The organism is Kitasatospora sp. NPDC005856, assembly GCF_040629945.1.
Classification (GTDB): domain Bacteria; phylum Actinomycetota; class Actinomycetes; order Streptomycetales; family Streptomycetaceae; genus Kitasatospora.
This window is the reverse complement of record NZ_JBEXWT010000032.1, coordinates 1-90,444: the sequence shown is the minus strand read 5'-3', so window position 1 is coordinate 90,444 and position 90,444 is coordinate 1. Positions and strand designations below refer to the sequence as shown.

Annotated in this window: 74 protein-coding genes and 8 pseudogenes; 41 read left to right on the top strand and 41 right to left on the bottom strand. The window is 71.7% G+C overall.

From position 1 onward, the window contains the following. Positions 1-1,454: 1,454 nt before the first annotated feature. On the top strand, positions 1,455-1,604 hold the full coding sequence (locus ABZ449_RS20815) for a hypothetical protein (protein ID WP_360347667.1): 150 nt from the start codon (positions 1,455-1,457) through the stop codon (positions 1,602-1,604). Between the two features lie 1,310 nt (positions 1,605-2,914). Here ABZ449_RS20815 and ABZ449_RS20810 read toward each other — a convergent pair. Then, positions 2,915-4,125 (bottom strand): IS3 family transposase gene (locus ABZ449_RS20810; protein ID WP_360347664.1). Its coding sequence is split into 2 segments (ribosomal slippage): positions 2,915-3,825 and positions 3,825-4,125, totalling 1,212 coding nucleotides; the frame shifts between segments, so codons are not numbered across the junction. Between the two features lie 206 nt (positions 4,126-4,331). Here ABZ449_RS20810 and ABZ449_RS20805 point away from each other — a divergent pair. The 3 genes from ABZ449_RS20805 (at position 4,332) to ABZ449_RS20795 (ending at position 8,394) form a co-directional block, all read left to right on the top strand. After that, the gene (locus tag ABZ449_RS20805; protein ID WP_360347662.1) at positions 4,332-4,910 is read left to right on the top strand and encodes a hypothetical protein; all 579 of its coding nucleotides are present in this window, start codon (positions 4,332-4,334) and stop codon (positions 4,908-4,910) included. Positions 4,911-5,077: 167 nt separating this feature from the next. After that, positions 5,078-8,164: a hypothetical protein gene (locus tag ABZ449_RS20800; RefSeq protein WP_360347659.1), complete on the top strand. Its 3,087-nt coding sequence runs from the start codon at positions 5,078-5,080 to the stop codon at positions 8,162-8,164. 101 nt (positions 8,165-8,265) lie between these two features. Then, the gene (locus ABZ449_RS20795; RefSeq protein ID WP_360347658.1) at positions 8,266-8,394 is read left to right on the top strand and encodes a hypothetical protein; all 129 of its coding nucleotides are present in this window, start codon (positions 8,266-8,268) and stop codon (positions 8,392-8,394) included. Positions 8,395-8,933: 539 nt separating this feature from the next. Here ABZ449_RS20795 and ABZ449_RS20790 read toward each other — a convergent pair. The 3 genes from ABZ449_RS20790 to ABZ449_RS20780 form a co-directional block, all read right to left on the bottom strand. Further along, positions 8,934-9,566, bottom strand: a complete 633-nt coding sequence (locus ABZ449_RS20790) for a hypothetical protein (protein WP_360347656.1) — start codon at positions 9,564-9,566, stop codon at positions 8,934-8,936. A 54-nt stretch (positions 9,567-9,620) separates the two neighbouring features. After that, complete coding sequence (locus tag ABZ449_RS20785) at positions 9,621-9,770, bottom strand: hypothetical protein (RefSeq protein WP_360347654.1); 150 nt, start codon at positions 9,768-9,770, stop codon at positions 9,621-9,623. Positions 9,771-10,153: 383 nt separating this feature from the next. Further along, positions 10,154-10,957 carry a hypothetical protein gene (locus tag ABZ449_RS20780; protein ID WP_360347652.1) on the bottom strand — a complete coding sequence of 268 codons (804 nt, stop codon included), beginning with the start codon at positions 10,955-10,957 and terminating at the stop codon, positions 10,154-10,156. 238 nt (positions 10,958-11,195) lie between these two features. On the opposite strand from ABZ449_RS20780, the gene ABZ449_RS20775 reads away from it, so the two are divergent. Next, positions 11,196-11,483: a hypothetical protein gene (locus tag ABZ449_RS20775; RefSeq protein WP_360347650.1), complete on the top strand. Its 288-nt coding sequence runs from the start codon at positions 11,196-11,198 to the stop codon at positions 11,481-11,483. A gap of 15 nt (positions 11,484-11,498) precedes the next feature. Here ABZ449_RS20775 and ABZ449_RS20770 read toward each other — a convergent pair whose 3' ends face one another. Continuing rightward, entirely contained in the window at positions 11,499-11,879 is a 381-nt protein-coding gene (locus tag ABZ449_RS20770; RefSeq protein WP_360347648.1) for a DUF6225 family protein, read from the bottom strand. Between ABZ449_RS20770 and ABZ449_RS20765 the strand changes: the two genes are divergently transcribed. Next, positions 11,850-12,350 carry a peptidylprolyl isomerase gene (locus tag ABZ449_RS20765; RefSeq protein WP_360347646.1) on the top strand — a complete coding sequence of 167 codons (501 nt, stop codon included), beginning with the start codon at positions 11,850-11,852 and terminating at the stop codon, positions 12,348-12,350. The two genes, ABZ449_RS20770 and ABZ449_RS20765, sit on opposite strands and share 30 nt — an antisense overlap. Positions 12,351-12,855: 505 nt before the next feature. After that, positions 12,856-13,215, top strand: coding sequence for a hypothetical protein (locus tag ABZ449_RS20760; RefSeq protein ID WP_360347644.1), 360 nt, complete (start codon positions 12,856-12,858; stop codon positions 13,213-13,215). Positions 13,216-13,450: 235 nt separating this feature from the next. On the opposite strand, the gene ltrA is transcribed toward ABZ449_RS20760, so the two are convergent. From ltrA to ABZ449_RS20730, 6 genes and pseudogenes are all read right to left on the bottom strand, one after another. Then, positions 13,451-14,704 carry a group II intron reverse transcriptase/maturase gene (ltrA, locus tag ABZ449_RS20755; protein ID WP_360347642.1) on the bottom strand — a complete coding sequence of 418 codons (1,254 nt, stop codon included), beginning with the start codon at positions 14,702-14,704 and terminating at the stop codon, positions 13,451-13,453. Positions 14,705-16,760: 2,056 nt separating this feature from the next. Beyond that, positions 16,761-17,498, bottom strand: coding sequence for a hypothetical protein (locus ABZ449_RS20750; RefSeq protein WP_360347640.1), 738 nt, complete (start codon positions 17,496-17,498; stop codon positions 16,761-16,763). Positions 17,499-17,543: 45 nt separating this feature from the next. After that, positions 17,544-17,969: a hypothetical protein gene (locus ABZ449_RS20745; protein WP_360347638.1), complete on the bottom strand. Its 426-nt coding sequence runs from the start codon at positions 17,967-17,969 to the stop codon at positions 17,544-17,546. Positions 17,970-18,376: 407 nt separating this feature from the next. Next, a pseudogene (locus ABZ449_RS20740) lies at positions 18,377-19,213 on the bottom strand (IS5 family transposase); the annotation flags it as partial. Positions 19,214-19,446: 233 nt separating this feature from the next. Next, positions 19,447-19,845 carry a hypothetical protein gene (locus ABZ449_RS20735; RefSeq protein ID WP_360347636.1) on the bottom strand — a complete coding sequence of 133 codons (399 nt, stop codon included), beginning with the start codon at positions 19,843-19,845 and terminating at the stop codon, positions 19,447-19,449. Beyond that, positions 19,842-20,173 (bottom strand): annotated as a pseudogene (locus tag ABZ449_RS20730) (IS5/IS1182 family transposase); the annotation flags it as partial. The gene ABZ449_RS20735 and the pseudogene ABZ449_RS20730, both read right to left, overlap by 4 nt. Before the next feature lie 247 nt (positions 20,174-20,420). On the opposite strand from ABZ449_RS20730, the gene ABZ449_RS20725 reads away from it, so the two are divergent. Both ABZ449_RS20725 and ABZ449_RS20720 read left to right on the top strand, forming a co-directional pair. Then, positions 20,421-22,706, top strand: a complete 2,286-nt coding sequence (locus ABZ449_RS20725; RefSeq protein WP_360347634.1) for a DUF2278 family protein — start codon at positions 20,421-20,423, stop codon at positions 22,704-22,706. 312 nt (positions 22,707-23,018) lie between these two features. Beyond that, positions 23,019-23,981: a Mu transposase C-terminal domain-containing protein gene (locus ABZ449_RS20720; RefSeq protein WP_360347632.1), complete on the top strand. Its 963-nt coding sequence runs from the start codon at positions 23,019-23,021 to the stop codon at positions 23,979-23,981. A gap of 292 nt (positions 23,982-24,273) precedes the next feature. On the opposite strand, the pseudogene ABZ449_RS20715 reads toward ABZ449_RS20720, so the two are convergent. The 6 genes and pseudogenes from ABZ449_RS20715 to ABZ449_RS20690 form a co-directional block, all read right to left on the bottom strand. Beyond that, a pseudogene (locus tag ABZ449_RS20715) lies at positions 24,274-24,387 on the bottom strand (peptide ABC transporter ATP-binding protein); the annotation flags it as partial. A gap of 130 nt (positions 24,388-24,517) precedes the next feature. Then, positions 24,518-25,474: a ferritin-like protein gene (locus ABZ449_RS20710; protein WP_360347630.1), complete on the bottom strand. Its 957-nt coding sequence runs from the start codon at positions 25,472-25,474 to the stop codon at positions 24,518-24,520. A 10-nt stretch (positions 25,475-25,484) separates the two neighbouring features. Next, positions 25,485-26,033 (bottom strand): gluconate 2-dehydrogenase subunit 3 family protein, encoded by a 549-nt coding sequence (locus ABZ449_RS20705; protein ID WP_360347628.1) that lies wholly within the window; start codon positions 26,031-26,033, stop codon positions 25,485-25,487. Between the two features lie 68 nt (positions 26,034-26,101). Continuing rightward, positions 26,102-27,805: a GMC family oxidoreductase gene (locus ABZ449_RS20700; RefSeq protein WP_360347626.1), complete on the bottom strand. Its 1,704-nt coding sequence runs from the start codon at positions 27,803-27,805 to the stop codon at positions 26,102-26,104. Between the two features lie 175 nt (positions 27,806-27,980). Further along, positions 27,981-28,175 (bottom strand): hypothetical protein, encoded by a 195-nt coding sequence (locus tag ABZ449_RS20695; protein ID WP_360347675.1) that lies wholly within the window; start codon positions 28,173-28,175, stop codon positions 27,981-27,983. A gap of 313 nt (positions 28,176-28,488) precedes the next feature. Further along, positions 28,489-28,638 (bottom strand): annotated as a pseudogene (locus tag ABZ449_RS20690) (hypothetical protein); the annotation flags it as partial. 96 nt (positions 28,639-28,734) lie between these two features. On the opposite strand from ABZ449_RS20690, the gene ABZ449_RS20685 reads away from it, so the two are divergent. The 3 genes from ABZ449_RS20685 to ABZ449_RS20675 all read left to right on the top strand — a co-directional run bounded on the left by ABZ449_RS20685 (position 28,735) and on the right by ABZ449_RS20675 (position 31,005). After that, the gene (locus ABZ449_RS20685; RefSeq protein WP_360347624.1) at positions 28,735-28,914 is read left to right on the top strand and encodes a hypothetical protein; all 180 of its coding nucleotides are present in this window, start codon (positions 28,735-28,737) and stop codon (positions 28,912-28,914) included. A gap of 278 nt (positions 28,915-29,192) precedes the next feature. Beyond that, positions 29,193-30,521, top strand: a complete 1,329-nt coding sequence (locus ABZ449_RS20680; protein WP_360347622.1) for a tyrosine-type recombinase/integrase — start codon at positions 29,193-29,195, stop codon at positions 30,519-30,521. Position 30,522: 1 nt separating this feature from the next. Then, a complete protein-coding gene (locus ABZ449_RS20675; protein WP_360347673.1) occupies positions 30,523-31,005 on the top strand; it encodes a tyrosine protein phosphatase in 483 nt (160 codons plus the stop codon). Between the two features lie 44 nt (positions 31,006-31,049). On the opposite strand, the pseudogene ABZ449_RS20670 reads toward ABZ449_RS20675, so the two are convergent. Further along, positions 31,050-31,949, bottom strand: a pseudogene (locus tag ABZ449_RS20670) (transposase); the annotation flags it as partial. A 46-nt stretch (positions 31,950-31,995) separates the two neighbouring features. Here ABZ449_RS20670 and ABZ449_RS20665 point away from each other — a divergent pair. From ABZ449_RS20665 to ABZ449_RS20655, 3 genes are all read left to right on the top strand, one after another. Further along, complete coding sequence (locus ABZ449_RS20665) at positions 31,996-32,280, top strand: hypothetical protein (RefSeq protein ID WP_360347620.1); 285 nt, start codon at positions 31,996-31,998, stop codon at positions 32,278-32,280. 285 nt (positions 32,281-32,565) lie between these two features. After that, the gene (locus ABZ449_RS20660) at positions 32,566-33,627 is read left to right on the top strand and encodes a DUF2776 family protein (protein ID WP_360347618.1); all 1,062 of its coding nucleotides are present in this window, start codon (positions 32,566-32,568) and stop codon (positions 33,625-33,627) included. A gap of 200 nt (positions 33,628-33,827) precedes the next feature. Next, positions 33,828-33,959, top strand: coding sequence for a hypothetical protein (locus tag ABZ449_RS20655; RefSeq protein ID WP_360347616.1), 132 nt, complete (start codon positions 33,828-33,830; stop codon positions 33,957-33,959). 26 nt (positions 33,960-33,985) lie between these two features. On the opposite strand, the gene ABZ449_RS20650 is transcribed toward ABZ449_RS20655, so the two are convergent. From ABZ449_RS20650 to ABZ449_RS20635, 4 genes are all read right to left on the bottom strand, one after another. Beyond that, positions 33,986-34,138 carry a hypothetical protein gene (locus tag ABZ449_RS20650; RefSeq protein ID WP_360347614.1) on the bottom strand — a complete coding sequence of 51 codons (153 nt, stop codon included), beginning with the start codon at positions 34,136-34,138 and terminating at the stop codon, positions 33,986-33,988. Between the two features lie 239 nt (positions 34,139-34,377). After that, positions 34,378-35,079: a hypothetical protein gene (locus ABZ449_RS20645; protein ID WP_360347612.1), complete on the bottom strand. Its 702-nt coding sequence runs from the start codon at positions 35,077-35,079 to the stop codon at positions 34,378-34,380. A gap of 244 nt (positions 35,080-35,323) precedes the next feature. Next, complete coding sequence (locus ABZ449_RS20640) at positions 35,324-35,854, bottom strand: hypothetical protein (protein ID WP_360347610.1); 531 nt, start codon at positions 35,852-35,854, stop codon at positions 35,324-35,326. A 775-nt stretch (positions 35,855-36,629) separates the two neighbouring features. After that, positions 36,630-38,303, bottom strand: a complete 1,674-nt coding sequence (locus tag ABZ449_RS20635) for a helix-turn-helix domain-containing protein (protein WP_360347608.1) — start codon at positions 38,301-38,303, stop codon at positions 36,630-36,632. Positions 38,304-38,558: 255 nt separating this feature from the next. On the opposite strand from ABZ449_RS20635, the gene ABZ449_RS20630 reads away from it, so the two are divergent. The 3 genes from ABZ449_RS20630 to ABZ449_RS20620 are packed head-to-tail and all read left to right on the top strand — an operon-like array spanning position 38,559 to position 40,482. Beyond that, a complete protein-coding gene (locus tag ABZ449_RS20630; protein ID WP_360347606.1) occupies positions 38,559-38,981 on the top strand; it encodes a hypothetical protein in 423 nt (140 codons plus the stop codon). Positions 38,982-38,990: 9 nt separating this feature from the next. Beyond that, positions 38,991-39,935 (top strand): hypothetical protein, encoded by a 945-nt coding sequence (locus tag ABZ449_RS20625; RefSeq protein ID WP_360347604.1) that lies wholly within the window; start codon positions 38,991-38,993, stop codon positions 39,933-39,935. Positions 39,936-39,984: 49 nt separating this feature from the next. Next, positions 39,985-40,482, top strand: a complete 498-nt coding sequence (locus tag ABZ449_RS20620) for a hypothetical protein (RefSeq protein WP_360347602.1) — start codon at positions 39,985-39,987, stop codon at positions 40,480-40,482. Positions 40,483-41,156: 674 nt separating this feature from the next. Here ABZ449_RS20620 and ABZ449_RS20615 read toward each other — a convergent pair. From ABZ449_RS20615 to ABZ449_RS20600, 4 genes are all read right to left on the bottom strand, one after another. Beyond that, the gene (locus ABZ449_RS20615; protein ID WP_360347601.1) at positions 41,157-41,846 is read right to left on the bottom strand and encodes a hypothetical protein; all 690 of its coding nucleotides are present in this window, start codon (positions 41,844-41,846) and stop codon (positions 41,157-41,159) included. 8 nt (positions 41,847-41,854) lie between these two features. After that, positions 41,855-43,201: a DUF4062 domain-containing protein gene (locus ABZ449_RS20610; protein ID WP_360347599.1), complete on the bottom strand. Its 1,347-nt coding sequence runs from the start codon at positions 43,199-43,201 to the stop codon at positions 41,855-41,857. Continuing rightward, complete coding sequence (locus tag ABZ449_RS20605; protein ID WP_360347597.1) at positions 43,201-43,605, bottom strand: hypothetical protein; 405 nt, start codon at positions 43,603-43,605, stop codon at positions 43,201-43,203. The genes ABZ449_RS20610 and ABZ449_RS20605 overlap by 1 nt, the downstream gene beginning before the upstream one ends. Positions 43,606-44,319: 714 nt before the next feature. After that, the gene (locus tag ABZ449_RS20600; RefSeq protein WP_360347595.1) at positions 44,320-44,694 is read right to left on the bottom strand and encodes an SH3 domain-containing protein; all 375 of its coding nucleotides are present in this window, start codon (positions 44,692-44,694) and stop codon (positions 44,320-44,322) included. Between the two features lie 1,394 nt (positions 44,695-46,088). Between ABZ449_RS20600 and ABZ449_RS20595 the strand changes: the two genes are divergently transcribed. After that, positions 46,089-46,745 (top strand): TetR/AcrR family transcriptional regulator, encoded by a 657-nt coding sequence (locus ABZ449_RS20595; RefSeq protein WP_360347593.1) that lies wholly within the window; start codon positions 46,089-46,091, stop codon positions 46,743-46,745. Continuing rightward, the gene (locus ABZ449_RS20590) at positions 46,742-48,169 is read left to right on the top strand and encodes an MFS transporter (RefSeq protein ID WP_360347591.1); all 1,428 of its coding nucleotides are present in this window, start codon (positions 46,742-46,744) and stop codon (positions 48,167-48,169) included. The genes ABZ449_RS20595 and ABZ449_RS20590 overlap by 4 nt, the downstream gene beginning before the upstream one ends. A 361-nt stretch (positions 48,170-48,530) precedes the next feature. Here the strand turns inward: ABZ449_RS20590 and ABZ449_RS20585 are convergent. Then, a pseudogene (locus ABZ449_RS20585) lies at positions 48,531-48,752 on the bottom strand (metalloregulator ArsR/SmtB family transcription factor); the annotation flags it as partial. A 450-nt stretch (positions 48,753-49,202) separates the two neighbouring features. Here ABZ449_RS20585 and ABZ449_RS20580 point away from each other — a divergent pair. Continuing rightward, positions 49,203-49,625, top strand: a complete 423-nt coding sequence (locus tag ABZ449_RS20580; RefSeq protein ID WP_360347589.1) for a TipAS antibiotic-recognition domain-containing protein — start codon at positions 49,203-49,205, stop codon at positions 49,623-49,625. Between the two features lie 362 nt (positions 49,626-49,987). Here the strand turns inward: ABZ449_RS20580 and ABZ449_RS20575 are convergent, their stop codons facing one another. After that, complete coding sequence (locus tag ABZ449_RS20575) at positions 49,988-50,638, bottom strand: HAD family hydrolase (RefSeq protein ID WP_360347587.1); 651 nt, start codon at positions 50,636-50,638, stop codon at positions 49,988-49,990. Between the two features lie 98 nt (positions 50,639-50,736). Between ABZ449_RS20575 and ABZ449_RS20570 the strand changes: the two are divergent. Together ABZ449_RS20570 and ABZ449_RS20565 are read left to right on the top strand one after the other, a co-directional pair. Next, a pseudogene (locus tag ABZ449_RS20570) lies at positions 50,737-51,267 on the top strand (excalibur calcium-binding domain-containing protein); the annotation flags it as partial. 126 nt (positions 51,268-51,393) lie between these two features. After that, positions 51,394-51,534, top strand: a pseudogene (locus ABZ449_RS20565) (excalibur calcium-binding domain-containing protein); the annotation flags it as partial. Between the two features lie 459 nt (positions 51,535-51,993). On the opposite strand, the gene ABZ449_RS20560 reads toward ABZ449_RS20565, so the two are convergent. Next, positions 51,994-52,575 (bottom strand): hypothetical protein, encoded by a 582-nt coding sequence (locus tag ABZ449_RS20560; RefSeq protein WP_360347585.1) that lies wholly within the window; start codon positions 52,573-52,575, stop codon positions 51,994-51,996. 116 nt (positions 52,576-52,691) lie between these two features. Between ABZ449_RS20560 and ABZ449_RS20555 the strand changes: the two genes are divergently transcribed. From ABZ449_RS20555 to ABZ449_RS20545, 3 genes are all read left to right on the top strand, one after another. Continuing rightward, a complete protein-coding gene (locus ABZ449_RS20555) occupies positions 52,692-53,924 on the top strand; it encodes an FAD-dependent monooxygenase (protein ID WP_360347583.1) in 1,233 nt (410 codons plus the stop codon). A 373-nt stretch (positions 53,925-54,297) separates the two neighbouring features. Next, positions 54,298-55,776 (top strand): alpha/beta fold hydrolase, encoded by a 1,479-nt coding sequence (locus ABZ449_RS20550; RefSeq protein ID WP_360347581.1) that lies wholly within the window; start codon positions 54,298-54,300, stop codon positions 55,774-55,776. Positions 55,777-56,284: 508 nt separating this feature from the next. After that, entirely contained in the window at positions 56,285-56,545 is a 261-nt protein-coding gene (locus ABZ449_RS20545; protein ID WP_360347670.1) for a GlsB/YeaQ/YmgE family stress response membrane protein, read from the top strand. Positions 56,546-57,176: 631 nt separating this feature from the next. On the opposite strand, the gene ABZ449_RS20540 is transcribed toward ABZ449_RS20545, so the two are convergent. Next, on the bottom strand, positions 57,177-58,088 hold the full coding sequence (locus ABZ449_RS20540) for an NmrA family NAD(P)-binding protein (protein ID WP_360347580.1): 912 nt from the start codon (positions 58,086-58,088) through the stop codon (positions 57,177-57,179). Positions 58,089-58,193: 105 nt separating this feature from the next. On the opposite strand from ABZ449_RS20540, the gene ABZ449_RS20535 reads away from it, so the two are divergent. The 3 genes from ABZ449_RS20535 (at position 58,194) to ABZ449_RS20525 (ending at position 61,811) form a co-directional block, all read left to right on the top strand. Continuing rightward, positions 58,194-58,961 carry a TetR/AcrR family transcriptional regulator gene (locus ABZ449_RS20535; protein WP_360347578.1) on the top strand — a complete coding sequence of 256 codons (768 nt, stop codon included), beginning with the start codon at positions 58,194-58,196 and terminating at the stop codon, positions 58,959-58,961. A 538-nt stretch (positions 58,962-59,499) separates the two neighbouring features. After that, entirely contained in the window at positions 59,500-60,477 is a 978-nt protein-coding gene (locus tag ABZ449_RS20530; protein WP_360347576.1) for a phosphotransferase, read from the top strand. A gap of 668 nt (positions 60,478-61,145) precedes the next feature. Then, the gene (locus ABZ449_RS20525) at positions 61,146-61,811 is read left to right on the top strand and encodes a hypothetical protein (protein ID WP_360347574.1); all 666 of its coding nucleotides are present in this window, start codon (positions 61,146-61,148) and stop codon (positions 61,809-61,811) included. Here ABZ449_RS20525 and ABZ449_RS20520 read toward each other — a convergent pair. After that, positions 61,794-62,042 carry a hypothetical protein gene (locus ABZ449_RS20520; RefSeq protein ID WP_360347572.1) on the bottom strand — a complete coding sequence of 83 codons (249 nt, stop codon included), beginning with the start codon at positions 62,040-62,042 and terminating at the stop codon, positions 61,794-61,796. The two genes, ABZ449_RS20525 and ABZ449_RS20520, sit on opposite strands and share 18 nt — an antisense overlap. A gap of 859 nt (positions 62,043-62,901) precedes the next feature. Here ABZ449_RS20520 and ABZ449_RS20515 point away from each other — a divergent pair. The 3 genes from ABZ449_RS20515 (at position 62,902) to ABZ449_RS20505 (ending at position 67,067) form a co-directional block, all read left to right on the top strand. Continuing rightward, entirely contained in the window at positions 62,902-64,314 is a 1,413-nt protein-coding gene (locus tag ABZ449_RS20515; RefSeq protein WP_360347570.1) for a DUF2252 domain-containing protein, read from the top strand. A gap of 488 nt (positions 64,315-64,802) precedes the next feature. Further along, the gene (locus ABZ449_RS20510; protein WP_360347568.1) at positions 64,803-66,308 is read left to right on the top strand and encodes a hypothetical protein; all 1,506 of its coding nucleotides are present in this window, start codon (positions 64,803-64,805) and stop codon (positions 66,306-66,308) included. Positions 66,309-66,869: 561 nt separating this feature from the next. After that, positions 66,870-67,067, top strand: coding sequence for a hypothetical protein (locus ABZ449_RS20505; protein ID WP_360347566.1), 198 nt, complete (start codon positions 66,870-66,872; stop codon positions 67,065-67,067). 37 nt (positions 67,068-67,104) lie between these two features. Here ABZ449_RS20505 and ABZ449_RS20500 read toward each other — a convergent pair whose 3' ends face one another. Then, positions 67,105-67,596 carry an Lrp/AsnC family transcriptional regulator gene (locus ABZ449_RS20500; RefSeq protein ID WP_360347564.1) on the bottom strand — a complete coding sequence of 164 codons (492 nt, stop codon included), beginning with the start codon at positions 67,594-67,596 and terminating at the stop codon, positions 67,105-67,107. A gap of 158 nt (positions 67,597-67,754) precedes the next feature. On the opposite strand from ABZ449_RS20500, the gene ABZ449_RS20495 reads away from it, so the two are divergent. Then, a complete protein-coding gene (locus tag ABZ449_RS20495) occupies positions 67,755-69,428 on the top strand; it encodes a histidine decarboxylase (RefSeq protein WP_360347562.1) in 1,674 nt (557 codons plus the stop codon). A gap of 7 nt (positions 69,429-69,435) precedes the next feature. On the opposite strand, the gene ABZ449_RS20490 is transcribed toward ABZ449_RS20495, so the two are convergent. Next, complete coding sequence (locus tag ABZ449_RS20490; protein ID WP_360347560.1) at positions 69,436-70,047, bottom strand: TIGR03086 family metal-binding protein; 612 nt, start codon at positions 70,045-70,047, stop codon at positions 69,436-69,438. Between the two features lie 343 nt (positions 70,048-70,390). On the opposite strand from ABZ449_RS20490, the gene ABZ449_RS20485 reads away from it, so the two are divergent. Further along, positions 70,391-72,172, top strand: a complete 1,782-nt coding sequence (locus ABZ449_RS20485; RefSeq protein ID WP_360347558.1) for a hypothetical protein — start codon at positions 70,391-70,393, stop codon at positions 72,170-72,172. A gap of 100 nt (positions 72,173-72,272) precedes the next feature. On the opposite strand, the gene ABZ449_RS20480 is transcribed toward ABZ449_RS20485, so the two are convergent. Both ABZ449_RS20480 and ABZ449_RS20475 read right to left on the bottom strand, forming a co-directional pair. Continuing rightward, the gene (locus ABZ449_RS20480; protein ID WP_360347554.1) at positions 72,273-73,277 is read right to left on the bottom strand and encodes a helix-turn-helix domain-containing protein; all 1,005 of its coding nucleotides are present in this window, start codon (positions 73,275-73,277) and stop codon (positions 72,273-72,275) included. Next, complete coding sequence (locus tag ABZ449_RS20475; protein WP_360347552.1) at positions 73,274-74,299, bottom strand: helix-turn-helix domain-containing protein; 1,026 nt, start codon at positions 74,297-74,299, stop codon at positions 73,274-73,276. Before ABZ449_RS20475 ends, ABZ449_RS20480 begins: the two co-directional genes overlap by 4 nt. Positions 74,300-74,498: 199 nt before the next feature. Here ABZ449_RS20475 and ABZ449_RS20470 point away from each other — a divergent pair, with 199 nt between their 5' ends. Continuing rightward, entirely contained in the window at positions 74,499-77,252 is a 2,754-nt protein-coding gene (locus ABZ449_RS20470) for an AAA family ATPase (RefSeq protein ID WP_360347550.1), read from the top strand. 140 nt (positions 77,253-77,392) lie between these two features. On the opposite strand, the gene ABZ449_RS20465 is transcribed toward ABZ449_RS20470, so the two are convergent. Both ABZ449_RS20465 and ABZ449_RS20460 read right to left on the bottom strand, forming a co-directional pair. Continuing rightward, on the bottom strand, positions 77,393-78,265 hold the full coding sequence (locus tag ABZ449_RS20465; protein WP_360347548.1) for a LysR family transcriptional regulator: 873 nt from the start codon (positions 78,263-78,265) through the stop codon (positions 77,393-77,395). 84 nt (positions 78,266-78,349) lie between these two features. Next, positions 78,350-79,588: an MFS transporter gene (locus ABZ449_RS20460; protein ID WP_360347546.1), complete on the bottom strand. Its 1,239-nt coding sequence runs from the start codon at positions 79,586-79,588 to the stop codon at positions 78,350-78,352. A gap of 620 nt (positions 79,589-80,208) precedes the next feature. Between ABZ449_RS20460 and ABZ449_RS20455 the strand changes: the two genes are divergently transcribed. Next, positions 80,209-80,517, top strand: coding sequence for a hypothetical protein (locus ABZ449_RS20455; protein ID WP_360347544.1), 309 nt, complete (start codon positions 80,209-80,211; stop codon positions 80,515-80,517). Positions 80,518-80,794: 277 nt separating this feature from the next. Here the strand turns inward: ABZ449_RS20455 and ABZ449_RS20450 are convergent, their stop codons facing one another. Both ABZ449_RS20450 and ABZ449_RS20445 read right to left on the bottom strand, forming a co-directional pair. Then, positions 80,795-81,100 (bottom strand): hypothetical protein, encoded by a 306-nt coding sequence (locus ABZ449_RS20450; protein WP_360347542.1) that lies wholly within the window; start codon positions 81,098-81,100, stop codon positions 80,795-80,797. A gap of 356 nt (positions 81,101-81,456) precedes the next feature. Then, positions 81,457-82,662 (bottom strand): serine hydrolase domain-containing protein, encoded by a 1,206-nt coding sequence (locus ABZ449_RS20445; protein ID WP_360347540.1) that lies wholly within the window; start codon positions 82,660-82,662, stop codon positions 81,457-81,459. 255 nt (positions 82,663-82,917) lie between these two features. Between ABZ449_RS20445 and ABZ449_RS20440 the strand changes: the two genes are divergently transcribed. The 3 genes from ABZ449_RS20440 to ABZ449_RS20430 all read left to right on the top strand — a co-directional run bounded on the left by ABZ449_RS20440 (position 82,918) and on the right by ABZ449_RS20430 (position 84,937). After that, positions 82,918-83,637, top strand: a complete 720-nt coding sequence (locus ABZ449_RS20440) for a MarR family transcriptional regulator (protein ID WP_360347538.1) — start codon at positions 82,918-82,920, stop codon at positions 83,635-83,637. Positions 83,638-84,265: 628 nt separating this feature from the next. Next, positions 84,266-84,607: an Ig-like domain-containing protein gene (locus tag ABZ449_RS20435; protein ID WP_360347536.1), complete on the top strand. Its 342-nt coding sequence runs from the start codon at positions 84,266-84,268 to the stop codon at positions 84,605-84,607. Between the two features lie 180 nt (positions 84,608-84,787). Then, positions 84,788-84,937, top strand: a complete 150-nt coding sequence (locus tag ABZ449_RS20430; protein ID WP_360347534.1) for a hypothetical protein — start codon at positions 84,788-84,790, stop codon at positions 84,935-84,937. Positions 84,938-84,952: 15 nt separating this feature from the next. Here the strand turns inward: ABZ449_RS20430 and ABZ449_RS20425 are convergent, their stop codons facing one another. Then, entirely contained in the window at positions 84,953-85,150 is a 198-nt protein-coding gene (locus tag ABZ449_RS20425) for a hypothetical protein (RefSeq protein ID WP_360347532.1), read from the bottom strand. Positions 85,151-85,485: 335 nt separating this feature from the next. Beyond that, positions 85,486-85,827 carry an alpha-lytic protease prodomain-containing protein gene (locus tag ABZ449_RS20420; RefSeq protein WP_360347530.1) on the bottom strand — a complete coding sequence of 114 codons (342 nt, stop codon included), beginning with the start codon at positions 85,825-85,827 and terminating at the stop codon, positions 85,486-85,488. Between the two features lie 636 nt (positions 85,828-86,463). Between ABZ449_RS20420 and ABZ449_RS20415 the strand changes: the two genes are divergently transcribed. Then, positions 86,464-88,026, top strand: a complete 1,563-nt coding sequence (locus ABZ449_RS20415; protein ID WP_360347529.1) for a phospholipase A2 — start codon at positions 86,464-86,466, stop codon at positions 88,024-88,026. A gap of 129 nt (positions 88,027-88,155) precedes the next feature. Continuing rightward, positions 88,156-90,324, top strand: coding sequence for a S8 family serine peptidase (locus ABZ449_RS20410; protein WP_360347527.1), 2,169 nt, complete (start codon positions 88,156-88,158; stop codon positions 90,322-90,324). The last annotated feature ends 120 nt before the right edge of the window (positions 90,325-90,444 follow it).

The following is a 90,444-nucleotide window of genomic DNA, read 5'->3' as shown; positions in this document are numbered from 1 at the left end:
GGGGGCGGAAGCCTGCGGCTTACGCAGGGCCTGGCGGCCCTGCGGCGGTGCTGACGCACCGCCAGGTGCGGGGGTGCCGGCTACGCCGTCACCGTGCGTGGTGTGGCCTCGGCTGCGCCTCGGCAGGCCAGTGGGTGGCTGGGGGAATTCGCCGGTGGCGAATTCACGGGACGCTCGGGTGGTTGGTGGCGGGCGTCGGGCGTCGCTGCGCTCCGCCCATTCCCGGGGCAATTGTCCCGGGCCTACGGCCCGTCAACCGGTCGGCTTTCCCGCCTTCCGGGGGTGGCCTTTCAGCGGCCCTACGGGCCGGTCCGCTGGCAGGGTTCCCCGGGCTGCGCCCGGGAGTGAGCGTTGACGATGTGACGCGAAATTCGGGTAGCAGCCCCTTCCCCCGATCGGGAGGGGGTGCCGGCCCGGGCCTGCGGCCCCGGGCGTTGACGATGTGTCGCGGACTTCGGGTACCAGTCACAACCCCACCCCCGGCCCGCTCCCCCGGTCCCGGCCGATGGCCGGTTCCGCCTTGCGGTTGCTGGGCTGTCGGCCCATCCGCCGCTCTCGGGGCAGGGCCTTCGGCCCTCGGGTGCCACCTCCGGGCCCCCCGTCCGGCTCAGGCCCTCCCCGGCCCCGTGGCGGGCCCTCACGGGCGCCCCGCGCGGCGGCCTCTGACGGCGCCTCAACCGCAGAATCCAGGCGGGCATCCGAAGCGCATCCGGCGGCATTTCCAGGAACGCCGAACGGCTCTGCCCTACCGGCTTCCGAGCGGCTTTCGAGCGGGCCGGGACGCGAACATGAAACCTCGCAGCGGCCATCCATCCCGGCTCTATCCGATGACACCAACGACGAGAATACTAATTCCCTTCCCGATCCCTTTAACGGCGCAATCCAAAATCCCCGAACGGCGCAGCGAGACTAAATCCAACTCAGGCACTCAAGAAAGGGGCCTACGGCCCTCACCGCCGACACCGTGACCGCCAAGTCTGACCGCCCGGAAAATCCCACGCGGCGTCAACGGAACAATCCCTGGAGCAACACCACCAAACCGAACACCGGACAGGACGAGCAGGAAGGCGGCCTGGACAGCGGGCCGGACGCGGCTGCGGGCGGGCGGGGGCCAGGCCGCCGGGGAACGGCCGAGGCCGGCGGACCGGCACGGCCGGTGCAACGCGGCACCGCAACACACCCAGACACGCCCAGGACGGCGGCCCGCGGTACGGAAACCCGCAGCACGCGCCGCGTATTCGCCGAGGCCGGTTCAAGGATTTCTGAACTGCTGTCACGCCCAAGCAATGCCAGGTCAGGAGCTCAGCACTGGTGTGCGAAGGGGCTTTGGGGGTTCCCCGTTTGGGTGCGGTGGCGCATGGGACAGGACACTACATTTTTTTCAACTGCCCGGCGGCTACCCGGCCCAGGCCGGCACCCCGCGCTGCACAGCCCCGTCCCTCTGGAGGCCCGAGATGACACCTGCCAACGACCCCGACCCCCGCCGCAAGCGCCCCGCCTGGCCCGGTCCCCGCGCACTCGCCGCACGCGCCCTCCTCGGCGCCGCCACGAGCGTCGGCTCCCTGCCCCTCACCCTCCTCGCCCACTGGCTCACCACCCGCTGAACCCGACGGTTCCAACACCCCGCGTCGTCCTGCACGGCGGAGAGCCCCTGCTCGCCAGCCCGGCCCGGGGCAGACACCCCGACGGCAGCAGTACCTGCCACCCCACACCCACTGGAACATCCCGCCGCAGCACCGCCCGGCGGACACGACCAGGACGGGCGCAGCACCAGGACGGCGGCACCGGCCCAGGGCAGCAGGCCCGGAGAACCCGGCCCGGCCACCCCGGACGGCGGCCAGGGTGGGCAGGCGGGCACCGGGAAGACGGGAAGCCACCAAGGCCGGCGACCCGGACGGCGGCGGAGGCAGACGCCTCAGTAGTCCTCTTCGAGCTCCACGAGCGCGTCGATGAGAACGGGGCAGTCCTCTTCGTGGAGCAGACGCTCCAGCCCACGACGCCCCACGGCCCACCTATGGACCGCACGCCTCCCGCACTCCGGACAGCGATCATCCACCTCGGACAGCGGCCGCCCGACGACGACCAGCAACCCGGGACGACGGGCAGCACGGCCGAACCGGGCACAGCGGGACAGCCTGGCGGCCGACCAGGACGACAGCCAGCGCCCAGCAAGGCGGCGACGGCCCGGACGGCGGACAGGGCCCAGCAGCAGACGGGCAGGCAGGCACCGGGAAGACGGGGAGCCACCAGGGCCGGCGGACCGAACGGCGGACCAGCGCCAGGACGGCGGCACCCGGACGGCAACGCAGGAGAGCAGTAGCACCCGGACGGCGACGACGAACAGCACCGGCCCGGACGGCGAGGCGGCAGCGGCGAGGCGGCAGGAGGGCATGCCCTCGACCGGCGGCGCCCGGACGGCGACGGAGGAGCAGCAGCGGCGAGGCGGCGCCGGGACGGCCCGGCCGAGCCCCGGCAGAAACCGAACACCGACCACCGCCAACAAGCCCTCACCCGACCATTCCAACCCGAACCAAGAAAACCACACCGGCCAATTCGGCAAAACACTCGAACCGAAATACCACCACGAACCACACCCAGAAAGACCACCCGCCCGACCAACCCCCCGACCGACAGCGGCCGACCCTCACCCATCACCACACACAGTCACCGAGGCACGGGCGGCACGCCTTGCTGACAGGTCCAACCAAAGGTCCAGACAACACAGGGTGAGAGGCCATTCCACGCCCACTTGCGACAACAGGTCACACCTTGAGTTCCGTCACCAAGAGCTGGTCACGGAACCACCCGGCCCACAGCGCGCGGCAGGCTACGACACCGTCCCCGGACGCAGACCGGCCGGGTGGCCCGGGCGCCGTCGACGGGCGGGCCCTGACCCCGGATGTTGGACACGGGGCTATGCGGCTTGTGCCAGCGTAGTTGATGTTGCGTGGAGCGCGTTCTCGTAGGCGATGGGACTGCGGTGTCCGAGGCTGCTGTGTCGGCGGACGGTGTTGTAGCGGTGCAGCCAGCGGAACAGCTCCAGCCGGGCTTCACGCTCGTTTGACCAGCCGTTTCGACCCTGGAGCGTCTCGCGCTTGCAGGTCGCGTTGAAGCTCTCCGCGAGCGCGTTGTCCGCGCTGGACCCGACGGCGCTCATCGACTGGGTCACGCCGGCCCGGCGGCAGGAGTCCGCGAAGACCCTGCTGCTGTACTGCGAGCCGTGGTCGGTGTGCATGATCGCCCCGTGCAGGCTCCCGCGGGTCCGCTCGGCGGCGGCCAGGGCGTCGACGACCAGTTCGGCGCGCATGTGGTCGGCGATCGCCCAGCCGGCCAGGCGGCGCGAGCACAGGTCGATCACGGTCGCGAGGTAGCAGAACTTCCCGCCCCCGACCGGTAGATACGTGATGTCGCCGACGTACTTGGTGTTCACCTCCTCGGCGCTGAAGTGGCGGCCGACCAAGTCGGGCGCCTTCGCCGCGGCGGGGTCCGCGATGGTGGTGCGGTGCTTGCGCCGCAACCTCAGCCCGGCGATCCCTGCGACGTTCATCAGCCGGGCAACCTTCTTGTGATTCACGACCTCGCCCTGGTCGCGGAGCTCGGCCGTGACGCGGGGGACGCCGTAGGTGCCGTCCGAGGCCGCGTGGACTACGCGTATCCGCGCGGTGGCCTCGGCGTCGGCAGCCTGCCGGGCAGCGCGGTCGGGGGCGGTGCGGAGCCAGTAGTAGAAGCTGGACCGGGCGATGCCCAGGACCCGGCACAACCGCTTGACGCCGTAGCGGCGCTGGTGGTCGGCAACGAACTGGCAGCGGTTCACCAGCGCGTCTCCCCTGCGAAATACCGGGCCGCCTTGCGCAGGATGTCACGCTCCTCCTCCAGCTCGCGGATCCTCTTGCGCGCGGCCGCGAGCTCGACCTGAACGGTGTCCCCGTCCGGGGCCGGCGCGAGGGAGCCCGCAGCAGAGTGCGAGGCGGTGCGGCGTCCGTCGGCGGTACGAATCCAGTTGCGCAACGTCTCGGTGTTCACCCCGAGGTCCTCGGCGACCGACTTGATCGTCGCCCCGGGCCGGGACCGGTACAACGCGACCGCGTCCACCTTGAACTGCGGCGGGTAGTGCTTCATCACCATCTGTGCGGGACTCCTGTCCACCGGGACCATCAAGATCCAAGTGTCTCTGGTGTCCAACATCCGGGGTCAGGGCCCGGCTTCCGTCACCACCCGCCGGTGACGGAACCACCCGGCGCAGCACAGGCCGGGGAGACTGCAGCCGCCTTCCTCGGCGGGCCCGGCGGAGCGGCTTGCGGGCGCACGCCCGGTTCCGTCACTGTGGGTCGGTGACGGATCATCACGGACAGGGCGCCGCCGTGTGCGCGGGCCCCCCGCTGCGGGCGGCCGCTGCCCGGCCCGGCCCGCACCGGCCGCCCGGGCCTGTACTGCGGGCAAGCCTGCCGCCAGGCCGCCCTACGCTGGCGCCGCCTGGACGAACAGGCCCCACAGCCGAGCTCCTCGCCGCCGCCCAGGTCCTCATCGGCGCCCCGGCGTCCGGCCTGTCGAAGGCCGCCGACCGCCAGCTGCGGCGACACCTGTCCGCCCACGCCCGCGGCGAGGACCTCCTCCTGCCCCACCTACGCGCCGCCACCGCCGACCTCGCCCACCGCGCCCACCGCCTCCGCCTACCCGACACCCCCCACACCCGACGCCTACGCACCGCACTGACCACCTACCTCAACGCCTGGAACACCGCGCACACCCACCACGACGACGGCCCGGCCGCCCCGGACGCGAACCGGCCGGGCCCGGCGGCCCGGGCACCGTCGACGGACTTCCGTCACCGCCATCTGGTAACGGAAGCACCCGGCGCAGCATGCGACGGGGCGGCCGAAGCCGCCTTCCTCGGCTCAACGGCAGGGTGATTGCCGTCGAACACTGATTCTGGCCAAGTTCGGCAAAGGTCGCCGCCACGGTGGTCGGGCGTGTGTAGCTTCGAGCCAACCGGAAGGAACCGTTCACCTTCAGGTCGTTCCACGGTCTCACGGCCGCGTTGGCCGCTCCCTCATCTTCTTCGCAGACGGGAATCGCGATGAGCACCTCGAGCACCGGAACCCCTGCCGCCGATCCAGCGGCGGCCCAGACCAGTTCGTCACCGACTCCCGCAGCGGGCGGGGCGATACTCGACGGTCCGACGCCGACGGACCTGCTGCCGACCACCGGCAACTACCCGGTGGAGATCGTCCGGTACCGCTCGGTGGTGCTCACCGACATCCCCGGGGCGAAGCCGGCGCGCAAGCTGACCGGCGCCATCGACCTCGGTGAGGAGAACCTCCCGTTCTACGACCGCCCTGCCGAGGGCATGGTCGTCACGACGGAGCAGAGCTGGTCGGCCCAGGGCGTCACGCTCGGCAGGCTGCTGCACAGCCTCGCGCTCGCGCCCGGCGAGAGCACCCGGGTCGCGGTCGTCGACTGGCAGCGCACCACCAGGGCCACCGGCAGCGAGACGGCGTCCGAGAACGAGGCGATGTCCGGGAGCACCGACCAGAACCGGTCGATCAGCGAGGTCGCGAACGCGATCGCCCGCGAGGAGCAGTCCGGCAGCTCCGATGCGTTCGGGCTCAGTGTGTCGTCCAGCTCCGGCAGCAGCTCCGGCTTCGCGGTCCCCGGCCTCGGCGGCGTCGGCAGCAGCAGCAGCGATTCGGCGAACCTGGGCATCGTGACCGCGGTGTCGCGCTCCACGGGCGTGCGGTCGGTCGCGAACGAGGCGAGCCAGCGGATCGGCGCGCGGACCCAGCAGTTGGCGACCGCGGCCCGCAGCCGGAACATGACGGTCGTGCGCGAGACGTCGCAGTCGGAGAAGGAGCAGATCGTCACCCGGGTCGTCACCAACTACAACCACATGCACGCGATGTCGGTGCAGTACTACGAGGTCGTCCAGACCTACAGTGTGACGACCAAGCCCACCAAGCTGGAACGCTGCCTGTTCATCCCGCTGCAGGAGCTCACCTTCAACCACACCAGCCTCCAGCGGTACAAGGAGGTGCTCGCCTCGGTCGCGCCGATCGACTGGGCGGCGAAGATCCGCGCGGCGAACCCCTTCGACACCGCCGTGCGCAAGCTCGACCCGGTCACGGCGCAGGAGGCGCCGGTCAGGCAGGAGTTCGCCGGAATAGAGCTGGCCGACATCGCCGCTTCATCCATGGGCGTGTACGGGGTCCGCAAGGCCGACGGCCTCCCGGTCCGGTTCGATCCGGTGACCCAGCAGTGGAAGTCGGTGCCCACCACCGGGCTGAGCGGCGGCCTGACCCGCATCGCGCCGGGCAAGGACAGCGTCTGGGCGCTCAGGGCCACCGACAACGCGGTCGTGCAGTTCGACGGGACGACCTGGCGAACCGACCCGGCGGGAGGCCTGGGGGTGCGCATCGCCTACGGCGCGGACGACGCGCTGTTCGTCGTCGGTACCAACAACTTCCTCCACCAGCGGAACCCGAACAACCCCTGGACGAACCTGGGCGTGGTGGCCGACGATGTCGCCACCACCGGCAAGGACAAGGTGTGGTACTGCCGGCAGGGGGTAATGTACGAGCGCAGCGGCACCGGCTGGGTGCAACGGAACGGGCAGGGCGTGCAACGCCTGTCCACCACTCCCGACGGTGCGGTCTGGGCCGTCGTGCAGCCCCAGTCCAGCACCGAGACCCTGCCCTTCGTGATGGCGTCCGGTACGACGACCCTGGCCCGTCCCACCACCGGCGGCCTGCAGAACATCGTCGGACTGGCGGAGATCGCCTCGGCCGCCGACGGGGACTACTGGGTGCTGATGAGCAACGGAACACTGTCCCGGATCCTGGCACGGGAGACACCGGTGGCCTTCGACGACCAGCCGAAGGACGACTCCTCCTACGCGTCCAGGATCGACGTCTGGTCCGACGGTGCCGGAATCCGCAGCATCCAGGTGGTCTTCCCGAACCGCACCGTCCGCTACGGCGACACCGGCGACACCGGCACGCAGCAGCACGACTCCTACACCTTCGGCGGCGCCGACAAGCTGATCTCCGTCGACGCCTGGTCCGGCACGGCCGCCCGCGGCGGCCTCGCCGGGCTGCGCCTGACGATGACCTCGGGCGTGGCCAACTTCGGCATCGCCGCGACCACCACCGCCGCACCCGACCTGAACGAGGACGCCGACGGCGCCTCGGCCATCTGCGGGATGTTCGGTTCGACGGTGAAGTCCGGCAGCCGCGTCTACCTCTCGTCCATCGGCTTCCACGTGCGGGGCGCGAGCGTGCCGCAGGCGGTCCTGGACCACCTGAACGACAACCGCCGCCACTACAGCCAGGCCGTCTGGGCCCACGCCGACGAGCTGACGCTCAGCCGTATCCTCGCCAACTACTCCTACACGCCGGCGGGTTCGACCGCGGAGCCGGTCCCGCTCGGCATGCTGCTGGACCCGAAGCCGATCGCCGCGACCGGCAACTACCTGGGCTTCCGCTGGAACTTCGCCAGCGAGCAGGAACGCGAGGAGTGGACCAAGGCCCGCCAGGTCGGCGACAACACGTTCGGGACGCCGGTGACCAACACGATCGCCATCGCCACCAACGGCGTCTTCGCCGAGGCCGTCCTCGGCCGGTCCAACTCGGCCGAGAAGATCGACCTCACCCGCTTCTGGAACTGGAAGGACTCGCCCATCCAGATCACCCCGGCCGACATCGCCCCGGTGGCCGCCGGCTCGCGCGCGCAGAACCTCGACACCACGGCGGCCGGAATGGGCGTCTCCCAGGCGCACTTCACGCCGGTGATGGCGATGCCCGACCCGGTCGGCCTCCAGACGGCGCAGGCCATCGCCACCGCGAACCTGTTCCGCGACATGAGCGGCCTCAGCAGCATGAGCCAGGTGCTCACCAAGGGCATCGAGGCCGCCGCCAGCAACGACAGGGACGCGGGCGCACGCGCCCAGGCGGCCCTGCAGACCGCCACCGAACACGCGGAGAAGATGGCCAAGATCGCGGCCGACACCGTCGTCAAGGCCGCATCGGGCAGCGGCGGCGAAGACGGCGAAGGCGGCAGCGGCGGCGGCGAAGACGGCAGCGGCGGCAACCTGACCGCCCTCGGCGGCAAGCTGAACCAGAACACCAAGGCCGGCACTCCGGCCGCCGGCGGGGCCGCAGCCACCGCCTGATCACCGCAGCCGGCGGGCCCGGACCACCACCGGGCCCGCCAGCCGTTCCCGGCCCCGAAGAAGGCAAGAACGCAACGCCGGCACGGGCCGGCGATCCGGCGGTGGACGGCAGAGTGCCGAAGGCCGGCCGACCCGGCTACGAGCGGTTCGGCCTCACCGTCACCACCGCCGGCGCCCGCACCGTGTGGCTCGACGACCCCGACCGCCCGTGGAACCCGACCACACGCTGACCCCGGTGGTGGGGCCGAACCCCAACCGCTGGCCAGCGCGGCGCCCGTGGGCCGGGCGGCAAGGAACCCTGCAAGCTTGAAGGCCTGCAGGTTCCTGGCTGTTCGTCAGCGGGTCCATTCGATGCGTGTGAGCTGCGCGCCCTGTTCGGTGAGGACGCGGAAGACCCGGCGCCCGCACGCCCCGAGAGAGCCGGTCCCACGACGCGGCCCTGACACCGAATCCCGTAACCACCACGCGGCACGGGACACCGGAAAAGCCACCGCCCGAACGCCCCGCCACGACCGCATCCCCCGCGCGCCCAGGGCCCGGAAACTCCCGAACCCCGGAAGGTATTTACCGACGTAACGTTACGTTTTGCACTAACTTCTACACCCATCCAGCAGGAGAAAACCCCCGCACCGAACCGCCGGACACGGGCGGCCCGGCGGCCGCGTTCAGGGCCGGGGGCCTGACGGCCCGGCGGCGGGTGGCGCTCGGGGCCGGGACCTGACGGCCCCGCCGACAGGCCCCGGTGCCGCCACTCACGAGGCGCGGTCCTTCACCGGATAGAGCTCGGCGTGCCGCACCCGCACCTCCCACCACGGATCCTCCGGAGCGGAGACCAGCGCGGTGACCCGCTCGCGCCGGGTCGGGGCGGGCAGCACCAGCGGCCCCAGGTCCTTCTCCTCTCCCGGTCGGCGGCGCACTGCGGGCACTCCAGCCGGTCGGGGCCGGCCTTCCCGGTCAGCTCCAGCACCGAGCCCGGCTTCCCGCCGATCGAGCCCCGGCACGTCCAGCACGGGCGCAGCGCGGCGTTGGCCGTGCGGGCGGCCTCCAGCTGTTCTTCGGCCTCTCGCTCCAGGCGCTCCTCGCGGTCCTGGTGGCAGGGCCAGCAGCGGCCACCCGGGCGGCGGGTCCACTCGACCTGTCCCTGGCAGCCGTACTCCCAGGTGCTCTCCTCCTCGGGAACGTCGCCGCAGTCGATGCAGACCAGGGAGTCCATCAGCTCCTGGTGGGCCTTGTGCTCCTCGTCCTCGCGGGCGGCCTGGCGCAGGTCGTAGGCGGCCCGATTGTTCGGGTTCTCCAGCGCCTCGACGAGGGAGTGCCGGCCCGAGCGGCCGAAGCGCCACCACACCGGCCCGAGCGGCCCGTGCTCGGCCAGCAGCTCCAGGGTGGTCGCGATGATGGGCACGGCGTCGTCGTACTCGCGCCAGCCGTCGTCGTTGTAGTCGCGGACCTCCCTGCATCACCGGCCGCGCCAGCAGTCGGCGGACAGGTCCGCGACGGCCTGCTGCTGGTTGGCCAGGGCGACGGGTCCGGCGTTGGTGACGACCAGGGCGACGGGCGGGTAACCGGGCCGGGTGTGGCCGGGCCAGGTGCGGCGCCACCAGTGCACCGTCCGGTCGGCCGGCTCCTGGCCGGCGAGGGCCGGGGTCGTTGTCGCGGACCCTGGCGCGGAACAGCTCGCGGTAGCGGGGGAACTTCGCGGCCACGTCGGCCGAGACCACGCCAACACGGCCATTCCACGCCCACAACTACCAACAGGTCACACTCAGCGCGCGGAGGAGTTCCGTCACACCACCGATGTGATGGAACCACCCGGCACAGCCCCCGGCCAGGCCGTGAACAACAACGGGCTGTTCCTCGGTGTGCTCGCTGGCGTGAGCACGCTCGGCGATCGAGAGGACGTGTCGGCATACAGGTGAATGTGCTCAGCCTGGTACACGTGAAAGCGCTCGCGTTCCAGGGCTGGAGACGGGCGCGGTGTGGCGCTCCTCGTCAGGATGCCCAGGCCAGTCGTACCGCTTCGATCTCGGAGTCGTTCAGCAGCGCTTCCATCAGGGCCGGGGGACCGACGACCTTGGTGGCCCACAGGTCGTAGTCGGTGCACAGGACCCATGAGCGGTCCTCGGCCCACAGGTTGGACGGGCTGAAGTGGGCCTCCGGATTGTCGTACAGGACCCCGGCGTCGCCGAGGAGGCCCGTCCGCACATGTGCGTTGTCGAAATCGGCCTCCTTCCCGAGCGTCAGTGGGCTGTAGTAGGCCAGGCATCGGGTGTCCGTGCCCGCCGGACTGTGCTTGGTGAGGATGCCGGTCAGCCGGTTCCAGGTCTCACGGTCCAGGCTGCCCTCGGTGGGCGGGAGGACACCGAGCGGCCAGCTGCCCTCCCGCTTGACGGAGGGGAAGCAGCCGTGGGACGGCAGCAGCCCGTCGGGCACGACGGGGTCGCCGGCCCGGTGGGCGAGTTCCGCCCAGCGCAGCCGCCGCCAGCCAGGGCCGGGGTGCTCGGCGCGGCCCAGATCGCCTCCCGTGACGACGCCCGCGGATTCGAAGTCGATGCCCGCGACGACGTCGGGCTGGATTCTCCCGTCCGCCAGACACGCCTGCCGGTACTCGTGGTGCGACACGTCGGTCGGTCCCTGCTCGTGCTCGTACATGGCGTTGAGCACCCAGACCGCATCGGGCATCGCCGGCGGCATGAACCCGGTCAGGCCGTCACCGCACAACTCCCGTAGCCAGCCGGTCGCAGCGGACGGCGCGAGCGGCCACAGGCCTGACAGCAGGTTCGATTCCTCGGGCATGCGTTCATTGTCCCGGTTACAGCCGCCGGCTCCACGAGGGGCTGGTCACTATGTAGCCGTCTCGCTGTGTGGGCACGTTCCCATGTACCTGGCTGGGTATCGGGAGGTGTACCTCGACAGTTGGTGTGGGGGCGCCCTGCCAGGTGGGCGAGGCCGCCGGTACTGCCCGCGTCCACGCACCTGCCGACAGGCCGCCTACCGGGCCCGCCAACGCGCCGAGGCCACCATCCCGGCCCGGGTGGCCCTGCTCCAGATCAACCAGGAACTCCAGGCACACGTCCTGGCCCTGGACGAACTGCTCACCGAGGCGACGCGCGCGCAGCGAGCGCTACCCGGGGCCCACTGCACCGCGGCGGCCGACTTCCGACACCTGGTGGACGAACTCGTCCGGTGCGCGGTCCTCGCCGACCGCGCAGCCGGCGCCACCTGGACCACCATCGGCGAAGCCCTCGAACTCAGCCCCGACACCGCCCGCACCCACCACAGACACCCCCACCTCCTGCCGCCACCACCCACAACCACCTGAACCACCCCCCGGCCTCTACTGCGGGCCATCCTCCGGGAGTGCGAGGGCGATCGGCATCTCGTCCGACAGGCCAGCCAGGGCCTCACGCAGCCGGCCGACGGTCCAGGCGTCGACGGTGTGGTGGTACGGCGTCGCTCGCCCGGACCCAGCGGCGGCCGGACCAGGACAGCCGGCACGCGCCCGGCCAGACGGCCGGCGGACGCGAGCAACAGGAGCACCACCGGCCGACCGGGAGCGCGCAGCAGCCGAAGCCCCCCGCGCCGGGTGCGCGGGCGGCCCGTCGCGTGGCGAATCCCGGAGCCGTCGGCGCCCTGCAAGGATTCCTGTACGCTCCGTAACCAGTACAGCGCCAGAAGTGAGGTTGCCTTGTCCAAGGTCAAGCTGAGCACCAACCACGGCGACATCGTGATCCGCCTCGACGCGGAGAAGGCGCCCGGAACGGTGGCGAACTTCCTCCAGTATGTCCAGGAGGGGTTCTACGACGGCACCGTGTTCCACCGGGTCATCAGCGGCTTCATGGTCCAGGGCGGCGGGATGGAACCGGGACTGCGGCGTAAGGAGACCCGCGCCCCGATCCAGAACGAGGCCGACAACGGCCTGAAGAACGTCAGGTACACGGTGGCGATGGCCCGTACCGCCGACCCACACTCGGCCACCGCGCAGTTCTTCGTCAACGTCGCCGACAACGCCTTCCTCGACCACACCGCGAAGTCCGGCCCCGGCTGGGGCTACGCGGTGTTCGGAGAGGTCGTCGAGGGCCAGGACGTGGTCGACGAGATCACGTCCATACCGACCACCTCCAAAGGCGGACACAACGACGTCCCGAAGGAGGACGTCGTGCTCGTGAAAGCCGAGGTAGTGGACTGACCAGCCCCCGAAGGGCCCGTGCCGCTCCCCTTTCCCCCTCGCCGGCAGGGCCGTCAGGCTCCGGCCGCCCCGGGGCCGCGCGACGGCGGCCGGCCACCGGGCCTCGTCCTCGGCCCGCGCCGCCTCCAGCAGCGGCGCGGCTGTGTGGCCGAGGTAGACGACCGGCAGGGGGTCCACCACGACCGCCTCCTGCCCGGGCGGGGCGTCGGCCACCGGCTGATACAGCGCCAGCGCCGCCGAAGCGCAGGCCCCGACCGTGCTGCTCAGGGCGGCGATCAACCGGGCGTGGCGGCGTCGGCGTGCAGGCAGGCCCAAACGGGCAGGAGCCGCGGTCACCCCGGCACTCTGCCGCGCCGCACCCGCTCGCGACTTCCGTTCCCATGAACATCGTGCTGATGGTCAACGCCAGTGGTAGGACGCACCAGCCATCGCCGGGAGCAGCAGCGGCCCTCACCATCACCCGGCGAGTACCGTCGGCACAGGCCCGATCCCCTGGAGTGCTGACGTGCGCCGCTACCTGCCCGACCCGTCCATCCCCACCGTCGAACCGACCGAGCCCGTCCTCGCGGCCCTGCGGGCCGCGCGAGAGGCCCACGCCGCCCTGCTCGCCGTGGCCTCCCCGCCCAACACCTCCCACCCCGGATGGCTCGTCTCCGCACTGGACCCCACGACCGGCGACATCGCCTTCCGCTTCGACACCGGCACCACCCACTGGGACACCCCCGCCGCCGAAGGAGAACTCCACCGCCGCGGCCACGTCTCCATCGCCGCCCTCCTCCACCAGGACTGGACACCACTCCCCGACACCGCACACACCACCCACCTCCTCCCCACCCCACCCCCCGACCACCACGACCACTGGTGACCACCCCACCCGACGCGCACGGCACCCCCGGCCCGGCGCAGCCGAGCGGACCGGCACCCGCCGGACCGCAGCCGGCTTCGGCGCCGCAGGCCGACGTGACCCGACAACGCACCACCACCCCCACCACCAGGAGGACAGGGGCGCGCAGAGTCGGGTCGCCCGGGGGAATCTCACCCCCGGGCTCCCACAGAACCGTGCGTAACAGTCTCCCGTTACACGGCTCTTGCCATCCTGGTCACCAAAGCGTCGGAGTCCATGCCCAATGGGCGAAGAGCCTCGGGTACTGACGGGTGATCCTCTGCCAGCACGCATGGGCCTTCTTGAACATCCGGAGCCGCTTGTACTTGTTGCGGATCCAGCGCATCAGGTAGGCGTTGATGCGCTGAAGGAGGGGATGCATCGCGGAGCGGTAGAACGCCCCGTAGTACTGCATCCAGCCCCGCACCATCGGGTTGATGCGACGGGCGAGGTCGACAACGGTGAGGTTGATCCGCCGGTGGAGCCGCCATGAGCGCACCTCCGCGCTGATCTTCTTCTGGGCGTCCTTGCTGATCGCAGGCAGGAAGCTCGTGAAGTTCACGCCTTCCTTGCTCCACGCCTCGCGGGCTCGGAACGTGAACCCCAGGAAGGTGAACGACGTGTGCTCGTACGAGCCCCGCCGGTTCCCGTCCTTGCAGTACACGATCCGGGTCTTGTCGGGATGCAGTCGCAACCCGACTTCCTCCATCCTGTTCGCGAGCGCCGCCAGCACATGGCGGGCCTGCCCTTCGCTGCCGCAGTGCACGACCGCGTCATCCGCATACCGCTCGAACTGGATGCCCGGGAAGTTCCGGGCGAGCCAGGTATCGAACGCGTAGTGCATGAACAGGTTCGCCAGCACGGGCGAGACCGCTGACCCCTGCGGGGTGCCCCGGTCCCGCTTCTGCAAGGTGCCGTCGGGCAATTGAAGCGGAGCACGGAGCCACCGCTCAACGTACAACTTCACCCAAACGGCGTCAGTGTGAGCCTCCACAGCCTTGACGATGAGGTCCCACCGGACGCTGTCGAAGAACTTCTGGACATCGAGGTCGATCACCCAGTCCTTCTTCCAACAGCGTTGCCGGCATCGTTCCACCGCGTCCAGCGCGGACCGATTCGGCCGATATCCGTAGGAGTCCTCGTGGAACACAGGCTCCACGCGAACTCCGAGATGATTGGCCACCACGGTCTGCGCCACCCGGTCGGCGACAGTAGGAATGCCGAGCATTCTCGTGCCGCCGCCGTGCTGCTTAGGAATCTCCACCGCACGCACCGGAGGCGGAAAGTAGGTCCCCGACGACATGCGGTTCCAGATCTTGTACAGGTTTCCCTGGAGATCCTTCTCGAAGTCGTCGATGGACTGCCCGTCCACACCCGATGCGCCCTTGTTCCTCTTGACCTGCCGATACGCCTCCAACACTTCCCACTTCGAAATATCAAACGGCTTATCTGGTGACTTCAGCTTGTCCATCGGCTCCTCCCGGAGAACGTCCGGTTGACCAGACACACACAGCCACGGATGACCCGGCCCCTTCGCTCCACCCCCGTTACAGAGGCTTCAGCACTACTACGAGCCGGTCCGCCAGCACCCTTCGCGACGGTACTCAGCCCCTTGCGGTTCAACCGCTTGGGGCGCTCCCTCTCGCCTCCCTCCCGGGCGGCAGTGTCGAAGCGTGCCTTCCCACGTTCCGTGCAAGACCAGCAAATCAGGCTCACGCCACCTTCGTGCCGGACACCGCCTGGCCAATAGACGGGCACCCGCCAGACTTATCCCGGACTCCAACCCATGTGCCCGGTTTCGATGTCACCTAATTCCGTAACGACACTTCGTCAGTGGTTCACTTGCGTTCGTCTTCCTGATCCCCACCTGACGCCTGCAAGGCGCCTTTTCCACATCGCTCACCACGATCACGTCACCGCTCTCGCAGCATGTGGTGGTTTGGAGCCTCCCCCCGCAGGGCGACTCCGAAGGGCCAAACCTTCATCTCTCGCACAGCATTGCTTTCAGAACTTCCTACAAGCAGTTCCTTTCACATTCGTGGCACACGGGTTGTCGCATTTTCCGGCCGTCCAAAAGTGGCCGCTGACCTGCGGAAACGCGCGGCGGCCTTCCGGAGCGGCGGGGTACCTGCGGTGGTAGCTACGGGGGTACCTGCGGTGGTGCCTACGTGGCCCCGGCGCGCCCGGCGCCGCCGACGCCTCCATGACCCGCGGCCTACCAGCAGTCGTCCTCCCCCGGTCCCGGGGCGTCCAGAAGGTGAGTGGTGCGTCCGCCGTCGGGTAGCTCCGTCCACTCCGCCCGCAGAAGGCTCGCCATGGAGACGTAGCGCCGGCGGCGGAGTTCCCCCTCGACAGCGGCCGCGTCCCATCCGGCACGGCCGGTGTCGAAGTCGAAGACCACGTCTCCGCTCTCGGTGTCCAGGCCGGAGATCAGCCACCCCGCGTGGGAGGCGTTGGGGGGTAGGTCACGGCCAGCAGCCGCGCGTGGGCCTCGCGCGCGGCCCGGAGGGCCCCCAGGACCGGCTCTGCGAGGTCTGCGACGGGGATGGACGGATCCGGCAGGTAGCGGCGCGTATCAGTCACGCCCTGCCAACGACCGGCGCCCGACCCAGGCCACCTCGCGCCGTCGTCAGCGGGCGGCCCCGAGCGGCGCGGCGGGCGGTCCGAGGTGGTGACCCGTCGTCACCGGGCCCGGCGGCCCACGTACGCGGACGGCCTCGCCGGACGCACAACAGGAACCGCCGGCTCATCGTCGGCCAGGACGGCGGGCCCATCCTCCTGGCGGCGGTCGCCGTCCCGGCGAGCGGCGCGGCGGGCAGGCCGCGAGGTCGTCCGGCCCGCGCCGGAGCGCCCGGTCGATCCCCACGGGCCGTACGGGACACCCGAGGTGCACATCACCCGGACCCGACCGGTCCGTGGAGAAGTAGTCGGGGTCCTGGCAGGCGGATGTCCCGCGCGCTGACCAGCACGGATGCGGGACAACCAGCGCTGTCCCAGAGCAACCTCCGAAGCAACACCCTGCGCAACGCCCGGAGCAACGCCCGGAGCAACCCCAGGCCCGGCCCGGCTGCGGCCAGGACGGCGGACTCGTGGCCAGCCCCGGCCGGGGACTGCCCGTCGCCACGCCCCGGCCCGACGCGGCCGGCACCGCCGGACGCCACCACCAAAACAGGCCCGCCGCAGGCGCGACGCCCGAACCGAACCGACCGGCCACCTCCACAGACCAAGGCAGGAGAAGGGGTTGTCGGCCCCCGGACGGCATGGGATAGGGCGTCTGACCTGGGGTGATGCCGTTCCCGAATGGATGACCGTGCACCCACGAGACACCTGACGGGGCGCTCCGGCAGACGATCCACCAGACGACCGACCAGACGCCCCACAGGAAGCAGCCGCCCGGGGCCGGCGCCGGACCGGCACACCGGCCCCGGCCGACCCCGGGCCAGGACCGGCCCACCAGCGCGCGGCACCAGCAGGCCCCCGCGCCCGTCTACCCGGGGCGTGGGGGCCTGTCGTGTATCGGGCGGGGTTCAGGGCCGGCTGCGCCGTACGACGGGCCGGGTGGGGTGCTGTCCGGTGGTGCCGCGCAGGGCGAGGGCGGTGATGCGGGTGCGCTCCAGCCAGATCGTGACCTGGTGCGCGGTGGTGGGGTCGAGGGTGCGGGTGAGGTCGTGGACGGCCCGGTGGTCGTCGTCGGTGAGGAAGTGGAGGCCGGCGCGTTCCAGGGCGGTGTAGAGGGGCTGGGCTGCGGGGCCGGCCTGCTCGCGGTGGGCGAGGTCGGCGTTCCGGTGGGCGTGGTGGCCGGCCTCGGTGGCGCGGTCGGCGATGTCCTGGCGGTGCCGCTCGGCGTGCAGGGCCCGCCGGAGGCCGAGGTCGTGGTCGGGGTCGTAGGCCTTGGGCGGGGTGGTGGCGGCCTCGCCGCGCACGCGCTGCCACTCCTGGAGGGCTGCGGCGGCGTGGAGCTCGGCGCTCTCGTCGCCGGCGTCGGCGTGCCGGTCGGCGCAGCGTTCCTCGAACTGGGCCTGTTCCAGGGCCTGCTGGATGTTCTCCAGGGTCGTCCCGGCCACCCGGCGGCGGACCCGGCTGCGGATGCCGCCGAGCAGGGCGTGCTCCTGGTCGCCGTCCTCGTCCCGGGTGAAGGGGGTGTGGACGGGGTGCTGGGCGAGGGCGGTACGCAGAGTCGACCCGGCCTGCCACGCCTCGGCGTGCACGACGGGCCCCGGCGCGCTGGCCGGGCCGCTCCGGTGGACGACACGGCCGTCCCGCACGGAGCCGGCTTTCCCGGCCTGCGTCCTCGCGGTTGCCCGCCGGGATCACATCACGCACTTCGGCAGGATCGTCGTGTCGTTCTGCCAGCCGTAGGCGTCCAGGTAGGTGTCGCTGACGAAGACGTTCTTGTTCTTGGTGTCGTCGTCGGTCTTCAGCCAAATACTGCTGTAACGGCCGTTCTCCACCGCGTGGTAGTCCTGTCCCCGCGTCCAGCAGTAGAAGTAGCTCCTCCCCTTGTACAGCCAGCCGACGTGGCTGGAGTCGTTGGCGTCCGGCGTCTTGTGCGACCACTGGTCGTAAACCATGTTCATGTAGGCGAAGGCGAGTGGGGAGGACGCAGTGGTGGTTTTGGCGATGATGTCGGCCGTCGCGGCCGCGCCGGCCCCGGCCGTGGTGGTGAGAACAAGCGCAGCGGCGGCCACCGTGGTGGCCACGCCCTTCGCGGCAGACGTGATCAGGCTGCGTGACATGGGGACTCTCCCGTTGGCTTCCTGGTGCTGACGCCCGGCCCGGCCGGCTCACGGCAAGTCTTTCAGTGACGGAACGTCAGGGGAAGCTTCTTGCTCGATTCCCGCTGCGGGCCCCCGTCCGCCGCAGCGCGGCCCAGGCGGCGAGCGCCGAGAACGACCCCGCCGTCGACCAAGACCACCCATCCGGCCGACCCGTCGATGTCGCGCTCCGTCCAGCCACGGGCAAGGCCCGCGCCGTGGAGGAGACCCTGGGCGTGGCCTGGTAGGACCGGCCCCGGGGCACGGATCCTGGACGGCAGCCCGGCGCAGCGGACGGGCGTATCCGGTTCCGTACCGGGTCCGGTTCGGCGCCACCCTGGGAGACGTGAGAGGGCGTTTGATGTGGGCGGATTGCCCTTTATGCCCTGGTAGGTTCCTCGCCATGTTGGTGTGGTTTCGTCCGTTATGCGCTTGGTGAGGTTGTCGATCGAGGCGATGTGGATCATGGCTTCGGAGCTGGCGGGTAGGGTCTCGTAGTCGCGGGTGAGCCGGCGGCGCAACATGATCCACCCGAGACTTCGTTCGACCACCCATCGCCTTTTCACGACATGGAAGCCGCGGACTTCGGGGTTTCTGTTGACGACTTCGACGTCGATTCCGAGGTTGGCTCCGTGCTCGATCATGGCGTTCTTGAAGCCAGTGTCGACCCAGCTTTTGGTGATGCTTGGGTAGGTCTTCTTGGCCTGGTTGAGGAGGTGTATTCCCACCGCGTTCTCGGACAGGCTTGCGGCGGTGACGGCCACGGCGAGGATCAGCCCGATCGTGTCGGTGAGGATGCCGCGTTTGCGGCCGACGATTTTCTTCGCGGCGTCCGTTCCCTGGCTGGTCAGTGGCACATTGGTGGAGGTCTTCACGCCCTGGGTGTCGATGACGGACGCGGTTGGTTCAGGCTTGCGTCCTTCTTTCACACGAGCCAGGCCAGTCAAGTCGTAGTTGAGTTCCGCAAAGATTCCCTCGTCACGCCAGGCCGCGTAGTAGGCATAGACGGTGCCGTGGTTCGGAAAGTCGTGCGGCAGGTACTTCCAGGGGATTCCCGTGCGGTTGACGTAGAGAATCGCGTTGAACACGTCGCGCAGTTCGACCTTGGCTGGCTTGCCGGTGGGCCTGCGGTCGAGCCGGGCTTTCCTCCAGGCCGTCAGTTTCGGCTCGATCAAGGCCCATCGGGCATCGGAAAGGTCGCTGGGGTACGGCTTCCGCTGGCTCATGGCACAGCGTCAGCACGGATAGGTCGGAGGATCGCGTTCCGGTGCCCGTTGGGCGTTTCTGTGACTTCTTCAAACCAGACGGATTTCAGGGAACAGAATGGGATGAGTCGGACAGTCCAGCTGGCAATCGAGGACAGAGCAATCTGCTCCTATCAACCATAGAGTTACCAAAGCGGACAGGGACGAAAGCGGTATATAGGAAGATGGCTGCCAAAACGCCCACTGAGAGGGCGTTAAGTCCGTTTCTGGTAGCGGCCGCGTCCCGGTTGGTCGAGGAGTCCCTGGCGAACGAGTCGTCCCAGGCCGGAGCGGGTGACGTTGATCGAGGGCTCGTCGGTGGGCAGCCCGAGGAGTTCGTGCAGGTCACGGACCTGGAATACCCGTCCGGGATGATCGTTGAAGGCGGTCACGATGCGCTGGTAGACGGTGGCTGGTCCCTCGGTAGCTTGTGTGGATTCGGTCAGGGCGAGCCCGTCGATGACCTTGCTGGCGGTGACGATCTCGGCGAGGCGGGCCTCGACCTCGGCCAGGGCCCTGGTGAGTTGCTCGATCTGTTCGCGCAGCCCGTCGGCTCGTGCGGCGGTCTCGTCGTGTTCGGCCTGCAGCAGCCGCAGGAGTTCGGTGACGTTCACGCGGCCAGCTCGACGCCGTCGCGCCAGACGGGGCTGGGGGTGGTGAGGCGGCGGAGCATGCCTGCGGTGGAGGCCCAGTAGACGCGGGAGGCGGCGTTGTCGGGCCGGTGGTCGTAGTCACGGGCGAGGCGCCGGTGGAGCATGAGGGTGCCGTTGACCTGCTCGACCACCCACCGCTTCGGTTGCGGGACGAACCCCGTTCGGCCGCCTGGTCCAGCAGGACGATGCCGGCCTCGTTGTCGTGCGCACTGGCGGCCAGGACCACCACGCCGATGATCAGGCCCAGCACGTCGACGGCCAGTCCCCGCTTCCTCCCCGGCGTCTTCTTGTTCGCGTCCAGTCCGACCGCACGGATTGCAGCCCTTCGGGCCGTGCTCGGCCAGTAGCTCCAGCGTGGTCGCTATGACCGGCGCACGATCGCCGACGCGTAGGAAACGTTGCTGCGGCCGAGTGGTGGAGACGCACTCGCTAGTGGTGTTACGCCGGACTGCCTCCCACCACGGACAACGGTGTGGGAGGCGGTAGTTGTTATCGCCCGGCACGGCCCCACAACAAGTGCCCGGAGAAGGAACCCGATGAGTCTGAGAAACTACGGTGTGCTGGCCGGCCGGGCCCTCACACGGCAACGCGAGGGATCTGACGAATACCCGCCCTACTACTACATCCATATCGTCGACGACGGCGGGAACTCCTACAGGGCCTCCGTCAACGTCCGCTCCTCGCAATCATCGGGCCTGCAGTACAAGGTCATCGACCGCGTCGAACCGTCCCGACTGCCTCCCCTCCCCCCAGCGCGAAGCGGCTGGCAACCGCTGGCCTCGCAACCGAATACCGGAGCACTCGACTTGGTCCGCAGCGGGCTCCTCGACGGCGCAACCGTTCTTTGGACGGATCCTGCCGTCCTCCCGCACGCTAACGAGGCATCAGAGTCCGAGGCCGAAGTAGAAGCGGCGACCGAGCCGCACATCAGGCTGGCCGAACGCCTCGACGACATCGTCGATCGCGCGATCGGCGACCCGAAGGCCTCCGTCTTCGTCTTCGGTGAGCGCTGGGGTCCTGAGTCCAAGCCTGACAGGGTTTTCGGATTCACGCCCGGAAATGGTGTCCACGACATCCACATGAACCAGGGAAACTCCCGGAAGTTCCGTGCGGACGATGGCGCCTGGCAGGACGGCGGTCTGCTGTTCCATCTGCCCGGGGAGTCCCGGTGGGCGGCCGTCTTCCTAGCCTTCGACTCCCAGTCCTGGAGTACCGACGATGACACCGGTCACGCCCTCGCCACAGCGCCGCAACCACCACCGACACCACCCCCAGGACCGCCGCAACTGCCCAGCGACCGCGTGGACTGGCTGGCCGACACACCGGCATCGGAAGACCGGCTGCAGCGCCGTCACCTGGCCAGGACAATCGCCACGCAGATGCACCGGTTCCGCAAAAAGGAACCTGGTACCTCCCTGCGGCTCCACATCGACGGCGCGTGGGGCGCCGGCAAGACCACCCTGATCGGACTGCTCCAGGAAGAACTGTCGAAGCAGGAGGAAGGAACATGGGTGCCAGTCGAGTTCGACGCATGGCGGCAGTCCCGCGTCGGGCCAGCCTGGTGGGCGCTGCTGGTGACGCTCCGCCGCAGCGTCGCGGCGTGCTGTCCGAGCCTGGTGACACGCCTGCGGCTGCGGCTCTCCGAATCGTGGATGCGGCTGCGGCGCACGGGTGTGCGCTTCGGCTTCGCCTCCGTCCTGCTCCTCCTGGTCTCCGTCACCGTGTTCCTCGTTCTGGGAGGGACATTGGCCAGCACCGCCAAGACCGTGACGGCGGTGACCGCGGCGCTGGGCACCCTGTGGGCTGGCTGTCTGGTCGCGGGCAGATTCCTGCTCTGGGACTCTGCCTCCGGCGCCCGGCTGTTCGAACGGGCCAACACCAACCCCATGCATGAGATCGCTGACCACTTCACATGGTTGGTGACACGAGCGCCTGGTCCGGTCGTCTTCTTCATCGACGACCTGGACCGCTGCGCTGACAGTTATGTGGTCGAGCTGCTCGACGCCGTACAAACCCTCGTCCGCCGTGCTCCGTGGCACACGAAGGATCAGGCCCCGACGGGTAGTGTCTCGTTCGTCGTCGCGGCCGACGGTAACTGGATCCGGAGGAGCTACGAAGTCGCCTACGCGAACTTCACGGAATCGGTCGCGGAGCCTGGACGCCCCCTGGGGTACCTCTTCCTCGACAAGCTTTTCGAACTGCGGGTCCCCGTCCCTTCGATCGATACACCGAGGAAGCAGGCGTACCTGGCCCATCTGCTAAGCGTCGGGGACAGGTCCGTGCACCTGCGCGCGGAGACGAGACGCACAAGAGAGATCCTCAATTCGGCCTCCACCGCCACCGAGGTCTTCGAGGCCTTGGGCGACAGCAGCCCCGAGGTCCGCGACCACGTCCTCGGGGTCGCACTGGACAGGCTCGCCGCCCCCGCCGTCGAGGCCGCCACCGAGCACCGGCTGCAGCGGTTCGAGCCAGTACTTCCGCCCAACCCACGCAGCATGAAGCTCTTCGTACTCGCCTTCAACGTCCTGCTGGCTGTCCGGGCCGTGGAGGGCAGGCCGGTGCACTTCGATCCGCTCGCACTCTGGACCGTCATCGAGACCAGGTGGCCCCTTCTTGCGGACCACCTACGTGCGCGTCCCGAGTCGATCACGCTCATTAGCACGCCGGGCGCCGCGTTGGACACCGTCCCGGTCGATCTCCGTCCGCTCTTCGAGGACCGGGACGTACTCCGTCTGGCCGCATTCGACGTCGGTGAGCCGCTGACCCCGGAGCTGATCCGGACCTGTTCCGGGGTCGCGTCTGAACCGCAGCCGGGTGACTGACGGCCTTCGATCCTCCTGTCAGGGCCAGGCGCGGCACTGTGGGCTCGGAAATCGGGTGGCCGGATCTCCTGGGTCCGCCGCGGCCGGATCTTCCTCTCGTCCGCGTTCCTCGCCGCCTGCGAAAGCCTGGGCATCAGCCTGCAGCCCACCCCGCCCCGGCGCCCCACCGCCAAGGGCCACGTCGAGCGCGCCTTCGGGTCCATCAACACCCTGTTCTGCCAGCACGTCGCCAGCCACACCGGCTCCGAGGCCACCCGCTGCGGATCCGACAGCCAGCGCGAGGCCGTGTGGAGCGTCGCCCAGCTCCAGGACATGCTCGACCAGTGGATCGCCACCGAGTGGCAGAACCGCCCCACCGAGGGACTGCGCCGCCCCTCGATGCCCGCCTGCGCCCTGACCCCGAACGAGATGTGGGGCGCCATGCTCGGCGCCACCGGGCACGTACCGCTCCCTCTGACCGGCGACGACTACATCGAACTGCTGCCCGTCGTGTGGAAGCCCATCACCGAGCGCGGCATCCGCCTGAACCACCGCACCTACGACCACCCCGCGCTCACCGACTACCGCGGCCAGCCCTCCGGCGTCACGGCGCAGCAGGGCCGGTGGGAGGTCCACCACAACCCCCACGACGCCCGCCGGATCTGGGTCCGCCTCAGTGACGGCGCCTTCACGCCCATCCCGTGGATCCACGCCGACCACGTCCACCAGCCCTTCGGCGACCAGCTGTGGCAGCACCTCAAGGACACCGTCACCCGCCGCGGCGACCGCGACCGGCACGAAGCCGACCTCGCCCAGGCCCTCGACGACGTCCTGCGCCGCGCCCGAAACGGCACCGCCCACCCCCGCGAACACGCCCTGATCACCCGCCACGCGGTCGGGCCACAGCGGCCGCGGCCGGCTGGGCAACGCCGCCGTGCGGGTCTGCGTCGAACAGGCCGTCCGGGAACACCTCGGCAAATGGCTGGGAGGACACCCCGAGCAGGCCGCAGCCGTCATCGGCCGGATCATCCAGGGCACCCGCCGGAACTGACCAGGAACGGGCCGCCCTGCCGGTCCCCGGGAATCAGGGCCGGCCGGGCGGCCTGCAGCACATGGTGGCCGCACCTCCGCTGGTCACTCGGACGACGACACCCTCCAGCAGTGGACGACAGTTCCGGTGCTGACACGACAGTTAGCGTGCTGAGTCACACTACGGCGCACCGCCACTGCGCTGACCAGCGGGTTCTAAACGATCACTCGCAAACTACGGTGCTCCGTCACAGCTGCGGTGCCTGAACGTCGCGTACACCCTCCGTCAGCCCCTGCTACCGATACGACGGTGGGCGCAGCGGATCTCCGCGGGATGGGGAGGGTCGTGAGGCTGGGCCGAAGTGCCGGGCGGATCGCGGAAGGCAACGGCTTCGACCTGTCCTGATCTGGAGACCCGGTCCCGCCCCGCAGGTCCGGTGAGAACGATGGCCGGGCACGGCAGGGCACTTCCGGTCCTGCACGGCGTCGCGTCGGTGATCCGGCAGCCGGGTGACGGTGTCCTCGGCTGCGGGGTGACGCGAACCGTACCCGCCCGGGGTCAGAGCACATCCGCCAGGAACTGCCGCAGTCGTGGGCTCCGTGGTGCGTCGAAGACTGCCCCGGGCGGGCCGGACTCGACCACCACTCCGCCGTCCATGAAGGCGACGGTGTCCAGGCGGTGCGCGTCGCCGGTCGGCATGCCCGCCATGCCCGCCATGCCCGCCATGCCCGGGGCGAACTCCGGAGCCCGCCCCCGGGCCGCTGTGCGTCCGGCCGGTCCCGCCGGTGCGCGCGGAGCTCGCTCAGGTTGCGGACCCGTCGTCCCACCGGAACTCCGGACGGATCCCACGATTGATCAGATCCCGTCCGAGGATTCGGAGTTGGAACATCGCCGCCACGTTCGGCGGTGCGCCGGACGTCCAGCACGTCTCCAGGTCGACCAGCAGCTTCGACAGGGTGCGGTTGAACTCGGTCGAGGGGTTCGGCCGGGCCTGGGAGGGCGCAAAGTCGTGCACCTCCGGCAGGATGACGGGAGCTCCGCTGAAGCTCCACTTGCCGCGGGTCTTGACCAGCCGCTTCTGGACGTAGAGCTCCTTGAACAGGTAGTAGTGCGCGTGGCCGGTCTCCGCTTCCCCCGGCGGCTGATCGGGTGAGCCCTTCGTTCCCTCGCCCTCGCGCTTGATCCGGTCGATCGTGTCGATCGCGTCGGCGACGGTTCCGATCGGCTTCGCGAAAGGCACCTCCACCGCGTGGGCCTCCGGGTCGATCACCGGCTCCAGCTTCCGGAACGTCCGGATGATCGTGTCGTAGAAGGCGCCGATCGTGGCGGGTGGCGGCCCGGCCCGGAGGGCGATCGGGGGGAACTCCGGGTACTCGATCTGCATGAACACCGCGAGCTGGTCCTTGACCAGCGGCTTCAGATCGACCGGGAGCTTCTGCGGAATGCCGCCGGGCAGCTCGTGGGTCGGATAGCTCGGCAGGAAGTCCGGGTGCGCGATCGACGGCCGGCCGCCGATCGCGGTCAGCAGGTTCCCGGCCAGGGCGAAGTGGTTCATCTCCTGGCTGACGATCCTGTGCAGCACACCCTCGGTGCGGTCCGGGTCGTTCCTGACCGACCACTGCGCACACAGATACGGCGGGATAGTGGCGAATTCCAGGCGCATCGCGAGGTGCAGGGCGCCCTTGAGGTCGTCCAGCGGCAGAACTCCCGCCTCGACGTACTCCCTGATGGTCTTCGTGCGCGGAGTGCCCGCGGTCACCGGATCCACGTCACAGCCCCAACTTCCCGAGTTCGTCGTCGATGATGCGCTGCGCCTCCGGCGGGACGCCCGGGAAGGCGAGCAGCGGCACGTTCCCGACGTAACCGATCGCCTTGAAGCCGATGTCGGAGGTGAAGTAGCCGGTGAGCAGCAGGGACCGGAACCTCGTGAAGAAGCTCCGGTCCGCCGTGGTGGTCGACGCAATCCGGTCGACGATCGTGCGCTGCCGGGAGCCGTCCAGTTCGACGAACCCCGTCCCGAACTGGCCCTGCGCCTCCGCGTCGACCATGGCGAGGCCGGTCGTGATGACGGGCCGGTGGCCCTGCTGCGTCTTGTAGGGAGCACTCACCCAGTCGTCGAAGAAGTCGACGATCCCCATCGCGCTCGGCGCCGGGTACTCGGCGGTGCCCGGCAGGACGATGTCGGCGAGGGCCGCAACGAGTGCGCGCTCGCGCTCCGAGAGCGTGCGCGCCCAAGGCGTGTGCGGCGTCACGAGGTTGGGGTCGGTGCCGTAGCCCTGCGGTGCGGTGTCGACCGCGGCGACGCTGTGGTGGTCCATCTCTTCCTCTCGCTTCCGATGTACCGTCATCTGGTCGCCCTCGCTTGGCTTTTGGGCGCCTGGTGCGGTCAGATCCCGCCGTTCCGCAGCAGTTCGAGGACGCGGGCCGAGCTCCGCGCGGCCAGGGCCAGGATGGTGAGCGTGGGATTCTTGTCCGGGCTCGACGCGAACGCGGCGCCGTCGACGACGAACAGGTTCCGCACGTCCCAGCACCGGTTGTAGGCGTCGAGCACGGAGTCCTGCGGCGAGGTGCCCATCCGGGCGCCGCCGACCTCGTGGACCGCTCCGCCGCCCTGCGGCATCGTGACGGCACTGGTGTCCGGCGCGCCGCCGAGCAAGGTGAAGACCTTGTTGAAGGTGTCGCGCATGTGCGCGACCTGACGGACTTCCGAATCCCCCCATTTCCAGTGGAACCGCAGGGCCGGAACGCCCCACTTGTCCTTGACCGTCGGATCGAGCTCGCAGAAGGAGTCCTCGTTCGGGATCATCTCGCCTTCGCCGATGAGGGTGACGGCCGTGCCGTACCTCCGCCGGACCTCCGCCCGCAGGGCGTCGCCGTGCAGGTCGCTGCCGCTGTCGATCAGGCTCCCGATGCCGGTGGTCGGCATCCTGCGACCCCCGCGCGGCTCGATGTGGTACCCGCGCGGGAACCCGAGCTGCCCGGTGGCCTGCTCGGACAGCAGCCACCATGGCACGTAGATGTGCGGGGTGAAGATGCCGTCGTCGTTCAGCACGGGGAGCTTTTCGAGCAACGGGATCCGCGACGAGCGCGAGAACTCGACCGAGTCCATCAGGTACTTGCCGACCAGCCCGTGGCCGTTCCCGATCCCGTTGGGGAACGCGGCGCTCCGCGAATTGAGCAGGATGCGCACCGACGAGCAGGTTCCCGCGGCCAGCACCACCACCCGCCCCGTGGCCGAGTACTCGGAGCCGGTCACCCGGTCGTTGTAGGTGACCCCGGTGGCCCGCCCGGTCGCGTCGACGTCGACCCGGGACACCATGGCGTTGCACACGACGGTGAGATTGCCGGTGGTACGGGCTGCGGGAATGAGGACGGTCGTGCTCTGGAAGTTGGAGCGGCTGGAGCAGCCGCGGGTGCACTGGGTCGAGTACAGGCACGCCGCGCGGCCGTTCAACGGGCGGGTGAGCACGGCCGCCCGGATCGCCGCCACCTTCATGCCCAGGTGCTCGAACGCCCGGCCGAGGACGATCTCGAAGGCGCGCGGGGGTGGCGGCGGGAGCTGGACGCCGGGCGGGGAGTCGGGGGCGTTCTCGATCCCGTGGGGAAGGCCGGTGACGCCGATGAGGCTTTCCACCTTGTCGTACCAGGGGGCCAGGTCGGCGTACTCGATCGGCCAGTCGAAGCCCAGCCCGTCACGGGTCTTCGGCTTGAAGTCGTACGGTCCGAAGCGCAGCGCCACCCGGCCCCAGTGATTGGTGCGGCCGCCCAGCATGCGCGGCCGCCACCAGCTGAACTGGTTCGACTGATCGGGATTCGGGGGGGCCGCCTGGCTGTAGGGCTCACCGGCGATCTGCGAACCGCCGTCGACGGTGGCGTCGTAGAAGCCCTGGGGCTTGTCCGCCGTCGAGGCCGCCCGCAGCGGCGCGTCCTGCGGCGTGTTGAACATCGGCGTCTCGGTCCCGGGATCGTAGTCCCGGCCCGCTTCGAGCATCAGGACGCGAGCGCCCGCCGCACAGAACTCGTGCGCCGCCATGCCGCCGGCAGCCCCGGAGCCGACGATGACGACGTCGAACGCCTGGATATCGGACAAGATCCCGCTCTTTTCACCGGGTACCGCTGCGCGATACACAACCGTCACTCTCAGTGATGAGACCGTGACAAGTCTCGCAGAGGCTGCGATGGACGGCGACCGGTGGATCCGGGAGTGATCAGGGCGGTGGTCCCCGGCGCCGGCGGGAGTGCCGCCGGCGCCGGGGAACATCCGATCAACGGCTGCTGACCGGGTGGTAGACGCTGAGGTCGCCGTACGCCGGCAGAACGCCGACCAGGTCGCCGGACTTGCCCCGCGGGACGGCGTCCAGGAAGGCGAGGGTGGCCGCGGCGACGACGCGCGGGCTCTCGGTGCGGCCCAGGGAGCCGACGATCGAGGGCACGGACGGCAGGTACAGGGGGCCGTCCATGAAGGTGAGGCGCGGCGCCGGGGATGGTGATCCGGCCGACCACCCGGGCGTCGTGCGCCGCCAGGGCCCGCAGGACGCGCCAGATCGTGCGGAAGGAGCTGGCTTCGATCTCGGTGTCGGCCTCCGCCTTCACGGCCTCGCCGGCGTCGTGGATCTCGGCCGGGTCGGCGGTGGCCGTGTCGTCGCCGACCTCGGGTGCCGGGAGGTGGACCGGGATGATGACCCAGGACACCTTGCCCTGCCGGTAGGACTGTCGCAGCGCCCGTCCGACGGCCTGGACGATGTCGATGACGGACGACTTCGGGTCCGCGAAGCAGACGGCGTCCACCGCCCGGACGTCGATGCCCTCCGAGAGCAGGCGGGCGTTGGCGAGGATGCCGCACTCCTCGCCGTCCTCACCGGTGTGGGCCTTGAACTCCGTGAACGCGGCCCGGCGGTCCTTGAGCCGGTCGGTGCCGGCCACGGCCTTCGCCCGGATCCGCCCGAGCAGCGGTGCCAGCTCGAGACCGGCCACCCCGGTGCGCACTTCGCCCTCCTGCAGAGCCAGGAGCACGAGGGCGTGTCAGAGGCCGACTGGTGGCTCATCTGGCCGGGCAGCCAGGGCCCTTATGAGATCACCGTGCTCGAGCCGTGCCCGTACGTCGGTGAAGAAGAGGACCTCTGCATGCATCCCCTGGGTCACCAGGGAAGCCACGATGCCGGCCCGTTCTACCACGCGGGCATCCTGGCAGCCCACTGACCAACACCAAGCAGGCCCGGTCTACGAACGGATTCTGCGATCCTCCCCGTCCTGGCACCGGCCGCCACTCGGCCCGGGCCAGTGGCGGCGCGCCGTTCTGGGAACAGTGGGCCGACCGCTGGCACGCCACCTCGACGCTCACCCCGCGCGTTCGCGGCGGCGTCCGCTCGAACCTGCTCAAGGTCGGCCGGTGGATCGCCGCCGAACAGCCCGACGCCGCCGATCCGGGGGGCTGGACCCGGCAGACCTGCGCTTCGTGGATCGCCGCGCTGGACCGGATGAAGGTCGGCGACTACGTCCAGCGCACGACCGGGCTGGGCGACCGTCTCGGCAAGCCGCTGGCAGCGCCCAGCAAGGCCGGGCAGATCACCGCGCTGCGGACGTTCTTCCGCGACTGCCAGGAATGGGAGTGGCTGCCCCGCCGCTTCGACCCCCAGCGCGCGCTGGCCATCCCCCGCAGCATCACCGCCCTCCTCGGACCCGACCCCAGGATGATCGCCGACGAGGTCTGGGCGAAGCTGTTGTGGGCGGGCCTGAATCTGGAGCCCGCCGACCTGCCCCAGACCCGCTCCGGGCACTTCTACCCTTTCGAACTGGTCCGAGCGGTCACGCTGACCTGGCTGCTCTCCGGACAACGCAGCAACGAGATCGCGCGGCTGAGGGTGGGCTGCATTCGTTGGCAGCACGACGGGGCACCTATCGCCGGCGACTCGCAGGAGGTCCTGGCCCGTGACGCGGTCTGCCTGCTCGATGTCCCCGCCCACAAGACAGGCACCGCCTTCACCAAGCCGGTCGACCCGATCCTCGGCCAGGCTGTCGACGTCTGGCAGGCTGCCCGTCCCGACCAGCCGAAGTTCACCGACCGCCGCACCGGCGAGCTGGTCGACCTGCTGTTCGCCGTCCGGGCCCGCCGCGTCTCCACCAGCTACATCAACAACACGATCATCCCGATGCTCTGCCGCAAGGCCGGAGTCCCGGCCGCCGACATCCGCGGCAACATCACCAGCCACCGCGCCCGGTCCACCATCGCCAGCCAGCTCTACAACGCCAAAGAACCGATGACCCTGTTCGAGCTGCAAGCCTGGCTCGGACATCGCTCACCGCAATCCACCCAGTACTACGCCAAGATCACGCCGAACACCCTCACGAAGGCACACACCGGGGCCGGATACTTCGCCCGCAACGTCCGCACGGTCGAGATCCTCCTCGACCGTGACGCCGTCACCTCCGGGGCCGCGGCCACCGGTGAACCCTGGCAGTACTACGATCTCGGTCACGGGCTGTGCTCCTACTCGTTCTTCGAACAGTGCCAGCACCGGATGGCCTGCGCCCGCTGCGACTTCTACACCCCCAAGGAATCGACGAAAGCCCAACTCGTCGAAGCCAAAGCCAACTTGCAGCGCATGCTCGTAAGCATTCCGCTCACCGAAGAGGAACGCGCCGCCGTCGACGACGGCCAGAGCGCCCTCGACCGCCTTCTCGAGCGCCTCGCCGAAGTGGCCACCCCAGCCGGCCCGCCCCCGAGCGAGCTCCACGCCGAACCCGGTCGGCCCCTGCCCCTGACTGTCCGATCACCACCCGACTCCACCGACCGAAAGTGCTGCTGACATGCGACCCGCCCTCTTCACCGCCGACCTCCCCGGCCCCGGACGACTGAGCACCATGGCCAGACCCCGCGGCAACGACTGGCTTGAAGACGAGATGGCCGCGCTGAAGAACTACGGCGTCGACATCCTGGTCTGCGCGCTCACCGGACCCGAACTCGACGAACTCGGCCTTGCAGACGAACCCCGAACAGCCGCAGCAGCCGGGTTGCAGTTCGTCGCGATACCCATCCCCGACCGCACCGTCCCCGACCTCACCACGATCCTGCCTACCCTGCACAGGCTCGCCGAACGGCTATACGACGGCGCACACGTCGTCACCCACTGCCGAGCCGGCATCGGACGCTCATCCCTCCTCGCGGCCGCACTCCTCATCCTCAACGACGTCGATCCCGACACCGCTTGGAACCAGATCGAACGAGCTCGCGGGCTCGTCGTCCCAGACACGGCCGAGCAGCGAGAGTGGACGACGCGACTGCTCAAATAGGCATGATGTTGACAAATCAGATTCCACAGAATGATCTTGTTGTTGTGGCCCTCGACTGCGCCGGAGCTGTAACGGAGGCTGAGGCCGACGATGACGGCGTCGAGGTCCTGGCCGAGGCCGGTGACGAAGGTGTGCAGAGCGGGCAGGTCGTCGGCCTGGACGGCCGCGATCCACTTGTCCAATTGCCGGCCCTGGCGGTCGTTCATCAGCTCGGCGAACGCGCGGACGTGGTGGGCGGTTCGGTCGAGTGCCGGGCACCGGGCCAGGATCGCCTTGAGCTGCTGGGCCTGGCCGTCGGTGAGGCGGTCGGGGCGCCGGGTGAGCCAGCTGGTCACGTCCCGCACCGATGGTGCCTTGCGGGGTGGGACGTGCGGGAGGCTCTCGCGGGGCTTGGCCACGTAGACCTTCACGACGTTCTCGCCGCCGGGGTAGCCGCGCTCGCGTACTTCCTCGAACAGCCGGTGGGCGACGGTGCAGCCTTCGGCCCATCGCTGGTGCAGGTATGGCTTGTAGGGATCGAAGATGCTGGCGCGGCCGGTCCACCGCCCGACCAGGAGCTCGTCCGCGCACGCCGCATGGGCGTAGCGGCGCACGGTGTTGCGGGCCAGTCCCAGTTGGCGGGCGATCACCCGCAGTGCGATGCCCTGGTCAAGCAGGGCGTGGACGGCCGCGTGCTGTTTGCGGACCCGGTCGGACAGCCGGCCGGTGGTCCGCGGTTCCATCGGCGATGCCGCTTCGAGGTCCAGGTTCTCCATGACCGCGGCGGCCGTGGCGGTGGTGTTGTCGCTCGGCTCACGCAGCAGGGCTCGGTGCTGGACGACGGTCTTCTCAACGGCCTCGGCCAGGTTCGACCAGATGTGCCAGCGATCTGCGACGTGGACCGCCTCCGGGGCGCCGAGGCGACCGGCCTCGGCGAAGGCGGGAGACCGGTCCCTGCAGATCACCTCGACACCGGGATGCTCGGCGAGCCACCGGGCCACCGTCGACGTGGTGTGGCGCGGGCTGGTGGGCGGTCAGCGCGAGCGCCCGGCCGCCCTCGGCGTGGAGCCGTTCGCGGCCCCGGCCGGGCAGGAGAAGGCGGTGGCGGTGAAGAAGGCCGGCGGGAAGGTGAGCGCGTTCGACCGGGGCCTGGCTACGCTCGCCCAGTACCGGGAGCGGACCGGTTCGGTGACCGTGGCGCGGGGCCACGTCGAGGAGGTGGCCGACGGCGACGGCGGCACCGTCGAGGTGAAGCTCGGGGTGTGGATCTCCAACACCGCCGCCGGGCCAAGCTGACCGAGGCGCAGCTCGACCGGCTCACCGCTCTCGGCCTCGACTGGCGCTGACCCGCCCGGCGTCCCTGCCCGCTGGAGGCGCTCCAGGCCGCCTGTGACCGCGCTGCCCGTCGTGTCCGCCGACAGCATCGCAGGCCACCGCCGGGGTCCCGCACGGCGGGTGTCGCCGTGAGCCGATCGGACGAAATCCGTGGACACCCGCCGCCGGGGTCCCGGCCGGAGACCCGGCGGGCTGAACACTGACTGCCGCCCGGAACCGACGGGCGCGAGGGAACGAGGAGACCTGGTGAACCACGGGATGAGCGTGCTGCTCCGGGCGATTCCGCTGCTCATGGGCTCGGTGTCGGCCGCGCTCGGCGGCTACGTCCTCGCGCACTCCACCGGGCCGGGCGCCCGGGTCGCGGGCCTGACGCTGGTCTTCCTGGCCGCCGTCTGTCTCTGCCTGTTCGCCGTCGCGGCGACAATCGTGCGGCAACTGATCGGCCGTTTCGGCGCGTTGGACCGGATCGGCTACCCGGCGTTCGGCTTCGCGGTGGCCGGGGCCACCGTCGGCTACGGGCTGGGCCTGCTGGCGGAGAGCCACCGGCCGGTGGCCGACTTCGTGGCCGGCAGCGTGGTCCTCGGCATCGGCCTGGTCTGCGTGTGCGTCTCGTCGGTGGCCGCGGTCGCCACCCGCTTCACGCTGATCGGGCAGAACGCCGTCCTGCCGGAGGGTTCCCCGCCGCGCTCGCCCGCGCCGTTCGGCCGGTCCGCGGCCCGGGCGCTGGTGGCGGTCCCAGTCCTTGCGGCCGCCGCCGCCTGGGCGTGGGCGATCGTCATGCTGGCCAACGGGGGCGGCGGGGACTCGGACGGGCGCTTCACGGCCGGGCACGTGGTGGTCGACCAGGCGATCGTCTGCACCGCCCTGATCGGGCTGGTGATCACCTTGCTGCGGCAGATCCGAAACACGTACACCCGGCGGGAGCGGGTCTGGTGGCTCGTCCCGGCCGCCGTACTCGGCGCCATGGACATCACCGGGGGCCTGGTCGTCGTCGCCCTGGACCCCCGGCCCGGTCAACTGGCCACCGGGTACGTGCAGATCGGGCTGGGTCTGCTGTGCTGGACAGTGCTGAGCGCGGTGCTGCTGCTCGCTCTCGGCTGGCGCCGAGCCGCGCCGCCGGCCGGCCGCGCCCCGCTGGTCCCGGTCGGCACCACACTGCTGTGCCTGTTCATGTCGGCGTTCCTGTTCGAGTCGGCCGACCCGGACGTGATGGTCGCGGCCCGGGTCCTGGTCGGCCTCGGCGCCGCCTGCTTCTCGCTCTTCGCCGTGGTCTCCGTCCTGGAGGCCGGCGTCGCCGACCGGAACTGACCGGCCGCCCGAAAAAGCCGGCCGAGAACAGCGAAGGCAGAGAGCCGAAGCTCTCCTGCCATTGTCCAACTCATGCCGGACAGGGGGCCTTGCGGCAAGGCCCCCTCCCTGGCGCACAGTCGCTGACTGAATCGGGAAACCCGCACAAACCGGGTGTACCGCGTGCAATTGCCCGGCAGGGGATCGGAGAAGCAGGACACATGACCCAGCAGACGACCAGTGCCTTCGAGCTGCCCGAGCGGCTCGCCGCCAAGGCGGACCCGGCTCTGATCGCCGACGACGAACGGCACTTCGCCGGCACCCAGCCGCGGGCCAGGCCGGCGCCGTGGTGAAGGGTGCGGATGCCGTCATGCCGGGTTTAGCGCAGCCACATCGAACCGCGCACCAGCGGCGAGTCGAGGACCGGGCGGCCCAGGTCCCGGTCGGCGGGCGCGGGCCGGCTGCTGCACGGGGCCGGCTCCAGCCATCCAGGGGCGGCGGGGTCCGCGCCGGGACAAGTGGTGTCGGTCATCGCGCGGGCCTCCGGCTGCCGGGGTCGGGGCCGGAGAGCGGGCGATCAGCTCGTCCCCTCTGGGAAGTGGGCCGTCCCTGCCTGGAATCCGTCCTGGACAACTTCCTCGTCCCGCGGGAACAGTTCACAACCTCCCGGGAGGCCATCCGCTCACCCGAGCCGACTCGACCGCTCACTGGCTGGTCACTCGGACCGGGTGCGGTCGGAGGACCGGGCTCGGAGGTCGCGTCCGGCAGCCGTCAACCGCTGGTGCCGCCCGAGCCGGTGGGCCCCGATCCCGGGTTCCTGTTGGCGACGATCGCGGCGACATGCGCGGAGGAGGAACCGCTGCTCGAGGGAGGCCTGGAGCGCCGAGTTCGGGAGGTCTCCAGCGTGACCGGTATCCCGGCCGCCGAGAGCAGGACCTGCAGGGCGTCCTTCAGCCACCGCGCGTCCGTGCCCTCCGGCACGTGGTGGGACCGGGCGCCCTGGCCGGTCCGCAGCACCAGCAGGACGGTCAACGTCCTGCTGGTGGGTCGCTCGTCGCCCGAGTAGGGCTCGGTTATGGTCTCGTGCAGGTGGATCCGCGCCAGATCGGTGATCGGCCAAGTCTCCGTCGAACGGCCGGCCCGGACGAGTCGCAGCCCGCTCGGGTCCTGCGCCGGCGCGAACTGGACCCGGCGGACACGACGCAGTTCTCGGACCGCGACGAACGGGCCGGTGAGCACGGTGGCCGCCGCCGTGACCAGGGAGGCCACGAGCACGGCGTGAGCGAGGTCGGCGCCGAAACCGACCATCGCGAAGGTGATCGCGGCTCCGACACCGCCGAACAGGACCAGCACCCAGACGAGGGGAACCAGGGCGATGAGCACCGCCTGGCCGCGCGAACCACCGCCCTCGTGGAAGACGAGATCGGTGGTCGCGGCGTCAGGACCGGACCGCAGCACTTCACCAGCAGCCATGTGTCCAGCGTAGGGGCAGCAAACGGGTCGACGACAGACGGCGAGCAAGCCCAACTCATCCATTAGGCAACAGAGTTGGCCGACGATCGGCAGTACGGTCGGACGAACCGTCCGTACGTCCGCCGGCCGGGCTCGCGCTCTGGTCTGATACCCGCTCGACGGCCGGGGCGGGAGGGTGTGCAGGTGGACAGAGCTGTAGGCGGCGAGCGGGAACCGCGGAGTGGTGAGCTTCCGGCCCGGTCGATCAGTCCACGTCGGCGGATGCCAAGGCCACCGCAAGCACCAAGTGCGGAACGGCTTCCAGGCACTGCTCGGCCAACGCAAGCTCCTTGCGCTGGGGACCGATCGCCGGATCGGGCGGCCGGAGGCTGTGTCGCCGCAGAACGGCCACGGCATCGTCGACTCGTCCGAGGTCGATGAGGTAGCCGGCCAGGTCGTGGCGGTCGCCAGGGGCGTTCTGTTCGAGGACGGCGACGGCTTCCTCGGTGCGCCCGGCGTCGGCCAGGAGCCCGGCGATGCGCTCGGCGGCGTACCGGGTGTCGCCGTCGGGGTGGGCCCGGGCCTGTGCGACCGCTTCGTCGACCCCGTCGCAGGCGGCGATCAGCGGCAGCCGGATCCAGAACAGCTCCCACTCCTCTTCTCCCCCGCGGCGGGCTCTGAGGCGGTCGAGGTAGGCCAGGCCGTCGCGGGGGCGGCCCTGGTCGAGGCACAGATCGGCCAGGGCATGGAGAATCCAGTCCTCGCCGGGACGGGTGTCGGCCTGGGCGCGCAGCACGTCGACCGCCTCGCCGCCTCGCCCCCTGGCCGTGCCGGGCCAGCAGGCGGGTGTAGGACTCCAGCGCCATCGGGTGCCCGAGCGCCATCCGGGCGCGGGTCAGCTCGATCGTCTCCCCGATCCGGCCCGAGCCCTCCAGCAGTTCGGCGGTGGCCTCGGTGGCCGTCCGCCAACCGGTCGCGAGGAACGGTGCGAGCACGTCCAGCGCTTGCTCCTGCCAGCCCTGCTCCCCGAGCAGGCGTGCCCACTCCCGCGCGCAGAACCACTCCCCACGCCCGGCCCACGCCTCCACCACGCCGGCATGCCCTCGTTCGAGCAGCGGGGAGACCAGCTCCGGCGGGATACAGCCGGACCGCGTCCGGGCCCGGCAGTCAAGATCGGCAGCGTCCACGACGACGCACCGCAGCGCCCGCCGCTGACACCCGTCCTGGCCCTCGGCCTCGACGTCCGGCTCGCCCGTCCGTCTCGGTGGTGCGGGGCCTCGGTTGGGTCGCTGCCGGGTGGCCGTCAGGCCGCCCGGGGACGGTTTCCAGGTCCGTCCTGTTCGGCGTTCCCCAGGCGGGGGCCTCGGTGGCCTCGGCGGCCGGCTGGTGCTGTCTTGTCCGGTTGTCGTGTGTCCTGTCGGGTGGGGCAGTATCGCTGAGTGGCATCGCGGCCTTCCTCGGCCTGGACGTCGGCAGGGGCGTGCCGTGGGCGGGCGGTGACGAGGTTGACGCGGTGATTCGTCAAGTCCGCTGATGCCGACCGGAGTTGCCGCAACGATTCCGTTCCTCGGTCAGCCATAGGTGACGAGGACCGGTCGTTCGGTGATCCGCAGCGGGTGCTGTCCGTCCACCTCGCGGGATCCGCTGTCGAGGTCGTGCACCAAGGCACGGCGCGGTCCGACCGTGGTCTCGGCGGCGCCGGCGTCGGTCCACAGGACGACGACCCGCAAGGACGGTCCGCCGGGGACCGGCACGGTGAACTCGCACTGCCAGACGTTCTCCGGGAGCGCGGCCTGCGCACCCCGGCCACATCCCGTGAGGCTCGCCTCTGCGAGCCAGTGCTGCAGCCGCTCCACGTACAGGGCGGCGGTCGTGGGAGGTCGGCCCTCGGGCTGCAAGACGATCGGCAGCGTACTGTTCCCCCAGGCGTAGAAGTACATCCGCTCCAGGCCGTACCGGCGCCCGTACAGACCGGTGAGGTAGAACCGCACGGCGTGGTTCGCGGCCCGCTGCGGGTCGAGCGGATCGTTGAGCGGCAGCGTCTGGGTGGTCCCGGTGTTCCACAGCGGCAGGTGCACCCCGGCCTGGTGGAAGCTTCGGTAAGCGGACTGGACGGCCTCCAGCATGGTCTCCGGGGGATCCTGGATCCGGCGCTGGTACAGCTTCACCCCGGCCGCGTCGCAGTCCTGGTAGCCACCGAGCTCGGCGAAGCGCCGTACGAACGCGTCGGCAGACGGCTCCCACAGCCCGGTGACCGACGGGCAGACCACGAGGGCTCCGGGGTCACCGGCGCGGATGATCCGGCTCGCCCGCCGGGCCATCTCCACCAGCGTCTCGGTCGGGCCGTTGAAGTGATGCGGGTGATTGGCCATCACCCATAGTTCGTAGGCCTCGATGCGTCCGCGCGCGTGCTCCACCAGGGCGCTGACGAAGGCGTCCCAGTCCGCCAGGTCGTCCGGGGGTGCGGCCCTCGAATCCTCGGGGTAGGCGGCCCGGCGCGCGCCGGGCGCGGCCCAGCCTGGCGTTCCGCCGAACACGAACAGCGTCGGCAGCCCGGCCTCCCCGGTTCCCTGGAGAAGCCGGTCGAGGGTCGACCAGTCGTAGACGCCGCGCCGGGGTTCGAGCTGCGACCAGCGGGTCTCGCTGTCCCACAGCCGTACGCTCCCGACGCGGAACGTGGGCGTGGCACCGGAGCTGCTGTTGAGGGTGACACCGAAGGCCGTACGAGCCACCGCGACGGGCGCGTCCGCCCAGCTCGCCGCGGCCGGGGCGGCGACCGGGAGCCGCGAGGGAGCGCTGGTTCCGGCCGGGATGCTGCCGGCAGCTGTGCCGGCGAGGAGCGACAGCGCGGCAAGTGCCACGGCGGCCCGGTGCCGCCCGGAACGGCGGGTCGCACGGCGGGGCGGGAGGCCCTCGGCGGCGGGCGGCGGTGCCGGCTCTGCTCCCGGTCCCGGCCCCGGTCCCGCTCCGGATTCCGTGTGGACGGTCGTGGCCTCGCCGGTAACCGCCTGCCAGGACCGGAGCAGGGCGTTCAGTTCGTCGGGCCGGGCACCGCACTCGCGGGCGAACCGGGCGATCACGTCGTAGCCGCCGGGAATCCCCTGGCCGGTGCAGTAGCGGTGCAACGTGGTCCGGCTGGTGAACGTCCGCCTGGCCAGCTCCTGGTAACTGAGCCCGCTGTGGTCCTTGAGCCGTGTCAGGGCGGCAGCCAGCTCGCGCATGCCGGTCTCTCGATCCATCGTCATCCCCCCGGTGGCGATCGTCGTCGCGGACAGCATCCCACAGGGCGTCCCGCGTTTCCGGTGAAACGCCAGGTCGACGGGGGTGGGAGCGTCCCACCGCAGCTCGGGACGCCGATGTCGTTGTCCGGGTCGGGACGGCGCGCCGAGGATGGCTTCCGGGTCGGCCGAGCACGACCGGACGGCCTCGCCGTACCGGCGTTCCCGTCGGCCGGCCGCGACCTCTCCACGCGAACCACCATGCGTCCAGGAAGGACCCACATGCGCCTCCGTACTGCCGCCGTCGGCCTCGCGGCCCTCATCGGCACCGCCCTTGCCCTGCCCTCCGCCCCTGCGGCTGCCGCTTCCGAACCGGGCTCGCAGGCCGGCCACCCGGCCGCCGCGGACGCCGGGATCCTCGGCGGCTGCGTGTTCGGGGTCTGCGGGACCGTCTACAACCGCACCTCCGAGACCGTCTCCGTGACCATGAACTGGGGCGACATCCAGCACACCATCCGCCGCCTCAACGGACACGCGAACACCGAGGGATGGGGCGACGTGGACGGGATCTACGTCCCGACCCAGCGGAAGATGGACGTCTTCATCACCTCCACCTTCGGCAACCGCTGGGTCCATTGGGGCCCGGGCTGGCACAAGATCTCCACCGACGAGTACGCGCACATCGACCGCATCTACAAGCCGTAGGAACGGGCGGTGGAATCGGCCGATGCACCGTCACCACCGCGGGGCCGACTCCCGCGTCCCGCCCTGGCGATCATCGCACCACTGGCTGCGGCCGCCGTGCTCGCGGCCTGCGCCCCGGGCACGGGTTCCGGCCCGCCGGCCGTCACTCAGCCGGCGCCACCGCCCGATGAGGCGGAGAACGCCCTCCTGCGTGACGCCGAACAGCGGCTCGTCGCGGACTGCATGACCGAGCGCGGCTTCCGCTACTGGGCCGTGCCCACCACCGACGACGAGGGACTGCGCCCGCTCGGGTTCGTCCTGGACGACACCGCGTGGGCCCGCGCCCACGGCTACGGGGGCGGCAGCCTCGCCCGCGCCGCCGACGAGAGGGACGCCAACCCGAACGCCGCCTACGTCCGGGAGCTGACCGAGGAGCGGCAGCGGGCGTACGCGGCGGCGCTTCGCGGGGGAGCCGGGACCCCGGAACTCTCCATCGACCTTCCCGGCGGGGGCACCGCGGTCAGCCGCCTCGGCGGCTGCGAGGGCGAGGCCGGCCGGCGGCTCTACGGGGACCTCGCCGCCTGGACCCGCGCCGACACCCTCACCGCGAACCTGACCCCGCTCTACGTGCCGGAGATCACCCGGGACGCGCGGTTCACCCGAGCGCTCGCCGCGTGGTCCGCGTGCATGGCGGCAGCGGGACTCCCGTACGAACGACCGGACCAGGTCCGGGCCGAGGCCCGCCGGAAGGCGGCGGGCCTCGCACCGGACGCGGTCACCGTGGCGGAGGCGCCACTGGCGATGGCCGAGGCACAGTGCGGGGCGTCCACCGGTCTGGCCGGAACCGCCCGGCGCCTGGAGGCGGAGTACCGGGAGCGGCTGCCGGAGCGGTACCGCTCCGCAGTCGGGGAGCGCACCGAACTCGCCCGGGCCGCATTGCCGCGCGCCCGGGCGATCACGGGCCGGACGGCCTGACACCGAACGGCCCGCGGCACCGTGCCGCGGGCGCGACAGGGAGGAAAACATGAAGAGGACCCGGATGATGCTGGCGGCGGCCGCCGTCGGACTCCTGACGGCGGCCCTGCCGGCCGGCACCGCCGTGGCCGACGACGACCGGGGAGCCGGTCTCGCGGATACCTGCTCGCAGTACCAGACGAGGTGGAGCGGTGCCGTGATCGCCTGGGAGGACACCTGGTGCACCGGCACGCGCCTCGGCATCGCCTACGGGAACGACGTCAACTGGTCGGACGGGACGGGCCCCTTCCAGGGCTCCGCCAACGACCGGGCGAGTTCCGTGATGAACAACGGTACGTCGGATGCCAACGGACTGGTGCACGTGGCGTTCTACCGTGACGCCGGGGGCGGCGACGCCTGGCGCAACGGCTACGCCTGTCTGAAACAGGGTCAGTACGTGGGCAACCTGGCTCAGCGGGTGTTCGTCGGCGGAGGGGGAGGGGAGGTCGCGGACGCCATCTCCTCGCACCAGTGGGTGACCTTCGGGGCCTGCAGCTCCTGGATGTGACGCCGTCACCGGTCGAGGCCGCCGCCCGATGTGGCGGCCTCGACCGGCCGGGGCTCCTCCGGCGGCCCGCCGGGCGCGGTGATCGTCCTCGACCGAGCGCCAGTCGCCGGTGACGGCTGCCGCTGTGGACGCGGGGCCAAGAACGGCTTGTGCGCCAAGCACCGCGACCGGTGGAGTCGGGCCGGCACCCCCGACCTGGCCACCTGGGTTGCCCCGGACCTGGCCCCGGGCGAACTCGGCCGGCTCACTCACGTCGCGATCATCCACCACGACGCGACCCGGTGGATACGGAACGAACCGACTCCCCCACACATCCACGGGCCTTGCCCACGCGAAGGCACTCGACGGCCGGGCTACCGCAGGCGCAGGTTTCCCTTCGCGTCCACGATGATGGTCAGCTCTCCGTCGAGGTTGTTCCGGAGGATCTTGGCGAGCTGCAGCCAGTCGGAGGGATGCTGGGGCGGGGGGAGGCACGACCCTGGAGCTCTGCGGCTCTGGGCGGCCGTCGCCCCAGGTGGAGTCGAAAGGAACGCGTCGGTGATCGTGCGCGCCATGCTGTTGCCCTTCCGCCGACGGGGGCGGCCGGTGGTCGTCCAGGCGACATCGGCCCTTCGTCGTTCGAAACGCTCTCGACCGCCCAGCGGACAGGCGCCTCTGCGAAGAGGTCCGCGCATTCAGCCCGCCGAGGGACGGCGTTCGACGCGCAGACGCTCCGCCTCGCCGGAGCCCGGCTCCTGAAGGGTGTCGTCGGTGCCCATCACCTCGGGCACCGCGACCAGGAGTTCGTAGAGGAAGTCGTGGAAGCCCTCCGAGGTCGGCGCCGTGTGGTTGAGCGGGTAGACCCCGAACTGCAGGTAGTGCAGGGTCTTGCGCATCATCTGGGCCGGTGAGCAGACGGAGACGAGAGAGCCGAAGCCACCGTCCTTGAAGTATGAGGCGGCGACGAAGCACTCGTCGGCCGAGCCATAGACGCCGGCATCGCCCTTGTACCGCTCGTTGAGGTCGTCGCCGTGGATCGCCACCGGCGGCACGCCGAGCTTGGCCAGGAACTCCCCGCCCGCCCGGCTGAGACTGATCCCGTCCTCCACCCCGAGATGCCGGTGACGACTTCCGGGCACGTAGATCTCCACCGGCTGCCCAGCCTCCCGGTACCCGATGAAGAGCTCGTGGCCGCGTCGCAGCCGGGCCGCGAACTCCTCGCCCGGTATGGTCCGGTCGACCAGCGGATGCTGGGCCGCGACCTCGATCAGCACGCCCGGCAGGTGGTTTCGCGCTCGCATGAAGGCTTTGGCCGTGGAAAGCCGGTCGAGCCACCGCTGTGCTGCGGCGGGGGAAAGGGCTGCCATGTCATCCAGGTCCATCACGGATCGCCTCACGTTATTGTCCTCATATCGTCGCGCTCCTCGACGATGGCCCAGGTCCTGTCGAAGTGCTTCCAGCAGGCGTCGAGCAGGCCGAACTCGGAGGTCCCTCGCAGTTCCAGGGACGGGGTCTCCGGGGCCCGCGCCGGCGGCAAGGTCAGCGTGACCCATCCCCAGGTCCGGTCGCAGAGAATCATCGTGGACCGTAAGTGCGTGGTGAAGAACCCGATTTCAATCGATCCTACGGTCGAACTGCGGGTCCGGGCCTCGCGCACGATCGCCCGCAGCCGGGCCTCGACCTCACGCACCTCGGCCGCGATCGGTGAGCGCTGGTCCCAGAGCGACTCCGACTCGTCGACGTCCGCGAGGAACTGCCCGTCGGGCGTCGGCACCAGGACGCGGACACGGGCGCCGGCCGTGAGCGCCTTCGTCAGGTAGGGGGCCTGGATCTCGATCAGCCGCTTGCCGCTGGTGGACATGATCCCGATCGATGAGGCCTTGCCGAGGTTCTCACTCAGGGCGTTGCCGGCCTGTCCATCCACACTGATCCGGGCTACACCGATCCGGGTTCCGGGAGCCACCAGGTTCTGCCACTCGGCAGAGAAGGTGTGTGCGATCGAATTGCCCTTGACCCAGCCGGGCTGGGGCCTGTGCCTGACCGCCAGCCGGAGCGACCTGGTGACGTCGTTGCGCAGGTCGGCGGTGGTGCACCAGGGCTTCCAGAGCTGCTCACGTCGTACCTTCTCCCGGAAGGCGGCCAGCCGTTGCGCGTCTTCCGGTGTCGGCTGCCAGGTGTCGGTGTGCAGTTCGGCGGGAGAGGAGTGGACGAACACCAGGATGGGCTTGTTCAGCGAGCGGGCGTGGTCGTACTCCCGCTCGGTGAAGCTGACAGTCCCCGCCCCCACGTCACCGTACCGTGCGCCGAGGATGAGGACGAGATAGTCGCAGTCGCTGATCACCCGCTCGACGACCTCCCAGGCGCCTTCCGCCCGCGCGTCGAACAGCTCCATGCCGGAGGGGATGTACCCCTCCTTGACGAGCTCGTCGATGACGGCTTCGCGGTGCTGCTTCAGATCCAGGCTGGTCGAGCTCACGAACACCTGGTAGCGGCGGTCGTCAGGGGCGGTGGTGGTCGGCTGGGTGATGCCCGAGGGTGCTGGAGGGCCGGTGTTGGGGTCGGACTCGGCCGGCCCGTAGTAGTTGAAGTTGTTCGTCACCGAGCTGCGCGGACCGATGGCGTTGCCGGCGACGTCGGCCCCGGCGCCGACCCCGCCGCCCCGCACTTCCACGTGCTCGGCCGGCCGCTCGGGCTCCTCCGGAACCTGCGGCCTACGCCAACGGAAGCGCGATCCCGGCATCAGCCGGCCACCTCGCCGCCCTCGCCCAGCGCGTTGCCGGCGACATCTCCCCCGGCCGCCACCGCCCGCTCGCCCTCGGCGGAAACGGGCCGTACTGGCCCCGACCCGCGCCGCGGGGCCCGCATCGCACCCGTGACCCTGCTGTCAGCACCGATCGCGTTGCCGAGCACGCTCCCTCCGGCAGCGACCGCACCGCTTCCGCCGGCCCGGACGGTGCCCGCTGCGGACCTTCCGTCCCGCTGTAGTGCGTACACCGAGGCGACGAGCCCGGCGAGCCCGGCAACCGTCCCGGCGACGGCACTCGCGAGCTCGGCCCCGGCAGCGTCCCCGAGGATTGCCCACAATGCGAGTAGGGCAGCAACGGCAATACTGATAAAGGCTGTTGACCAGAAAAGCAGGCGCATGTGCGATGTCCCCCCACCACAGCGACAACCGGCGGAGTGTAGATACCCGGCCCTGACGCCGACCACGCTCCCTCCGGACGACGTGCCCGGGGGATCGGGGGCCGTGTGGTGGCGGGCAGTGGGCGACACCGCCCGCCGGCGGCTCAGGTGAGCCGCTCGAGGAGGGCGCGACGGGCCGGCTCGTGGTCGCGGGCCAGGCGCAGCAGTTCGTGCAGGGCCTCGGACTTGTCGAGACGGGTGCGGTGGGCGTCGTCGCGCAGGCCGAGGAGCCAGTGGTCGATCTCGATGGTTTCTTTGGAGTCGACGCGAGGGGTGAGGGCGACGGCCCGGCCCGCGGCGGGCGCGGGGCGGCGGCCGCGTGTGCGGTGAACGCGAGGTGCCGGCGACGCGGCGGTGGAACGCGTCCGGGAACGCGGTCTGCTGCCCGGTCAGCTTCCCGTCGGTACGGGATCCGGCCTGCCTGCGCTGCGGACACGTCCGCCCGCTGCGGTAGACGGTTCCCGGCGGCCGGGTCTGCCGGGGCTGCGAAGGCACCCTCGCCCAGCGCGGCAACGTCGGCCCCTGCACCGTCTGCGTCGAGAAATGCCCTCGGCCCTCCCGCGCGCTGGCGCCGCCTCCGGGGCGCCGCCACCAGAGCATGCCGTGCGCCTGCCCGCTGTCCGGTCGGACAGCGGGCCCCTTGCGCGTTCGGCGGATCGGTGGGGCCGAGCGCGCTCAGCAGCGCACGGTGGCACCACCGTTGCTGAGGTAGGCGCCGTACACCCAGCCGAAGCTTCCGCCGCCGACCATACGGACCCAGGTCCACCTGTTGCCGTACCCGTTGACGGAGTAGCAGTCGTACTCCACCTTGATCCCTTCGCCGATGGTACCGACGGTGTTGCACGCACCGTACGGGCCGGTGTGGACCGCCGCGCCGCCGGACTTCACGGTACCGGACCCACTGTCCTTGTCCGTGTGAGGCCAGTAGACGTTGCCGCAGGTGACCTCGACGGCGGCGGAGGGCGCGGCGGCGGTGGCCGGTGCGGCTGCGGCCCCCAGAGCGAGCGTGGCACCGACAGCGGTGGCCACGAGAGCACGACGAATACGCATGAACGCCTCCATGGGTGGTTTCTCGATTCGGGCGACCTTCCGGCCAGGGGGAACCACCTGTATCTCGCGGTTCCCGGCCCGTCGCCCTCGGGACCCATCCTGACGGTGCCGGCGGGCACGGTCCCAGTCCTTTCGGCCGTCGCCGAAAACACCTGCGGTGAGGCCCACTTGAAGCAGCCGTGCGCGACCGGAGACCATGGGTGCCGGGAAGGTGGGCGTCCGAACGGAACCCGGGAGAAGCCTCGCGCGTCACGCATCACGTTCACCCCGCAGGACCTCGCCAAGACCCGGATCGCGGCGACCTGGGGCCCGCTCGGCGAGACGCTGCACGCGCTGACGGCCCTGCAACAGCCACACAGCAGGGCGATGTCGGGCGCATGGCGACACGAGGTCCACACCCGCTCCCCCGCCCGCGCCCATCCGGCCTCCTCCCTGATCGCGACGACGGCGGCGGCGAGGAGTGCGATCACGCCGATGGCGGTGGTCACCGGGGACTTCGGCGGGGTGAGCGGCGCGCCGGGCGCGCCCGGCCCCGGGTGGGCCGTGCCGCCGCCGGACCCGCCCGACGTGGTCGTGCTGCCGGGGCCGGCGGCGGGATCGGTCGACGCCCCGGCACGGTCGCCCCGGGCGGCGGCGCGGATCCGCGGGCGGCGCAGTGGACGGCGGCCGCCGGGCAGGCCGTGCCGCAGTGCGAACAGGTCCACAGGTCGAAAGTGCTCATCCGGTCATCGCCGGCTCTCGTGCGACCCGGAGGTCCCCGCGGGCCTGCGGGGACGCTCCGGCCGGACGGCGAGGGCGTCGGGCGTGATGCATGCTCACAGCAATGCACCCGCCCCTGCTGACGGGGCGTCATACGCCTTCGTCATTACCAACAAGATGTGAGTAAGCGTCAAATCACTGAACTGACCGGGTTGTTGATCATCTCGGACGGGCCGATGTCGCGGCCCGTCCGCCCGGCTCGGGGTCAGTGGTCCGGTCGCGGCTCGGGCCCGGCGCGATCCGTACGTTCTCGGCCAACGCGCTCGTGCGCGGAGTGTCGCGCAAGTGCCCGCCCAGGCCGCAGCCGGCTTCGGCGTCGCAGGCCGGCCTGACCCGACAGGGCGCCACCACCCACCCCCAGGAGATCAGGGGTGCGCAGAACGGGTTGTCAGAATTTCCGGCCACCTTGGCCGGCCCTGCGATCTGCACAGACGCCTCTCCATGCCGAAGACGGGGGTGCCGGCATCTGGAGCCGCATCAGGAGGCCCGGGAAGGGCCGTTCCCCGGGCCGTTCGGGGGCCGAACCGCCGCCCCGGGGCCCGACGGGGCGTCAGAGCGCCGCTGTTGCCCTGGCGTGGCTCTCCGACAGCAGGATCTGGTAGACAGTGTCTACCAGGCCCTGGTAGACACTGTCTATGACTGATGAGAGCTCCCTTCGGGAGCGGTTGATCGATGTCGGGGTCGACCTTGTGCTGACCGAGGGATCAGCGTCCGTGGGCCTGCGGGAGATTGCCCGTCGAGCGGGGGTGTCGCACGGGGCGCCTCGTCGGTACTTCCCCACGCACCACGCGCTGCTCTCGGCCATCGGCCGTCGCGGCTTCGAGGACCTCGCCGCCATGTTCGAGGCCGCGGTCGCCGGCGCGACCACACCGCGCGGCCAGCTGGAGGCCCTCGCTCGGGCGTACGTCAGGTACGCGCTGGAACGCCGCGGCATGTTCGAGCTCATGTGGCGGCACGACCTGCTCGACGGCGCGGCGCAGGCATCGGACCAACCGAGGCTGCGCGAGTCGACCCTCCCGTTGTTCGGGCACTTCACCGGACTTGTCGCCCGATGCCGATCGGAGCGGGATGCCGCACGACGCGCCGACGGGCCGAACGAGGCCGGACCTCCGCCTGCGGTGACTGCCGCCGCCCTGTGGTCGAACCTGCACGGCATGGCCCAGCTGTGGGCCTGGGGCAGCTTGCAACTCGCCCTCGGCGCCCCACCGCTGGACAGCGCCCCCGGCGACGACCGACGCGACCGGCTCATCACGGCGGTTCTGGACGCCCACCTCGGCCCGGTGACCTCATGACCGCACCCGCACAGCGGCAGATCGCACTTCTGGTCAGCGTGGCCGGCGCGGTGATCGTCGCACTGGACGGAACCATCCTGCTCATGGCGCAGCCCGGCATGCAGCGTGATCTCGGCGCGAGCGTGGCGCAGATCCAGTGGACGAGCACCGGCTATCTGGTCGCCGTGGCCGCGTTACTCGTGATCGCCGGGCGACTCGGGGACCGGTACGGGCACCCGCGCCTGCTGTTGGTCGGCGTCCTCGGTTTCGGTGCTGCCTCGGCCGGGATCGCGCTCGCGCCGACCGTCGGCTGGGTGATCGTCCTGCGCGCGGTGCAGGGCGGGTTCGCCGCGTTCCTGCAACCTGCGACGCTCGCGCTGCTACGGCTGGCGTATCCCGCGGACCGGCTCGGCAAGCCGGTCGCCATCCGCACCAGTGCGATCGCGGTGGCGGCGGGGTCCGGGCCGCTCCTGGGTGGTGTTCTCGTGGCTCATCTGGGGTGGCGCGCCGTCTTCTGGGTCAACGTGCCCCTCGCGTTCGTCATCGCCGTCCTCGCTCTCGCCGTGCGGACGCCGGAGCCTCAGCGTGGCAACTCTCCACGGCTCAACCTCACCAGCGCGGGCCTGCTGGCGGTCGCGCTCGCGATCCTGGTCCACGCCTTGGCCGACGTACCCGCGCGGGGGTGGACCGCCGCGCCGACGTTGCTCGAGTTCCTCGTCGTCGTCGGCGTCGCGACGGTGCTCGCCCGGCACGAACGCCGCAGCACGCATCCGATCGTTCCGCCGGCCGTGGCGCGGTCCGTACCGGTGACGGCGTCGATGGCGATCCTGCTGGTCATCGCCGCCGGCCTGTTCGGCGCGCTGTTCAGGGTCACGTTCTACCTCCAGGACGTACTTCGACTCGATCCACTCGCCAGCGGTCTGCGCGTGCTCCCGCTGACCGTGCTCATGGTCCTCGGCTCCCCCGCCGCGGTCGCCGCACTGCGCCGGTACGGTGCGCGCCGCACCGCGATCGCCGGTACGGTCCTCGTCGTGGTCGGCATCGCGGGGCTGTCCCGGCTCGGTCCCGCCAGCACATGGATGGCCATGGCCGCAGCCTTTGCCGCCATCGGTGCCGGGTTCGCCACCGTGATGGTCACCGCCACCGGGACCGTCGTCGGTGACGCGCCGCCCGGGTACGCCGGGGTCGTCGGCGGGCTCAAGCAGACCGCCGTGAACATCGGGCCGACCTTCGGCATCGCCGTCGCGGCCAGCGCAACCGGCACGGCTGCTTCGACCATGAGCTCCACTCTGCTGGTCCTGGCCGCAGTCGCCGCTCTCGGCCTGCTTCCCGCGTCGCGGCTGCCCCGGCGTCCGTCGCACCAGGAAGGAGACGACACGACCGCCTCACGCCCGGTGCAGGCACCAACACCACAGGCGGCACCCGCTCGACACACGAACAGTTGAGCAACCGCCGAACACCCCAGGCTGATCCGGTCATGCACCAGACCGATCTTCGGTGTCGGCAGACGACGGCGGCTCGACCGGCTCTCCCGCTCCGTGCTCCACCTGCCTGGTGGCGCTCGGCGCTGACCTGCGCGAGTGCGGCATCGGGCTGCACGTGATCGAGCAGGGCATCGACACGTCCACGATGGAGGGGGCGATCAGGTCCCCCCGCGGACGGCCCGGGGGCGGGTGCCCGGGGGCGGGTGCCCGGGGGCGGCCCCCGGCCGGCGGAGGAGGGTGTCCCTCTCTGTACTCGGGTGCGGGTCGCATGCAGGTGCGGCGGTGGCCCGTCGGTGGCGGGCCGGTGGGCCCGCCGGTCCGGTCAGCGGAGGACGCCCTCCAGGAAGTCGCTGCCCAGCCGGGCGACGACGGTGACGTCCAGCTGGTGCAGCGCGTAGCGTCCGCGGCGCTGAGTGGTGACCAGGCCCGCCTTCTTCAGGAGGCGCAGGTGCCGGGAGATCTCCGGGGCGGTCAGGCCGTGGATCTGGGCGAGTTCGCTGGTGGTGAAGGCGCCGCGGGCCAGGTGGCGGCACAGGCGGATGCGCCCGGGTGTGGGAGCAGGCGGGCGAGGACTGGGTCGGGGCGGGCGTGGGAGCGGCGCCGGCGCTCCTTCCCGCGGCTGCTGGTGGTCCTGGTCGGCACAGCGGCCTGCGGGGTGTGCTCGGCGGTGACGGATCTGCGGCCGGCCGCCGAGGAGAACCCGGCGGTCGCGGAGATGCCGGCCGGTGGTGCCGGCGTGTCCTGGTGCGCCCTCCCGGCGTCCGCACGTGCCCACCGCCCTGCCGAACGGTGCCTGAGCCGCTGCCATCGCTCTGCCAGTGAGGTGCGGAATTGTCGGACGTGCCGGGCGGTGCGCCGCGACCGAGGAGAAATGGTTTGCCGACCCGGTGGCTGTGTGTCACCGTTCGGCCTGGACCGGCAGTTGATCATCGGCTGCCGGTCGATGTCGACATGTCGGCGGCCTCTCGGGGATCCACCGGAGAGGTGACGAACGATGGGAACCGGTGCCGTGGGGAACAGTTACGAGGGCGAGTGTCGCCGGTCGTTGGCCGAGGAGCAGGCGAAGAGCCTTGCCGGGACCAACGACTGGGAACATGTGGACAGGGAGCGGGTCCACCAGGACTGGGACGTCCTGTACCGGGAGATCACGGCTCTCCTGGACGGCGGCTCCCTGCCCGGGGACCGGCAGGTCCAGGAGCTCGTCCGCAGGCACTTCGACATCGTCAGCCGGTTCTACACCCCCTCCAGGGAGGCTTACGTCGGCATGTCGCTCTTCTACGCCGAGGACGAGGCCATGAGGGCGTTCCACGATTCCTACCACCCCGGGATGGTGGAGTTCCTGGGCGCCGCGATCAGGGTGTTCGCCGAACACGGGAGCGGGTTCGCCCCCAGTGCAGGGGCCGAGGCTTCGGCGTAGTCGGGCGACACGGGCCAGGACATGCATGGTCGGGTGCGTCCGGACCGGGTCCGGGCGCACCCGCCGAGAGGTGGAGCGGGGTGGTGATTCCTCAGCCCTCGGACCGGATGGCCAACCGCAGGCGCAAGGGCCGGCCTGGCCACCCGCTATGAGAAGACCGCTGTCGTCGTCCAAACCGACTCCACATCGCGGGAATCTTCATCTGGTCGCCATCGCCTGCGGCGAACGCACCGGGACCGTCACCGACGTCGCCCTCCGCTGGGGCTTCACCAATTTCGGCCGCTTCGCCCAGGACCACCGCGAGACCTGCGGCACCACGCCCTCACGGCCGGTGGCGCGGGTGCGTTCCCGAGCCCCGGGCGTCAGCGGGCGTGCGCGGTGAGCAGGCCGGGCAGTTCGCGCATGTCGCCGAACAGGACCCGGCCCGGGCCGGCCAGGCGGTCGGCGGAGTTGACGCCGCCGGTGTAGCCGAAGGCGGGGATGCCGGCCGCGTTCGCCGCGCTCAGGCCGTGGGGGCTGTCCTCCACCACCACGCAGCGGGCCGGGTCGGCGCCCAGCGTGCGGGCCGCGTGCAGGAACAGGTCCGGCGCGGGCTTTCCGCGTGGCACGTCCTCCGCGCCGCTGAAGATCCGCCCGGCGAACCGCTCGTACAGCCCGGTCAGGCCCAGCCCCCGCCGCAGCCAGCGATGACTGCTGTTGGAGGCCACGCACCCGGGCAGGTCGATCCGCTCCAGCGCCTCGACGATTCCGTCCACCGGGCCCAGCCGCTCCTCGGTCAGCCGGGTGTGCAGCGGCCGGTACTCCTCCCACCAGTCGGCGGGCAGCTCCCGCCCGAGCAACTCCTCCAGCGCCGCCGTCTTCGCACCCTGTGACAGCCCGACGAACCGCTCCACGATCTCCTGCTCGCTCATCGGCAGCCCGAGCGCCGCCATCGCCACCTTGTCCACCTCGACGCCGATCGGCTCGCTGTCGATCAGCACGCCGTCACAGTCGAAGATCACCAGTTCGATCACTCCTGCACCTTATTACTCCGGACGGGGGGCCGCGGATGTAGTTGAAACGTGATGAATTCTGGTACAACACGCACAGATGACGATGATTTGATTCACCGATGACCAGCCCCTTCCCTTCGCCTTCACCCGCGTCTGCGGGCGCCCGCCCGTGGTGGCGTCGCCCCGCGGTGATCGTCCTCGCCCTCGTCTTCCTGCCGCCGGTGGGCCTGATCCTGCTGCGGACCTCGCCGTGGCGGCGTCCGGCGAAGGTGGCCGTCAGCGTGGTCGGCGGCCTCTACTGCCTGATCTGGTTCGCGGGCGTGCTGGCCGACCCGAAGAAGCCGGACACCGCCCATCCGGTCGCCGCGGCCACGGCAACCGCCTCCTCCCCCTCCCCCTCCACCTCGGCTTCGGCTTCGCCGAGCACCGCGACCGCAGCTCCGAACCCGACCGCCACGGCCACCGCGACCCCGACTCCCACGCCGACACAGGCACCCGTGCCGGCACCGCCGTCCGCTCCTTCGGAGGCCGCCCCACCGAAGGCTGACGTGTACTTCGCGGACTGCGAGGCCGCGTGGGCGGGCGGCGCGGCCCCGCTGCACCGGGGAGACGCCGGCTACCGCGCGGGCCTGGACTCCGACGGCGACGGCACCGCCTGCGAGACCCGTCCCGGACACGGTTCCTCCGGCGGATCGACCGGTGGCAGCAGCTCTTCCGGCGGGTCGACGGGCGGCAGCAGCGGGGGCACCTCCTCCAGCGGCGGGTCGAGCTCGTCCTCCGGCGGGGGTGGCGGCGCCGCTCCGTACTACGCCAACTGCAGCGCGGCGAAGGCCGCCGGCGCGGCCCCGCTGCACCGTGGTGAGCCCGGCTACCGCGCCGCGCTCGACCGCGACGGCGACGGCGTCGCCTGCGAGTGACCCGCCCCCGGCGGCTCCTCCGGTGCCGCTGTCCTGGGCATGGGGCGGGGTGATCCGACGGAGTCCGACGAAGGAGGAGTGGGAGCGGCTCAGGCCGCTCCCACCGGTCGGCAACAGAGGTGCCAGGGACGGTGATTACCGAGGCGCACCCACTGCGCCCTGATGTCTCTGGGACACACCGCGGTCCGGAGAAGGACGGGGCGGGAAACTGACCTGCGCAGGTCAGCGGCCTACGCCCGAGGGTGAGGTTCGGTCAGGCCGTCGCCCTGATGAGTACGGTCAGTACAGGCCCGGTCCCCTCGAGTGCTGACGTGCGCCGCTACCTTGCCTGCCCCGTCCATCCCAACCGGCAGAGCCTGGCCGCCCGCTGCCGGAAGACCGCCACCGTCCTCCGGACCGGGCTCCGCATCGCGGGTACCGTCGTCCGGTCCGCCCGCTGAGCCACGAGAAGGGATCCGGTCAGCCGCCCGCCGCCCGCTCGCGCGCGGACCGGACGGCCAGCACGTTGTCGACCAGTCGGACGGCGTCGACCGCCGGGTCCATCGGCGCGGACAGCAGCGCCCGCACGTAGGCCGGGGCCAGGACCAGTTCGAAGAGGTCCACCCAGGTCAGCACGGTGACGCCGGCGGCGTCCAGGGTGGCCTGGATCTGACGGATCCGGGGCTCGGCGAACTCCAGCGCGTCCCGTCCCTCGCCGCCGGCCCGCAGCAGGGCCCGGGAGAACGCCAGGTCGCCGGGGCGGGTCAGGTCGGTGAGCAGGCCGGTGATCCAGGTCTGCAGGTCGGCCCGCAGGTCGCCGGTGGCGGGCAGCGGCGAGCGGCTGGCCAGGTCGTCCACGACCGCGTCGATGATCAGGCCGTCGGCGGTGCGCCAGCGCCGGTAGACGGTGGCCAGGTGGACGCCGGATCGGGCGGCCACCTCCGCGATGTCGACGGTGCCGTCGGCGGATTCGGCCAGCAGCTCGCGGGTGGCCGCGCGTACGGCCTCGCGGGTGCGGGCGGTGCGGCCGCCGGGTCGGGTTGTTCCTGATGCCTGTGCCATCACCCCATGCTATCGCGAAACTCTTGCATTAGCCCGGGCGCCGGGTCTACGTTAAATGCGAATCCTTCGCATCAGTGATGCGGAGGACCCTGACCGAGGTCGAACCGGAGGACCCCATGGCACACGTACTCGTCGTCGGCGCCGGCATCGCGGGTGACACCCTCGCGCTGCTCATGGAACGGGACGGCTGGACGGTCACCGTCGCGGAGATCGCGCCGGCCCTGCGCGCCGGCGGCCAGACCGTCGACCTGCGCGGCGACAGCCGGGAGGTCCTGGAACGCGCCGGACTGCTCCCGCAGGCCCTCGCACGACTGGTGCCCCAGCGCGGCGCCGCCTGGATCGACGCCCGGGAGCGGCACCTCGCCGAGATGCCGGTGGAGGCCTTCGGCGGACGCGGCTACGTCTCCCGCGAGGAACTGCTGCGCACCGACCTCGCCCGGATCCTCCACGAGGCGACCGGGCCGGGCGTGACGCACCGCTTCGGCGAAACCGTCGAGGCGCTGGAGGACACCGGGACGGGAGTGCTCGCCCGCTTCCGCGGCGGCGCACAGGAGGAGTTCGACCTCGTGGTCGGCGCCGACGGCGCGCACTCGCAGGTCCGCGCCCTGCGCTTCGGGCCGGAGGAGGACCACCGCAAGCCCCTCGGCCTGGCGCACGCCTGGTTCACCCTCACCGAACAGCCCGGAACGCCGACGCTGGACGGCTGGTTCCTGATCCACAACGCGCCCGGCCGCCGAGGCGTGGAAGCCCGCCCCGGCCACCCCGGCGAACAGGAGATCGGCCTGACCTTCGCCGCCGACACCCTGCCCCCGCGACACGACCGCGAGGCCCGGTTCGCCCTGCTGGAAAGGACGTTCGCCGACGTCGGCTGGCGCACCGCCGAGTTCCTGGCCGCCGCCCGGCAGGCCGACGACTTCGCCCTGGACACCTTCGACCAGGTGCACGTGCCGTGCTGGCACACCGGCCGGATCGTCCTGCTCGGCGACAGCGCCTGGTGCGCGAGCCCGCTCAGCGGCCTGGGCACCGCCCTCGCCCTGCGCGGCGCCGCCGAGTTGGCCCACGCGCTCCGAGCCGCCGGAGCACCCGGCGACACCGCCCGGGTGCCCGCCGCGCTGGCCGCCTTCGAACGGACGATGCGTCCCAGGGCCACCTCGGCGCAGCAACTCCCGCCCGGCCGGGTGGCGTCCGCGGCCCCGAGGTCCGCACTGGGGATCCGGCTCAACGCGCTGGCGATGCGCGCACTCCAGTGGAAGGCCGCGCGCCCGCTCGTCGACCGGGCCTTCGCCGCCTCCGAGCACGGCCGCACCGCCACCCCCACCGGAACGCCGCAGACCGCCCAAGGCCGTTGACCGGCAGAGCCGTCGGCGAACCCCCGGCCCGCCGCCACGGCCGCCCGGCCAGCCGGACGCCGACCCCACCCCGGCCCCGGCCCCGGCCCGGACAACAACCTGTCCCCGCCGAGCTCATCAACCCCTTCCTGCCGGATGGCCCGCCGGATGGCCCGCCGGCTGACCGGCGCGCTCCGGGGGCAACGGCGGGAGGCCGGTGCGCGGTTCAGCTCGAACGGTGGAAGACCGGAAATGGGCCTTGGGCCGTACGTCAGCGCCCCGCCGTACGCCGCAAGTTGGATCATGAGCCCATCCCGGCGCCGTACGGGTGCGGCCGGGAGCGGAACGGAGACTGGAGGCGATCCCGAGACACGATTCTGCACGGAGGACTGGCATGGTTCTGCGAGACGGACGAACGATTCCCGCGCTGACGGTCGGTGCCGTGACGGCCGCGATCGCGGCGCTCACCCCCGCGACGGCGTCCGCGGCGCAGGACCCGCTCCAGGGGTACGCGCAGCAGCGGCTCCGCTGGGAGCGCTGCGACGCGGGGCAGCCGGCCGCGTTCGAGTGCGCCACCGTCCAGGTGCCGTTGGACTACGCCGACCCCGGGAGCCGGAGGATCGGCGTCGCGGTCTCGCGGATCAAGGCGGACAACGCGAAGGCGCGCCACGGCGTGCTGCTGATGAACCCGGGCGGGCCGGGGGTGCAGGGGCTGACCCTGCCGGTGGAAATGGAGCCCCTGCTGGCGCCGGAGGTGCGGGAGCGGTTCGACCTCGTCGGGTTCGACCCGCGCGGGGTCGGCCGGAGTTCGCCGATCACCTGCGACCTGACGGCCGACGAACGGAGCAACCCGCACCCCTACACGGCGGCCACCTTCGCCCGGGACGTGGACCGGGCCCGGACGGTGGCCGACAAGTGCTGGGCCAAGGCGGGGGACGTACTGCCGCACATCACCACCCGCAACACCGCGCGGGACATGGACGTCGTCCGGGCGGCTCTGGGGGAACGGAGGATCTCCTACTTCGGGTACTCGTACGGCACCTACCTGGGCTCCGTCTACACCCAGATGTTCCCCCAGCGCTCCGACCGCTTCGTGCTCGACAGCGCGCTCGACCCGGCGCTCGCCTGGCGGGGCACGCTCCGCGGCGCCGCGGCGGGGGCCGAACCCGCCTTCACCCGGTGGACGGAGTGGGCCGCCGCACGCCACGCCGCGTACGGGCTGGGCGCCACCCCCGCCGAGGTCCGGAAGACGTACTGGGACCTCGTCGCCCGTGCCGACCGCACACCCGTCCCGACCACGAACGGGGCGCTGAGCGGCGGAGACATCCGCACCGGGTACACCGGTTTCTCCTACGTCGCCACCGTCACCCCCTGGATCGCCGCGTTGAAGACCGCCTCCGAGGGCGGACCGGCCGCGCCGGCCGCGCCCGTGCCCTCCGGCACGGAGGAGCAGGAGAACAACCAGACCGCCGCCACGTGGGCCCTGTTCTGCGGCGACGCCCGCGACTGGCCGCGCGACCCCGAGCAGTACCGCCGGGACGCGATCCGCGACCGGGCCGCCTACCCGCTGGCCGGCGACCTGGGGGCCGGCATCCAGCCCTGCGCCTTCTGGAAGTCGGCGCCCCGCGAGGCGGCCACCGTGGTGAACAACGGCGTCGGCGCGCTGATCGTGCAGAACCAGTGGGACCTGCGGGCCACGCTCGCCATGGCGCAGGGCATGCGCCGGGCGCTGCACGGTGCGCGGATGGTCACGGTGGCCGGCGGCGAGGGCCACGGCGTGGTGGTGGCCGGCCCGTCCTGCGCGGACGCCGACGTCACCCGCTACCTGACCACGGGCCGGCTGCCCGCGAAGGACGTGACCTGCGGCGGCTAGTACTGCAACGGTGGTGACCGCGACGGGGCTTCAGCTCTTGGGCTTCAGGAAGAAGTCGCGGAGCTCCGGAAGGCCTTGGAGGTCGTGCAGGGTGAGAACCTTTCCCTGCGTAGGTGCCCGGTCCGATTCGAGACCGACTGAACCTCCGGCCACCCGCATCCCGGTGCACCGATAGCTCGCTCACGCGCACCCGAAGGCTTCTCGGACCTGGCGATGACCGTAACTGTCACGGGACCAGATCCGTACGCGCCTACGTGGGCTCTCCCGGCCCCAACTTTCACTGTCGAAGACTGCGACGGAGCCCGAAAGCCGCCATCGTGAGGTCACCCACGAGGCTTCCGGCACCTCGACGGGTCCGTCGAGAACCTCGGCGGCCGAAGCAGCAGCGGAACCGAGAGGCCAGGGCATCCAGGCGGAGACGAGGTCGGCAACAGGCCGGCACTCTATCGCTGAGCTCAGCGGTGCATGCGGTGTGGCGAGAACTGGCCCCTTGCTGGGCCGGATCCGCCTGACGATCCTGTGGGCCCTGGTCGCGGGTCTGGTGGTGGGCCTGCTGGCGAAGCTCGTGCTGCCGGGCCGTCAGCCCGTGCCGCTGTGGCTGACCGTCCTTGTCGGAGCGGTCGGAGCGGTACTCGGCAACGCCGCGGCCTCCTACTTCGGTGTGCGGCACACCGGCGGAATCGACTGGATCCGGCACCTGCTGCAGGTCGGCGTGGCGGCAGTTCTGATCGCTGTGGTGTCGCCCGCCTACGTGGCGCGGCGCCGCTGAACCCCCGCCCGGCCCCCTCTTCGAGGCGGCGTGGGTCCGAAGTTGCCTTCCTCATGCAGCGCGCGGGGTCAGAACCTGAAAGGTGTCGACGGCGGCGCGGCCGGTGACGGACCGCCGGTCGGCCGGCCCGGCGTCGTCGGGCAGGCCCTCTGCGGCCGCGCGCAGCACGTCGTCCCCGCTCGTGCGGAGCCGGCGGGGTGGGGGCGGCCGGGCTGCTGCCTGCCTCCGGCCGCCCCGGGGCCCCACCGCCCGGTTCCCCGGCGCCGGGGGTGGATGGCCGGGGAACCGGGCGGTGGGCTCGTCCCGTTCAACGAGCCGGGTAGGCGGGGGACACGTCGGTTCACGGGTGAACTCCCGGTCGCCCCGGGTGATGTCCGGTAGCCGCGTCACCCCGGCGCGTGTCCTGGTCCCGGTCCCCCAGCGGCGCGTTCCGGCACTGGCACCGCGGGCCCGGGCAGAGCACGTCGGTGGCAGACGGGGGTGGCGTTCGAGGACGGCGAGCACGGTCTGCGTGGCCTGGTAGACCGCCGGGTCGGCGCGTCCGGTCTACGGGGCCGACAGGGCCGGGGCAGCAGGGGCCGACGGGTCCGGGGCAGCCGGGCGCGGGGGCCGCTCCGGGCGTGGCCGGCCGCTACTGCGCGCCGAGTTGGTGGGTGCGCAGGGCGGCAGCGCCGGTTTCGGCGAGCCAGTCGGCCAGGGTGCGCAGTCCGGGGTGGATGACGCGCAGTGCCTCGATGTCGGCGTGCCAGCGGTGTCCGGCGGCCCACTGCCGGCGGACTTCGGCGAACTCCGGGTTCAGCGCGGCCGCCTCCTCGTGGGTGACCCACTCGTAGCGCACCGGGATGCCCGTCGCGGCACTGATCGCGGCGGCGGCCTCGACCGGGGTGAGGTCGTCGCCGGCCAGCTCCAGGGTCCGCCCGGCGAACCGCTCCGGCTGCTCGAAAGCACGGGCCGCGAACTCGGCGATGTCCTCCAGGGCGATGACCTGCAGCGGCTCGTGCGGGGCGAAGAGGTGCCGGTGGACGCCGTCGACGATGCCGTCGAGGCCGACGCCGGTCCCGAAGTAGTTGGTCATGAACCGCACCGGGCGCAGCACGGTCACCAGCGGGAACCTCTCGCGCAGGTACTGCTCGACACGCCGCTTGCCCGGGGCCGCGAACGCTGGGCCGGAGGTCGAGGCGACGCTGGTGAACACCACCTGGCGGACCCCTGCGTCCGCCGCCGCGTCGGCCAGCGCTCGGCCGCGGGTGAACTCCAGCTCGTGGTCGGTGCCGTCGGGCCCGTAGGCCACGGGGGGTACGGCGAACAGCGCGGCGGTGCCGGCCAGCGCCGGTTCGAGGCCCGACGGCTCGTCGAAGTCCGCGCGGACCAGCTCGGCTCCGGCCTCCGCGAGCGCGACGGCGGCGGGGGCGGACGGGTCCCGGACCAGTGCGCGCACCGCCCGGCCGCCGGCCAGCAGCCGCCGTGCCGTCGCGGCGCCTTGTCGGCCGGTGGCGCCGGTCATGGCGACGGTGCCGCGGGTGGTACCGGTGGTGTCGGTCATGTCGTCCTCCCTCTCCCGGGGTCGTGCCCGGGGACCTGTGGTGGGCTCGATCCATCTGGAATACTCCAACCCGTTTCACTCCGGGGAGACAAGGGGTTTCGTGACATGACCGCAGTGATCGGCGGTGGCGACCGGGCCGACGCCCGCCGCAACCGGGCCAGGGTGCTGGCCGCCGCCGGCGAGGCGTTCGCCGAGCGGGGCCTCGATGTCCCGCTGGGCGATATCGCCCGCCGGGCGGGCGTCGGCGCCGGCACCGTGTACCGGCACTTCCCGAGCAAACAGGCCCTCCTGGAGGCGGTGTTCGCCCGGCAGCTGACCGACCTGGTCGCCTCCGGCGAACGGCGGATGGCCCGGTTCGCGCCCACCGCGGCGTTCTTCGGGTTCGTCCTGGACGTCGTCGAGACCTCCCACCGGCGCGGCCCCCTCTGCGACGTCGTGGCCGTGGACGCGAGCTGGCCGCGCCCGGTGCTCACGGCCGCCGTGCTGAGGTTCCGCCAGGTCCTGGCGGCGCTGCTGGAGGCGGCGCAGCGGGTCGGCGGCGTCCGCGCCGACGTCGGCCCCGACGACGTCGCCGCCCTCACGCTCGGGTGCGTCGCGATGCTCGACGCGCACAGTGATCGACCGGCGGGCCGCAGGCTGGTCCGGCTGACCCTGGACGGATTGCGTCCCCCCGGTTCCGTCACGGAAGTCCGGGGCTTTCGTGACGGAACCGCCGGCCCCGGCGCCCCCGGCGCACATGGTGCGCGCGGGGACGCGGTCGCGTGCTGCGAGGAGTGCGGGGCCACGCTCGCCGTCCGGCCCACCGGACGACCGGTGCGCTACTGCGGCGCCACCTGCCGCCAGCGGGCCCGCCGTCGGCGCCTCGCGAGCTGACCGGAAACATCCGGTTCGCCCGGTTGATTCCCCTGTCGGCTGTCAAGCGGTGGTGGAGCTCGCGCACCACCTCGACCTGGCCGTGGCCACCGGGCGGCACGCGGCGGCGTGGCACTCCCGGGCAGCATCCGCCGGCCGTCGGGCGGCGGGGTGGCAACCGTGCCCAGCCCGCCCGCGGCGTCCGGGCGGTGCCGCCGAGGACGAACGCGGCGATCGTCAGAGGATCCGCAAGTGTCCTCCGGCCCTGCGCCTGGGGACCGGTGAGCGCATGCACAGCCGCGAAGCCGAGCTCCTCCTCCAGGCGTGTGAGCCGCCCGGCGCCGGCCGCCGGACGCGAGGCTGCGTGGTCGGCCGGGGAATGGGCGGCGAGCCATGCGACGGGACGCTGTCAGGCGGAAGTGGGAGCGAGGGCCCGGGTCAGTCGCGCCAGGACCGTACGGCCTCGCGCTGACGGGACGTCCGGCGCGATCGTCCGGGCCGCCGTGCGGCAGCGGAATATCGGTGGCAGGACGCCACGCGGGCGCGGCAGCATAGCGGCATGCCCAGCACCCGCACGCCGAAGCCGCCCGCCGGCTCCACCGCGGTCCGGCCGAGTTGGTCACAGTTGCCGGATCGGGTCCGCTCGTTGGTCGAGCGGCGGCTCGGCGGCCCGGTGGCGGCCGCGCCGAGCGCGGGCAGCGGGTTCACGCCGGGCTTCGCGGCCGTCCTGTACGGCCCGCAGGGGCCACAGTTCGTGAAGGCCGCCAACGCGGTGAGCGACCCGGTCATCGCCGACTGCTACCGGAGGGAGGCCCTGGTCAACCGGGCGCTGCCCGCCGCCGTACCCGCGCCGCGCCTGCGCTGGCTGGACGAGGAGGACGGCTGGGTGGTCCTCGGACTGGACGCGGTCGACGGCGCGCGGATGCCCTCCGACCCGTGGCGCCCTGCCGAACTCGCCGCCGTCCTCGACGCCTGCACGGCGATCGCACAGGAGCTGGGAGGCCCGGGTCGTGCCCTGCTCGACATCGGGCTCAAGCCGGTCGCCGAGGAACTGCCGCTCGACGCCTGGCGCCGACTGGCCTCCGGGGAGCGGGCCGACGACCTGCCGCAGTGGTTCCCCAGGAAGCTGATCGAACCGCTCGCCGAGCTGGAGAGCGGCTGGGCCCCGGCCACCGTCGGCGACTCCGTCCTCCACTTCGACCTGCGCCGCGACAACGTGTTGTTCGACGGGCGCGGCCGCACCTGGGTCTGCGACTGGAACTGGCCCTGCCTCGGTGCGAGTTGGCTCGACCTCACAGTGTTGCTCGGCACCGCCCACGCGGACGGCCACGACGCCTCCCGGCTGTTCACCGAACACCCCACCGCCCGCGGCGTCGCCCCCGAACAGCTGGACACCGTCCTCGCGGCTCTCGCCGGGCTCTTCCTGCGCTCCGGCGCCCAGCCCCCGCCGCCCGGCTCGCCGGCGCTGCGCGGGCACCAGACCTGGTCCGGCGAGGTCGTCCTGAACTGGCTCTCGGAGCGCCGGGGCTGGATCTGATCACGCTCGGCCGAGGACGCCGGGCGGCCGCCGGCTCCCGGCGTCCTCGGCCCGGTCATCCCCGGGCTGTCGGCCGTTCGCCGAGGTGTGCCACCATTCGGCGACCTTGAGGGACGTGCGGTAGGCCATCTCGGCCTTGCCGCTCGTGCCGTCGGGGCTGCCCCGCCGGTTCTCGATCGGCCGGCGCTTCGCGCCGAACAGGCCTGCGGCGAGGCGACTGGGGCGGGCAGCGGGCGGGCGGCCTCGCATGGTTGCTCGGCCAGGCCGGCTACTACGCCTGTGCGGCCCGGCCGGCGCTTCGCGCCGTGCTCAGCCCGCTCGCCTGCCGCGATCTGGGCCCACGAGTGCCTCCGCCAGGGCGCGAAGCGCCCGTTGAGAAGTTGTTGGCCGCGGGGCCGTGGCGTACGTTCCGCTGGCTTCTCGGTCGGAAGGCGCCCACCCCCAGGAGGCGAGATCGTCCTACAAGCACGAAGCAACACCGCACCTGGGCAGTCAGGGACGAAGGATCCCTTGGCACGACGTACACCAAGAACCCCGTCAACGATCCGGCGAAGCCCCTGGTCGACACACCCACTGGGAACAACGTGGTGATCGTCCTGAAGTACGTTCGGGGCCATCCTCAGGAGTTCGTCGTCCACACCGCTTATCCGAAGTGAGGATGGACCCGCATGAAGCCCCGTGCCGATTTCACCGAAGACTTCGGGCTGAGTGGCCTGACGAAGTACCTCCAGTCCCGGCTCGCGCCCCGGGACGCGGCCGGCATCCTCGCGTTCGTCGATGACCTGCTCGAAGTCGAAGGGCGGGCGTACGCACAGGAGGTGGCGGAGGACGTCCGCCGTGTGACGCGGTCCTCGTTGCCCGATGCAGTGCTCTCCACGGTGTGGCTCGCAGCCACGGAGTCGCGCTTCGATCCGGCGGGCACGGGGCTCGGCATCCGCATCTGGCTGGAGCAGATCGCGGACACCTGTTCCAGCCTTGTCCGCCGAGACGATCCGTCCTTCGACCCTGGAGAACCCGGCCCCGCCGACCGTCCGGAACTGCGAGAAGCGGTACTGGCAGAACTCCGGGGCACCGGGCCCGCGCTGACCGAGAAAACCGTCACCACCGTCTACCCGCCGCCGCTGCACGCGGTGGTCCCGGCGCTGGAGGCCGCGGTCACCGAGCTCGGTCCCGATCTCGGATTCCGCCTCTTCCTGCGGGCGATGAAGGTGTACTTCATCCCCATCGGCCCGGCGCGGCTGAGCCGGTTCGAGGAGATCGGCCGCAGGCTCGGCTACCACGAGTGGGTCGTCGAGGACGGCGGTCTCAACATCTGGTCAGACCTGGAAGACTGACCGGGACCTGCTCGACGTCGGCCGGATCCACGCCGCCTTCGTCACCGACGCCCGCACCCGCGGCGAGGCCTGCGCCCGCTCGACCTCCTCCCCGCCCCCAAGCTGCCCGCCGGCGCCGGGACGTACCGGCCCGCCGCCGAGCTCGCCTACACCGCAGGCACCGGAGACGACCGCCACCGCCTGCGCGTCTTCATCGAACGCGGCCACCGCCCCGGCATCGGAGACGAGCACACCGCGGCGCAGCCTGCGGCCGGGGTGACGGTGCCGGCCGGCCAGGCCACCAGGTCGGTGGGCCCGCCGAGTCCGAGACGGTGGCCACGAGCTCGGCCTCGGCCCAGTGCGCGGCGCGGCGCACCCGCACCCGCACCCGCACCTCGAGGGCGGTCAGCTCACCGCCCAGTGCGTCGGAGTCATCGTCGGCCGGGAGGATGACCCGGGCGTCGTAGGCGGTGCGCAGGGCGGCTTCAGGCAGTGGCCGGGCGGGGTCGGTGACCTTGCCCCACCAGAGCGCCCGGGTCTCCGACTGCGTGGGCCGGGGCAGGTCCTCGGGCCAGTCGGGGCGGGGTTCGGACTGGCCGGGAAGCCGGACGGGCGCCAGGCCGTGACCGGCGTGACGGTCACGGCCGGTCCACCGCCCTCCGGACAGGCTCCGGGTTCCAGGCCCGCGACGATCCGGGCGGCGGTGCGCACGGTGATGGTCCGCTGGGCGGGCACCGGGACGGGCGCGGCGGCTGCCGGGCGCAGCAGCTTGTCGTAAGTCTTCACACCCAGGTCGGCGAGAGTGTAGGCGCGCGGGCAGACCGGACGGACCACGGCCACGTACCGGTACTGGCGCCCGCCGGACTCGTACGGGCGGCGCAACGAGTGCGGGGACTCGCCACAGTCCGGGCACGGGCAGGGATTTCCTGGGACCGCCCGCCGCCGTGGTCCGGTCCGGGACGTCCGGAGGACCGGGACGGGCTCTCGCAGCGCGCCGGATCAGGCGGGTGCGGGATGATCGGAGGACGGCGGCCGGCGCTCCCCGGGCAGGCCGGTGCCCCCCTGGCAGACGGGGGGCTGAGAGTGCAGCGCGGTCGCACGGGAGGACCGAATGGGTCACGACGAGAAGCGCCCGGTGCGGCGCGCCACTCCCGAGGAGCGGGCGGCGGACGGCCGCGCGGCGCGGCGGACGGCGCCGCGTTCCGCCCACGCCGAGTACCGGCCGGGCCGGGACCGGCCCGATCCGCTGGCGATCCTGGAGGCCCAGTCCGCACTGCGCGTCCCGGAGCTGGTGCCGCTCCGTTACGGACGGATGACGGAGTCCCCGTTCCGGTTCTACCGGGGGGCGGCCGCGATCATGGCGTCCGATCTCGCCGGCACCCCGGACTCGGGCATCCGGGCACAGCTGTGCGGTGACGCCCACATGCTGAACTTCCGGCTGCTCGCGTCGCCGGAGCGGCGGCTGGTGTTCGACATCAACGACTTCGACGAGACGCTGCCCGGCCCCTGGGAGTGGGATGTGAAGCGGCTGGCGTCGAGTCTGGTGATCGCGGGCAGGGCGAACGGGTTCGACGGGAAGGAACGTGCGGACATCGTCGCCGCGACGGTCCGCTCGTACCGGGAGGCGATGTGGCGGTTCGCCCTGATGCGCAACCTGGACGTCTGGTACTCCCGGCTGGACGCGGAGCGCCTGCGGGAGCTGGTGGTGGGCCGGGTGTCCAAGCGGGCGCGCCAGGTCCTCGACCACGAGATGTCGAAGGCGCAGACCCGCGACAGTCTCCAGGCCTTCGAGAAGCTCACCGAGGTGGTGGACGGCCGGGTGCGGATCGCCGCCGATCCGCCGCTGCTGGTCCCGATCGCCGACATCCTGCCGGACGTCGAGCGGACGGCCCTGATGTCGCTGTTCCACGGGCTGGTCGAGCGCTACGCGCACACCCTGCCGTCCGACCGGCGCGCCCTGCTCGGCGGCTTCCGGCTGGTGGACGCGGCCCGCAAGGTCGTCGGTGTCGGCAGTGTCGGCACCCGGTGCTGGATCTTCCTGTTGCTCGGCCGGGACTCGCAGGACCCGCTGTTCCTCCAGGCCAAGGAGGCCGGTGCCTCGGTGCTGGCGCCGCACGTCGGTGCGAGCCGGTACCGCAACCAGGGCGAGCGGGTGGTCTCCGGCCAGCGGCTGATGCAGGCCACCAGCGACATCTTCCTCGGCTGGGAGCGGGTCGAGGGGATCGACGGCAAGACCCGGGACTTCTACGTCCGCCAGCTCCGCGACTGGAAGGGCATCGCGGTCGCCGAGAGGATGGTGCCGCGCGGCATGCGGGCCTTCGGCGAGCTGTGCGGCACCACGCTGGCCCGGGCGCACGCCCGGTCCGGGGACCGGATCGCCATCGCCGCGTACCTGGGGAAGAAGGGCGTGTTCGACCGGGCCCTGGTGCACTTCGCGGAGGCGTACGCCGACCAGAACGAGCGGGACCACCAGGCCCTGGTCGAGGCGGTCCGCGCGGGCCGGCTCCCGGCCGAGGCGGGCTGACCCCGCGCCGGGCTGCTGCCCTCGCCCCGCCCCGCCCGGCGCGCACGGCACCCCCGGCCCGGCGCAGCCGAGCGGACCGGCACCCGCCGGGCCGCAGGCCGGCTTCGGCGCCTTCGGCCGGGCCGTAGCGATCGGGCCCAACCCGATCCGGCCGACGCAGCCAGCCACCGCCCGCGCGTGACCGGCCGGGCCCCGCATCGCTTGCACCCGGTATGAACCTCTCCGCTGTCCGCGCTGCCGCTGCGCTCCGACGCCCTCGACGAAACCGACGTTCCGACGGTGACGGCCAGGCGCAGCGCGCAGCCGCTTCGGCAGCGCTGCGGCGGGCCGCTGGTCGCGTCTCGCTCGGCGCTCGGCGCTTGGAAGTGACGGAGCGGGTGGTGGGTTCGGGGGTGCTGTGCAGGTTGGGTGCGATGCGCACCTGACAGCGGGCGCCTGTGCGATCATCTGCCCGCTGTAGCCGATCATCGCGCAAGGAGTACACCCTCATGGCACGAGTTCGCGCCTTGCGGTGGAAGGCGGCCCTCGCCGCCCTGTCCACCGCCTGTATCGCGCTGCTGACCGGGCCGGCGGCGGGCCCCGCGGCCGCCGTCGACGCCCCCGTGGTCCAGTCGCTCACCCCCGGTGCGGACCAGTTCCGGCTGACCGACACCGACTACACGGCCGCCACCACCAGCCTCTACAACCGGTACCTCACCAAGCACGCCGACCTGACCGACGTCGTCACCACCGACTACACCGTCAACTCGGCCGGCCAGACGGACGGTTGGCTGGGCCTGCGGCAGATGAGCCCGTGCACCGGCCTGGAGCAGGCCGGACTGCCGCCCGCCGACGTTGAGAAGAAGGTCGCCTGGTGCTGGTCCAGCGCCTACGGCGACGACACCACCCAGCACTGGTTCCCCCAGGGGCTCAGCACCACCGGCACAGCCGACGGCGGCGACGGCGCCATCCAGGGTCGCAGCGTCACCGCGGTCGCCTGGCACTACACCACGTACGACGACGACACGGTCACCACCGGCTGCAAGACCAACAACCTGCTCAAGCTCACCCTGATCGACCGGACCACCCAGAAGTACCGGCACGTCCTCCTGGTCGAACCCACCAGCACCTCCGGCTCGGCCGCCGACTTCACGTACGTGACCGGCCACGGCGGCGGCATCGCCTGGTACGCCAACTACCTGTACGTCACGGACACCGCCAACGGCATCCGGGTCTTCGATCTCAACAAGCTCGCCAAGGTCGACACCTACGGATCAGGTGTCAGCACCGCGGGCATGAGCGGCGGGAAGTCCAGCGCCTGCGGCTACCCGTACGTGCTGCCCGAGACCCACCGCTACTTCCAGGCGAAGAAGGCGCCGAGCTGCGCCTCGGACGCGCCGATCGACCCAGCCTCGCTCTGCTTCTCCTGGCTCGCTCTCGACAAGACCGGCGGCGGTTCCACCTTCAAGCTGGTCACCGGCGAGTGGTACGGCGACACGTACGGCTCCCGGGTGGTCCGCTACCGGCTCAACCCGGCGAGTTCGGCCACCGATCCGGGCCTGCTCACCACCTCCGCCGAGCGCACCGTCGTCCAGGACGCCTTCACCACCCCCGGCTATCGCGGCCTCCAGGGCGGCATGACCTGGACCGACGCGCAGGGGACGCTCAACTTCGCGTTCTCCAAGGGGTGCGGTACCAAGCCGGCGGTGCTCTCGCACACCTGGGTCGGCGACACCCGTCCGGTCACCGGCTGCGGCAGCGAGACCACTTGGGGCGGTAACTGGGGCGCGGGCTCGCCCCAGGCGCTCAGCTACTGGCCCAAGCTGGGAGCCACCCAGGTCGACGAGTTGTGGGGTCTGACGGAGGGCATCTGCCGGGCCAAGGGGGACAAGCACTTCGCCGCCGGGGCCGACGACTCCGGGGTCTGCAAGAACTACGGTGGGACCACCACGGCCTCGCTGCGCACGGTGTTCGCCGTGGGCTTCACGGATCCGGCGGTGCAGGGCCGGCACTGAGGCGTGCGGTCCTGGGGGCCGTCCGGCCCCATCGACCAGACAGCCTGAGGCGGCACCGCAACCACCGGTGACCCGGTCGCGGTGCGGGCCTGCCCCGCGACCGGGCTTGCCGGAGGCCGTAGCCGGCGACGCGCTGGTCCTGGGAACGCCTCCGGTCAGAGCTTGACGACGATCCACGCACCTCGGCCGCGATCGGTGAGCGCTGGTCCCAGAGCAACTCCGACTCGTCAACGTCCGCGAGATGATGCCCGTCGGGCGTCGTGCAGAACGCCAACCGCCGCCGACACCGCACGATCGACGCCCGGCCCCTCGACCGTTGGGAGACGGACAAGGCGGCCCTGCTGGCCATCCCGCCCGTCGACCCGCCGACCTCGTGGCCGCTTCGCACCCGCCTGGGCCGCGACCACGACATCCGTGTGGACGGCGCAGCGACGGGGCAGTGGACCGAGCGGCACGGCGGCGGCGGGACGGACAGCGCGGCCGCGGGGCCGGGCGACGGGCGAGGGACGTGCCCGCACCCGGCGGTCCCCGTGGCCCGTCAGGGGGCCGAGACCGAGCACCGTGGGCCTCGCGGACCTGGACAGCGGCTGGCGGGTGGAACCCGGACAGCCCGCCGCGAACGGCAGCACCGGTCCGGGCCGGCAGCCGCCCCGCCAACGCCGTGTTCCCCGCGGCGGCCATTGGTCGACGCCGTGCTCCACGGTGACCTTCGGCTCCACGCCCGCCGACCCGGCCGGCCTGGCCCTGCCGGTGCGCTGACCGCGCCCCGCCGGTGCCCCGCCCGGGGCGGTGGAGCTCACTGCTCCGGGGCGAGGTACCGGCGGCCCGCTATCTGCTCGAAGATCAGGTTGGTCCGGGTCTGGGCCACCGCCGGGTGGGTGGTGAGGTGGTCCACCACGAAGTCGCGCAGCTCCTCGGGCCCGGCCACGCCGATGTGGAGCAGGTAGTCGTCGGACCCGGCCATGTGGAACACGGCCAGGACGCCGGGCAGGTCGGGCGCGGTGCTGCGGAAGCTCTCGTTCTGCTCGCGGGTGTGCGCGCGGAGCCGCACCGAGATCATCGCCTGGAGCGGCAGCCCGATCGCGGCCGGGTCGACGTCGGCCCGGAACGCGCGGATGATGCCGCGCTCCTGCAGCGCGCGCACCCGGGCCAGGCAGGTGGACGGGGCGATGCCCACCGACTCGGCCAGCGCGTTGTTCGGGAGGCGGGCGTTGTCTGAGAGCGTGCGGATGATCGCCCGGTCGACCTCGTCGATGGGCGCCCTCCGGGCCTGCGGATTGTTCGGCATGGAGCCCAGAATTCCACTTGATTCCGTCGATTCGCAAGACGATTCGGCCTTGCACCGAATCTTGTTCGGGAGATCTTCCCAGTGGTGGCACAAAGTTCCATCCTTGGCGCGAGCGGCTGACGCCCCTCGACCCCCACCGATCCCGGAGCGCGCCACCCATGAGCCCGACCGCCACCTTCGCCGCCACCTTCGCCGCGACCTCCGTCGACCCCGGTCCGGAGCTGGACGGCGGCGAGTTCGTGCTCCCCGCGGGCGGACTGGACGACGAGCAGCGGCTGCGTGCCCTGGACACCGTCGACGAGTACCTGACCCGCAAGCGCAAGCACCTGGTCGGCTACCAGGCCACCCAGGACATGCACGGCACCGCCCTGGACCTGGCCCGCTTCATGCCGAACAACATCAACAACCTCGGCGACCCGTTCCAGAGCGGCGGCTACAAGCCGAATACCAAGGTCATCGAGCGCGCCGTCCTCGACTACTACGCGAAGCTGTGGAACGCCGAGCGCCCCCACGACCCCGCGGACCCGGAGTCCTACTGGGGCTACATGCTGTCCATGGGCTCCACCGAGGGCAACATGTACGCGCTCTGGAACGCCCGGGACTACCTCAGCGGCAAGGCCCTGATCCAGCCGCCCACCGCCCCGTTCGACGCGCTGCGCTACGTCCAGGCCGCACCCGACCGGCAGAACCCCAACGCCCACCGGCCGGTGGCGTTCTACTCCGAGGACACCCACTACTCCTTCGCCAAGGCCGTCCGGGTGCTGGGCGTCGAGACCTTCCACGCCGTCGGCCTGGAGCTGTACGCGGACGAGTGCCCGCTGGTCGACCCGGTCACGGGGCGGCGCGAGTGGCCCACCGAGGTGCCTTCCGGCCCCGGCCCGTCCGGTCTGAGCTGGGACGGCCCGGGGGAGATAGACGTCGACGCCCTCGCAGCCCTGGTCGAGTTCTTCGCCGCCAAGGGCCACCCGGTCTTCGTCAACCTCAACCTCGGCAGCACCTTCAAGGGCGCCCACGACGACGTCCGGGCGGTCTGCGAGCGCCTGCTGCCGATCTTCGAACGGCACGGCCTGGTGCGCCGCGAGGTCGTCCACGGCAAGGACCCGCAGACCGGCGAGCCGCTGGTCGACGTGCGCCGCGGCTTCTGGATCCACGTCGACGGCGCCCTCGGCGCCGGCTACGCGCCGTTCATGCGGTTGGCCTCCCGGGACGCCGCGTACGGCTGGACCCCGGACACGCGGCTCCCCGAGTTCGACTTCGGCCTGCGCCTGCCCACCGCGGAGCACGGCGAGGTCGACATGGTCTCCTCGATCGCGATGAGCGGCCACAAGTGGCCCGGTGCGCCGTGGCCGTGCGGCATCTACATGACGAAGGTGAAGTACCAGATCTCGCCGCCGTCCCAGCCGGACTACATCGGCGCGCCCGACACCACCTTCGCCGGCTCCCGCAACGGCTTCTCCCCGCTCGTCCTGTGGGACCACCTGTCCCGCCACTCGTACCAGGACCAGGTGGACCGCGTCCGCGGCGCCCAGGAGCTGGCCGATCACCTGGAGCGGCGCCTGCTCGAGATGGAGCGGGAGCTGGGCGTCGAACTCTGGCCGGCCCGCACCCCGGGCGCCGTGACCGTGCGCTTCCGCCAGCCCAGCGCCGAGCTGGTGGCCAAGTGGTCGCTGTCCTCCCAGGACGTCCTGATGGTCCCGGGCGACGAGTCCACCCGACGCAGCTACGTGCACGTCTTCGTGATGCCCTCGGTCGACCGGGCGAAGCTGGACGCGCTGCTGGCCGAACTCGCCGAGGACCCGGTCGTCCTGGGCCGGCGGGCCGAGACGGCCTGATGGGGCGTCAGATGCGCTCGGCGGACCAGTGCGGGTTGCGGCCGGTGAGCGCCAGCAGCCGCTCCTGGTCGCCGGCGCCCGGCAGGGCGTCGAGCGGCGGGTCGAACAGGCCGGTGCCGGCCAGGTGGCGGTAGCCGCTGAACTCGGCGAGCGCGTACTGCGCCGCTCCCCGGGGCATCCGGCCGGTCTCACCCAGCGCCCGGGCCAGGTCCCAGCCGTGCACGACGGTCTCGGCGGTCAGCTCGCGGGCGTAGCCGCCGACGTCGCGCAGCCCGTACGGCAGGTGCACCAGGAGGTCCGGCGCGCCCGGCTGGTAGAGCGCGCGCACCGCGGTGTTCACGGCCGACTCCCAGACGCCGACGGGGTTGAACCCCAGGACGTCGCCCTGGAAGCGCCGCCCGATCTCGGCCGGCGTGTAGCCGGCCACCGCCTGGCAGACCCAGAGGTGCTGCGCGGCCAGGTGGTTCACCAGCGTGCGGACGTCCCAGTCACGGCAGGGGGTGGCCGCCGTCCACCCGTCCTCCGGGACGGCCCGCACCAGTCGTGTCACCTCCGATCCGGCGGCGACGTAGCGTTCACGGACCTCGATGTGGAACCCGGGTGGGTGCGGACATTCCATCGGAGGGCCTCCCTCCTGCCCTGCTCACTCTCAGTAAACCGCTACTGGGAGTGACGCGCGAGCGGGCCGGTACCACAGCACACCCCCGGCCGCCCGCCCACCGTCCGATCCCCCACCGCGACGGCCGGCGCCGGGGACGGCCGCGCCGGGGCGCAGGGGTTCCCGCGCTACCGGGGCCCGGAGACCCTTCGCGGGCGTGTCACCTGAGCGGTCCAGTACCCGTTGTGGCTTCCCGCACGGGAGTGGACGGTAAGAGGGTTCGGATGCGGCCGTCTGCCGCGGGTCTCCCCGCGGTGATCGCGTGAGGGAAGCCATGACACCGACGCGAGAACGCGGCGCGGCCGTGCGTGTGCGACCCGTGGTGCTGCTCGGTACGGTGGTCGCCCTGCTGGCCGGCTGCTCCTCGCCGCCGAAGAGCGGTCCGACGCCGTCCGTCTCCGGCTCCGTCTCGGCCTCTGCCGGGGCGGCGGAGGTACAGCAGAGTCTCGCGGCGTTCGAGAAGCCGCTGGGCGGGCAGGACGCGCAGCGGGCGTGGGAGGGGCTGGCGGCGTCCGTGAGTGCCGCTGCGGCCCGCGGCGTCGACCACGACACGATCAGCAGGGAGGTCCTGCTGTGGGAGTCGCGTCAGCTGAGCACGGCGGAGGGGCAGCAGACCTTCATGGCCAATGCCGCGGCGCTGAACGGGCACGCGGTGCCGGTGGGCGGCGCCCCGGCGGCATCGGCGCCGACGCTGGGCGCGGCCCCGGTGGGGGGATCGGGGCGGCCGGCCGCGTTTCGGCAGGCGTCACCGGGCGCCGGGCTGTCCTTCTACTTCGTCAACGGGGTGCTGAACAACTTCGACTCGTCGACGGTGAATGCGAGCCTGCTGTCCACCACGCTGACCCAGCAGCTGGGCCATCCGGTCAGTGTCAAGCTCCAGTTCAACGCCTCCAGCGCCAGCATCGCGGTCTACACCTACAGCGCCTGCCAGGAGGCGCAGCGGGTCACCGCGGACAACCCGATCCCGGAGAACCGGGATCTCGCGAAGGCCATCTGCGGGCTCAGCGTGGCTGGGGCGGCCGTCCTGCCGGAGGCGGTCGTCGAGGATGTCGCCGGGACGATCACCCGGAAGCTGGCGGATCCGGACTTCGCGCTGGACGGGGTCAACACGAGCCTGCTGAAGAACGTGCAGGACGACCTGAACAAGGGGCTGCGCGTCGTGCTGATCTCGCACAGCGAGGGCGGCCTCTACCTGCGCAACGTCCTGCCGCGGATCGGCAGCGGGAAGCCCGTCGGGGCGCTCTACATCGCCCCGCCGTTCGGCAACGGCCAGGAGCTGAACGCCAATCCGACGCGCTATGTGATGTTCGAGTGGGACTGGCTGCTGGCAGGGATCTCCAGTGTGGACCCCACGACCAAGGCCGTTGCCCCGCAGACCGTGTACGACGGGACCGCGGCGTCGCGGTTGAACATCCACTACCTGTCCAACTACCTGTACTGCGGGTCGGATTCGGCCAAGCAGGTCGGTGACCGGACGCGTGAGCTGGTGGACTTCGTCAACTCGGTCCCGGCCTCCAGGGGTGGTGCGCGCCCGGGGCTGTCCGGGGGTGGCGGGTTGCTGCCGGGGCAGGGTGAGCAGGGCTGTCCGGTGCCGCAGCCGACGGAGAGCCCGACGGAGACGCCCACCGCGACGCCCACCGAGACACCGACGGAGAGCCCGACGGAGAGCCCGGCGGAGAGCCCGACGGAGACGCCGACCGCGACGCCGACGGAGACGCCCACCGAGACGCCGACGGCCACGGAGTCGCCGTCCCCCTCGGCTGGTGCCTACTACGTCTTCCTGCTCACCAATGTGTCCGGCGGGAACGTCCTGGTGGGTTCGCTGCAGGACGTCCAGGGCAAGCGGACGTGCGACTTCGCGGATGGCGGCCTGTGCGCGGACGCCGGCGGCAGTGATGTCCCGGTGGAGTATTCGGCCAAGCTGGGCCCGTACCCGACGCTGGCGGCCGCCCAGGCCGCGTACTGCGCGAACGCCACCAATCCCCACCCGGGGCCGGGTGCCACCGGTACCAAGGTCGACATCTTCGGTGGCGACTACTGGACCTCCAACATCGACTTCAGCTGTCCGGTGGCCCCCAGCTCCTGAGGGCGGCCGGGCTGGTCGGCCGCTGCTTGGCGGGCGGCCGGCCCGGGAACGCACGGTGTTGGGATCCAGTGGCAGCACGGAACCCTTCGAAGGAGACGGATCAGCCGTTCCGGCGCGTGTGGTGGGCGCCGGCCTGCCAGTCACGCGGCGTCATGCCGTAGGCCGCGCGGAAGGCGCGGGTGAAGTGGCTGGAGTTGGCGAAGCCCCAGCGCCGGGCGATCCCCGCCACCCCGAGCTCCCCCGCCATCGGCCGGAGCAGGTCCCGATGGCAGCGGTCCAACCGCTGGGTGCGGATCCACCCGCCGACCGTGGTGCCCTCCTGCTGGAACAGCTTGTGGAGGAAGCGGACGGACATGAAGTTCGCCGCCGCGATGGTGGACGGTGACAGGTCCGGATCGCGGAGGTTGCGCAGGATGTACTCCTTGATCCGCTCGAGGGAGGCGGCTGTCCGTGAACCCTGCGGCCGGGCGCGCCCGGCCCGGTCGTCGACGAACAGCGCCAGCAGGTCGAGTGCCGTGGCCGCGGCCCGGCGCCCGACGGCCTCGTCCAGCTCCGTCGCCTGGTGCGCCATCCTCGACAGGTAGTCCGTCAGCAATGCGGCGCTGCCCTCGGCGCCGCTGAACGCCGTGGCGGTGAGTGCCCGCAGGTCCTTCTCGGGCACGTCCAGTTCGGCGCGGGCGAAGTGGAAGGAGGTGAAGACGAACTCCTCCTCCATCGTCTTGCGGAAGACCCGGGAGGTGTCGGTGATGGAGAACCCGCCGGGCCGGATGAGCGTCTGCCTGCCGTCCTGCTCCTTGAGGGCGGTGCCCCGTTCCTGGAGGCTGAGGACGAGCGTCGGCGAGTCGCCGTCGGCCAGGTGCCTGCAGCGGGTCACCCTCTGGGGCCCGGCCTGGACCCTGGAGATCCGCAGGCAACCCAGCCGGTCGCCGACGATCTGCCCGGGCGACGGCACGTCCTCCAGGAAGTCCACGGCCATCGGCACGAAGGTGTGGGACACGGCGTCCTGCCAACTCTCCGCCCGGTCGGCGGCGGACAGCGACGCGGTGGAGAGAGACGCGGTGGAGAGAGACGCGGGCACCGGGTTCTCCTCGGGTCGATCGGTCATCGGGACACCCGGCCCCGGGTGTCCCGCGGCTCGGACGGCTCGGTGCCGCCGCGGGTGTCGCGCCACCGGCTCGGTGAGATGCCGTACGAGGCGCGGAAGAGCCGGCTGAAGTGGGCCGGGTCGGTGAAGCCCCAGCGCTGGGCCACGCCGGAGACCGTGTTGTCGCCGCTGTCCTTGCGGGAGAGGTCCTCGGCGCTCGCCTGGAGCCGGCGGCGCTGGATCAGGCGGCTGACGGTGGTCCCCTCCCCTTCGAAGAGCTTGTGGAGGGAGCGGACGGAGATGCGGTGCGCGGCCGCGATCGTCTGCGGTCCGAGCTCCGGATCCCTGAGGTGCCGGTCCACGTAGGCGTGGACCTCCCGGATCCGGGTGCGGCGGGGGTCCTCCGCGGCCGGCGCGTCACGGGCGGCCTGCTCGGTGACGAGGGTGGCCACCAGGTCGGCGAAGTTGCACGCCAGTCGACCGGCGACGAGCGCCGGGCAGTCCTCGGCCGTCTCGGCCAGGGCCAGCAGGGACTGCTTGACCAGGGCGGCCACCGGGCCGCCGGCGTCGGCCACGGTGGCCGTCACCCGTTCCAGTTGCTCGTCACGCACGCCGAAGGCCCGGCGGGGAAGCAGGCAGACCCTGACGTCCACTCCGTCCGGGTGGTCGACCACATGGGGGGTCTCCGTGTACCAGAAGGACATTGCTCCCGCGGGGACCTCGGCCGTCCGGCCGTCCTGTCGCACCACGGCGCCGGTGGCCCCCATGACGGCGACCGCGACGAACCCCTCGGCCTGCCTGGTGCCACGGGCGATCTCCCGCGGGCCGCGGGTGAAGCGGCGAGGGCCGGCGTGGATCGTGACGAAGAACAGGTGCCCCAACTGCCGGGTCGTCATCCGGCCCGGGTCCGACGCGGGCTCGTCCGAGACGGGCTCGTACGAGGCGACCGTCACGGACATGGCGGCGATGGAGACGGCCCGGCTCCGGCGATGACCGGTGTTCCCGTCCTTCGGGAACCCGGCCGGGTCGGTCACGGATGTCATGGGTCCTCTCCCTCCGGTCGGCACGGCATCCAGCATGGAACACGGGATGACTTACGTCGGCGGCTGAATGACTGTGAAGCGACTGTGGGTGATGTGTCGCCGGACACATGACTCTGAGCGCATTTCAACCGTGCGATGCGTGCACCTAGACTGCAAAGGTCCAGGTCAGAGCACTGGCGTAGGCGCAGAGGAAGATCGGATGTCAGGCACCACACTGTTCGGCCGGGACGAGGAGCTGGCGGCCGTCGACGCACTGGTCGACGCCCTGCCCGAGCATGGCGACGCGCTGCTGATCCACGGGGCCCCCGGGATCGGCAGGTCCGCCCTCCTGGACCACGCCGCCGCCCGGGCGCGCGCCTGCGGATTCACCGTCCTCAGGGCCTCGGGTGTCCGGGCCGAGAGCGATCTGCCGTTCGCGGGGCTGCACCAGCTGACCCACACCGTGACGGACCTCGTCGCGCGCCTGCCCACCCCCCAGGCGCAGGCGCTGCTGGGGGCCTTCGGCATGGCGGAGCCGTCCCCCGGTGCCTCCGGGCCCCAGCTCTTCATGCTGTCCCTGGCCACCCTCGGCCTGCTCGGCGCGGCGGCCGCCGAAGCCCCCGTTCTGGTGGTCGTGGACGACGCCCAGTGGCTGGACGGGCCGACCCTGGACGTCCTCGGGTTCGTCGCACGCCGCGTCGGCGCCGAACCCGTCGGCCTGCTCGTCGCCGTCCGCGAGGGCCGTACGGTGTGGCGGGGCACCCCCGGCATCCGCGAACTGCACCTCGCGCCCCTGGCACCGGTCGCGGCCGACGCCCTGCTGGACGCCCGCCACCCCGCTCTCGCCCCGGGGACGCGCCGCCGGGTGGCGGAGCTGTCGGTGGGCAACCCCCTCGCGCTGACCGAGCTCCCGCTCGTCGTGGGGGTGGACGGGACACCCGTGGACTCCAGGGTGTTGCCGGAGCTTGCGCTCACCGCCCGGCTGGAGCGCGCCTTCTCCGTGTCGCTGGCCGACCTTCCGCCTGACACGCGGCACGTGCTGCTGGTCGCGGCCACCGCCGACGACGGCGTGCTGACCGAGGTGCTCGCCGCTGCTTCGGCGCTGACGGGCACCGAGATCTCCGTACGGTCCCTGGAGCCCGCCATGGCCGCGGGTCTGGTGCGCGTCGACGGGTTCCGGATCGACTTCACCCACCCGCTGGTGCGCTCCGCCGTCCTGGGCTCGGCCCCGCTCGCGGACCGTCTCGCCGCCCACGACGCGCTTGCCCGCACCCTCCAGGGACAGCCCGACCGGCAGGCGTGGCACCGGGCCGCGGCCGGCGGCCGTCCCGACGAAGCGGTGGCGCGGCAACTGGACCAGGCCGCGTTCAGCGCGAAGCGGCGCGGCGCCGCCACGGCCGCCCTGACCGCGCTGGAACGCGCCACCGCGCTGAGCGAGGGGCCGTCGGGCAGTGTGGCCCGCCTCCTGGGCGCCGCGGAGCTGCGCTTCGAACTCGGGCAGGCCGATCGCGTGTCAGAACTGCTCCAGCAGGCCGAATCGCTGGGCCTGGACGTGCTGGAGCGGGCCCGCGTGGTCCTGCTGCGCGAATGGCTGGAGTCGGAGTCCGACACGAGCACGTCCCGGATCCACCTGTTGATCGCCACGGCCGAGCAGGCCGCCGAGGCCGGCGATCCCGAACTCGCCCTGCGGCTGCTGCGGGTGGCCGCGTGGCGGTGCTGGTGGGCGGACCCGGGGCGGGAGCTGCGGGAGCGCGTCGTGACGGCCGCCGAGCGGCTACCGGTCCCGGAACTCCACCCGGACCTGGTGTGCACGCTGGCGGGGGCCGCCCCGCTGGAGGCGTCGGCGACGGTGATCGACCGGCTGCGGCGCCTCGAGCGTGAGGGCGGGTACGACGTCGTGACCGCCGCCACGCTGGCCAACGCGGCCATCATGGTGAACGGGTTCGACCATGTCACCGGATTCGCCCGCCACGCGGCGGACGGACTGCGTCGTCAGGGGCGTCGGGGCCCGCTGACCAAGACACTGGTGCTCCTCGCCCTCGCCACCGTGCACACCGTCGACTGGGAGACCGGACTCCCGGCGGCGGCCGAGGCCGCCCGGCTGGCCGAGGAGACCGCACAACCACGTTGGCTGACCGGTGCGCGGGTGGCGAAGGCGCAGTTCGCCGCGCTGCGCGGGGACGTGGACACCGCGCTGGTCGCCATCGGCGAGGCGGAGGGCCAGGGGCTGACCGTGGTCGACCCCTCCAAGCTCGCGTACATCCAGATCACCCGCGGCCTGATCGGCCTCGCCGCGGGCCGTTTCGCCGAGGCGTTCTCCTGCGTCTGGCGGGTCTTCGACCCGGCCGATCCGTCCTACCACCCGTTCATGCAGACCATGGCCATCACCGAGCTGGCCGAGGCCGCCACGGGCGACGACGAGCGCGCCATGGCGAAGGCAGCCCTGGGACGGCTCCTCGAGTCCGCCGGGACGAGCGAGGTCCAGATGATCCGGGTGAGCCTGGGATTCGCCCGGGCGCTGCTCTCCGACGACGAGCACGCCGAAGAGCACTTCCGGTCGGCGTTCGACCTGGACATGTCCCGTACCCCCTTCGTCCGTGCCCGGCTGATGCTCGCCTACGGCACCTGGCTCCGGCGGCGGCGCCGGGTGATGGAGGCCCGCACCCCGCTGCGGATCGCCCGGGAGTCCTTCGCGGCCATGGGCGTGGAGCCCTGGCGTGAGCGGGCGGCCCAGGAGCTCCGCTCGGCCGGCGAGGGCAGCCGGAGCCAAGGCCGCCCCGACCGGGACCTGCTCACCCCCCAGGAGGTCCAGATCGCCCGGCTGGCGGCGCAAGGGCTGTCCAACAAGGAGATAGGCCGGCAGCTGCACCTGTCGCCCCGGACGATCGGCACGCACCTGTACCGGACCTTCCCGAAGCTCGGGGTCACCTCCCGCAGCCAGCTGAGCGAGAAGCTGGGCACGGACTGGGCGTGACCCCGGCGCCGCCCGGCCGGAGCCACCGGTGCCGCTCCACCGCGAGTGACCCGCGTGCCGCGCCGCCCGGAAGCCGGGACACCGAGCCGACGGGGGCTCCCCCGTGCCACGGGGACGGGGCCGCCCTCGCCGTCCCGGTGTCAGGTGATGTGCCGCAGCAGCGCGGCGACCGCCGGTGACGGCTCGCCGGGAGGCCGTACCACCATGACCTTCCAGTGCGGGGCGTGGTGGTCGAAGCGGTACCGGGGAAGGTCGGGGAAACGGTCCGCGATCGACCCGGGCACGATGCAGACCCCCAGGTCGTTGCGGACCAGTTCGGCCGCCGCGACGATGTCGTTGACCTCGAACGTGGTGCTGCGCTCGACGCCCGCGGCCCGGAAGGCCCGGTCGACCGAGTGACGGATGGCCCAGCCCGGCGGGAAGTCCACCAGGGGCAGTTCGGCGACGTCGACGAGCCGGACCACGCCGTCCGGAGTCGCTCCGAACAGCGCCCGCCGCGGCGCCGCCAGCAGCACCATGTCCTCGTGGGACAGCAGCCGGGTCGTGAGGCCGCGCTGCTGCTGACGGTCGAGCGCCACCACGGCCAGGTCCACGGTGCCCTCGCGCAGCGCCTGCCGGATGTCGGCGACGGCCGCCTGCCGCAGCTGCACGACCACACCCGGGTGCTCGGCACGCAGCGCGGCCAGGGCGTGGTGGAGGCCGGCCCACACCCCCTGCATGGTGCCGACCGTCACCCGTCCGGACAGCCTTCCCTTGACGGCGTCGACCGCTTCCCGGGCCAGCTCGGCGGACCGGAGGGTCGCCCGGGCGGCGGGGACGAACGCCTCGCCGGCCCGGGTGAGCGCGACCCGGTGGGTGGTGCGGTCGAACAGCGGCGTGCCGAGCTCGCGTTCGAGGGCGCGGACCGTACTGGACACGGCGGACTGCACCACGTGCAGCCGTCGGGCCGCCGCCGTGAAGCCGCCGGTCTCGGCCACCGCGACCACGACCTCCATCTGCCGCAGATCCATCATCACTCCTGTTGAGCCGCGCTCCGTCCGGCGCGAAGGCGGCGGCCTCGACCATCCCGGCATCGTATGCGGACAGGCGTGGGCCGCTCACGCCCCCACGGCCGCACCGTCCGCCGGCCGCCGGCCTTCGGTGGTCCAGTAGAGCAGGGCCAGCAGCGGCAGGGCGGCGCCGAGGGCGGCGACACCGCTCCAGCCCCAGGCGTGGTGGACGACGGAGCCGAGTTCGGAGCCTGCGGCCCCGCCGATGAAGAACATGGCGATGAAGGCGCTGTTGAGGCGGGCGCGGGCGGCCGGGTCCAGCTGGTAGACGGTGTGCTGGCCGAGGATCAGGGTGGCCTGGACGGCCGTGTCGATCAGGACGGCGGCCAGGGCGAGCAGGATGACGTTGTGTCCGCCGAAGCCGGCGAGGGCGAAGGCCGCGGCGGCGACGGCGAAGGCGAGGCCGGTCATGCGTCGGGTCAGTCCGTGGTCGGCCCAGCGCCCGGCGAACGGGGCGACGGCCGCTCCGGCCGCGCCGACGAGGGCGAACAGGCCCACCCCGACCGGGGAGTAGTGGAAGCCGGGACCGGTCAGGACGAAGGAGACGGTGGTCCAGAACGCGCTGAACGCCCCGAACATCGCCGCCTGGTAGAGGCCGCGGCGCAGCAGCGCCGGGTGGGTGCGCACCAGCCGGACGGTGGAGCGCAGCACGTGGTGGTAGGGGATGGTGGTGGTCGGCGCGTGCGAGGGCAGGGCGGCGCGCAGTGCGACGCCGAGCAGGGCCATCAGGACGGCGGAGCCGAGGAAGACGGTGCGCCAGCCGGCGAGGTCGGAGACCAGGCTGCTCAGGGTGCGGGAGAGCAGGATGCCGGTGAGCAGTCCGCTCATCACCCGGCCGACGACGCGGCCGCGGGCGTGGTCGGGGGCGAGGCCGGCGGCGAAGGGGACCAGGATCTGGGCGACGACCGAGGTGGCGCCGCTGACCAGGGAGGCGATCAGCAGCATGGGGAAGCTGGTGGCGAACCCGGCCGCGAGGAGGGCGAGGGTGGTGACCGCGAGCAGCACGGTGATGAGGTTGCGCTTCTCCAGCCGGTCGCCGAGGGGGACGAGGAAGAGCATGCCGATCACGTAGCCGACCTGGGTGAGGGTGATCAGCGCCCCGGTGGTGGCCGTGCTGGTGTGGAAGACCTCGCTCAGGGAGGACAGCAGCGGCTGGGCGTAGTACAGGTTGGCGACCGTCATGCCGGAGGCGACGGCCAGCAGGGCGATCAGCCGGCCCGGCACACCGTGCGGGGTGGCGGCGGTCGTGGACCGGCGCGGGGTCCGGACGTCGGGTGATGCGGACATGGGCACCTTCTCGGAACGGGCAGGCCGGCGTTCACCGGCACGGGCGGGCGGTGACGGGAGCGTCCTTGCTGCCGTCACGAAGGCATCAGCGATGCCGCGTTCTCGCCGCTTCCCTGTCCGAGGAGATGATTCGGAATGTCAGTCATCTCATCTGGAGATGACCATGGACACTGCCATGGATGACTCCTCAAGCGTGGTTGAGCAGAACCGGTATGTCCGTGCGGACAGTGTCCGCAGTCGGGAGCTCCCGAGCGGGCAGGCTGCTGCGAGCGAGATGCCAGCGGTCCTGGTGCGCTGTTCATCGCGACACCAGGATGACCTCCAGGCGCAGCGTGGCGCCGGGCCAGGGGTGGCCGTGGCAGAGTCGGCGGCCGGGGTGCACGGGGGGGCTTCCGCCAGACCGGACCACCCCGACGGGACACCTATTCGGGTCGAACGCAGCGCGCCGGGAGAAGGCAAGATCGTTCCCGCAGGTGAGTTGGCGATGCATCGCCACCACTTGGCACTGCGTTTCACCCGCCCGCCGGGCCCCCCGGACAAGCCCCGCCCCACCCTAGTCTCGTCCGTGAAGCAGCCGCCTCCACCCGGAGCCGACTGCCGTCACACCAGGGAGGGAACCCATGGTCACGATGCGCACCCTGGCGGCGACCGCCGCAGCAGCAGCCTCGCTCACGCTCGGCCTGGCCGCCGCCACGCCGGCCTCGGCGGCGGAAGCCTCGGTCACCGCCAGCTGCACCGACTGGCACGACGGCAACACCTACGGCGCCTACTGCTCCAGCGGCGCCAGCCACTTCCGGGCCCACGCCATCTGCAACAACGGCCTGGACGTGGTCGGCCCCTGGCAGCCGGTCGGCGGCGGCACCTGGAGCTACGCGTTCTGCACCAGCGTGAACTCCCAGCTCGCCGGCTACCGCATCGACCTCGGCTAGCAGCACCGGCTCCTGAGCGGTCCGCGGCAGCCCCCACGCTGTCCGCTCCCGCCCGCCAGGGGTACACGGGCAGCCGGGATCCCCGTCCCCGGGAATCCCGGCTGCCCCGGCCGCCCTCCGGCGCGGTGGCGGGACGGCGACTGTCCGGCGTGCCGGGACAGCGGGACGGCGGGACCAAGACTCCCCGTCAAAAACCCGACACGACCCGACCAGCAGGGCGCAGCTCGGCGTTCGCTTCCCGAGCCGCCTCCAGCAGCTTCGCAGCCTCCTGCTCCGGTCAGGCGGGCGGGACGGGCGAGGCGGCCGGTGAGGGCCGCTCGAGCAGGCAGGCGCGGGCGTCGTCCAGGGCCAGGGCCGCGCGGCGCAGGTGGTGGTTGACCACCGGGACGAGGGTGCCGCGCAGGCGGTCGGCGGCGTGGAGGGCGGTGGCGGCCCGGTCCAACAGGTCGCCGGTACGGTGTATCGCGTAGCCACGGTCGCTGGTGCGGTACTCCCCCGCCAAGACCTCGGCCATGCGCGCGAGTTCACCGACACCGGGGTCCTCCACCGGCTCGGCACCGAAGAACTCCAACGCGTACGCCACTTCCGCCAACCTGGCCGTACGGCGTGTCTCCCACCATGTACTCACGTCGCGATCATCCACCACAACGCGACCCGGTGGATACGGAACGAACCAACTCCCCCACACCGATGCGGCTTGCCCACGCGAGAGCGAGGAAGCGGCGGCCCGGACGGCGGCCTGCGCCTGGCTGTGGGAGCAGGCGGGCAAGGACGGGTCGGGACGGGTGTGGGAGCGGCGCGGGCAAGTGCTCGGCCTGCCCCGCGCCGACATGGACGGGGCGGCCCGGTCGTGGTCGGCTGCTGCCTCTGAGGGATGTCCGGCGTTCCTGACAGCCGCCGGGCCCGTTCCCGCCCGGCGCGCCGCGGCCGGCCGACGGGTCAGGAGCCCGGGCAGAACTCCGCCTTCAGCTCGGCGGTGAACAGGTCGATCGGCCCGCTGCCGCCGTTCAGCCAGTCCCCGTTGACGTTGGTGGAGAGCAGGTGGCGGCCGTCGCGGCTGCCGTAGGTGTAGGTCCACGAGCCGTTGATGGCGCCGCCCATGCCCCAGACGGTGGTGCAGGGCAGGTTGACGGAGCTGATGCCCAGGCCGTAGGCGGTGTCCTTGATCCACTTGTCCGCCGGCGTCCGGACCATCGTGAACATCTCCTGCTGCTGGGCCGGCGGCAGCAGCCGTCCGCCGAGCAGGGCGGCGAAGAAGGTGTTGAGGTCGCGGGTGGTGGAGATCATGTCGCCGGACGCCCAGCCCCAGGACGGGCTCAGCTCGGTCACGTCGTAGTCCGGAGTGTTCGGGTCGGTGTACCCGAGGTGGGAGTACTCCCGCCCGTGCGGCCCGTGGATGGTGACGTCGTCGGAGGCGGGCTCGTAGGTGCTGGTGAGGCCGAGCGGGGCGGTGATGCGCTGCCGGATCTGCTGGGCCAGGGTGCTGCCGGAGGCCCGTTCGACGATCATCCCGGCGAGGACGTAGTTGGTGTCGGAGTACGTCCAGTCGGCGCCGGGGGCGAAGTCGGGCCGGTGGGCGCGGGCGATGCCGACGAGCCGCTCGGGGGTGAAGTCGTCGAAGCGGTGCTGCAGGAAGGGCTCGTGCCAGAACTCCTTCCCGATCTCGTCGTCCGTGGCGAAGTTGGGGACCCCGCTGGTGTGGTTGAGCAGTTGCCGGACGGTGATCCGGCCGGGCTGGTAGCCGGGGGCGTCGAGGACGCCGGGCAGCCAGTGCTCCACGCTGTCGTCCAGGCTCAGCCGGCCCTCGGCGGCGAGTTGGAGCACGACGGTGGAGACGAAGGTCTTGGTGGTGCTGCCGATCCGGAACCGGTCCTGCTCCTGGCGGGGCCGCCCGGTGGTGATGTCGGCGACGCCCGCGTCGCCGAACCAGCGGTGGCGCCCGTCCCGCACCTCGGCGACGGCGCCGGGGAGTCCACCGGTCGTCACGCCCTGGTCGAGCACGGCCTGCACGCCCGGGTGGCGGTCCCGCTGCCCGGCCTGCCCGGCGGCCTGGTCGGCGAGCACCGGCGCGGCGGTGGTGACGGTGGCGGCGAGCGCGGCCCCGGTGAGCAGGGCGGTGACGGCGGCGCGGGTGGTGGTCCTCATGGTGTGTTCCCCCTCGGCGGTGTTTCCCGTTGGCGGACAGAACGCTCCCGTGAATTCACGACACCGTCAACATCAACTCCATGGCTACTTTCGCGTTGTCGCAGTTCAGTTGGCAGATTTCCTTGCAATGGGACTGCTTGTGAATGCAACATCTCTGCGCTTCCATTGCAACAACGCGGGCATCGGGCGGATACTCTCCTGACCATCGCGAAGAACCCGCGCGAGGAACCCGAGAGGACGAGGGGACGAGGACGGATGCCCGGAGGTCGACTGACCCAGCAGGACCGCCGCCGGATCGCCACCGGCCTGGCCGAGGGGCTCGGCTACGGCGAGATCGCCCGCGGCCTCGGCCGGCCGACCTCGACCGTCACCCGCGAGATCGCCCGCAACGGCGGCCCGTCCGGCTATCAGGCCGAGCGCGCCCAGCGCGCGACCGCCCGGCGCTCCCGCCGCAGCCGTACCGCGCCCGACCCGCGCCCGACCGCCCCGGCCCCCGGCGGCACCGACCGGGACCCGGCCGCCGCCGGCGAATTCGCCGACCAGCTGGCCGAGTTGCTGGTGCACGTCGGCATGCCCCGGATGGTGGCCCGGGTGCTCGGCTGCCTCTACGTCACCGACGAGGGCAGCCTGACCTCCGGCGACCTGGTGCAGCGGCTGCAGGTCAGCCCGGCAGCCGTCTCCAAGGCGATCGGCTACCTGGAGGGGCAGGCGCTGGTCCGCCGGGAGCGCGACGACCGGCAGCGCCGCGAGCGGTATGTCATCGACGGCGACATCTGGTACCGCGCGTTGCTGGCCAGCGCCGAACGCAACGCGATGCTCGCCGGGATCACCCGCCGCGGCGCCGAGCTGCTCGGACCCTCCACCCCCGCGGGCGCCCGGATGGACGACGCGTCCGCGCTGCTGGAGCGGATCGGCCAGGACATCGTGCGGTCCGTCCGGCAGTGGTACGAGGAGCGCGGCCCGGTCCCGTCCTGATCGCCCGACGACCCGAGCCCCATCCGGCCGCCGAGCCTGCGACGCGACCAGATCCGTGTCACAGCCCTCCACCAGTTCGGCCCGGGCCCGGGCCACCGGCCACCAGCCCGTCGCGACATAGGGGGCGAGGACCTCCAAGGCCCGCTCGTACGGCTGCCGCTCGCCCAGCAGCCGCGCCCATGCGAGCGCGCAGAACCACTCTCCGCGCCCGGCCTGCACCTCCACCTCCCAGCGGTGACGGCGCGGTGGGACGGCGGACAACCGGGAGCCGGGGCGGCGGCGGTGCAGCCGCGGTGCCGGGAAGGCCCGCGACAACGCCCCCGCCCGACATCGACCGCCTGCGTACGGCCTTCGACACCTGGACCACCGCCTGGAACACCCCCCTGACTCGGCCCGTCCGCCCCGGACCGAGAAGCAGTCCGCGGCCTGGGCACGGCTGGAGGAGCCCGAGCGGCAGACCGGGCCGCCACCCGCGGCCGGCTCGAACGGCGGTGCCGGATCGGACAGCTCCGGCCGCAGCGCGCGGCGCGGCCCCCGCCCCACGATGCGTTGCCCGCGTCCGGATGCACAGTCCCATGGACGTGCCTACGGTGGAGGTAATAGCCGAAAGTATCCGGGAGGCTACGCCATGACTTCAGAGAAGAAGCCTGTCCGGCTCAAGGCACGCACGGTGAGCGGCCACGTGGTCGCCCACGCGCCGATCAGCGGCGACTTCGAGGCGACGCTCACCGACGCGGACGGCAAGCCGATCGTAGGACGGCAGATCACCTTCTACAGCACCGCGAGCGGCCAGCGGGTCGGCTCCGCGACCACCGACCAGAGCGGCATCGCCACGCTGAACTCCGGCTCCAAGATCCTCGACCCGGTCATCGTCGCCAGCACCCTGGCCACCGGTGCCGAAGCCCGCTTCGAGGGCGACGACGAGTACCAGGCGGCCTCGGCACACGCCGGCACCACGGTCGGCGTCTAACCGGCCAGGACCGTCCCATCGGACGGAACACACCGAGCAGGCTGAGACGGCACTGGAATCCGCCTGCCTCAGCCTGTTCCTCCGGCCTGTTGTCCACCAGGGTCGAGGGCATCCGACTGTTCGGCCGGGCCGACGGGTACTGGTCCATGCTCTCCGGGCAGGACCGGGTCACGGAGTTCGGTGGAGGAAGTCGTCTCGCTGGACGTCGTCGGTCTCGGCGCCGAGCGCGAGTCTGACCCGCTCGCGCAGGCGGTCGCGTTCGGTCTTGAGCTCCTTGATCTCCTCGCGGGCGAGAGCCAGGTCGGTCTGCCGCCGGGGAAGAACGCCTGAGCAGTCCCGACATTGTCACGGAGTTCGGTGCTCGTCGAGCAGGGCCGTCGCCCGCGACCACAGCTCGCGCTGCACGCCCTCGCCCCTGCCAGGCTCAGGACACTCCAGGGGCCGCGCTCCGCGCACGGAGAAGTAGCCCCCGCTGGTGTGCGCGAACGCCGGGTCGGTGGCCAGGCACACGATGATCCCGGCCCCCTTGTGCGGATCACCCACACCGAGGGCGATCAGCGCCCGTCGCAGGACTGCGGCCCCTGGCAGATCCCGGCCCGGGCCGGTGGCATTGAAGCCCGGATCGCAGCAGTTCACCGTGGCCCTCGCAGAGTCCAGCTGCCGGGCCGTCCCGGCCCGGCAAGCGGTCAGCCCTGTGTGTCATGTCGCGTGCGCCTGTCCGCCGTCTGTGTGGGCAGTCGGCCTGGCCGGCTTCCCACACAGACGGCGCGCGTCTTACCTACCTGTGCCGTGGGGTGGTCACGTCGTCCAGTTCACCGTGGAGATGGCGCCGAAGTCATGCGCGATCGTGGAGAGCGGCTGGATGTAGGTGTAGGGCTTCATCGTGTGGCCGGTCGAGCAGTATCGTCCGCTGTCCTCGTCGTACAGGCCGTCGCCCCCGACCAGGCCGGTCGGGGCGTAGGCGGTCCCCTGATGGATGGTGACGCTGACTTCGCCCGGTCGGCACCGGTGACACCGGCCGTCCGCAGCAGCGCCTCGACATCCGTGCCGGCCGGCACGTCCAGCACGATGCGGTCGGCCCGGTTGTCCAGGGACCAGGAACTGTCGCCCGGCGTCAGCTTCTTCTCCGCGGCCACGTTGAGCCGCTCGTGCACCTGCCTGAGTTCGGCGGTGGTGTAGGCGGCGCGCTGCGGGATGATGCCGGATGGATCCTGACCCACCCCGACGCCCTGCCGGAGAACGATCGACTCAAGCTGAAGTGAGTGCTCGCGCACTGCCCTGAACTGGACGCGCCCACCAGTCACGTCCGCGCGTTCGGGATGGTGGCCGGCTGCCAGTCCGGGTCCGGACCCGGTACGACGATCTCCGTCATGTGCGCGCTCCCCCGGTAGCCCGTGCGGTCTCGGGTGCAGCGTGGCGAGGCGTCACCTGCACACCGAGGTCGCCGAGATGCTCGGCCTGGTGGCGGAGGTATGCAGCGAGGGTGTGGCCCTGGTCCGTGGGCCGCCGAGGAGGTGGCGGGCTGTCTTGCCCCCGGGGGGACGTGCCGGCGTCGTCGTCTTGCGGCTCCTTGGCCCGCCGGCCGGCACCCGACGTGTCCCGGCTCCTGGTAGGCGGCGGCCGGAAGACTTCGGCCGGGGGTGAATCCTTTCGGGACCCGCCCGCCTCTTATGTGCACTCCGGTCTGACGGACCGGTGGAGAGCCATCGATCCGTCCGATCACTCATGTCTTCTTCACGAGAGGGGAACTCGTGCGCAGGAGAAGTGCGCTTCCCGTACTTGCCGCGGTGTCCTTGTCCCTGCTGCTTCCGCAGGCGGGGGCGGGGGCTGCACCTGCGGGGGCATCGCCCGCCGCGGTGACCGCGGTCGTCGAACCGCCGCTGGCGGACGGCGAGCTCCAGCAGGTCGGCCCCGGTGTCTACTCGACGGCGGACAACTCGTTCGAGATCAACGAGACCGATGTGGCCGTGGGCCTGATGGGCCGCAGTCACACCGTCACCGTTCAGCCGGACGGCGTCTCCAGGCCGCAGTCCGCACCCGTGTCCCGTGCGGACATGGGGATCTTCGGCCCGGGCTGGGAAGCCGAGTTCGTGGGGGGCCGGCTCAACCGCAGGCTGGAGCAGCGGGGCGACTCGGTCGTCATCACCGACCTCACCGCGAACGCCGCCGTCACCTATGCCCTGAAGAGCAGCCTCGACTTCCCGGACGGGGGCGGGGTCAGGAAGTACGCGACCCCCGAGGGCGACACCCTCACCGAGACCACCCGGTTCAACGAGGCGAGGGGCACGATGGTGTCCACCGCCACCGAGGTCACCAGCATGGCCGGGTCGGTGCCGGATGCGGACCTGTCCGCCGACAGCGACGCCGGCGCCGCGGTCGACCTCGATCGGCTGACCCCGGCCTACACCTGGCAGCAGGTGGCCGCGGGAGCCGACGGCTGGCGCGTCACCGGTGTGGGCACCGTCGCCGACGGCGCCCTCTCCACCGTCACGTACGACACCGCTGGCCGGATCGCCACCGTCAAGGACACCGAGGTCGGGGACAGCGCGTCCCGGCTGCTGACGGTCGGGTACTCGACCGCCACCACGGCCACGAGTGCGGCCCCCGGGGAGTTCACGGGCCGGGCCCGGGAGATCACCCTCACCGACGGCGCCACGGTGCAGACACTCGCCCGGTATTCCTACGACGCCTCCGGGATGCTCCGTTCGGTGGCCAACCCGGCCTCGGGAATCGAGACGGTTTCCTCGTACGCCTACGACACCGCGGGACGGGTCTCCGCCGTCACGTCACCGGCCAACGGCGACTGGGGTCTGACGTTCCCGGCCGGGTCGGCGTCCCCGGACGTCGACCCGGTCGGTCCCGCGCGTCCGGCCGCGGACGCGCCGCTGGAGGGTGCGGCCGGGATCACCGACCCCGCCGCCAGCGGCCCGCCGGCGACGGACTTCACCACCGGAGAGTTCACCGACACGCAGGCCAACCCGCGCTACTGCTCCAACGCGACGGACTGGATGTGGTACCTCAAGCGGGGCTGCGCGGCGTGGGTCGCGCACTACGGCTGGCACGCCCCGTACTTCAAGACGACGCCGACCGGATTCCGGGTCATGGGCATCAACTACGACGGTTGCAGCACCCCCGGGCCCAACATCAGCAGGCCGGGTGGCTTCGACTTCCGGACCGCGTGCGACATGCACGACTACGGCTACGGCCTCATCGGCAACACGTACAAGAACTACCCGTACTACCTCGACCGGAACAAGAAGTCGAATGTCGAGAGCGTTTTCTACACCACGATGAGGAACCAGAGCTGCAACCACTACTTCGTCCTGCGGCGGCCGAAGTGCTATGCCTACGCGGCCGCGTACTACAAGGCCGTGGGCCGCTACGGCAACCCGAAGAACGGCGCCTACGCGACGAGGTAGGGGCGTCGGCTCCTTCCGGCAGCGCACCGCGCATCAGCCGGACCGGATGCGCCCAGGCCTGACGGGGCCGGGCGGCGGAACCTTTCTGCCCCCGGCCCCTCCCTCTGTCCTATGTCTATGGAGTAGTAAGTGAACCGACGCATAAGCGGCTTGGTCGTCGCCGCCGCAGCGGCCATGGTGCTCACCGCGATACCGGTGGGCGTCAGCCCCCTGTCCGCAACCGCCTCCGCGGCCGCCCCCACCTTGGCCTCCGCCTCCGCGGCCTCCTCCCCCACCTTGGCCTCCGCCTCCGCCGCCGGAGAGGCCGGACCGGTCGACCCCCCGCTGTTCGACCGCACCCAGGACGGCGGCACCGTCCGCGTCAACGTTGTCACCGACCAGCGGGCCGACCTGGCCTCCGCCACCGACGCGGGCCAGACCCTCGTCTCGTACGACACCCTGCCGATGGTCACCCTCCGCGTGGACAGGGCGGGCCTCCAGCAACTGAGCACCAGGCCGGGCGTCATCAGCGTCACCGAGGACGTCCCGGCCGCGCCCACGCTGAACGAATCCACCGTCAAGATCGGCAGCGACCAGGCCTTCGCCGCCGGGAAGACGGGCGACGGCACCGCGGTCGCCGTCCTCGACACCGGCGTCGCCGTCCACCACCCGTTCCTCTCGGGCCGCGTGAAGACCCAGGCCTGCTTCTCCGTCAACGACGAGGTCTCCGGCGCCACCAGCCTGTGCCCCGACGGCTCCGGCCAGCAGGAGGGCGACACCAGCGCCGACGCCGACAGCGGCCCGTGCACCACCCTGGGCACCGCGTGCTCCCACGGAACCCACGTCGCCGGCATCGCCGCCGGCGACGGAGCCGGCATCAGCGGGGCACCCATGCGCGGTGTCGCGCCCGGCGCGGACGTCATCGCCATCCAGGTGTTCTCCAAGTTCAGCTCCGACGAGCTCTGCGGGCCCGGGATGAGCCCGTGCGTGGCCAGCTTCACCAGCTCCCAGGTCAAGGGTCTGGAGAAGGTCCTCGCGCTGAAGCAGGCCGGGACCAACGTCGTCGCGGCCAACCTGAGTCTGGGCGCCGGACGCTGGACCACGGCCTGCACCCTCGACCCCCGTGCAGCGATCATCGACACCCTGCGCGCCGCGGACGTCGCCACGGTCGTCGCCGCCGGCAACAACGGTTCCACCGATGCCGTCAGCGCTCCCGGCTGCGTCCCCTCCGCGATCACGGTCGGCTCGACCACCGACGACGACCAGATCTCCGAATTCTCCAACCGCGGACCACTGCTGGACCTCCTCGCCCCCGGCACGAACATCGTCTCCTCCGTTCCCGGCGGCGGCTACGCATCGAAGAACGGCACCTCCATGGCCGCCCCCCACGTCACCGGGGCCCTCGCCGTACTGAAGCAGACCTACCCCGGCAAGAGCGTCGGACAGCTCGAAGCGATGCTCAAGAGCGACGGCAAGGCCATCACCTACACCGGTGCCACCACCCCGCGGATCCAGCTCGACAAGAGCACGGCGCCCGCCACACCCGGCGACCTGACCGGCGACCACAAGCCGGACCTCGTCGCGATCGACGACACCGGCAAGCTGCGCCTCTACCCCGGCACGGGGACCGGCGGCCTCGGCCCGCACACCATCATCGGCACCGGCGGCTGGTCGGGAGCCTCCGTGACGCACCGCGGCGACTGGACCGGCGACGGCAAGGAAGACATCGTGGCCCGCGTCGGCGGCGAGCTCCGCGTCTACCCCAACCTCGGCAACGGCACCCTCGCCCCGTGGATCGTGATCGGCAGCGGTCTGCCCACCACCGCACAGGTCGTCGCGGTCGGCGACACCAACCACGACGGGAAGCCGGACCTGGTGGTCCAGCACACCGGCAAGCTCTTCCTCTACCCCGGTGTCGTCGTCGGCACCGCCCCGGCCGTCGGCACCCCCATCGTCATCGGGACCCAGGGCTGGGACGTCATGGACCTGAGCGCCCCCGGCGACGCCGACCACGACGGCTGGGTCGACCTCCTCGCCCGCGACACCCGGGACGGCATCCTGTACCACTACATGGGCCAGCCCGACGGAAGGACCTTCAGCTCCCGCACCGAGTACGGCCACGGGTACACCACCGCCTACCGGCCCCTGATCGCCGGCGCCGCCGACGCCAACCACGACGGCACCGCCGACATGTGGGCCACCGCAGGCGACGGCACCCTGAAGTTCTACCAGGGCGGCACCTCGATCCACGGTCCGATCGACGGCCCGAGCATCCAGGTCGGCAGCGGCGGCTGGGGCGCCATCAAGTCCATCAGCTGACCCTGCCCGGGCAGCTGCGCGGTTTGCGCAGCTGGAGTACCACATCCGGCTGCTGCAGACCTACCGGGCCACCCTGGAGGAGTTCGGCCTGTCCTCCCCGCCCGGCTACGGCCCGGCGGG

Coding starts and splice junctions, on each gene's coding strand:
- ABZ449_RS20645 (WP_360347612.1), bottom strand. CDS start 35,079: ATGGCTGCTGGTGAAGTGCTGCGGTCCGGTCCTGACGCCGCGACCACC.
- ABZ449_RS20695 (WP_360347675.1), bottom strand. CDS start 28,175: ATGGACGGCCCCCTGTACCTGCCGTCCGTGCCCTCGATCGTCGGCTCC.
- ABZ449_RS20510 (WP_360347568.1), top strand. CDS start 64,803: ATGGCACGAGTTCGCGCCTTGCGGTGGAAGGCGGCCCTCGCCGCCCTG.
- ABZ449_RS20460 (WP_360347546.1), bottom strand. CDS start 79,588: ATGTCCGCATCACCCGACGTCCGGACCCCGCGCCGGTCCACGACCGCC.
- ltrA (WP_360347642.1), bottom strand. CDS start 14,704: ATGGACAAGCTGAAGTCACCAGATAAGCCGTTTGATATTTCGAAGTGG.
- ABZ449_RS20490 (WP_360347560.1), bottom strand. CDS start 70,047: ATGGAATGTCCGCACCCACCCGGGTTCCACATCGAGGTCCGTGAACGC.
- ABZ449_RS20675 (WP_360347673.1), top strand. CDS start 30,523: ATGCGACCCGCCCTCTTCACCGCCGACCTCCCCGGCCCCGGACGACTG.
- ABZ449_RS20530 (WP_360347576.1), top strand. CDS start 59,500: ATGCCCAGCACCCGCACGCCGAAGCCGCCCGCCGGCTCCACCGCGGTC.
- ABZ449_RS20600 (WP_360347595.1), bottom strand. CDS start 44,694: ATGCGTATTCGTCGTGCTCTCGTGGCCACCGCTGTCGGTGCCACGCTC.
- ABZ449_RS20500 (WP_360347564.1), bottom strand. CDS start 67,596: ATGCCGAACAATCCGCAGGCCCGGAGGGCGCCCATCGACGAGGTCGAC.
- ABZ449_RS20745 (WP_360347638.1), bottom strand. CDS start 17,969: ATGTCACGCAGCCTGATCACGTCTGCCGCGAAGGGCGTGGCCACCACG.
- ABZ449_RS20445 (WP_360347540.1), bottom strand. CDS start 82,662: ATGAGGACCACCACCCGCGCCGCCGTCACCGCCCTGCTCACCGGGGCC.
- ABZ449_RS20550 (WP_360347581.1), top strand. CDS start 54,298: ATGGTTCTGCGAGACGGACGAACGATTCCCGCGCTGACGGTCGGTGCC.
- ABZ449_RS20580 (WP_360347589.1), top strand. CDS start 49,203: ATGGGAACCGGTGCCGTGGGGAACAGTTACGAGGGCGAGTGTCGCCGG.
- ABZ449_RS20475 (WP_360347552.1), bottom strand. CDS start 74,299: ATGACATCCGTGACCGACCCGGCCGGGTTCCCGAAGGACGGGAACACC.
- ABZ449_RS20480 (WP_360347554.1), bottom strand. CDS start 73,277: ATGACCGATCGACCCGAGGAGAACCCGGTGCCCGCGTCTCTCTCCACC.
- ABZ449_RS20435 (WP_360347536.1), top strand. CDS start 84,266: ATGACTTCAGAGAAGAAGCCTGTCCGGCTCAAGGCACGCACGGTGAGC.
- ABZ449_RS20630 (WP_360347606.1), top strand. CDS start 38,559: ATGCGCCTCCGTACTGCCGCCGTCGGCCTCGCGGCCCTCATCGGCACC.
- ABZ449_RS20680 (WP_360347622.1), top strand. CDS start 29,193: ATGAAGGTCGGCGACTACGTCCAGCGCACGACCGGGCTGGGCGACCGT.
- ABZ449_RS20605 (WP_360347597.1), bottom strand. CDS start 43,605: ATGCGCCTGCTTTTCTGGTCAACAGCCTTTATCAGTATTGCCGTTGCT.
- ABZ449_RS20815 (WP_360347667.1), top strand. CDS start 1,455: ATGACACCTGCCAACGACCCCGACCCCCGCCGCAAGCGCCCCGCCTGG.
- ABZ449_RS20705 (WP_360347628.1), bottom strand. CDS start 26,033: ATGGACCACCACAGCGTCGCCGCGGTCGACACCGCACCGCAGGGCTAC.
- ABZ449_RS20620 (WP_360347602.1), top strand. CDS start 39,985: ATGAAGAGGACCCGGATGATGCTGGCGGCGGCCGCCGTCGGACTCCTG.
- ABZ449_RS20560 (WP_360347585.1), bottom strand. CDS start 52,575: ATGGCACAGGCATCAGGAACAACCCGACCCGGCGGCCGCACCGCCCGC.
- ABZ449_RS20610 (WP_360347599.1), bottom strand. CDS start 43,201: ATGCCGGGATCGCGCTTCCGTTGGCGTAGGCCGCAGGTTCCGGAGGAG.
- ABZ449_RS20535 (WP_360347578.1), top strand. CDS start 58,194: ATGACCGCAGTGATCGGCGGTGGCGACCGGGCCGACGCCCGCCGCAAC.
- ABZ449_RS20590 (WP_360347591.1), top strand. CDS start 46,742: ATGACCGCACCCGCACAGCGGCAGATCGCACTTCTGGTCAGCGTGGCC.
- ABZ449_RS20780 (WP_360347652.1), bottom strand. CDS start 10,957: ATGCCCGAGGAATCGAACCTGCTGTCAGGCCTGTGGCCGCTCGCGCCG.
- ABZ449_RS20455 (WP_360347544.1), top strand. CDS start 80,209: ATGGTCACGATGCGCACCCTGGCGGCGACCGCCGCAGCAGCAGCCTCG.
- ABZ449_RS20515 (WP_360347570.1), top strand. CDS start 62,902: ATGGGTCACGACGAGAAGCGCCCGGTGCGGCGCGCCACTCCCGAGGAG.
- ABZ449_RS20540 (WP_360347580.1), bottom strand. CDS start 58,088: ATGACCGACACCACCGGTACCACCCGCGGCACCGTCGCCATGACCGGC.
- ABZ449_RS20635 (WP_360347608.1), bottom strand. CDS start 38,303: ATGACGATGGATCGAGAGACCGGCATGCGCGAGCTGGCTGCCGCCCTG.
- ABZ449_RS20470 (WP_360347550.1), top strand. CDS start 74,499: ATGTCAGGCACCACACTGTTCGGCCGGGACGAGGAGCTGGCGGCCGTC.
- ABZ449_RS20595 (WP_360347593.1), top strand. CDS start 46,089: ATGACTGATGAGAGCTCCCTTCGGGAGCGGTTGATCGATGTCGGGGTC.
- ABZ449_RS20495 (WP_360347562.1), top strand. CDS start 67,755: ATGAGCCCGACCGCCACCTTCGCCGCCACCTTCGCCGCGACCTCCGTC.
- ABZ449_RS20720 (WP_360347632.1), top strand. CDS start 23,019: ATGCTCGACCAGTGGATCGCCACCGAGTGGCAGAACCGCCCCACCGAG.
- ABZ449_RS20655 (WP_360347616.1), top strand. CDS start 33,828: ATGACCCAGCAGACGACCAGTGCCTTCGAGCTGCCCGAGCGGCTCGCC.
- ABZ449_RS20525 (WP_360347574.1), top strand. CDS start 61,146: ATGAAGCCCCGTGCCGATTTCACCGAAGACTTCGGGCTGAGTGGCCTG.
- ABZ449_RS20650 (WP_360347614.1), bottom strand. CDS start 34,138: ATGACCGACACCACTTGTCCCGGCGCGGACCCCGCCGCCCCTGGATGG.
- ABZ449_RS20555 (WP_360347583.1), top strand. CDS start 52,692: ATGGCACACGTACTCGTCGTCGGCGCCGGCATCGCGGGTGACACCCTC.
- ABZ449_RS20800 (WP_360347659.1), top strand. CDS start 5,078: ATGAGCACCTCGAGCACCGGAACCCCTGCCGCCGATCCAGCGGCGGCC.
- ABZ449_RS20465 (WP_360347548.1), bottom strand. CDS start 78,265: ATGATGGATCTGCGGCAGATGGAGGTCGTGGTCGCGGTGGCCGAGACC.
- ABZ449_RS20725 (WP_360347634.1), top strand. CDS start 20,421: ATGAGTCTGAGAAACTACGGTGTGCTGGCCGGCCGGGCCCTCACACGG.
- ABZ449_RS20440 (WP_360347538.1), top strand. CDS start 82,918: ATGCCCGGAGGTCGACTGACCCAGCAGGACCGCCGCCGGATCGCCACC.